The 113,346-nt window shown below is 71.7% G+C and carries 101 protein-coding genes and 1 pseudogene (1 of these 102 only partly in view); 60 read left to right on the top strand and 42 right to left on the bottom strand.

Annotated features, from left to right (window positions below; all coding sequences use genetic code 11):
- Positions 1-1,108, bottom strand: the 5' portion of a protein-coding gene (locus OP04_RS27290; RefSeq protein ID WP_198153996.1) for a glycoside hydrolase family 43 protein. Its footprint begins 365 nt before the window's first position; the window shows 1,108 of its 1,473 coding nt (coding positions 1-1,108); it begins with the start codon at positions 1,106-1,108; its stop codon lies beyond the left edge, outside the window.
- A 129-nt stretch (positions 1,109-1,237) separates the two neighbouring features.
- Here OP04_RS27290 and OP04_RS27285 point away from each other — a divergent pair, with 129 nt between their 5' ends.
- The 3 genes from OP04_RS27285 to OP04_RS27275 all read left to right on the top strand — a co-directional run bounded on the left by OP04_RS27285 (position 1,238) and on the right by OP04_RS27275 (position 4,222).
- A complete protein-coding gene (locus OP04_RS27285; protein WP_033342714.1) occupies positions 1,238-2,530 on the top strand; it encodes an ABC transporter substrate-binding protein in 1,293 nt (430 codons plus the stop codon).
- Positions 2,531-2,595: 65 nt separating this feature from the next.
- Entirely contained in the window at positions 2,596-3,411 is an 816-nt protein-coding gene (locus OP04_RS27280) for a carbohydrate ABC transporter permease (protein WP_232323751.1), read from the top strand.
- Positions 3,401-4,222 carry a carbohydrate ABC transporter permease gene (locus OP04_RS27275; RefSeq protein ID WP_033342713.1) on the top strand — a complete coding sequence of 274 codons (822 nt, stop codon included), beginning with the start codon at positions 3,401-3,403 and terminating at the stop codon, positions 4,220-4,222. Before OP04_RS27280 ends, OP04_RS27275 begins: the two co-directional genes overlap by 11 nt.
- Before the next feature lie 259 nt (positions 4,223-4,481).
- Here OP04_RS27275 and OP04_RS27270 read toward each other — a convergent pair whose 3' ends face one another.
- A complete protein-coding gene (locus OP04_RS27270) occupies positions 4,482-5,342 on the bottom strand; it encodes a helix-turn-helix transcriptional regulator (protein WP_033342712.1) in 861 nt (286 codons plus the stop codon).
- Between the two features lie 144 nt (positions 5,343-5,486).
- On the opposite strand from OP04_RS27270, the gene OP04_RS27265 reads away from it, so the two are divergent.
- A complete protein-coding gene (locus OP04_RS27265; RefSeq protein ID WP_033342711.1) occupies positions 5,487-6,323 on the top strand; it encodes an aldo/keto reductase in 837 nt (278 codons plus the stop codon).
- Positions 6,324-6,477: 154 nt separating this feature from the next.
- Positions 6,478-6,915, top strand: coding sequence for an SgcJ/EcaC family oxidoreductase (locus tag OP04_RS27260; RefSeq protein ID WP_033342710.1), 438 nt, complete (start codon positions 6,478-6,480; stop codon positions 6,913-6,915).
- An 87-nt stretch (positions 6,916-7,002) separates the two neighbouring features.
- On the opposite strand, the gene OP04_RS56525 is transcribed toward OP04_RS27260, so the two are convergent.
- Both OP04_RS56525 and OP04_RS27250 read right to left on the bottom strand, forming a co-directional pair.
- Positions 7,003-9,291, bottom strand: coding sequence for a putative bifunctional diguanylate cyclase/phosphodiesterase (locus OP04_RS56525; protein ID WP_051799121.1), 2,289 nt, complete (start codon positions 9,289-9,291; stop codon positions 7,003-7,005).
- 26 nt (positions 9,292-9,317) lie between these two features.
- Positions 9,318-10,322, bottom strand: coding sequence for a hypothetical protein (locus OP04_RS27250; protein WP_157240411.1), 1,005 nt, complete (start codon positions 10,320-10,322; stop codon positions 9,318-9,320).
- Positions 10,323-10,369: 47 nt separating this feature from the next.
- Between OP04_RS27250 and OP04_RS53625 the strand changes: the two genes are divergently transcribed.
- Complete coding sequence (locus tag OP04_RS53625; RefSeq protein ID WP_157240409.1) at positions 10,370-10,549, top strand: hypothetical protein; 180 nt, start codon at positions 10,370-10,372, stop codon at positions 10,547-10,549.
- Positions 10,550-10,865: 316 nt separating this feature from the next.
- Here the strand turns inward: OP04_RS53625 and OP04_RS27245 are convergent, their stop codons facing one another.
- The gene (locus tag OP04_RS27245; protein WP_033342708.1) at positions 10,866-11,321 is read right to left on the bottom strand and encodes a pyridoxamine 5'-phosphate oxidase family protein; all 456 of its coding nucleotides are present in this window, start codon (positions 11,319-11,321) and stop codon (positions 10,866-10,868) included.
- Positions 11,322-11,418: 97 nt separating this feature from the next.
- Between OP04_RS27245 and OP04_RS54840 the strand changes: the two genes are divergently transcribed.
- Positions 11,419-12,111 carry a hypothetical protein gene (locus tag OP04_RS54840; RefSeq protein ID WP_063746697.1) on the top strand — a complete coding sequence of 231 codons (693 nt, stop codon included), beginning with the start codon at positions 11,419-11,421 and terminating at the stop codon, positions 12,109-12,111.
- Positions 12,112-12,196: 85 nt separating this feature from the next.
- Here OP04_RS54840 and OP04_RS27230 read toward each other — a convergent pair whose 3' ends face one another.
- Positions 12,197-13,435 (bottom strand): MFS transporter, encoded by a 1,239-nt coding sequence (locus tag OP04_RS27230; protein WP_033342707.1) that lies wholly within the window; start codon positions 13,433-13,435, stop codon positions 12,197-12,199.
- A 121-nt stretch (positions 13,436-13,556) separates the two neighbouring features.
- On the opposite strand from OP04_RS27230, the gene OP04_RS27225 reads away from it, so the two are divergent.
- On the top strand, positions 13,557-14,420 hold the full coding sequence (locus OP04_RS27225) for an aldo/keto reductase (RefSeq protein ID WP_033342706.1): 864 nt from the start codon (positions 13,557-13,559) through the stop codon (positions 14,418-14,420).
- A 277-nt stretch (positions 14,421-14,697) separates the two neighbouring features.
- Here the strand turns inward: OP04_RS27225 and OP04_RS27220 are convergent, their stop codons facing one another.
- Positions 14,698-15,405 (bottom strand): type 1 glutamine amidotransferase domain-containing protein, encoded by a 708-nt coding sequence (locus tag OP04_RS27220; protein ID WP_033342705.1) that lies wholly within the window; start codon positions 15,403-15,405, stop codon positions 14,698-14,700.
- A gap of 79 nt (positions 15,406-15,484) precedes the next feature.
- On the opposite strand from OP04_RS27220, the gene OP04_RS27215 reads away from it, so the two are divergent.
- The 6 genes from OP04_RS27215 to OP04_RS27190 all read left to right on the top strand — a co-directional run bounded on the left by OP04_RS27215 (position 15,485) and on the right by OP04_RS27190 (position 24,051).
- Positions 15,485-16,387 (top strand): LysR family transcriptional regulator, encoded by a 903-nt coding sequence (locus OP04_RS27215; RefSeq protein WP_033342704.1) that lies wholly within the window; start codon positions 15,485-15,487, stop codon positions 16,385-16,387.
- A 235-nt stretch (positions 16,388-16,622) separates the two neighbouring features.
- A complete protein-coding gene (locus tag OP04_RS27210; protein ID WP_033342703.1) occupies positions 16,623-17,621 on the top strand; it encodes a LacI family DNA-binding transcriptional regulator in 999 nt (332 codons plus the stop codon).
- A 1,617-nt stretch (positions 17,622-19,238) separates the two neighbouring features.
- Positions 19,239-20,786, top strand: a complete 1,548-nt coding sequence (gene mmsA / locus OP04_RS27205) for a multiple monosaccharide ABC transporter ATP-binding protein (RefSeq protein ID WP_033342702.1) — start codon at positions 19,239-19,241, stop codon at positions 20,784-20,786.
- A complete protein-coding gene (gene mmsB / locus OP04_RS27200; RefSeq protein WP_033342701.1) occupies positions 20,783-22,072 on the top strand; it encodes a multiple monosaccharide ABC transporter permease in 1,290 nt (429 codons plus the stop codon). The genes mmsA and mmsB overlap by 4 nt, the downstream gene beginning before the upstream one ends.
- Positions 22,073-22,148: 76 nt before the next feature.
- Positions 22,149-23,267: a substrate-binding domain-containing protein gene (locus tag OP04_RS27195; protein WP_033342700.1), complete on the top strand. Its 1,119-nt coding sequence runs from the start codon at positions 22,149-22,151 to the stop codon at positions 23,265-23,267.
- A 289-nt stretch (positions 23,268-23,556) separates the two neighbouring features.
- Positions 23,557-24,051: a hypothetical protein gene (locus OP04_RS27190; RefSeq protein ID WP_157240407.1), complete on the top strand. Its 495-nt coding sequence runs from the start codon at positions 23,557-23,559 to the stop codon at positions 24,049-24,051.
- Between the two features lie 96 nt (positions 24,052-24,147).
- On the opposite strand, the gene OP04_RS27185 is transcribed toward OP04_RS27190, so the two are convergent.
- Positions 24,148-26,748: an FtsX-like permease family protein gene (locus tag OP04_RS27185; protein WP_033342698.1), complete on the bottom strand. Its 2,601-nt coding sequence runs from the start codon at positions 26,746-26,748 to the stop codon at positions 24,148-24,150.
- Positions 26,745-27,476, bottom strand: a complete 732-nt coding sequence (locus OP04_RS27180) for an ABC transporter ATP-binding protein (RefSeq protein WP_033342697.1) — start codon at positions 27,474-27,476, stop codon at positions 26,745-26,747. Before OP04_RS27180 ends, OP04_RS27185 begins: the two co-directional genes overlap by 4 nt.
- 176 nt (positions 27,477-27,652) lie before the next feature.
- On the opposite strand from OP04_RS27180, the gene OP04_RS27175 reads away from it, so the two are divergent.
- Together OP04_RS27175 and OP04_RS27170 are read left to right on the top strand one after the other, a co-directional pair.
- On the top strand, positions 27,653-28,837 hold the full coding sequence (locus tag OP04_RS27175) for a sensor histidine kinase (RefSeq protein WP_033342696.1): 1,185 nt from the start codon (positions 27,653-27,655) through the stop codon (positions 28,835-28,837).
- Positions 28,834-29,490 (top strand): response regulator, encoded by a 657-nt coding sequence (locus OP04_RS27170; RefSeq protein WP_085066803.1) that lies wholly within the window; start codon positions 28,834-28,836, stop codon positions 29,488-29,490. Before OP04_RS27175 ends, OP04_RS27170 begins: the two co-directional genes overlap by 4 nt.
- Positions 29,491-29,676: 186 nt before the next feature.
- Here the strand turns inward: OP04_RS27170 and OP04_RS27165 are convergent, their stop codons facing one another.
- The 4 genes from OP04_RS27165 to OP04_RS27150 all read right to left on the bottom strand — a co-directional run bounded on the left by OP04_RS27165 (position 29,677) and on the right by OP04_RS27150 (position 34,333).
- Positions 29,677-30,561, bottom strand: a complete 885-nt coding sequence (locus tag OP04_RS27165) for an ABC transporter substrate-binding protein (RefSeq protein WP_033342695.1) — start codon at positions 30,559-30,561, stop codon at positions 29,677-29,679.
- Between the two features lie 515 nt (positions 30,562-31,076).
- Positions 31,077-32,225 (bottom strand): NAD(P)/FAD-dependent oxidoreductase, encoded by a 1,149-nt coding sequence (locus OP04_RS27160; RefSeq protein ID WP_033342694.1) that lies wholly within the window; start codon positions 32,223-32,225, stop codon positions 31,077-31,079.
- 84 nt (positions 32,226-32,309) lie between these two features.
- On the bottom strand, positions 32,310-33,245 hold the full coding sequence (gene sigJ, locus OP04_RS27155) for an RNA polymerase sigma factor SigJ (protein WP_033342693.1): 936 nt from the start codon (positions 33,243-33,245) through the stop codon (positions 32,310-32,312).
- 11 nt (positions 33,246-33,256) lie between these two features.
- Positions 33,257-34,333, bottom strand: coding sequence for a beta propeller repeat protein (locus OP04_RS27150; RefSeq protein WP_033342692.1), 1,077 nt, complete (start codon positions 34,331-34,333; stop codon positions 33,257-33,259).
- Positions 34,334-34,476: 143 nt separating this feature from the next.
- On the opposite strand from OP04_RS27150, the gene OP04_RS27145 reads away from it, so the two are divergent.
- From OP04_RS27145 to OP04_RS53620, 3 genes and pseudogenes are all read left to right on the top strand, one after another.
- Positions 34,477-35,445, top strand: coding sequence for a quinone oxidoreductase family protein (locus tag OP04_RS27145; protein WP_033342791.1), 969 nt, complete (start codon positions 34,477-34,479; stop codon positions 35,443-35,445).
- 22 nt (positions 35,446-35,467) lie between these two features.
- On the top strand, positions 35,468-35,635 hold the full coding sequence (locus tag OP04_RS54835) for a hypothetical protein (RefSeq protein ID WP_198154003.1): 168 nt from the start codon (positions 35,468-35,470) through the stop codon (positions 35,633-35,635).
- Positions 35,587-35,775 (top strand): annotated as a pseudogene (locus OP04_RS53620) (ABC transporter permease subunit); the annotation flags it as partial. The gene OP04_RS54835 and the pseudogene OP04_RS53620, both read left to right, overlap by 49 nt.
- Before the next feature lie 299 nt (positions 35,776-36,074).
- On the opposite strand, the gene OP04_RS27135 reads toward OP04_RS53620, so the two are convergent.
- Positions 36,075-36,638, bottom strand: a complete 564-nt coding sequence (locus OP04_RS27135) for a TetR/AcrR family transcriptional regulator (RefSeq protein ID WP_232323750.1) — start codon at positions 36,636-36,638, stop codon at positions 36,075-36,077.
- A 95-nt stretch (positions 36,639-36,733) separates the two neighbouring features.
- On the opposite strand from OP04_RS27135, the gene OP04_RS27130 reads away from it, so the two are divergent.
- Positions 36,734-37,771 (top strand): aldo/keto reductase, encoded by a 1,038-nt coding sequence (locus OP04_RS27130; RefSeq protein WP_033342689.1) that lies wholly within the window; start codon positions 36,734-36,736, stop codon positions 37,769-37,771.
- Complete coding sequence (locus tag OP04_RS27125; protein WP_033342790.1) at positions 37,771-38,586, top strand: sugar nucleotide-binding protein; 816 nt, start codon at positions 37,771-37,773, stop codon at positions 38,584-38,586. The genes OP04_RS27130 and OP04_RS27125 overlap by 1 nt, the downstream gene beginning before the upstream one ends.
- On the opposite strand, the gene OP04_RS27120 is transcribed toward OP04_RS27125, so the two are convergent.
- From OP04_RS27120 to OP04_RS27100, 5 genes are all read right to left on the bottom strand, one after another.
- On the bottom strand, positions 38,507-39,265 hold the full coding sequence (locus tag OP04_RS27120) for a DinB family protein (protein ID WP_033342688.1): 759 nt from the start codon (positions 39,263-39,265) through the stop codon (positions 38,507-38,509). The genes OP04_RS27125 and OP04_RS27120 overlap by 80 nt on opposite strands.
- A complete protein-coding gene (locus OP04_RS27115; RefSeq protein WP_033342687.1) occupies positions 39,262-39,720 on the bottom strand; it encodes a GNAT family N-acetyltransferase in 459 nt (152 codons plus the stop codon). The genes OP04_RS27120 and OP04_RS27115 overlap by 4 nt, the downstream gene beginning before the upstream one ends.
- Positions 39,721-39,938: 218 nt before the next feature.
- Positions 39,939-40,862, bottom strand: a complete 924-nt coding sequence (locus tag OP04_RS27110) for an NADP-dependent oxidoreductase (protein WP_033342686.1) — start codon at positions 40,860-40,862, stop codon at positions 39,939-39,941.
- Positions 40,863-40,957: 95 nt separating this feature from the next.
- Positions 40,958-41,329, bottom strand: a complete 372-nt coding sequence (locus OP04_RS27105) for a MerR family transcriptional regulator (protein ID WP_033342685.1) — start codon at positions 41,327-41,329, stop codon at positions 40,958-40,960.
- 22 nt (positions 41,330-41,351) lie between these two features.
- The gene (locus OP04_RS27100; RefSeq protein ID WP_033342684.1) at positions 41,352-42,590 is read right to left on the bottom strand and encodes an FAD-dependent monooxygenase; all 1,239 of its coding nucleotides are present in this window, start codon (positions 42,588-42,590) and stop codon (positions 41,352-41,354) included.
- 47 nt (positions 42,591-42,637) lie between these two features.
- Here OP04_RS27100 and OP04_RS27095 point away from each other — a divergent pair, with 47 nt between their 5' ends.
- The 6 genes from OP04_RS27095 (at position 42,638) to OP04_RS27070 (ending at position 49,707) form a co-directional block, all read left to right on the top strand.
- On the top strand, positions 42,638-43,216 hold the full coding sequence (locus tag OP04_RS27095) for a TetR/AcrR family transcriptional regulator C-terminal domain-containing protein (RefSeq protein ID WP_033342683.1): 579 nt from the start codon (positions 42,638-42,640) through the stop codon (positions 43,214-43,216).
- Positions 43,217-43,249: 33 nt separating this feature from the next.
- Positions 43,250-44,479 carry an MFS transporter gene (locus tag OP04_RS27090; protein WP_033342682.1) on the top strand — a complete coding sequence of 410 codons (1,230 nt, stop codon included), beginning with the start codon at positions 43,250-43,252 and terminating at the stop codon, positions 44,477-44,479.
- A 372-nt stretch (positions 44,480-44,851) separates the two neighbouring features.
- Positions 44,852-45,592, top strand: a complete 741-nt coding sequence (locus tag OP04_RS27085; protein ID WP_033342789.1) for a MerR family transcriptional regulator — start codon at positions 44,852-44,854, stop codon at positions 45,590-45,592.
- Between the two features lie 165 nt (positions 45,593-45,757).
- The gene (locus tag OP04_RS27080; protein ID WP_033342681.1) at positions 45,758-46,318 is read left to right on the top strand and encodes a TetR/AcrR family transcriptional regulator; all 561 of its coding nucleotides are present in this window, start codon (positions 45,758-45,760) and stop codon (positions 46,316-46,318) included.
- A gap of 23 nt (positions 46,319-46,341) precedes the next feature.
- Positions 46,342-48,555 carry an MMPL family transporter gene (locus tag OP04_RS27075; protein ID WP_085066801.1) on the top strand — a complete coding sequence of 738 codons (2,214 nt, stop codon included), beginning with the start codon at positions 46,342-46,344 and terminating at the stop codon, positions 48,553-48,555.
- 198 nt (positions 48,556-48,753) lie between these two features.
- Complete coding sequence (locus tag OP04_RS27070) at positions 48,754-49,707, top strand: isopenicillin N synthase family dioxygenase (protein WP_157240405.1); 954 nt, start codon at positions 48,754-48,756, stop codon at positions 49,705-49,707.
- Between the two features lies 1 nt (position 49,708).
- On the opposite strand, the gene OP04_RS27065 is transcribed toward OP04_RS27070, so the two are convergent.
- The gene (locus OP04_RS27065; protein WP_085066800.1) at positions 49,709-50,545 is read right to left on the bottom strand and encodes a TIR domain-containing protein; all 837 of its coding nucleotides are present in this window, start codon (positions 50,543-50,545) and stop codon (positions 49,709-49,711) included.
- Positions 50,546-50,649: 104 nt separating this feature from the next.
- Here OP04_RS27065 and OP04_RS27060 point away from each other — a divergent pair, with 104 nt between their 5' ends.
- Positions 50,650-51,069 (top strand): DUF6924 domain-containing protein, encoded by a 420-nt coding sequence (locus OP04_RS27060; protein WP_033342678.1) that lies wholly within the window; start codon positions 50,650-50,652, stop codon positions 51,067-51,069.
- Between the two features lie 56 nt (positions 51,070-51,125).
- On the opposite strand, the gene OP04_RS27055 is transcribed toward OP04_RS27060, so the two are convergent.
- Both OP04_RS27055 and OP04_RS52030 read right to left on the bottom strand, forming a co-directional pair.
- The gene (locus OP04_RS27055; protein WP_033342677.1) at positions 51,126-51,536 is read right to left on the bottom strand and encodes a DoxX family protein; all 411 of its coding nucleotides are present in this window, start codon (positions 51,534-51,536) and stop codon (positions 51,126-51,128) included.
- Positions 51,533-52,276 carry a PP2C family protein-serine/threonine phosphatase gene (locus OP04_RS52030; RefSeq protein WP_198153995.1) on the bottom strand — a complete coding sequence of 248 codons (744 nt, stop codon included), beginning with the start codon at positions 52,274-52,276 and terminating at the stop codon, positions 51,533-51,535. Before OP04_RS52030 ends, OP04_RS27055 begins: the two co-directional genes overlap by 4 nt.
- Positions 52,277-52,329: 53 nt before the next feature.
- Between OP04_RS52030 and OP04_RS27045 the strand changes: the two genes are divergently transcribed.
- Positions 52,330-52,674, top strand: a complete 345-nt coding sequence (locus OP04_RS27045; protein WP_033342675.1) for a nitroreductase/quinone reductase family protein — start codon at positions 52,330-52,332, stop codon at positions 52,672-52,674.
- Positions 52,675-53,261: 587 nt separating this feature from the next.
- Here OP04_RS27045 and OP04_RS27040 read toward each other — a convergent pair.
- Both OP04_RS27040 and OP04_RS27035 read right to left on the bottom strand, forming a co-directional pair.
- On the bottom strand, positions 53,262-53,930 hold the full coding sequence (locus OP04_RS27040; protein WP_033342674.1) for a copper homeostasis protein CutC: 669 nt from the start codon (positions 53,928-53,930) through the stop codon (positions 53,262-53,264).
- Positions 53,931-54,176: 246 nt separating this feature from the next.
- Complete coding sequence (locus OP04_RS27035) at positions 54,177-54,590, bottom strand: hypothetical protein (protein WP_232323758.1); 414 nt, start codon at positions 54,588-54,590, stop codon at positions 54,177-54,179.
- 69 nt (positions 54,591-54,659) lie between these two features.
- Between OP04_RS27035 and OP04_RS27030 the strand changes: the two genes are divergently transcribed.
- Together OP04_RS27030 and OP04_RS50140 are read left to right on the top strand one after the other, a co-directional pair.
- Positions 54,660-55,766 (top strand): serine hydrolase domain-containing protein, encoded by a 1,107-nt coding sequence (locus tag OP04_RS27030; RefSeq protein ID WP_033342673.1) that lies wholly within the window; start codon positions 54,660-54,662, stop codon positions 55,764-55,766.
- 9 nt (positions 55,767-55,775) lie between these two features.
- Entirely contained in the window at positions 55,776-56,381 is a 606-nt protein-coding gene (locus OP04_RS50140) for a DUF4232 domain-containing protein (protein ID WP_051799119.1), read from the top strand.
- Here OP04_RS50140 and OP04_RS53615 read toward each other — a convergent pair whose 3' ends face one another.
- Positions 56,382-57,539 (bottom strand): anti-sigma factor, encoded by a 1,158-nt coding sequence (locus OP04_RS53615; protein WP_157240401.1) that lies wholly within the window; start codon positions 57,537-57,539, stop codon positions 56,382-56,384. It lies immediately after the preceding gene.
- Positions 57,540-57,724: 185 nt separating this feature from the next.
- On the opposite strand from OP04_RS53615, the gene OP04_RS27015 reads away from it, so the two are divergent.
- The 4 genes from OP04_RS27015 (at position 57,725) to OP04_RS27000 (ending at position 62,109) form a co-directional block, all read left to right on the top strand.
- Complete coding sequence (locus OP04_RS27015; protein WP_157240399.1) at positions 57,725-59,074, top strand: hypothetical protein; 1,350 nt, start codon at positions 57,725-57,727, stop codon at positions 59,072-59,074.
- An 87-nt stretch (positions 59,075-59,161) separates the two neighbouring features.
- Entirely contained in the window at positions 59,162-60,523 is a 1,362-nt protein-coding gene (gene murD, locus OP04_RS27010) for a UDP-N-acetylmuramoyl-L-alanine--D-glutamate ligase (protein WP_033342670.1), read from the top strand.
- Between the two features lie 79 nt (positions 60,524-60,602).
- Positions 60,603-60,959, top strand: coding sequence for a hypothetical protein (locus tag OP04_RS27005; protein WP_033342669.1), 357 nt, complete (start codon positions 60,603-60,605; stop codon positions 60,957-60,959).
- Between the two features lie 205 nt (positions 60,960-61,164).
- Positions 61,165-62,109 carry a hypothetical protein gene (locus OP04_RS27000; RefSeq protein ID WP_051799117.1) on the top strand — a complete coding sequence of 315 codons (945 nt, stop codon included), beginning with the start codon at positions 61,165-61,167 and terminating at the stop codon, positions 62,107-62,109.
- Positions 62,110-63,239: 1,130 nt separating this feature from the next.
- Here the strand turns inward: OP04_RS27000 and OP04_RS26995 are convergent.
- Positions 63,240-63,803, bottom strand: coding sequence for a TetR/AcrR family transcriptional regulator (locus OP04_RS26995; protein ID WP_033342668.1), 564 nt, complete (start codon positions 63,801-63,803; stop codon positions 63,240-63,242).
- 84 nt (positions 63,804-63,887) lie between these two features.
- Between OP04_RS26995 and OP04_RS26990 the strand changes: the two genes are divergently transcribed.
- Complete coding sequence (locus tag OP04_RS26990; RefSeq protein WP_033342667.1) at positions 63,888-64,949, top strand: saccharopine dehydrogenase NADP-binding domain-containing protein; 1,062 nt, start codon at positions 63,888-63,890, stop codon at positions 64,947-64,949.
- 37 nt (positions 64,950-64,986) lie between these two features.
- On the opposite strand, the gene fdxA is transcribed toward OP04_RS26990, so the two are convergent.
- Positions 64,987-65,331, bottom strand: a complete 345-nt coding sequence (fdxA, locus tag OP04_RS26985) for a ferredoxin (protein ID WP_033342666.1) — start codon at positions 65,329-65,331, stop codon at positions 64,987-64,989.
- Between the two features lie 63 nt (positions 65,332-65,394).
- Between fdxA and OP04_RS26980 the strand changes: the two genes are divergently transcribed.
- The 5 genes from OP04_RS26980 (at position 65,395) to OP04_RS26960 (ending at position 74,773) form a co-directional block, all read left to right on the top strand.
- Positions 65,395-66,033, top strand: coding sequence for a helix-turn-helix transcriptional regulator (locus OP04_RS26980; protein WP_033342665.1), 639 nt, complete (start codon positions 65,395-65,397; stop codon positions 66,031-66,033).
- 125 nt (positions 66,034-66,158) lie between these two features.
- Complete coding sequence (locus tag OP04_RS26975; RefSeq protein WP_157240397.1) at positions 66,159-67,658, top strand: hypothetical protein; 1,500 nt, start codon at positions 66,159-66,161, stop codon at positions 67,656-67,658.
- Positions 67,655-68,371 carry a hypothetical protein gene (locus OP04_RS26970; protein ID WP_033342663.1) on the top strand — a complete coding sequence of 239 codons (717 nt, stop codon included), beginning with the start codon at positions 67,655-67,657 and terminating at the stop codon, positions 68,369-68,371. The genes OP04_RS26975 and OP04_RS26970 overlap by 4 nt, the downstream gene beginning before the upstream one ends.
- Complete coding sequence (locus OP04_RS26965) at positions 68,371-73,134, top strand: cell division protein ZapA (protein ID WP_033342662.1); 4,764 nt, start codon at positions 68,371-68,373, stop codon at positions 73,132-73,134. The genes OP04_RS26970 and OP04_RS26965 overlap by 1 nt, the downstream gene beginning before the upstream one ends.
- A gap of 25 nt (positions 73,135-73,159) precedes the next feature.
- On the top strand, positions 73,160-74,773 hold the full coding sequence (locus tag OP04_RS26960) for a cation:proton antiporter (RefSeq protein WP_033342661.1): 1,614 nt from the start codon (positions 73,160-73,162) through the stop codon (positions 74,771-74,773).
- On the opposite strand, the gene OP04_RS26955 is transcribed toward OP04_RS26960, so the two are convergent.
- Positions 74,770-75,441, bottom strand: a complete 672-nt coding sequence (locus OP04_RS26955) for a class I SAM-dependent methyltransferase (RefSeq protein WP_232323757.1) — start codon at positions 75,439-75,441, stop codon at positions 74,770-74,772. The two genes, OP04_RS26960 and OP04_RS26955, sit on opposite strands and share 4 nt — an antisense overlap.
- Before the next feature lie 119 nt (positions 75,442-75,560).
- On the opposite strand from OP04_RS26955, the gene OP04_RS26950 reads away from it, so the two are divergent.
- From OP04_RS26950 to OP04_RS26935, 4 genes are all read left to right on the top strand, one after another.
- Positions 75,561-76,346 carry an alpha/beta fold hydrolase gene (locus OP04_RS26950; RefSeq protein ID WP_033342659.1) on the top strand — a complete coding sequence of 262 codons (786 nt, stop codon included), beginning with the start codon at positions 75,561-75,563 and terminating at the stop codon, positions 76,344-76,346.
- Between the two features lie 2 nt (positions 76,347-76,348).
- The gene (locus OP04_RS26945; protein ID WP_033342658.1) at positions 76,349-76,846 is read left to right on the top strand and encodes an NUDIX hydrolase; all 498 of its coding nucleotides are present in this window, start codon (positions 76,349-76,351) and stop codon (positions 76,844-76,846) included.
- A gap of 81 nt (positions 76,847-76,927) precedes the next feature.
- The gene (locus tag OP04_RS26940; protein WP_033342657.1) at positions 76,928-77,446 is read left to right on the top strand and encodes a PadR family transcriptional regulator; all 519 of its coding nucleotides are present in this window, start codon (positions 76,928-76,930) and stop codon (positions 77,444-77,446) included.
- Positions 77,443-78,138 carry an ABC transporter ATP-binding protein gene (locus OP04_RS26935; RefSeq protein ID WP_033342656.1) on the top strand — a complete coding sequence of 232 codons (696 nt, stop codon included), beginning with the start codon at positions 77,443-77,445 and terminating at the stop codon, positions 78,136-78,138. The genes OP04_RS26940 and OP04_RS26935 overlap by 4 nt, the downstream gene beginning before the upstream one ends.
- Here OP04_RS26935 and OP04_RS26930 read toward each other — a convergent pair.
- Positions 78,122-78,814 (bottom strand): alpha/beta hydrolase, encoded by a 693-nt coding sequence (locus OP04_RS26930; protein WP_033342655.1) that lies wholly within the window; start codon positions 78,812-78,814, stop codon positions 78,122-78,124. The two genes, OP04_RS26935 and OP04_RS26930, sit on opposite strands and share 17 nt — an antisense overlap.
- 145 nt (positions 78,815-78,959) lie before the next feature.
- On the opposite strand from OP04_RS26930, the gene OP04_RS26925 reads away from it, so the two are divergent.
- Positions 78,960-79,658: a phosphatase PAP2 family protein gene (locus OP04_RS26925; protein WP_033342654.1), complete on the top strand. Its 699-nt coding sequence runs from the start codon at positions 78,960-78,962 to the stop codon at positions 79,656-79,658.
- A 972-nt stretch (positions 79,659-80,630) separates the two neighbouring features.
- Here OP04_RS26925 and OP04_RS26920 read toward each other — a convergent pair.
- A complete protein-coding gene (locus OP04_RS26920; protein WP_033342653.1) occupies positions 80,631-81,191 on the bottom strand; it encodes a TetR/AcrR family transcriptional regulator in 561 nt (186 codons plus the stop codon).
- A 90-nt stretch (positions 81,192-81,281) separates the two neighbouring features.
- Here OP04_RS26920 and OP04_RS26915 point away from each other — a divergent pair, with 90 nt between their 5' ends.
- Together OP04_RS26915 and OP04_RS26910 are read left to right on the top strand one after the other, a co-directional pair.
- Positions 81,282-82,190, top strand: coding sequence for an NmrA family NAD(P)-binding protein (locus OP04_RS26915; RefSeq protein WP_033342652.1), 909 nt, complete (start codon positions 81,282-81,284; stop codon positions 82,188-82,190).
- Between the two features lie 10 nt (positions 82,191-82,200).
- The gene (locus tag OP04_RS26910) at positions 82,201-82,662 is read left to right on the top strand and encodes a DinB family protein (protein WP_033342784.1); all 462 of its coding nucleotides are present in this window, start codon (positions 82,201-82,203) and stop codon (positions 82,660-82,662) included.
- 30 nt (positions 82,663-82,692) lie between these two features.
- On the opposite strand, the gene OP04_RS26905 is transcribed toward OP04_RS26910, so the two are convergent.
- The gene (locus OP04_RS26905; RefSeq protein WP_198153994.1) at positions 82,693-83,928 is read right to left on the bottom strand and encodes an NlpC/P60 family protein; all 1,236 of its coding nucleotides are present in this window, start codon (positions 83,926-83,928) and stop codon (positions 82,693-82,695) included.
- Positions 83,929-84,029: 101 nt separating this feature from the next.
- On the opposite strand from OP04_RS26905, the gene OP04_RS26900 reads away from it, so the two are divergent.
- Positions 84,030-84,551, top strand: coding sequence for a hypothetical protein (locus OP04_RS26900; protein WP_033342651.1), 522 nt, complete (start codon positions 84,030-84,032; stop codon positions 84,549-84,551).
- Here OP04_RS26900 and OP04_RS26895 read toward each other — a convergent pair.
- The 3 genes from OP04_RS26895 to OP04_RS26885 all read right to left on the bottom strand — a co-directional run bounded on the left by OP04_RS26895 (position 84,544) and on the right by OP04_RS26885 (position 87,920).
- Positions 84,544-85,524: an ArsR/SmtB family transcription factor gene (locus OP04_RS26895; RefSeq protein ID WP_198153993.1), complete on the bottom strand. Its 981-nt coding sequence runs from the start codon at positions 85,522-85,524 to the stop codon at positions 84,544-84,546. The genes OP04_RS26900 and OP04_RS26895 overlap by 8 nt on opposite strands.
- A gap of 67 nt (positions 85,525-85,591) precedes the next feature.
- Positions 85,592-87,091, bottom strand: a complete 1,500-nt coding sequence (glpK, locus tag OP04_RS26890) for a glycerol kinase GlpK (RefSeq protein WP_033342649.1) — start codon at positions 87,089-87,091, stop codon at positions 85,592-85,594.
- Positions 87,092-87,161: 70 nt separating this feature from the next.
- Positions 87,162-87,920, bottom strand: coding sequence for an IclR family transcriptional regulator (locus OP04_RS26885; RefSeq protein ID WP_033342648.1), 759 nt, complete (start codon positions 87,918-87,920; stop codon positions 87,162-87,164).
- Positions 87,921-88,045: 125 nt separating this feature from the next.
- Between OP04_RS26885 and OP04_RS26880 the strand changes: the two genes are divergently transcribed.
- The 3 genes from OP04_RS26880 to OP04_RS26870 all read left to right on the top strand — a co-directional run bounded on the left by OP04_RS26880 (position 88,046) and on the right by OP04_RS26870 (position 92,296).
- Entirely contained in the window at positions 88,046-88,873 is an 828-nt protein-coding gene (locus OP04_RS26880) for an MIP/aquaporin family protein (protein ID WP_033342647.1), read from the top strand.
- A 78-nt stretch (positions 88,874-88,951) separates the two neighbouring features.
- On the top strand, positions 88,952-90,469 hold the full coding sequence (gene glpK / locus OP04_RS26875; protein WP_033342646.1) for a glycerol kinase GlpK: 1,518 nt from the start codon (positions 88,952-88,954) through the stop codon (positions 90,467-90,469).
- A 132-nt stretch (positions 90,470-90,601) separates the two neighbouring features.
- Positions 90,602-92,296, top strand: a complete 1,695-nt coding sequence (locus tag OP04_RS26870) for a glycerol-3-phosphate dehydrogenase/oxidase (RefSeq protein ID WP_033342645.1) — start codon at positions 90,602-90,604, stop codon at positions 92,294-92,296.
- On the opposite strand, the gene OP04_RS26865 is transcribed toward OP04_RS26870, so the two are convergent.
- A complete protein-coding gene (locus OP04_RS26865) occupies positions 92,293-93,420 on the bottom strand; it encodes a hypothetical protein (RefSeq protein ID WP_033342644.1) in 1,128 nt (375 codons plus the stop codon). The genes OP04_RS26870 and OP04_RS26865 overlap by 4 nt on opposite strands.
- 190 nt (positions 93,421-93,610) lie before the next feature.
- On the opposite strand from OP04_RS26865, the gene OP04_RS26860 reads away from it, so the two are divergent.
- The 4 genes from OP04_RS26860 to OP04_RS26845 all read left to right on the top strand — a co-directional run bounded on the left by OP04_RS26860 (position 93,611) and on the right by OP04_RS26845 (position 101,247).
- Positions 93,611-96,226 carry an ATP-binding protein gene (locus tag OP04_RS26860; protein WP_033342643.1) on the top strand — a complete coding sequence of 872 codons (2,616 nt, stop codon included), beginning with the start codon at positions 93,611-93,613 and terminating at the stop codon, positions 96,224-96,226.
- 147 nt (positions 96,227-96,373) lie between these two features.
- On the top strand, positions 96,374-99,187 hold the full coding sequence (locus OP04_RS26855) for an AbfB domain-containing protein (RefSeq protein WP_033342642.1): 2,814 nt from the start codon (positions 96,374-96,376) through the stop codon (positions 99,185-99,187).
- 77 nt (positions 99,188-99,264) lie between these two features.
- On the top strand, positions 99,265-99,702 hold the full coding sequence (locus tag OP04_RS26850) for a MarR family winged helix-turn-helix transcriptional regulator (RefSeq protein ID WP_033342641.1): 438 nt from the start codon (positions 99,265-99,267) through the stop codon (positions 99,700-99,702).
- Positions 99,703-99,828: 126 nt separating this feature from the next.
- On the top strand, positions 99,829-101,247 hold the full coding sequence (locus tag OP04_RS26845) for an MATE family efflux transporter (RefSeq protein WP_033342640.1): 1,419 nt from the start codon (positions 99,829-99,831) through the stop codon (positions 101,245-101,247).
- A 448-nt stretch (positions 101,248-101,695) separates the two neighbouring features.
- On the opposite strand, the gene OP04_RS26840 is transcribed toward OP04_RS26845, so the two are convergent.
- Positions 101,696-102,817 (bottom strand): acyltransferase family protein, encoded by a 1,122-nt coding sequence (locus OP04_RS26840; RefSeq protein WP_157240393.1) that lies wholly within the window; start codon positions 102,815-102,817, stop codon positions 101,696-101,698.
- A gap of 176 nt (positions 102,818-102,993) precedes the next feature.
- Between OP04_RS26840 and OP04_RS26835 the strand changes: the two genes are divergently transcribed.
- The 3 genes from OP04_RS26835 to OP04_RS26825 are packed head-to-tail and all read left to right on the top strand — an operon-like array spanning position 102,994 to position 105,361.
- Positions 102,994-103,617: an L-threonylcarbamoyladenylate synthase gene (locus tag OP04_RS26835; protein ID WP_033342781.1), complete on the top strand. Its 624-nt coding sequence runs from the start codon at positions 102,994-102,996 to the stop codon at positions 103,615-103,617.
- Entirely contained in the window at positions 103,614-104,333 is a 720-nt protein-coding gene (locus tag OP04_RS26830) for an enoyl-CoA hydratase/isomerase family protein (protein WP_033342639.1), read from the top strand. Before OP04_RS26835 ends, OP04_RS26830 begins: the two co-directional genes overlap by 4 nt.
- Before the next feature lie 29 nt (positions 104,334-104,362).
- On the top strand, positions 104,363-105,361 hold the full coding sequence (locus tag OP04_RS26825; protein WP_033342638.1) for a hypothetical protein: 999 nt from the start codon (positions 104,363-104,365) through the stop codon (positions 105,359-105,361).
- Here the strand turns inward: OP04_RS26825 and OP04_RS26820 are convergent.
- Positions 105,345-106,037 (bottom strand): class I SAM-dependent DNA methyltransferase, encoded by a 693-nt coding sequence (locus tag OP04_RS26820; protein ID WP_033342637.1) that lies wholly within the window; start codon positions 106,035-106,037, stop codon positions 105,345-105,347. The genes OP04_RS26825 and OP04_RS26820 overlap by 17 nt on opposite strands.
- A 134-nt stretch (positions 106,038-106,171) precedes the next feature.
- Between OP04_RS26820 and OP04_RS50135 the strand changes: the two genes are divergently transcribed.
- Entirely contained in the window at positions 106,172-109,429 is a 3,258-nt protein-coding gene (locus OP04_RS50135; protein ID WP_051799109.1) for a DUF4132 domain-containing protein, read from the top strand.
- A gap of 180 nt (positions 109,430-109,609) precedes the next feature.
- Here the strand turns inward: OP04_RS50135 and OP04_RS26810 are convergent, their stop codons facing one another.
- The 5 genes from OP04_RS26810 to OP04_RS26790 all read right to left on the bottom strand — a co-directional run bounded on the left by OP04_RS26810 (position 109,610) and on the right by OP04_RS26790 (position 113,207).
- Positions 109,610-110,434 (bottom strand): S1 family peptidase, encoded by an 825-nt coding sequence (locus OP04_RS26810; RefSeq protein WP_033342636.1) that lies wholly within the window; start codon positions 110,432-110,434, stop codon positions 109,610-109,612.
- A 181-nt stretch (positions 110,435-110,615) separates the two neighbouring features.
- Positions 110,616-111,137, bottom strand: a complete 522-nt coding sequence (locus tag OP04_RS26805; protein WP_033342635.1) for an SMI1/KNR4 family protein — start codon at positions 111,135-111,137, stop codon at positions 110,616-110,618.
- 31 nt (positions 111,138-111,168) lie between these two features.
- The gene (locus tag OP04_RS26800) at positions 111,169-111,573 is read right to left on the bottom strand and encodes a DUF4259 domain-containing protein (protein ID WP_033342634.1); all 405 of its coding nucleotides are present in this window, start codon (positions 111,571-111,573) and stop codon (positions 111,169-111,171) included.
- An 18-nt stretch (positions 111,574-111,591) separates the two neighbouring features.
- Entirely contained in the window at positions 111,592-112,677 is a 1,086-nt protein-coding gene (locus OP04_RS26795; RefSeq protein WP_033342633.1) for an AAA family ATPase, read from the bottom strand.
- A complete protein-coding gene (locus OP04_RS26790; protein ID WP_033342632.1) occupies positions 112,677-113,207 on the bottom strand; it encodes a hypothetical protein in 531 nt (176 codons plus the stop codon). Before OP04_RS26790 ends, OP04_RS26795 begins: the two co-directional genes overlap by 1 nt.
- Positions 113,208-113,346 lie beyond the last annotated feature (139 nt).

Here is a 113,346-nt window from a genome sequence, read left to right as displayed (position 1 = left end):
CGCTGAGTCGCAGCTCCACGCTCACCACGGACGGCGCGAGCAGCCGCTGGCCGAGCACGGTGGGCAGCCGCCGCAGGTCGCCCGGGTCCTCGTGCAGGAACAGCCGCAGGCCCGGGTGCAGCATCTCGTACCAGCTGGGCTCGGGGTTGGCCTGCCAGGTCCACTGTGGCCCGAAGGCCGGGCCGTCGAAGGCGTCACTCGTGGCGGGCGCGGTCAGCGCGTGGCCCGGCACCGGGATCGCGTGCGTGCGCACCGGCTCGCCGTCCGCGCCGATGACCGGCCAGCCGTCGTCGTCCCACCGCATGGGCTGCACGTGCACCACCCGGCCGCGCGCGGCCCGGTCCTGGAAGTGCACGAACCAGTCGCTGTCGTCCGGCGCCGTGACCCAGGCGCCCTGGTGCGGACCGTTCACGTCCGTCGTGCCGGTGGCCAGCACGATCCGATGCTCGTAGGGGCCGAAGAAGTCCTTGCTCCGGAACGCCATCTGCCACCCGGTCGCCACGCCGCCGGCCGGGGCGAGGATCCAGAACTCACCGTCGCGCTGGTACGCCTTCGGCCCCTCCAGCCCGGTGCAGATCCCCTCCCCGTCGATGATCACGACGCCGTCGTCCAGCAGCTCCCGCGCGTCAGGCCGCATGCGGTGCCCGGTCAGCACGTTGTTGATCCCGGCGCGGCTCTTCGCCCACGCATGCACCAGGTACGCACTGCCGTCCGTCGCCCACAGCGGACACGGGTCGATCAGCCCGCGCCCGGGTTTGATGCACCACGGATCGCTCCACGGTCCCGCCGGCGACGGTGCGGTGACCACGAAGATGCCCCGGTCCGGGTCCGGGTAGAAGATCCAGAACAGGCCGTCGTGGTGGCGCAGCGCGGGCGCCCAGACCCCGCCGCCCAGCTGCGGCGTGACGAAGTCGCCCTCCGGGACGAGGCGGGGCAGCGCGTGCCCCACGAACGACCAGCCGACCAGATCCCGCGAGTGCAGGACCGGCAGGCCCGGTACGCGGTGAAAGCTTGATGCGGTCAGGTAGAAGTCGTCACCCACGCGGATCACGTCGGGGTCGGACCAGTCGGCGTCGAGGACCGGATTGCGATACACGGGAGCGCTCACGCCCGCCACGCTAAATCGACATTTCTCATTAAGTCAACCCATGCAACTAACCACTTAGTCTGGAGTATTGACAAAGTTTGTCCAAGAAAACATAGTGGCCATCGATCGACGTAGACGGAGGAGGCATCGATGATGGACCGTCGCGCGGCGCTGCGTGCCGCGGGTCTCGCCGCGGCCGGGCTGGGCGTGCTCTCCGCCTGCGGCCGTGGATTCGGCGGTGGCGGGGACGACGCGCCGGACGGCGAGGTCGTGCTCAACATGGTCTGGTGGGGCGACAACACGCGCGCCCAGAGGACCGCGGCCGCGCTCGAGATCTTCCAGAACCGGAACCCTGGCATCACGGTCCGGACCGAATATCAGGACAGCGCGCCCTACAAGGACAAACTCGCCACCCGGTTCGCCGCCGGTGACCCGCCGGACCTGATGGCGATGCGCATGGACAGCCTCCGGGAGTACGCGGACCGCGGCGCGCTGCTGGAGCTCAACGGCCTCAACCTTGACGGCCTGGGCGAGAGCGCGCGCACGCTCGCGACCGTGGGGGACAAGACCTACGGCGTACCCTCCGGATTGAATGCCATCGGTTTTGTCGTCAACCGCACGCTGACGGACAGGTTCGGGGTCAAGATCCCCGATGGTGACGCCTGGAGCTGGGACGATCTCGGCACGTTCGCACGCGAGGTCACCGAGGCCGCGGGGCGGAAGGTCTACGGCACCGGCTTCGACCTGTTCACGCTGGCCAATCTGTTCGTCTGGACGCGGCAGCGCGGCGAGGACTTCTTCACCGCGCAGGGCACGCTCGGCATCACGGCCGGCACCGTGCAGGCCTGGTTCGCGCTCGCGCAGACCATGCGTGACCAGGGCGGCATGCCGCCGGCCGGCTTCATGGACGAGGCCGGGGCGTCCGCCGCGCAGTCCTACATCGCGTCCGGCAAGCTCGCCTCGCAGATCATCCCGACCAACAACTTCCTGTCCTACAACGCCGCGTCCGGCGGAAACCTGGCGTTGCTGCGGATGCCCGGCGAGACCCAGGGGGTGCGTCGCGGGCAGTCGATCGACACGCCCGCGCTGTGGTCGATCGCGGCGCAGTCGAAGCACCCGCAGGAGGCACTGCGCCTGCTGGACTTCCTGGTGAACGATCCCGAGGCGTCCAAGGCGACCGGCACTACCCGCGGCGTGCCGCCGAATCAACAGGTCGCGGCCTCGATCAAGGCCGGCCTGGAGAAAGATGATCAGGTCGCGACGGACTATCTGATCGGCCTGCAGGGAGAGACGCTGCCGCGATCGTTCGTCTACCCACCGGGCGGGAGCGCGATCGCGTCCGCGCTGGAGACGATCGCGACCGAGGTGGAGTTCACGCGGCAGACCGCGGCGGAGGGGGCGGCCGCGTTCATCACCGAGGCGCAGAAGGCGCTGCAGAAATGAGCGTGGCGCGTTATCGCCGCCAGGATAAATCCGGATATATCTTCTTATTGCCGTGGTTCATCGGCATGCTCTTCACGATCATCCCGTTCTTCGCCTCGCTCTACCTGGCGTTCACCGACTACAACCTGCTCAACCCGCCGGAGTGGGTCGGCCTGGACAACGTCCGCGAGATGCTCGCGGACGACCGGCTCATGCAGTCGCTCAAGGTCACCGTGATCTACACCGTGGTATCGGTCCCGCTGTCGCTGGCCGCCGCGCTCGGCGTCGCCATGCTGCTGCAACACGGCATCCGCGGCCTGCCCGTCTACCGCGCCGTGTTCTACCTGCCGTCGCTGCTCGGCTCCAGCGTCGCCGTGGTCATCCTGTGGCGCTACCTGTTCGGCGTGGACGGCGTGATCAACAAGGGCCTGGCGCTGGTCGGCATCACCGGCCCCGCCTGGACCACCGACCCGTCACACGCGCTCACCACGCTGATCATCCTGCACATCTGGACGTTCGGCTCACCCATGGTGATCTTTCTGGCCGGCCTGCGCCAGATCCCCGCCGCCTACTACGAGGCCGCGTCCGTGGACGGCGCCGGGCCGTGGCGCCGATTCATCTCCGTCACGCTGCCGCTGCTCAGCCCGATCATCTTCTTCAACCTGGTCCAGGCGCTGATCGCGTCACTGCAGACGTTCACCCAGGGCTTCGTGATGAGCGGCGGCACCGGCGGTCCCGCGGACTCCACCCTCTTCTACAACCTCTATCTCTACCTGCGCGGGTTCACCCAATTCGACATGGGATACGCCTCCGCAATGGCCTGGGTCCTCTTCGTCCTGATCGCGATGCTGACGGCCGTCAACTTCCTCGCCGCACGCTACTGGGTGTTCTATGACGACTAACCGCATCCGCCACATCGGACTGTGCCTGGCCGGCGCGCTCATGATGTACCCACTGCTCTGGATGCTCTCCAGCTCGCTCAAACCCGGCGCCACCGTCTTCACCCAGCCCGGCCTGTGGCCCGCCTCGTGGGATCTCACCAATTACCCCGACGGCTGGACCGCGCTGGAGCACCCGTTCTCGCTCTATCTGGCAAACTCCTTCGTCATCGTCATCCTGAGCATCATCGGCAACCTGGTCTCCTGCTCCCTGGCCGCCTACGGCTTCGCCCGCCTGCGATTCACCGGCCGCCGCCTCTTCTTCGCGCTGATGCTCGGCACCATGATGCTCCCCGGCCACGTGCTGCTCGTCCCGCAATACGTGGTCTTCGCCAAGCTGGGCTGGCTCAACACGTACTACCCCCTGCTCGTCCCGAACTTCCTGGCCACCAACGCGTTCTACATCTTCCTGATGGTCCAGTTCATGCGCGCCCTCCCGACAGAATTGGACGACGCCGCCCGCATCGACGGCTGTGGCCCGTTCCGCACCTTCTGGAAAATCATCATGCCGCTCTCCCTCCCCGCCTTCGCCACCACCGCCATCTTCACCTTCATCTCCGTCTGGAACGAATTCTTCGGCCCATTGCTGTACCTGACCGACTCCGAGCTCTACACCGTCCCGCTCGCGCTCCGCCAATTCATGGACTCCGAGGGCCAGAGCCAGTGGGGCCAGATGTTCGCCATGTCCTTCGTCTCGCTGGCCCCCGTCATCGGCTTCTTCATCGCCGGCCAGAAATACCTCGTCAAAGGCATCGCCACCACCGGCCTGAAATAGCATCAAGAGCAGATTTTCCCGCTTCCGGCGTGGTGGCGATCCGCATGCTCCCGCGGGCCGACCTCCGGCGTTCGGAAGACTCCGCCGCTCCGCTTCCGAACGCCGATCGGGGCCGGTTCCGCCGTGCTCCGGGAAGAGCCGCGGGTTCCGCTGCTGCTCAGATCTGCCGCGGCGGCCTGCGCCGGCCGGCGGCGGGTGGTGGCCGCCCGAGATATCCGGCATGCGGCGTCGGAGGTGCCGCGTGCCGCCTTTCGGCAGGTCAGCCGATCAGCTGGGCCAGGAGGGAGAGGGCCTCGGCGGAGGGGGAGCCGGCGGGGGCGGTGTAGGTCATCAAGCGTTGGTCGACGGAGTCGGTGTGGTTCAGGGACTGCTCGGTGACGGTGAGATGGCCGACGAGCGGGTGCCGCATCTCGTGGACCTTGTACGTGCAGGTCTGGACGCGGTGGTCGGCCCACAGGGTGGCGAACTCGGGGCTGGCGACGGACAGCGTGCCGACCAGCTCGATGAGGGCGGGGTCGTCGGGGTACATGCCGGCGACGAGACGCAGGCAGCCGACGTCGGCGCGGGCCTTGGCGTCCCAGTCGGCGAAGAGCGCGCGGAACTCGGGGTCGAGGAAGGCCAGGCGGGCCACGTTGGGCCGGGTCGCAGGGGAGGCGGGTGCGTCGACGGGCAGGTGGCCGGCGTAGAGCGCGTGGCCGAGTGGGTTCCAGGCGAGGATGTCCTTGCGACGGCCGATGATCATCGCGGGCACGGTCGGCATCGCGTCGAGCAACTGGAGCAGGCCGGGGCTGGCGTGGTCCGGCTCGGGCCGCGCGGTGAGCCGGGTGCGAGGCTCCGTGCCGGCCAGCCGGTGCAGGTGGCGGCGTTCGGTCTCGTCGAGCTGGAGCGCGCGGGCGATCGCGTCCAGCACCTGCGGCGACGCGTTGCGGGACTGTCCCTGCTCCAGACGCGTGTAGTAGGACGAGCTGACCCCGGCGAGCATGGCCAGTTCCTCGCGGCGCAGCCCGTCGACGCGCCGGCGGTCGCCGTACAGATGCAGTCCGGCCTGCTCGGGCGTGATGCGGGCGCGGAGCGTGTGGAGGAATTCGCCCAGGGTGCTGGCGATGTGCCGGGTGGTCATCGGGCAAGTATGCGTCGGGCCGCGGCCTGTTTCCTGACCCTGCCGGGGGTACCCATCAGCGGGTCTGGGCACCCCCGGCCGCCGGGGCGCACGGTGGAGATCCGGTCATCACCGGATACCTCCATTTTTCGGGAAAAGGTAGAAATGTCTACGTTCGCCATCGGTGGGGACCTCAACGTCGGACGGCTCGGCTACGGCGCCATGCAGCTCACCGGGCCCGGCTTCTTCGGCTACCCCGAGGACCAGGACAACGCGATCACGGTGCTGCGCCGCGCGGTCGAGCTCGGCGTCACGCTGATCGACACCGCGGACGCCTACGGCCCGTTCGTCACGGACGAGCTGGTGCGCCGCGCGCTCCACCCGTACCGGCGTGATCTGGTCATCGCCACAAAGGTGGGCGTCACCCGCCCCCGCGCCGGCGAGTGGGTCCCGGTCGGCCGCCCGGAGTACCTGCGCCAGCAGACCGAGCTCAGCCTCCGCGTCCTCGGCCTCGACCGCATCGACCTGCTGCAGCTGCACCGGGTCGATCCTCACGTGCCGATCGAGGACCAGGTGGGTACGCTCGCGGCGCTCCGCGACGAGGGCAAGATCCGGCACATCGGCCTCTCCGAGGTGACGGTCGCGCAGATCCGGGCCGCCCAGGCCGTCACACCGATCGCGTCCGTCCAGAACCTGTTCAACCTGACCGACCGCTCGGCGTCGGACGTGGTGGACTACGCGGAGCGGCAGAACATCGCGTTCATCCCGTGGTACCCGCTGGCCGGCACCGGCATGGCCGACCCGGACGGCGAGATCGCGGCGATCGCGGCCCGGCACGGCGCCTCGATCAACCAGCTCGCGCTGGCCTGGCTGCTGCGCCGCTCCCCGGTCATGCTCCCGATCCCGGGCACGTCCTCCGTCGCCCACCTCGAGCAGAACCTCGCGGCGAACGACATCACGCTCACCGACGACGAGTTCGCCGTTCTCGAGAAAGCCGCCTGAGAACAGCTTCCCGGGCAGCGACCGCCCCGCTGCCCGGGAGACGGGAACGGGAACGGCACGCAGATCCAGCACCCGTGCACGCATGGTCAACGCCTTTCCGCACCGGCGCCGACAGGATGGGGGACGCACAAGAGGCAGAGAGAGGTTTTGACGCATGGAGCAGTCAGTCGAGGCGATGCGGGCGATCCCGGCGCGGTTGGTCGCGGCCTGGAACGACGGGGACGCCACCGCCTTCTTCGCGGACTTCGCGGACGACGCCGACTTCGTCGAGTTCGAGGGCACCGTCCTCAAGGGACGCACGACGCTGATCGAGACGCAGCAGCCCATCTTCGACACCGTCATGAAGGGTTCGCGGCTGGAGCGCAGCGAGGTCCCGTTCGCCCGGATCGTGGCATCGGGCTGGGGCGTCGTCCACCACCGCGTCGGCATCCAGATGCCGGGCGAGGAGACACCGCCCCCTCACCGGTACGTCATGCAGCTGCTCGCCCTGGTCTGGCAGAACGACCGCTGGGAGGTCGCCGCGCTGCAGAACTGCCGCGTGATCTCCTTCGAGACCGCCATGGCGCTGGAGTCTCTCCCGGCAGCGGGCTGACCGGGCGGGCCTTGCGCCCACGGACCTGGCAGGGGGCCGCCTGCGGCCGACCGGTGCCGCCGGGCGGCCTCGGCAGGTGATGTGAGATCAACTCGGCATGTACTGATCTTGATCTTTTGAGAGCGGCGCCAGTCGCTCCTCCAGCTCCGCACGGGCGAGCGGCGGGCACAGCGCATAACCCTGCGCGCGGTCGCACCCCATGTCACGCAGCGCGGACACCTGTTCCTCATGCTCGGTGGCCTCCGCGACGGCCTCGAGGCCGAGCGCATGCCCGGCTGCCACCAGCGCCGCGACCAGCGCCCGATCCGCGGGCGAGGTGTGCACGCCCGCCGTGAGCGAGCCGTGGATCTTGAAGGCGGAGACCGGGAGGCGGCGCAGCACGTTGAGCGCGGCGTGGCCGATGCCGAAGTCGTCGACCGTGAGCGTGACGCCGAGCGCGCGCAGGTCCTCGAGGCGCGCGCGGAGCTGATCGTCCGCGGGCAGCAGCGCGGCCTCGGCGAGTTCCAGCGTGAGGCGGGTGCCGGGCAAGCCGGTGTCGCGCAGGACGCGGCGGACGGTCGCGACCAGGTCCGGCTGGGCGAGCTGGCGCTTGGAGACGTTGACCGCGACGCCGCACGGGAAGTGGCGGGCGTCGCGGCAGGCCTTCTGCAGCACCCAGTCGCCGAGCTGCTTGATGGCGCCGGTCTCGTCCGCGAGGTCGATGAAGTCCTCCGGCATCAGCAGGCCGTGCGTGGGATGGTCCCAGCGGACCAGCGCCTCGATGCCGGTGACGCGGCCGCCCGCGAGCGCGAACTCGGGCTGGTAGTGCAGGACCATCCGGCCGGTCTCGATCGCGCGGCGCAGGCCGGCGTCGCGAGAGCTGCCGTCGAGCTCCGGCGCGTAGACCGCGTACCGGCCGCGGCCCGCGCGTTTCGCGGTATACATGGCCACGTCCGCCTGGTGCAGCAGCGTGTCGCCGTCCGTGCCCGGGTTGTTCCGGAACGCGATGCCGACGCTGGCCTCCACGCTGAGCAGGTGCTCGCCGAAGAGCACCGGCATCCGCAGCGCCTCCAGGATGCGCTGCGCGGTCGCCTCGGCCGCGGCCTGGTCGCGCAGATCCTCCAGGATCACGGCGAACTCGTCGCCGCCCAGCCGGCCCACCGTGTCCTTACGGCGTACGCAGGCCAGCAGCGCGCTGCCGACCGCGACCAGCACCGCGTCGCCGGCCTCGTGCCCGTAACCGTCGTTGATCGGCTTGAACCGGTCGAGGTCGATGAGCAGCACGGCGGTACGTTTGTGCGCGCGGATCGGCTGCGCCGTGACCACGGCCAGGCGGTCGTTGAGCAGGGAACGGTTCGCCAGGCCGGTGAGCGGGTCGGTGACGGCCAGCTCCTCGTTCTCCTTGAGCGCGTAGACCTGCCGCAGCAGCACCAGACCGGTCAGCGCGATCGAACCGACCACCATGCCACCGAACGGGTACGCCCCCTCCGCCCCCGCCACCACGCCGAGCAGCCCGTACGCGATGACGATCGCGCCGTAGGGCACCAGGTGCGCGCCGACCACCCGCCGTTCCTTGCGGATCTGCAGGTTCTCCGCCCAGCGGTACTGCCGGTCCGCGGCCAGCACCAGCAGCAGGCACCCGGCCAGCCAGAACATGTCCGGCCAGTCGCCGCCGGTGAACCCGCTGTGCAGCTGGATGTAGACGTAGCTGATGTCCGCGATCACGAACAGGCCGATCGCGGACGCCAGCACCGTGGCCGGGCCCTGCACGGACCGGGTCGCGCGGCGCAGCACCACCGTGCTCACGCCCAGCACCAGCACCAGATCGCCGACCGGCACCGCCACGGTCAGCAGCTTGCTGCCGAGGCTGATGTCGTTCGCGGCGACGACCGGGCCGAGGACCAGGTACCAGAAGACCATGAACGTGCCGGCGCCGACCGTGAGCACGTCCAGCAGCAGGCGGATGCGGTCGCGCTGCCGCCGGTTCGCGCCGGGCAGCATGAGCAGGCCGGCGAACATCACCGGGATGAACGCGAGGAACCAGTAGTCGGCCACGGCCGGGTAGACGTCCCGGTGCAGGACCGTCTCCTCGATCAGCCAGGACGTGTGCGCGATGAGCTGGCAGACGAACCCGCCGGTGATCAACCACCAGGCGCGCCGGACCACGATGTCCAGCCGCCGGTAGCACGCGGCCCGCACGGCCAGCGCGGTGAAGGCCAGCGACAGCGGCACGTAGACCGCGTCCGTCACCACGGTGCGGGTCCAGCTCGAGCCCCAGCCGGCCGCGTACCAGATCAGGTAGACGCCCAGCAGCACGATCGAGGTGTTCGTGACCGCGGACCCCCAGTCGCGCGTGCCACGTCCCTCGGTCCGGGGCTCACCCGCGACAGACCCCACAATCGGCCAATCGGCGTGCTTTGACCTCAGCTGAGACTTATGGGGAAGTCCGCGGGTGCGGGCGCCTGCTGCCACTCCAAGGGATCAAGGCCGCGCTTCAGGCCGGACGGGGCGAACCGCAGCACACCCCACCGGAACGTGGCCGGCACCTCGATGTAGACGCCGTGCGGCACGATGCCGCTGCTCAGGTCCACCGGCAGCCGGTCGGAGTCGGCCAGGTGGACCTCGCCGTCCGGCGTCAGCACGGAGAACACCCGCGACGGGTCCAGCGTCAGCTCGTCCTGCGGTCGGCCGCCGGAGACGCGTAGCCGCTTGATCGCCAGCCAGGCACGGCCGTCCCGCGCCCAGCCGAGCCCGGGGGCCCACGGCTCCAGCGAGTAGCCGTCCGCGAGCGCCTGGAACCGGACCGGGCCGTTCAGGTCACCGTTGCCGGCGTACCGGAAGCCGGGCTCCTGCAGTGGCCGCGGGTAGGTGCCGCGCGCGTCGTCCACCCGGGTGCCCCGGCGGACGTCGATGCTCTGCGTGACGCCGTCGTCGGTCAGCTGCAGCAGCACGCGCTCGCCCTCGGGCACGCTCACCAGCACCGCGTCCGCGTAGGCCTGCGGGTCGGTCGAGCCGGTCAGCGGCACGGTCAGCGTGGTGCGTACGCCGCCGGTCACCACCGCGATCCTGGCCCACTCCACGTCCCGGTCGCTGTTGCGCCACTGCCGGCCGCCGAGCGACAGCGACGCCCAGACCAGCTCGTGGCCGTCGTCCGCGCGCACCTCCTCGGGCAGCCCCCAGCGTTGCGCGGTGAGCCGGTCGACGCGCGCGACCACGCCGGTCTCGCGCACGTGCAGCAGCGCGTGGCCGCCGACCAGACCCGCGCTCTGCGCCTGTCTGCCGCCGGGAAGCTGGGCGAGCGAGGACGAGTGGAGCACGCGGACGGTGCCGGCGGGCAGCGTGGCAGCCGGGTCACGGCTGACCACCCCGCAGGCGGAGGTGGCGAGGAGGAGCAGGGGCACCAGGGCAGTGAGCGAAGATCGACCCATGTCATCACTGTCCTATATGGAAGGCCGAAGGCGATACGCCTTCCCGGATGGCGCTGATCAAGACCGGCCCGATCACGGTAAGCGCTGCGGACGTGCGCTTACGGACATTCGCCGCAGACCCGGTGAAGATCACCCGAGTGTGCGCGGGCGTCGCCGCGGCGGCCTGCGGGAAGAGCGGCGGCGGTTGCCGTGTCGGCGGATCGATGGACCTGTGGGCGGTTGCATAGATCATGACAATCACCAAAACCCATCAAAAGCGGATATTCCCACTTCCGTCGTTGTTGCGGCCCGCGGGCATCGCTCGGCGCCGGTGCTCCTCCCTGCCGGTCCCGCGGTCGTCAGACCCTTTAAAACCGGTCCGTCCATCGATTATCATCTGTCGTTCGCGTTTCCCGGAACGGTGGAGTCCTTTCACCTTCCGTGAATCACGTTCATTCGCGCACGTCGTTTTCCAGGCGTGGAAATTGCACACGAAAAAGCGTCGCTGGCCTGCGGCGATGTGATGCTCCGTAACGTGATCGTCGGCGAACCTGCGTAATGCGGCTATTCGCGCTCGCGGCGGCGCAGACCCTGAGCCGGTGTCCACCACTCGACGACCAGCAGCGTCGCCTCCGGGTTGAGGTGCGTGTGCGTGACCGAGACGATGTCGGCGCGGAACAGATCTCCGGGCGGTCCGCCGACGATGGGGCCGGCATGGTGGGCGAGGCCGGAGAGCTTGGCCTCGCCGGGCCACGCCGCCTCCGCGCCCTCGACCGGGTCGACCGTCGCGCTGTGCAGCGAGAAGCGCGGATCGCGGCGGAGGTCGGCGCCCTTGAGCGCGTGCGTCATCGAGCCGAACGTCAGGTCACCGTCCGCGAACGACGCCTCGATGCCGGAGATGCGCGGCCCGCCGTCCGCGCGCAGCGTGGCGATCGTCTTGTGCTTGTGCGCGTCGAAGAGTGCCCGCACCCGCGCGGCGAACTCGGGCTCCGCCTGCTCCACATCCCGCCACGTCGTCATGGCCTTCAGGTTGTCACAGGGGTCCGACAGAACGCTGACAGTATCGGCCCGCCGATCGGTGGCTCCTCCTTATATACAAGACAGAAGGAGGAGCTGGATGACCAGCGAAAGCCACCTGGGCCCGGACGAGACCCAGCTGCGGAGCTTCAAGGAGGCGCCGCCCGCCGGCACCAGCCGGCTGATCGACTTCGAATCGGCCGACGTGGTCATGCTGAAGACGTTCCCGCCGCAGTACGTCCTGCGCGTCAAGGGCACCAAGCCGTGGTCGAGCATGAAGGTCGACCTGGTGCCGCTCGTCTACGTGCGCCAGCCGGAGTACTGGGAGATCGAGGTCGTCGGCACGCTGTCCGCGGTCGGCCTGCCGGTCGAGACGCCGTACGAGGTGTCGCTGCCGGTCACGAGTACGCTCGGCACGATCGGCGTCGAGGTCGTCGGCGCCACCACGCGGGAGCGGATCGACGTGTTCGACAACCCCGGCAGCGCGCTGCCGCTCGAGGCGGAGTGGACGGCGTTCTTCAACCGTCAGCCGCCCGGCCCGTTCACACTGCAGGTCACGGGCCGCCTGCAGATGCCCACGCCCGGATACACGGTGAAGCTCTCGCGCACCTCGCCGCAGGGCTTCAACCCGCGCGACCTGCTGCTCGACCTGACGATCACCCCGCCGAAGGGCATCGTCACCCAGGTCGTCACGGAGGTCGAGGTCACCTACCGGGAGCAGACCGACGGGGGCTACGACACGGTCACCATCCTGCCGGGTGGCCCGAGCATCAAGGTGGAGGAGATCAGCTGAGGTCCCCAGCGCCCGCGACCCGCCGATCGCGTGCGCTGCGAGCCCCCATGGCCCGCGGGCGTTGCCGCGCCGTGCGGCCGCGATCTCAGGCACCGTCCCGCGCGAGGTTCTCGCGCGGGACGGGTTGCCACCAGCGCTGTGCCACCAGCGCCAGCAGTGCGGTGGTGAGCAGCGCGACCGCGCCGCCGCCGAACGCCGCGGCCGGCCCGGCGTTGTCGATGAGCGGGCCGGCGATCGCCATGCCGCCCGCGTTCCCGGCCGTGATGCCGGTGGAGAGCCAGCCCTGCGCCTCGCTGCGCCGGTCCGCCGCGGTGAACGTGTCGACCAGCGACTGCTGGATGATCAGGCTCGGCGCGATGGTGAGGCCGGTCAGCGTGAGCAGCGGCAGCAGCACCAGCAGCGGCGGGTGCCCGGTGGCCGCGATGAGCAGCGCGATCAGTCCGGTGCCGGCGCCGTAGGCCGCGATGGTCAGCGGCAGCCGGTGGCGTGCCTGACCGGGCCAGCGCCGCGCGCCGTAGACCAGGCCGCCGGCCGCGCTGCCCCCGGCGACGAACGCGAACAGCACGCCGAGAATGCCGGTCGACTCGAAGATACGTTCCGCGGTCGCGGTGAGCCCCACGTCGAAGTGCCCGAAACCGACCGAGACACCGGCGCCGGTGATCACGGTCAGCAGCACGCCGGGCGCGCGCAGCGGAAAGCGGCCGCGCGCGCTGCCCACCGCCGCTGGCGCCGACCGCCAGGATTTAGCCGCAAAAGTCCGGACATATCCGCAAGCGCCGGCGGTCATCAGCCCGGCCGTCACCAGCAGCGGCAGCGCGGCGGGGCCGGTCAGCAACAGCGTCAGCAGCAACGGGCCGGCCACGAAGATGGTCTCCACGGCCGCGGCGTCCATCGCCCAGGCCGACTCGCGCCGGGCCGGCTCCGGGATGACGGCGGACCAGGCCACCCGCATCGCCGGATTCATCGGCGGGAACGTGACGCCGACCAGCGCGGCCATCAGCACCAGCACCGGGTCGGGCGCGCCGCCCACGGACAGCAGCGTCAGCGCGATCAGGAACGCGGACGACGCGAGCGCGGTCCCGGCCACCACGCGCGGCTGGCCGAACCGGTCCAGCATCGACGCCCACACCGGCGTGCCCGCGGCCGTGGCCAGCGCGAACGCGCCGGTGACCAGGCCCGCGGTGGAGTACTCGCCCCGGATCTCCTCGATCAGCACCACCAGGCCGAGCGGCACCATCGCGAACGGCAGGCGGGCGATCACGGCCAGCACGAACGGCGTCCGGACACGCGGGTCACGCAGGAGTTCGCGGTAGGGGGTGAGCACGTGGACACGCTACCCATACACGCCAGAAACATGGGATGACTTTTGTTACACCGGTAACGGGAAATGATGGGTACCCGATGATGGTTCCGGGCGGTGAACCGCCCCTGAGGAAAGGCATCGCATGTCCGAGACCCTGCTGTCCGCCACGCCGTCCGGCACCTACGCGATCGGCGGCGACCTGCCCGTCACCCGGCTCGGCTACGGGACGATGCAGCTCACCGGCCCCGGCGTCTGGGGTGACCCGGCCGACCCGGACGAGGCGCTGCGCGTGCTCCGCCGCACCGTCGACCTGGGCATCACGCTGATCGACACCGCGGACGCGTACGGCCCGTTCACCGCGGACCTGCTGCTGCGCAAGGCGCTCCACCCGTACCGCGACAATCTGGTCATCGCCACCAAGGTCGGCCACACGCGCCAGGGCCCGCACGTCTGGACGCCGGTCGGCCGCCCCGAGTACCTGCGCCAGCAGACCGAGCTGAACCTCCGCAACCTCGGCCTCGAGCGCATCCCGCTGCTCCAGCTGCACCGCATCGACGCCAAGGTCCCGCTGGAGGACCAGATCGGCGAGCTCGACGCGCTCCGCCAGGAAGGCAAGATCCAGCACATCGGCCTGTCCGAGGTGTCCGTCGCGCAGATCGAGGCCGCCCGCGCGATCGCGCCGATCGTCTCCGTGCAGAACCGCTACAACGTGGCCGATCGCGCGTCCGAGGACGTGCTGGAGTACGCGGAGGCGAACGACATCGCGTTCATCCCGTGGCACCCGCTGGCGACCGGTCGTCTGGCCCGTCCGGGCGGCCCGCTGGAGGACCAGGCCAAGCGTCTGGGCGCGACGCCGTCCCAGGTCGCGCTGGCCTGGCTGCTCCGCCGCTCCCCGGTGATCCTCCCCATCCCCGGCACGTCCTCCGTGCGCCACCTCGAGCAGAACGTCTCCGCCGCCCAGATCACCCTCTCCGACGACGATGTCGAAACCCTGTCAAAGGCCTGAAACCCCTTCACGGGTACGCCGTGCGCGCCCGCGACCGCGGCCACCGCTGGTGATCGGGGCGTCATGCCGACGTGCATGACGCCCCGATCACGGTGTGGCCGGCGGATGGTCGTCAGGTCCGGTGCCGCGTGATGTGACAGGGAACGTGCTGTTCCCCTGGGCTGGCGGGCGGGTCTTTGCTCTGCACCGGTGCGGCGCGGGACCGGTGCCCGCGGGAGCAACGCTGCCGGACCACGCTGGAAGCGGGAATATTTGCTTTTAAAGGCTTTTGATCTGCTTATTCGCTCTTGGACAGGGCGGCGAGCACGGTCCGCGCGGTGTCCACACTCGACTGCGGGTTCTGGCCGGTGATCAGGTTGCCGTCGACGACGACCGTGCTGGACCACGCGGGGCCGGACGCGACGGTCGCGCCGAGCTCGCGCAGGCGCGTCTCGACCCACCACGGCGTGGCGTCGCCGAGGCCGCCCTGGCGCTCCTCCTCGTCCGTGAAGACGGTGAGGCGGCGGCCGGTGAACAGGAACGAGCCGTCCTCGCGGACGCCGGCGAGCAGGCCGGCCGGGCCGTGGCAGAGCGCGGCGACCGTGAGGCCGCGCGCATCGGCCTCGGTGAGGATGCGGGCCAGGTCCGCGTCGGTGGCGAGGTCGGTCATCGGGCCGTGGCCGCCGGGCAGGTAGACCGCGTCGTAGTCGCCGGTGACCACGTCGGCCAGCGCCAGGGGAGCGCGCAGCTCGTCCGCGATCGTGTCGAGGTAGGTGCGGAACGCCGTGGCCTCGGCCTCGCCGACACCGCCGCGCTGGTCCAGGCTGATCGGGTCGACCGGTGCCGGACTGCCGCCGGGCGTGGCGAGGCGCACGTCCACGCCGCCCTCGCGCAGGATGCGGTGCGACGCCGCGACCTCCTCCGCCCAGAAGCCGGTGGGGTGGGCGCTGCCGTCGGCCAGCGTGATCGAGTCGGCGGCCGTGACGACCATGAGCACCGAAGGCATGATCCTTCTCCAAACGATGGAAGCGTGTGTGTTCAAACCGAACCTATCGCCTGCCGCCTGATCGGCCATAAGATTCCTTATGGATCTGGACCTGCTGGGCACGTTCCTGGACGTCTATCGCAGCGGCTCGCTCTCCGCGGCCGCGGTCACCGGCGGCGTCAGCCAGCCCGCGGTCTCCGGACGCCTGGCCCGGCTGGAGGCCCAGGTCGGCGCCCCGCTGTTCACCCGCACACCGCGCGGCGTGGTGCCCACCGCGCGCGCGGACGAGCTGGCCCGCCGCGTCGCCCCGCACCTGGACGGCCTGCGCGCGGTGGCCGGGGCGAACGGGCCGGAGGCGCCCGCGCCGCTGGACGAGGTACGCCTGGCCGGCCCGGCCGAGCTGATGAGCGCGCGCGTGCTGCCCGCGCTGGCGCCGCTGATCGAGCGCGGGCTGGTCGTGCACGCCACGTTCGGGCTCGCGGCCGACCTGCTGGCCGCGCTGCAGCGGTGCGAGCACGATCTGGTGGTGTCCGCGGTGCGCCCGACCGGTCGCTCGCTGCGCGTCACGCCGTTCTTCGACGAGCAGTTCGTGCTGGTCGGGACGCCGTCGATGGCCCGCACCGTGGACGCGGCGCTGCTGGTCGCGGACCCGGTGCGGGCGCTGTCCCACCTGCCGCTGGTCGGCTACGCCGCGGACCTGCCGATCGTGCGCCGGTACTGGCGCACCGAGTTCTCCCGCCGGCCGCCGAACCCGGTCTCGATGACCGCGCCGGACCTGCGCGCGGTGCTGGCCGCGGTGGTGGCCGGGTGCGGCGTGTCCGTGCTGCCGCGCTATCTGGCGGATCCGGCGATCGCGTCCGGGTCCGTGGTGCAGCTGCACCGGCCGGTGATCGAGCCGCTGAACACCGGATATCTGGTGATGAAGCAGGGGCACGGCGACCGGTCGGCCGAGGCGGTGCACGCGCATCTGCTGGTCGCGGCCGGGCGGTGGGGCTCGCTCTAGGGCTCATTTCCTGGTGGTGAACGGCCACCGTTTCCGTTCCTTCCGTACGGGCGCGTCCGGCAGTGCCGAGCGTGATGCCCTTTTTGTCGCTTCGACGCTGAGTATGAGCGCAGCGAGATCCATGGCGTCGTCTCTCCTCCGTTAACGTTCCCGTGAGCGTTCACGTTAACGTTAACGGCGTCGGGTCGCAGGTGTCCAGAGGGTTTTCCGGCGGGCCGGATACGATGCGACGATCGTGAGCGAACAGCAGCAGCCGCCCCGGCGCGTGACCCTGAAGGACGTGGCCAAGCTGGCCGGCGTCTCCCACCAGACCGTGTCCCGGGCGATCAACGACAAGGGCGAGATCGACCCGGAGACCCGCCGCCGCGTGCTCGACGCCGCCCGCGAGCTGAACTACCGGCCGTCCCGCTTCGGCCGCGGCCTGGTCCGCCCCGGCGCCATCACGCTCGGCCTGATCGTCTCCGACGTGGTGAACCCGTTCTTCCCCGAGCTGATCGCCGGCGTCATCGCCGCCGCGGAGGAACGCGGGTGGCAGGTCCTGATCAGCAGCACCCAGGACGACGAAACTCGCGAGCCGGACCTGATCCGTACGCTCGCCGCCCAGGTCGACGTGCTGGTCGGCTACCTCAGCTCACCGGACGCCACGCTCCTCGCCGCCGTGGAGGGGCTGCCGCTGGTGGTGCTGGGCCGGCCGGTGCACGAGCCCGCGTTCGGCGCGGTCGAGGCGGACGTCGCGTCCGGCGTGCACGCGGCCGTCGCCCACCTGGCCGCCCGCGGTCATCGGATCATCGGCATGATCGATTGCAGCGGCGAGTCGGGCCAGGCGGACCGCCGCCCGCCGTTCGTCGACGCGGCCGCGGCACACGGCCTGACCGTCCCGTCCGGTGCGATCGTGGACGCGGCGCAGACCGTCGACGCCGGGGATGCCGCGTTCGCCCGGCTGCGGGACGAGCATCCCGAGGTCACCGCGATCTTCACGTTCAACGACATGCTGGCGCTCGGCGCGTACCGGGCCGCCCGCCGCCTCGGCGTCGCCATCCCCGGCGACTGCGCGATCGTCGGCTTCGACGGACTGCCGGTCGGCGAGCTGGTCGATCCGCCGCTGACCAGCGTCCACCTGGACAAGCGCCGGATGGGCGCGATCGCGGTCGAGGAGGCCGCCCGCCTGCTGGCCGGCGAGACTCCCGGCCGCGCCATGCTGCCGGTGGAACTGGCCGTCCGGGGCAGCGCGTAGTCGCTTTCGGGGGTTTTGGCTTGCCCGGGGAGCGCAGCCGACCTGGTGCGACCGGCGCTGATTGCGGCCGGCGCTGACCGCGTTCCGGTGCCGGAAGGGTCCGCGCTGTACCGGGCTTTGACATCGAGGTTCAGACTCGCCTCGATCGACAGGCGCGTAATGCCCGAAATTTCATGAAATAGCGGTCCGGTCGCCCGCGACTGCCTCACCCCGGCGCCGAAGGCTCGGTGGTTGTCGGGTGGCCGGGTCCGTTCGTTCGTGCCGGACCGGCGCATCATCGTCTGTGGATCATTGACGTCGACGAAATGGCTGTCAAAGCCCGCTCGCCGACCGCCATTTCGTCGACGTCAATGATCCACACGCGTGTGCGGGTTGCCTGCGTGGAACGCTCGTGAGCCCCGTCGGCCGTCTTGTCGTGATATTTCGGGCCGGGCGCGCCTGGCCGCTGGGCACTCGGCGTCAGCGTGAGGATGTGGCCAACCCAGGGGCTGCTATTGGTCCGGCCCGCATGCTCCCGCGGGCAAACCTCGGGGCGGGCAAAGACTTCGCTGGCGCTTCGCTTTGCCCGCCCCGTCGGAGCCGGTTCGCGCGGGTTGGCCCAAGGCCGCGATTCCCGTCGTTCTCCCGGGTGGCGGCGCGGCTCACGATCGGATCGCACGTCACGGCGTGCTGCTGAGTAGCCGGTGCTCGGGTGAGGCTGCGGCGGTCGCCAGGGGCGTTATTTCCCGATATTTCGGGCGCACAGCGCCCGCTGATCACATACGGAGCCGGACTCGGACGCCGGGCCGCCTGCCGAGGGTGCTGCTCTGCCTGCCGGAGTCGCCGGTTGGCCCGCCTGCCGGGGCGCCGGTCGGCCCGCCTGCCGGGGACGCTGCCGGCCGGCCTGCCGGGGGCGTCGGCTGGGCAGTCTGTCGGAGTCGCCGCCGGCCCGCCTGTCGGAGTTGCCGCCGGCCCGCCTGCCGGAGTTGCCGGCTGGGCCGCCTGCCGGAGTCGTCGGCCGGCCCGCCGGAATCGTTCGCCGGGTCCGCCAGCCGGAGTTGGGCGTCGGGTCCCTGTGTCGGAGAGCGGATGGCTTCAGTGGTGGTTCGTGGTGAGGCGAGTGGTTGGCGGCGGCTTGCGGGATGGAGCTGCGGGGCAGGGCCGACGGGTGGGGGCGAGACGCCGCCGACGGGGCGGGCGCGCGCAGAGTGACGGATTTGGGTGGGCCGGGCAACAAACGGACCCGGGTTTGTGCGTGATCAAGACGGGGAAAGGGGGCGTGATTCCGGGCTCAGGCGTCCGGGCGGGGGAGCGACCACAGGATGTGGATCACGGGACGGCCTCAGGTTGATCACTTTGCGTGAGTTCGCGTGCGCTGATTCGTACCGTTATATCTTGATTTTTAGGGCTTTAACGGGTGACGACGAGGGCTATAGCACACGCCGACTACCGAATTGTTACAACCGTCCGTCGTGCAGGATCTTGCGAAACGTGTTCGCCTTAAAATAAGTTCTTCCCCGCAACAAATGCACGTCAGCTGATGTAGATCTTCCTCCCGGAGGCAACCATGACGGTCGTGAGACGGCGCGGGGAATCCCGCCCGTGCACGGTACGGTCCAGGGCCGGGGAGCCCCGGCCATGAGCAGTGCCCCGGTTCTGCTGGAGATGCGCAACATCACCAAGGAGTTCCCTGGTGTGAAAGCGCTCTCTGATGTCTCGCTGCGCGTCAGGGCCGGCGAGATCCACGCCATCTGCGGTGAGAACGGCGCCGGCAAGTCGACGCTGATGAAGGTGCTGAGCGGCGTCTACCCGTACGGCAGCTACGACGGCCAGATCGTCTACCAGGGCTCCGAGGTCAGGTTCGGTGACATCCGGGCCAGCGAGCGCGCCGGCATCGTGATCATCCACCAGGAGCTCGCGCTGCTCCCGCTGATGTCGATCACCGAGAACATCTTCCTGGGCAACGAGCCGAAGAAGAACGGCGCGATCGACTGGACCGGCGCGCAGCTCAAGGCGCTGGACCTGATGGCCCGGGTCGGCCTCGAGGAGGACCCGGACACGCTAGTCAAGGATCTCGGCGTCGGCAAGCAGCAGCTCATCGAGATCGCCAAGGCGTTCGCCAAGGACGTCAAGCTGCTCATCCTCGACGAGCCGACCGCGGCACTCAACGAGAACGACTCCCAGCACCTGCTGGACCTGCTGCGCGGGTTCCGCGAGCGCGGCATCACCTCGATCATCATCTCGCACAAGCTGAACGAGATCGAGGCGATCGCGGACTCCATCACGATCATCCGAGACGGCAAGACGGTCGAGACGCTGGACGTGAAGGCGGACGGCGTCGACGAGGACCGGATCGTGCGGGGCATGGTCGGCCGCGAGCTGACCAACCGCTACCCGGACCACACGCCGAAGATCGGCGACGTCTTCTTCGAGGTCCGCGACTGGACCGTGCGTCACCCGATCTCCGCGGACCGCCTGGTCGCCAAGCACTCGAACTTCACGGTCCGGCGCGGCGAGATCGTCGGCTTCGCAGGCCTGATGGGCGCGGGCCGCACCGAACTGGCGATGAGCATCTTCGGCCGCTCCTACGGCGTCTTCGAGGGCGGCGAGATCTTCAAGGACGGCAAGCGGATCGAGATCAGGAACGTCTCGGAGGCGATCGAGCAGGGTCTCGCCTACGTCAGCGAGGACCGCAAGGCGGTCGGCCTCAACCTGCTGGACGACATCAAGACGTCCACGGTCGCGGCCAAGCTGTCGAAGATCACCAAGTTCTTCAAGCTGGACGAGGTCGCCGAGTACGAGGCGGCCGAGGGCTACCGCAAGAGCCTGCGGATCAAGACGCCCACCGTCGACGAGGGCGTCAACAAGCTCTCCGGCGGCAACCAGCAGAAGGTCGTCCTGGCGAAGTGGATGTTCACCGACCCGGACCTGCTCATCCTCGACGAGCCCACGCGCGGCATCGACGTGGGTGCGAAGTACGAGATCTACGGCATCATCCAGCAACTGGCCGACCAGGGTAAGGGCGTCATCGTCATCTCCTCGGAGCTGCCCGAGCTGCTCGGCCTGTGCGACCGCATCTACACCGTCTTCGAGGGCGCGATCACCGGCGTCATCGACAAGGCCGACGCGACCCAGGAAAACCTCATGAAGCAGATGACCTCCAACAAGAAGATGCAGACGCGATGAGCCGTTTCAAGGACCTTCAAAAGAACCTCTTCGGGGGTACGACAAGCAACGCGCGCCAGTTCGGCATGATCTTCGCCCTGGTGGCGATCGTGCTGTTCTTCCAGGTGTGGACCGAGGGCCTGACACTCAGCTCCGGCAACCTGATCGCGGTCGTCAGCCAGTACTCGTACATCCTGATCCTGGCCATCGGCATGCTGATGGTGATCGTCGCCGGGCACATCGACCTGTCGGTCGGCTCGGTCGCGGCGTTCACCGGCATCGTGGTCGCGAAGCTCATGCAGGACCACAGCATCCACTGGTTCCTGGCGCTGCTGATCGGCCTCGGCGTCGGCGCGCTGGTCGGTGCATGGCAGGGCTTCTGGGTCGCCTACGTCGGTGTGCCCGCGTTCATCGTCACGCTGGCCGGCATGCTGCTCTTCCGCGGCGCCAACCAGTGGGTCGGCAAGTCGCAGTCGATCGCGGTGCCGGAGGGCTTCCAGACCATCGGCGGCGGCTTCCTCGACGACATCGGGCCGAACACGAACTTCAACAACCCGACGCTGCTGCTCGGCTTCGCGGTCTGTGTCGCGGTGATCGTCCGCGAGTGGCAGTTGCGCCGTACCCGCACCCGGATGCACGCGGACCCGACCCCGCTCTGGGTGGCCGCCATCCGCGTCGGCGTGCTGATCGCGGTCATCCTGTTCGCCACGTTCCGGTTCGCCGGCGGCCGGGTCGGCACCAGCTTCCCGATCTCCGGCATCATCCTCGGCGTCCTGGTCGTGGCGTACTCGTTCTACACCCGTAACACCGCGGCCGGCCGGCACATCTACGCGGTCGGCGGCAACTCCCGCGCCGCGGAGCTGTCCGGTGTGAAGCTCCAGCGGGTCAACTTCATGGTCATGATGAACATGGGCGTCCTGGCCGCGCTGGCCGGCATGATCTTCGTTGCCCGGTCCCGCGCTTCCGGCCCGCAGGACGGCATCGGCTGGGAGCTGGACGCGATCGCCGCCGTCTTCATCGGTGGCGCCGCGGTCTCCGGCGGCCTCGGCACGGTCTCCGGCTCCATCGTCGGCGGCCTGGTGATGGCGATTCTCAACAACGGCCTGATCCTCAAGGGCATCGGTGCGGACAGCATTCAGATGATCAAGGGCATCGTTCTGCTGCTCGCGGTCGCGCTGGACGTCTACAACAAGCGCCAGGGCCGGTTCTCGGTCATCGGCTCGATCACCAAGGGATTCCGTGGCAGCGGTCCCTCCACGCCTTCGGAGCCCCCGGCCCAGAAGGTCCAGACCCCGGTGGTCGGCTGACCGCCGTCCGCCTCGACGCGGGGCGGGCAGGTCCGCCCGCCCCGTACCAACTCCATGAAGAAGGGCACCTCCCACCATGCGTAAGTACTTCGCCAAGAGCGTCGCGGTCAGCGCCGCGGCTCTGCTGGCACTGACCGTGTCCGCCTGCGGCTCCGAGCGTGAAGGCACCACGCCGTCGGGCGGCAGCAGCGGTGGCGCGACCGGTGGCTTCGCCGCCGACTCGCTGATCGGCGTGGCGCTGCCGGCCAAGACCTCGGAGAACTGGGTCCTCGCCGGTGACCTGTTCACCAAGGGCCTCGCGGACGCCGGCTTCAAGGCCGACGTGCAGTACGCCGGTGCCTCCACCACGGTGGCGGACCAGCAGAACCAGATCACCGCCATGACGACCAAGCAGGCCAAGGTCATCATCATCGGTGCCACCGACGCCGCGCAGCTCTCCGCGCAGGTGGACGCCGCGCACGCCGCCGGCGCCGTGGTCATCGCCTACGACCGCCTGATCAAGGGCACCGCGAACGTCGACTACTACGTGGCGTTCGACAACTTCAAGGTCGGCGAGCTGCAGGCGCAGGCGCTGCTTGAGGGCATGAAGGCCAAGAAGCCGGCCGGCCCGTACACCATCGAGCTGTTCTCCGGCTCCTCGGACGACAACAACTCCGGCGTCTTCTTCGACGGCGCGATGAGCGTGCTCCAGCCGCTGATCGACTCCAAGGAGATCGTCGTCGGCTCCGGCCAGACCGCGGTGAACCAGACCGCGACCGACGGCTGGAAGGCCGAGAACGCGCAGCGTCGCATGGACGCGCTGCTCACCTCGACCTACACCGGTGACAAGACGCTGGACGGCGTGCTCTCCCCGAACGACACGCTGGCCCGCGCGATCATCACCTCGATCAAGGGTGCCGGCAAGCCGATCCCGGTCGTGACCGGCCAGGACTCCGAGGTCGAGTCCGTCAAGTCCATCATGGCGGGCGAGCAGTACTCGACCATCAACAAGGACACCCGCAACCTGGTCAAGGCGTCGATCGACATGGCCAAGGCGCTCCAGCAGGGCCAGACGCCGCAGGTCAACGACACCAAGTCGTACAACAACGGTGTCAAGGTCGTCCCGTCCTACCTGCTCCCGCCGGTGATCGTCACCAAGGCGAACGCGGCCGAGGCGTACGCCAACGACCCGACGCTCTCCGCGCTCACCAAGTAAGCAGCTCGTTGAAAGGCCCCCGGGATCTCCCGGGGGCCTTTTCGCGCGCGCGGTCAACCCCAGAATGCCGGAGACGGCCTGCCTGACGTCGTCGAACGCCAGCTCCGGAATCCGCTCCGCCGGGAACCAGCCGAAAGTGTCGTTCTCCGCCGAGAGGACGATCTCACTGCCCGGTTCCGGAGAACAGAAGAAGGCGATGCCGAGGGTACGGATCGGTAATCGTGTATGGGCGGGGCGAGGCGGCCGGGACGGGCTGTACGAGGGCGGGGGGATCGCTGATAATGCCGCAGTGATCGTGCCTGAGCCGCCGCCTCATCATCCTGTCCCGCCGTACCAGCCGGTGGCGCCCTATCCGCCCGCACCGCACCATCAGCACTATCAGCCCGTCGTGCCACCGGCGGCCGGGCCGCGGCGCAGTCCGTGGCGGAAGCCGTGGGTGCTGACCGCGATCGTGGCCGGGGTCGTGGTGAACATGGTGGGGCTGCTGTTCGCCGTGCTGCAGGACGAGGACGGGAAGCAGGCCTGCTGGCGGATCGCGAGGGTTGTCCAGGAGGCGGACTACGCGTCGGTGACGTTCTTCGAGGCAGACAAGATCACGAGCCTGATGGAGGACTCGCTCGACGACGACCTGTCCGCGCTGGGGCGGCGGTACCGGGGCCGGGTCTGGAGGCCGGTCGGGACCGGGCGTCCGCTGGCCGGCGCCGACCTGGTGACGGACCTGGTCGAGGACACCCGCGAGCCCTGCCGCCGGATCTCGGAGAAGGGCGGCCCCTGGCCGTTCTAGCCGCTCCCGACGACCTGAACGACGCCTGGATCACCGACGGAAGCACGGAAAACGGGGCCCGACGGAATCGCCGGGCCCCGTTTCCGTCCCCCCGGCTCAGTCCATCGCGAGTGCCGCGGTCGGGCTGACGCGGGAGGCGCGCCGGGCGGGGAGGACGCCGGACGCGGCGGTCAGCAGACCGAGGACCACGATGACCAGCGCGAGCTGGCCCCAGGGGAGCGCGAGCGGGCCGTCCAGGCCCACCGCGGAGAGCATCAGCGACGCGAACGGGATGGCCAGTGCCAGCCCGAGCAGCGAGCCGACCACGCCGTAGAGCGAGGCCTCCAGCAGCAGCGTCGCCCGGAGCCGGCCGCGGGACATGCCCACTGCGCGGAGCAGACCGGCCTCGCGGAGACGCTCCACCACGGACAGCGCGGTGGTGGTGCCCACGCCGACCACGGCGACGGACACGGTCATGCCGACCAGGCCGAACGCCACGATGGTCAGCAGCAGCAGCTCGGACGCGAAGTCGTCGCGCTGGTCGGCGAGCATCTGCACGCCGCTGCCGGGCACCAGCGCGCGGGCCGCGGTGAGCGCGGTGTTGCGGTCACCGGCGGCGTCGGCGAGCAGGCCGGTCGGCTCGGGCGCGGCGCCGAGCGTGGTCAGGTCGGCCGGGTCGACCAGCACCCACGCGTCGCCGGGCAGGCCGGAGACGGTCGCGGCCACGGTGACGGTGATCTTCTTGCCCTCGCGGGTGAGCGTGGTCTGCTCGCCGTACCCGAGGCCGTAGTTGCCGCCGTTGTCACTGCCGAGCCAGTCGACCGCGACGACCTTGCCCGGCCCGATCGCGTCCAGGCTGCCCTGGGTGATCCGGATGTCCTTGATGGTGCTCAGCGAGCCCAGCGCCAGGTCGGAGACCTTCGCCGTGATCTTGTCAGGCGCCTCCTCGCCCGGCGCGACCATCATGCCGGGGCCGGCCGTGACCGGCAGGTCCACGTCGGCCGTCCGGAACGACAGCACGTTCTTCAGCTCGGGGCTGGACTTGGCCGCGTCCAGGACGCCGGCCGGCAGCGTGGTGCCGGCCTCGGCCGAGATCTGCAGGTCGGCCGGGGCCATCAGCGCGAGCTGCTGGTTCATCTCCACGCGGACGGTGGAGAGCGCGACCACGGCGGCGGCGATCAGCGTGACCGCGAGCGCGACCACGACGCTGACCGACGCGGCACGCTTGGGGGCGCCGCCGACGCCGCCGACCGCGAGCCGCCCGGTCGGGCCGAGCGCGCGCAGCGGCAGGCCGACCAGCCAGAGGACCGGGCGCAGCACGGCCGGGCCGAGCACGACCAGCGCGAAGAACGCGAGCGTGCCGCCGCCCACGGTGGCCAGCATGACCATTTCGCCGGTGGTGTTCGGCGTGTTCGGCTCGGGCAGGTTGAGGACCGCGACCGCGATCAGCGCCACCGAGGCGGCCGTGAGCAGCAAACCGAAGACCCAGCGGACCGGGCCGAGCGCGGAGGTGGCGCCGGTGACGGCCGCGGAGCGCAGCGCCTCCAGCGGCGAGACCCGGGACGCGGTGACCGCGGGGGAGAGCACCGCGATCATGGCGATCAGCGTGGTGCCGAGCACGACGATGATCGCGGGCAGGATCGGCAGGCCGGGCGGGGCCAGCTCGGCGTCCAGGAAGACGCGGGCGGCCGGGCCGGCGGCGAGGCCGAGCAGGTACGCGATGAGCACGCCGGTGACGCCCGCGATCGCGCCGGTGAGCGCGCCCTCGACGATCAGCGCGCGGGTCAGCGGCCCGCGTCCGGCGCCGACGGCCCGCAGCAGTGCGAGCTGCCGCATGCGCTGTGCGAAGACGATCCGGAACGTGGACGTGGCGACCAGCGCGGCCGCGGCGGCCGCGATCGCGACGAAGATGCCGATCAGGAAGAAGACCTCGTTGAGCGAGCTGGCGGCGTCGAGCGCCTCCTGCCGGCGCAGGTCCGCGCCGATCGCGACGTCGATCGGGACCAGGGTGGCCTCGTCGCTCTGCTCCGCGACCTTCGGGAGTGTCTGGCCGAGCCGCTGCGCGACCTCGGCCGGGTCCGCGCCGGGCTCCAGGTGCACCTCGATCCGCGGCGTGTAGGCGTAGATCTGGTCGGCCGTGGAGTCGGCCGCGAGCAGCGCGGTCACCTGCTCGCCGGTCGTGTATCCGGTGCCGGACCAGCCCTCGCCCTTGGCCGGCTCGGCGATGCCGGTGATGGTGAACGTGTGGTTCGGCGACTCGGTGCCGGCGCGGGCCGAGACCGTGGTGCCGACCGTGAGCCCCATCCGCTCGGCGGTGCGCGGCGTGACCGCGATCTGGTTCGCCGCGGTGGGGAACGTCCCGGAGGTCAGCTTCACGTCGGAGAGCGGCCCGGTGCCCGGGTCGGCGACGACCTCCAGCCATCCGCCTTGCGTCGGCACCTCGTAGAACGCGGTGGTGCGGGCGATCGCGGAGTCCACGCCGGGCGTCTTCAGCACGGTGGCGAGCGCCTCCGGCGAGCCACCGGTCCTGCTGCCGACCACGAGGTCGGCGGCTGCGGACGTACCGCTGAAGGTGTTGAGAATGGTCTGGGTCGTGATCCGCTGGGCGAGGACGGTGCCGAAGACGACGGTGGCGGCCACGATCAGTGCCAGACCGGTGAGCAGGAGGCGTGCGGGCCGGCGGGCGATGCCGGAGAGTTGGGTGCGCAGGACGGTCATCGTGCGCCCGCCAGCTGGTTGAGCGCGTCGGCGACGGACTCGCGCGTCGGGTTGGTCAGCTGCCCCGAGATCCGGCCGTCCGCGAGCATGATCACGCGGTCGGCGTAGGACGCGGCGATGGGGTCGTGGGTGACCATGACGACGGTCTGGCCGTACTCCCGGACCGCGTTGCGCAGGAAGGACAGGACTTCTGCGCCGGTACGGGAGTCGAGGTTGCCGGTCGGCTCGTCCGCGAACACCGCCTCCGGCCGGGACACCAGCGCGCGGGCCAGTGCCACCCGTTGCTGCTGGCCGCCGGACAGTTCGCTGGGCCGGTGCGTGAGCCGGTCGCGGAGGCCGAGGACGTCGACGAGGCGGCCGAACAGTGCCGGGTCGGGCTTCTTCCCGGACAGGTCCAGCGGGAGCGTGATGTTCTGTGCCGCGGTCAGTTGCGGGAGGAGGTTGAACGCCTGGAACACGAACCCGATCCGCTCGCGGCGCACCTTCGTCAGGACGCGGTCGTTCTGCTTGCTGAGGTCGACGTCGCCGAGGAGGACGGCGCCGCTGGTGGCGCGGTCGAGGCCGGCGAGGCAGTGCATGAGCGTGGACTTGCCGGAGCCCGAGGGGCCCATGATGGCGGTGAACTCGGCGCGGCCGAAGCCGACCGACACGCCGTCCAGCGCGCGCACGGCGGTGTCGCCACGCCCATAGACCTTGACCAGGTCACGAGCCTCGCAGGCGAGCATCATCGGTGAAGTCCCTTCGGTGGTGGAAAATGCTGTGCACAGCCTGCCGAAACCGGGCATCCCTCACATCCGACCCGCGACCGGAGATCGGCCACCCGGACTCGGCCGAAAGTCAGAGGCGACGGCCCGTCGAACGGCAGACCCGGCCCGGCCGGCACCCGCACTACGCTGGGTAGGCGATGACGACCTCCTCCCCACGCAAACGCCGGATGGGCCTCCGGAAGACCGCGGTCCTGCTGCTCACCGTGATCCTGGCGCTCTTCGACCTCCTCCTGTCCGCCGCGACCGCCGGGTCCCCCGTCGGCGAGTTCCTGGTGCTCCCCTCGCTGCCGCTGGCCGCGGGCGCCACCGCGATCTGGCTGCCCCGGGCCCGGCGCGGGTCCGTCCGGCTGACCATCTACGCGATCCTGTTCGGGTTCCTGTCCGTCACGGTCACCGTGCTGGTGGCCGGCAGCGGCGGCACCACCGGCGGCGGCATCGGCTTCGCCGAGCTGCTCGGCCTGATCGTCGTGCTGTTCATGGTGGCCCGGTTCGGTCATCCCCGGCTCGGCTGGGTCTCCGCCGGTTTCCTGCTGTTCGCGATCGTGGTGCTGCCGCAGCGGGCCGAGAACGGCTTCGAACTGCTGTCGATCGGTCTGCTGCTGGTGATCCTGGCCGCGAGCATCGCCGCGGTCGGCGTCTGGAACAGGTTCACCGAGAGTCAGCGGGAAAGGCAGATCGCCCTGGTACGGGTGGAGCAGCGCGCCGAGTTCGCCCGGGACCTGCACGATTTCATCGCCCACCACGTGACTGGCATCGTCGTGCAGGCGCAGGGCGCGCGGTTCATCGCGGAGCAGGACCCGCAGCGCGTGATCACCGCGCTGGACCAGATCGAGCACGCGGGCGCGGAGACGATGGCCGCGATGCGCCGGATGGTCGGCGTGCTGCGCAGCGGCGACGCGGCCGCCCCGCTGACGCCGCTCGCCGGGGTCGCGGACCTGGAGCCGCTGCTGGAGCAGTTCACCGCGGCCGGCGGTGCGAAGGCGCGGCTGTTCGTGGAGGGGCCGCTGGACGGTCTGCCGGTGGATGTGAGCACGTCCGCGTACCGCGTGGTGATGGAGGCGCTGACCAACGTCCGGCGGCACGCGGTCGAGCCGACCCGTGCGCATGTGCAGCTGCGGCGTACCCCCGAGTGGTTGTTCGTGCGGGTGACCAACGACGGCGCCGCGCCGCTGCGCGCCACCGACCGCAAGGGTTACGGACTGGACGGTCTGGGGGAGCGCGTAGCGTCGGTCGGCGGGTGGCTGCGCGCCGGTCCGGGCATCAACGGAGGATGGGTGGTCGACGCGGCGCTCCCGATCGCGGCGGGTGAGGAGAGACAGTGACGATCCGGGTGCTGGTCGCGGACGATCAGGCGATGGTCCGCACCGGTTTCGGCATGATCATCGGTGCGCAGCCGGACATGGAGCTGGTCGGCGAGGCCGCGGACGGCGTCCAGGCCGTGGAGCTGGCCACCCGGCTGCGGCCGGACGTGGCGCTGATGGACATCCGCATGCCGCGGATGGACGGCCTCGAGGCGCTGCGCCGCCTGGCCGGCCAGGGCGTCGCCGACCCGGTCAACGTGGTCGTGGTGACCACGTTCGACCTCGACGAATACGTGCACGCCGCGCTGCGCAACGGCGCCTGCGGGTTCCTGCTCAAGGACTCCGGCCCGGCGTTGCTGATCGAGGCCGTGCGCGCCGCCGCGTCCGGAGACGCCCTGATCAGCCCCTCCATCACGGTACGACTGCTGGAGCACATGACCCCGCCCGCGCCGGTACGCCAGGATCTCGGCGACCTGTCCCCCCGCGAGCTGGACGTGGTCCGGCTGGCCGCCCAGGGCCGGACGAACGCGGAGATCGCCGCCCAGCTGTTCATCTCGGTCGGCACCGTGAAGACACATCTGAGCAGCGTGCAGGCGAAGCTCGGCGCGCGGAACCGGGTCGAGATCGCGGCCTGGGCCTGGGAGCGGCGGCTCGTTTCTCCGGGCGGCCGATAGTGCGGTTGACGGTATATGCCGGTGCGGCCGGATCTACCTGGACCTGGCGTCGGGCCTGACCCCGGACCCGCTTCGTCCATCCACTGCGGGGCTCGGTCTCCGGCCTCGACCAGTTCTACGCGGTGGCGGGCGTACTCCTGTTGCTCTCGATCCTGGTCGCGGCCGTCGCCCGGCCCGCGGCGCCGGTCACGCCACTCGCCTGATCACTCCCGGACCCGGGCGCGGCACCGCGTCCGGGTGCAGGATCGCCGCGATCGCCTCCACGCCGTCGATCAGGCGCGGGCCGGGGCGGACCACCAGGCCGTCGCCGTCGATCGCCCACACCTGCGCGCCCGGGAAGTGCGGCACGACCCGGGCGGCCTGCTCCGCCGCGCCGTCCAGGTGGAACCCGCACGGCGTGACCAGCACGAATTCCGGGTCAGGCGCGCGCAGTGCCTCCCACGTCGTCTCGGCGGAACGGGCGCCCGGCCTCGCGGCCACCGGGTCGCCGCCCGCGGCGCGGATCATGTCCGGCACCCAGTGGCCCGCGCCGAACGGCGGGTCCACCCACGCCACCACGGTCACCCTCGGTGCCGGTCGGTCCGCGACCAGGTCGGCGACGGCCGCGAGCCGCTGCCGGGACGTCTCCACCAGCGCGGTCGCCCGCTCCGGCACGCCCGCCCGCTCGCCGACGGCCAGGAACGTGCCGAGCACGTCGTCCAGCGTGTACGGATCCAGCGACAGCACGTCCGACCGGCAGCCGAGATGGTCGAGCGCGTCCTCGACATGCCCGGACGGCAGCGCGCACACCCGGCACAGATCCTGGGTGAGAATGAGGTCCGGCGCGAGCCCGGCCAGCGCGTCCGCGTGCAGCGTATAGAGGTCGTCCCCGGCCGCCATCCGCTCCTTGACGTACCGGTCGATCTCCACCGGCGTCATCCCGCGCGTGTCCCGCCCGCCGACCACCACGGCCTTCTCCACGCGTGCCGACGCCGGCTCGTCACACTCGAACGTGACGCCGGCCAGCGCATCCCCCAGCCCGAGCGCATAGACGATCTCGGTGGCCGACGGCAGCAGGGACACGATCCGCATCGCCCCATCATGCCCGGGAAAGGGGGAATGCCCCGGCGCGTGGATCATCGCAATGCCGGGGCACCCCCTCACGCTCGCCTCTCCCGTGGCTCACGCTCAGACCAGCATGGCCTAATTGCAAAAGCATGGCAATAAGCTTTCCCGCTTCCGGCGTGGTGCAGCCCGTTTGCTCCCGCGGGCGCTTGAGCTTGCTCTGGGGGCGACCCCAGACCCCGGTTCCGCTGGCGCGGTGGTCCGGTTCGCGGGTTGCCGCCGGTTTTCGGCTGATCGGCGAGGAGCGGATTCTCACGTCTGTGAGGCGTCAGCGGAAGGGTGTCGGGAGGACCCGGTAGCGACATGGGGACGCACCGATCATGGAAAGGGTGCCTGGAGTTGTGGGTGCGGGCGGGTTTTGGTGTGAAGCCGGTGTGGCGCGGGAGCGGAAGGGAGGAGCGCCAGCGACGACCGGTGCCCGCGGGAGCGTGCGGACCGCAACCACCGCGAAGTGGGAAAAGGAACCAGATCTTGGTTCAGGGTCAGGCGACCGGTGACGGAGCGGGGGTGAGGGGGTGGCGGCGGGTGGGGAGGAGGAGCGTGGGGTGGGAGATGCTCCAGGCGGCGCCGGCGGCGATCATCTCCTTGATGCGGGCGGCGGGGGTGCCGAGGATGGCGGTGGGGCGGGGGCGGTCGTCGGCGGTGACGAGCTGGATGATGCCGTCGTGGCGGCCGAGGCTGATGCACTGGGCGTAGTAGCGGACCGGTGTCGTCGGGACGGGACGGCCGGTGAGGCGGGCGGAGATCGCGTCGGCGGCCTGCCAGGCGGACGGGAGGCCGGACGCGCAGGACATGCGGAGCGTGGTGCCGTCGGGGCCGGGGGCGTGTGCGGCGTCGCCGACCGCGTAGACGTCGGGGTGGGAGACCGCGCGCATGGTGGCGTCGACGATGATCCGGCCGTCCGGGGCGGTCGACAGGCCGCTGGCGGCGGCGAGCGGATGGGTGGCGAAGCCGGTGGTCCAGACCGTCACGTCGGCGGGGAGGTGGCGGCCGTCCGCGAGCGTGGCGCCGGATCCGTCGGCGGCGACGACCGATGTTCCAGAGTGGACGGTGATGCCGAGCTTCGCCAGCACGGCACGGAGATGGGCCTGCGCGCGCGGGCTGAGCGCGGTGCCGACGCCGTCGCGGGCGGCGATCGCGACGGACAGTGCCGGGTGGGATTCGGCGATCTCGGTGGCGGCCTCGATCGCGGTCAGGCCGCCGCCCGCGACCAGCACGGTGGCGCCGGGGGTGAGGGCCTCCAGCCGGGATCGCAGGCGCAGCGCGGCCGGGCGGCTTCCGACGTGGTCGACGTCCGGGCCGGGCGCGGCGACCGTGCTGCCCAGCGCGTAGACGAGCGTGTCGTAGCGCAGGTCGCCGGTGTCCGTGGTGACCGTGCGGTGCGTGACGTCCAGCGCGGTGACCCTGGCGGGCCGCAGCGTGACGTGGGTGCCGGCGAGGACGTCGCGCAGCGGGCGGTGCGGCAGGTCCTGGCCGGCGGCGAGCTGGTGGAGGCGCACCCGCTCGATGAAGTCCGGGTCCTGGTTGACCAGCGTGATGGACGTGTCGGCGGCGTGCAGCCGGCGGGCGAGGCGGCCGGCCGCGTGGACGCCGGTGTAGCCGGCGCCGAGGACGACGATGCGGTGCGTCATGAGTGAGCTCCCGTCTCGGGTGTGTGGTCGCTACCTGAACCGGACAGCGCCGCGATCCCTGACAGGGCGGGGTTGTGGCCTGCGTCACCAGGTGAGCGGCTCGCCGTGCTCGGCGGTCGCCCACGCGCGGGTGAGGCGTACGAGTTTGGCCGGGCTGGCCTGGACGCGGAGCGCGGCGATGCCGTCCGGCGTGACGTCGAGCGTGATGACGCCGGCGACGCGGCCCTCACCGGCCACGGCCAGCACGGCGGGGCCGCCGTTGACCACGGCGGTGTAGAGCGCGAAGTCCTCGTCGAAGAGCCGGCGGGAGGCGGGCTTGAACAGGCCGCGCAGGAAGCGGGCGATCGCGGTCGCGCCCACGATCGGCATGGTGCGGGCCGGGACCTGGCCGCCGCCGTCGGCCACGCTGATCGCGTCGCCGGTCAGCAGCGCGACCAGCGGCGCGATCTCCCCGCTGAGCGAGGCCCGGACGAACGTGGCCGCGATCTCCGCCGCCTCGGCCGTGGTCGTCTGCACACGCACCCGGCCCGCGGTCAGGTGCTGCCGGGCGCGGTGGTGGATCTGCTGACAGTTCGACTCGGTGAGACGCAGCATGCGGGCGATCTCACCGTGCGGGTAGCCGAACGCCTCGCGCAGCACGTAGACCACGCGCTCGGTGGGGGAGAGGCGTTCCATCAGCGTGAGCATCGCGAACGAGACGGACTCGCGCTGTTCCGCGGTCTCGGCCGGGCCGAGCATGCGGTCGCCGGCCAGGAGCGGTTCGGGCAGCCACTGGCCGACGTAGGTCTCGCGGCGCACCCGGGCGGAGGTGAGCTGGTTGAGGCAGACGTTGGTGAGCGCGGTGGTCAGCCACGCCTCCGGTGTCTCGATGTGCGCCCGGTCCGCGGCCTGCCAGCGCAGGAACGTGTCCTGGACCGCGTCCTCGGCGTCGCCCGCGCCGCCCAGCATCCGGTACGCGATCGCCTCCAGGCGTCCCCGGGAGCGCTCGAACAGGTCGATCTCGTGCGCGCTGAGCGTCATCGCCGCAGAGCTTAGCGTGTGGTCGGCGCCGTCACCTCGTGCCAGGTGAGCCCGTCGTCGGAGAGCAGCAGGCGGTCCTGATGTGACTCCCAGGTGCGGGGCATCCGGTCGATGAATCCGCCGGCCGGGATGGTGTCGAGGTCGTGATCGAGGTCCGGTAGCTCCTGGAACGTCCGTCCGCCGTCGACACTGCGGTAGCCGGTGCGGCTGCGGTCGGCCCGTCTGGCGGAGAGCAGCAGCCCGCCCTGTGGCAGCACGATCGCGCCGTCGATCAGCACGCCCTTCGCGAATCCGGCCGGCCTGATCGTCTCCCAGCGCCGGCCGCCGTCCGTGCTGCGGTTGACCGCGATCGTGTTGCCGGCCAGGACGTACACGGTGCCGTCCGGGCCTGCGGTCATCGTGGCGCCGTTCGGGCCGACCGGCAGTGTCGCGGTCTGCCAGGAGACGCCCCGGTCGTGGCTGGCGAAGACGTCCATGGTCCCGCTGTGGAGGCTGCTCAGCCACATGTCGTCGGCGGGTCTGCCGGGCAGGCTGTGCTGAGTGTCGGCCCGGTCGGGCACCTTCACCGGGACGGCCTCGCCGGTGACCGGGTCGGCCGCCCAGAGGAACGTGCCCACGCCGCCGACCGAGCGCAATGCGATGTCGAGTGGTACGAATCCGGCCGGGACGGACGGCACCGGGTCGGCTGCGTCGCGCGGTGCGCGGGTCCAGGTCGCGCCGGCGTCGGTGCTGAACCACGACCGGTCCTCGTGCCACGACCGCACCCGCAGCGTGGTGGGCGTGACGACGATCAGGTCGAAGATGAGGCCGTTGACGTGCGGCCTCCGTGCCGGATAGGTGTCCAGCGGCAGTGGATGGTGGGTCCAGGTCTCGCCGCCGTCGGCCGACGCGGCGATCATGGTCCGGCAGGGGCGGCCGGTGCAGTCGCCGTAGGTGGCGCACAGGTGGTCCCGGTCCCCGACCATGAGCCGTTCCACCTGGCCGGCGATGGCCTCGGTGATGTCGGGGGCCGCCGGGCCGGCCGTGGTGGCGGTGCCGCACCCGGCCAGCGCGAGCAGGGCGGCAGCCGTTATGAGCAGGCGTTTCATGGGCGACTCCCCGAAGTTTGAGCGGTTGCTCAAAACGTAGCTCAATTTGAGCGATCGCTCAAGGGGGCCCCGCCGACGTGTGGTCCGGCAGCACAGGGGTAGAACGGATGATTGAAACCTTGATCAACAACGGAGGCGTGGGCATGAAGGCAGCGGTGTACTACGAGAACGGCGGACCCGAGGTCTTCCGGTACGAGGAGGTCCCGGACCCGGTGGCACAGGCCGGCGAGGTGCTGCTGCGCATCGAGGCGATCGGCGTGCAGGGCGGCGACCTGCTGCACCGGCAGCTCGCCCCGGTCCAGAACGCGCCGCACATCGTCGGCTACCAGGCCGCGGGCACGATCGTGGCGCTCGGCGACGGCGTGACCGGCGTGCGCGAGGGGCAGCGGGTGGTCGCGTTCATGGCGTCCGGCTCGCACGCGGAGCTGGCCGCGGTGAAGGCGCGCAACGCCTACGCCGTGCCGGACGACATGGACCCGCGGGTCGCGGCCGGCATCCTCATCGAGTTCGCCACCGCGGACGACTGCCTGTTCGAGTTCGGCCGGCTGCGCGCGGGCGAGACCGTGCTGGTCCAGGCCGCGGCCGGCGGTGTCGGGCTCGCGGCGGTGCAGCTCGCCAAGGCCGCGGGTGCGACCGTGATCGGCACGGCCTCCAGCGACGAGAAGCTGGGGCGGCTGGCGCGGTACGGACTCGACCACGCCATCAACTACCGAGACGAGGACGTCGTCGCGCGGGTCCGGGAACTCACCGGCGGCCGGGGCGCGGACCTGGTGCTCGACCCGGTCGGCGGGCGCACGCTGGAGGGCAGCATCGAGGCGCTGGCGTACCGCGGGCGGATCAGCTGGATCGGCGAGGCCGGCCGCGAGGGGTATTCGCCGCAGGTCAGGCCGCTGATGGGCAAGAGCGCGTCGCTGAACGGCGTCTACCTGGCGGCGGAGATGCAGCACGACCCGGCCAGGGTCCGCACGATGGTGGACACGCTCATCGCCCGGATCGCCGCGGGCGAGCTGACCGTGGTGGTGGATCGGGAGTTCCCGCTGGCCGAGGCCGCGGACGCGCACCGCTTCATCGAGAACCGCGAGGCTTTCGGGCGGGTGCTGCTCATTCCGTGATCAAGACCGCACCGGGCCGTACGTGATGTCCATCGTCAACGGCGCCGACTCCGCCGTGCTGACCCGCAACGCGTCCTACCGGGGCACGGCCGCGGGCGCGTCCAAGGTGACCGTGCGTTACGTCACGGACCCGCCGGGCCGGTGCGGATCGCGTACCGGCACATCGCGCCCAACATCGCCTCGCCGCTGATCGCGCACGCGTGCCTGCGGTTCGCCGGCACGCTGCTGAGCGTGTCCGGGCTGTCGTTCCTCGGCCTGGGCGTGCAGCCGCCGACGCCGGAGTGGGGCGCGATGGTCTCCGACGGGCGGGCGTGTCCGTTCGGGCCGCCGCATCTGGTGCTGGCACCGGCCGTCGCCGTCGTCCTCACCGCGTCCCTGGCCACCGCGCTGGGGCGGCGCAGCCCGCGGCAGCGCGAGCGGTCCCAGTCGTGCACACGCTGTCGGCAGGGCTTGAGGTGCCGGACGGGCCGCCGGTCGACGTCCTTCTGCTGTCCCGCGTCGACCTGGGCGACCTCGTTGTGGCTGGCGACGGCGCCGCCGGACCGGTACGCGGTGGTGTGCCACGTCGATCGGCATCGGCCCGCCTGCCGGGTGGCTCCACCGTTCCGGCGGAGCCCTGAGAGGCCGGCTCAGGCGCCGAAGCGCAGGCCGTCGATGAGGAGCGTGACCAGGCGGAGGTTCTCGGGCATGTCGCCGGAGGAGCAGAGGCGGGAGACGGCGGTCAGCAGTTGGGCGGGAGGGATGTCGGCGCGGATCTCGCCGGCGGTGGCGGCGGCGTCGAGGAGCGCGCCGAGCGCGGGCTCGAAGCGCTGGGAGAAGTAGCCGGGGAGCGGCGTGAAGGTGGGGTTGCCGGAGTGGAGGGCGGCGGCCAGGCCGCGCTTCACGGTGACGAACTCGGTGAAGCGCTGGAGCCAGAGGGTCAGCGCCTCCAGCGGCTCGTGGGTGGCGGCCAGCGTGGCGGCGGTGGCGGCGGTGGCGTCGACCTCGGAGCGGAAGACGGCGCTGATCAGGTCGGAGCGCTCGGGGAAGTGGCGGTAGAACGTGGCCAGGCCGACGCCGGCCCTGGTGGTGATCTCGCGGACGGGCGCGTCCAGGCCGGAGGTGAGGAAGACCTCGCGGGCGGCGGTGATCAGGGCTTCGGCGTTGCGTTGGGCGTCCGCGCGTACCCGCCGAGGTGGTTTGTCGGACGTCACGCCTGCCTCCAGGGTTGCGTAAGTGAGAAGGTGTTCCGTATCGTCAGGAAGTGAGAAAGCGTTCCGGTTAATGGTACGGGCTTTGGAGGACGATCATGCACTACCGCACGCTGGGTCGCACCGGCATCCAGGTCAGCCCCTATGCGCTGGGCGCGATGATGTTCGGCGCGATCGGGAATCCGGACCATGACGAGTCGATCCGGATCATCCACCGGGCGCTGGACGCGGGCATCAACTTTGTGGACACGGCGGATGCGTACTCGCGCGGGGAGTCCGAGGAGATCGTCGGGAAGGCGTTGCAGGGGCGGCGGGACCGGATCGTGCTCGCGACCAAGGTGAACGGCGTGATGGGCGGCGATCCGAACCAGCGGGGGCTCTCCCGGCGCTGGATCATGAAGGAGGTCGAGGACTCGCTGCGGCGGCTGCGCACCGACTACCTCGACCTGTACCAGATCCACCGGCCGGATCCGTCGACGGACATCGAGGAGACGCTGTCCGCGCTGACCGACCTGGTGCGCAGCGGGAAGGTGCGGGCGATCGGCTCGTCCACAATGCCGGCCTCGGACATGGTGGAGGCGCAGTGGGTGGCGGAGCGGCGCGGGCTGGAGCGGTTCCGCACCGAGCAGCCGACGTACTCGATCCTGAGCCGGGGGATCGAGCGGGAGATCCTGCCGGTGGCGCAGCGGTACGGCATGGGCGTGCTGGTCTGGAGCCCGCTGGCGCAGGGCATGTTGACCGGCCGGGTACGGAAGGGCGTGCAGACCGACCTGCGCCGGGCCCGGATCTTCACGCACATCCACGACGAGAGCCGGATCGACGCGGTCGAGCAGCTGATCCCGCTGGCGGAGAAGGCCGGGATCCCGCTCACCCATCTGGCGATGGCGTTCTCGATCGCGCACCCGGGTGTGACCTCGGCGATCATCGGCCCGCGCACGATGGAGCAGCTGGACGACCTGCTGGCGAGCGCGGAGGTCACGCTCGACGACGAGATCCTGGACGAGATCGACACGATCGTCCCGCCGGGCACGGACCTCGGCCGGCTCGACATGGCCTACGCGCCGCCCTCGATCACGGAGGTGCCGCTGCGCCGCCGCCCGGCATCCGCACGAGCGGCGCGTACCGTGATGGCGTGATCGATCTTCTGGTGGTGGGCGGCAGCGGGCTGCTGGGCGGCGAGATCGTCCGGCAGTCCGGAGCGCACGCGACGTTCCATCGGGCCGCTCCGGAGACGGAGAACCGGCACCGCCTGGACCTCCGGGACCGCGCCGCCGTGCTGGATCTGGTCCGGCACCTTCGCCCAAGAGTGATCATCAACGCGGCCTACCGGCAGCACGACTGGGCGATCACCGCGGACGGCGCGATGCACGTCGCGGCCGCGGCGGCGCACATCGGAGCACGCCTGGTGCACGTCTCCAGCGACGCGATCTTCTCCGGAAACGCGGTCACCTACGACGAGCGCAGCGTGCCGGATCCGACCACGCCCTACGGTGCCGCCAAGGCCGCGGCCGAGCTGGCGGTCCGCGGCCTTGTCCCGGACGCGGTCATCGCCCGCACCTCGCTGATCATCGGCGAGGGCGAAGTCTCCCATATCCGAAATGTCCAACAAAAAGTGCTGTTCACGGATGATGTCCGTTGCCCCATCCATGTCACCGACCTCGCGGCGGCGCTGCTGGAACTGCGCAACGCACAGGGCGTCCACCACATCGCCGGGCCCGACGCCATCAACCGCCTCGAACTGGCCACGCTCATCGCTCGCCGCGACGGCCTGGACGAGACCGCACTCACGCCCGGCCGACGCGCGGAGACCGGCCCGCCCGGCCCGCTCGCGCTCAGACTCGACTGCGCCTGGACTCAGGAACGCCTCACCGTCAGGCTGCGGGGCGCCCGCGAGTTTCTAGCGCGTCCAGATCCCGCTCCGCGTACAGACGGTGACACCACTCCTCGTTGAGCACGGTCAGCAGGCAGTCCGAGACCGGATAGCTGTCACCCTCGGACGGCCAGCCCGGACCGACGCCCGGCGGCGTCGACGCGGCCAGCGACTCCGGCGTCAGCGTCCCGATCACCGCGCGGACCGTGGCCATCCGGTCCCGGCGCAGCTCCAGCACCTCGGGAAGCGACGGCCGCGCCTCCCGGTCCCACGGCACGCCCGGCGTCGGCTCCATGCCGTCCCACGGCAGGTCGAGCGGGTGCCACGGCGCGGCGCTGCCCTGGACCCCGCGCAGGATCCACGCGTCGGTGGCGAAGAGCAGGTGCCGCAGCGTCTCGATGAACGACCACTCGTCGTCGACGCGCTCGTGCAGCAGTTCCGGGTCGAGCGTGCGGGCCCGCGCCACGGTCGGCTCCCACATCTCGGTCACGGTTTCCCACGCGGTGACGAAGCCCTCGGGCGTGGTGGGGCGCATCAGCGCGCGCCGCGGGTCACGACGGTCCAGCTCGGCCTCGATCAGCGGTGCCACGTCGACGCCGTTGATCGTGAGGTTGCTGATCTCGCCGTTGATGTCCGTGTCGACCAGGTAGACGCCGCGCATGACCGACCCGAAGAAGTCCACGTCCCGGAACGTCGAACGCGCGAGCCGGACCATCCGGAAACGGGTCCCGGACATGTCCCGGTTGCTGAAGTCCGTCATGGACGCAGCGTACGCACGGCGACCGTCTGGCCGTCGCTCACTTCGCCGGTCTTGACGAACCCGAGTCCGAGGTAGAACGGCTCCGGGCCGCCGTCGCGCGGCTCGAACGTCACGTAGGCCTGCGACCAGCCCCGGTCCCGCAGCTCCGCGCAGACCGCCTCGACCGCGAACCGGCCGTAGCCGCGCCCCTGCTTGTCCGCCGCGATGAGCAGCCGCCACAGCCCGGAACGCCTGCCGGGATCGTCGCCGCCCGTCCACTCGTAGTCCACGAACGCCATGACGAACCCGACCGGCTCGTCACCGTCGTAGACCAGCCGCGGCCAGGCCATCTCACCGAACACGTACGCCTCGGCCAGCGACTTCACCACCGGCGCCACCAGGTCGGTCTGATCGTCGCGGACGGCGAGTGCGAGCGCCGCTTCGTAATTGGCCGCGGTCACCGGTTCCAAGCGCATGCGCACAGACTATCTGTAAGACATGAGCGGTTTTTGACTCCTTACCGCGTCGCCGCGTGCGGCGCCGCGGCCGTGGCCGTCATCGCCCGCCGCCCCGGCACCACCATCTTTTGAAGATCAAATGCCCCATGCGGTACGACTCGGAAGCGCAACGGGAGCAGGAAACCTTCGCCCCGGGCGTGGGCCTGGGCGCGTTCCACACCCAGGCCCGGCACTTCTCATGACACCGTGATGACGACCTTGCCCGTCGGGTGGCCGTTCTCGACGGCGGCGAGCGCGGCCGGCGCGTCGGCGAGCGGGTGGACCGCTGTGATCGCGGGAGCCAGCACGCCGTCGACGGCCAGCCGGGCGGCCCGCTCCAGGTTCTCCCGGTCGAGGCGGCGCGCGACGAACCGCCCGCCGAGTTCGGCCACCGACATGTCGTTCACGGCGATGACGGTGCGGGCCTCCCGGGCCAGCGGCGCGACCGTCCGCAGCGAGTCGCCGCCGACCAGGTCGATGATCCCGTCGAAGCCGTCCGGCACCAGCGCGCGGGCCGCGGCGACGACGTCCCCGGCCGTGTAGTCGACGAACCGCACCCCGGCGGCCTCCGCGGCCTCGCGCTTGGCCGTGCTCCCGGTGCCGACCACCCGCAGCCCGCGCGCGGCCGCCAGCCGGGCGACCGCGAGCCCGACCCCGCCCCCGACGCCGTTGACCAGGATCGTCGCACCGGCCGGGGCGTCGAGCGTGTCGAGCGCGTCCACCGCGCTCGTCCCGGCCACCGGCAGCGTCGCCGCCACGAGCGCGGACAGGCCGGCCGGGATGCGCGCGGTGTGCGGCGCGGACAGCACGGTCGTCTCGGCGTAGGTGCCACCGCCGGTCAGCGCGAACCCGAAGACCGCGTCACCCACCTCGAGCCCCTCGACGTCCGCACCGAGCGCGAGCACCACGCCGGCCGCGTCCATGCCCAGCACCCGCGGGAACGGACGCCCGCCGTCGAGCCCGGTGACCAGGCCCGCGCGCACCTGGTAGTCCATCGGGTTCACGCCGGCCACCTGCACCCGGATCAGCACCTCGCCGGGGCCGGGGACGGGGTCCGGGCGATCGAAGAGCTCCTGTACCTCAGGCCCGCCATGCTTGCCGAAACCCCACGCCTGTCCCATGTTCTGCCGCCTCCTGACCGGCCCGGGTGCTCCCGGGCGCTGAGGTCATCCTCGGCGTTGACACCGATGTAAGGGGCAAGCGGCTGAGGTGCAGGTCACCGCCCGGACAGCGCCTCCCGGTGCCGCGTGTTGCCGCTCATCAGCACCTCGAGCGCGTCCCGGGACTCGACCAGGTGCGCGATCTCGGCGTTGAGCCGGTCCCGCTCGCGCGCCATCGCGGTGAACGTCTCCTCGGCGACGTCGAGGGAATCGGGGAGGTCCACGCACGGCAGCACGTTCGCGATCACCCTGCTGGACAGGCCCGCGTCGAACAGCTTCCGGATGAGCAGCACGCGCTCGACCTCGGCCTCGGAGTAGTGCCGCTGTCCCGCGTCCGAGCGTGAGCTGTGCATCAGGCCCTGGTCTTCGTAGTACCGCAGGGAGCGCGGACTCACGCCCGTACGCTGGGACAACTCGCCGATCCGCATCCCGGAAGCCTACGCCGGGCGCCTACGCCGGATGGCCGTCCGGGCGGACCAGGCCGGCCGCGGTCCTTACCGGGCCGCCGTCGCGGAGCCGGGCGAAGAGCGTGCCGCCGTCCGGCAGCGGCTGGTCGGGCACGCGCGGCCCGGTCGGATACGTCACCGCGAGCCCGGACAGCCGTTCGGCCAACCGGCGCGAGAAGTCCGGCACGGTGGCGATCATCTCGCTGAGCACGCCGCGCAGCGCCTGGCCGTCCGGCGAGTACGCGGTCATCAGCGCGGTCTGCGCCCGGGTGTGCGCCAGCAGGTCCGCGCCGACCGGGTGCCGCTCCTCGTGGTAACTGTCCAACAGGGACTCCGGCGCGCGCCCGGTCGCCACCGCCGCCAGCTTCCAGCCGAGGTTGTGCGCGTCCGCGATGCCCGCGTTCATGCCGACGCCGCCGGCCGGGAAGTGCATGTGCGCGGCGTCCCCGGCCACGAACACGGTCCCCTTCCGATACTGCGCCGCCTGCCGGGTCGCGTTGCCGAAGCGGGACAGCCAGTCCGGGTCGCGCAGGCCGAAGTCGGTGCCGGCGATCCGGGTGACGGTCGCACGCACCTCGTCCAGCGTGGGCTCGCCGGTGCCGGCCGGTTCCGCGTCCGCGCCGACCAGGCGGTGCAGGCCGCCGGGCATCGGCACGATCATCAGGCCGCCGCGCGCGCCGGTGAGCGTGAGCACGCCGCGGGCCGGTGGCGCGTCCAGCACCACGTCCGCCAGCCAGCCCCAGGTGGTCGCGTCCGTGCCGGGGAAGTCGATGCCGGCCGCCTCGCGGACGGTGCTGCGGGTGCCGTCGCAGCCGACCACGTACCGGCCCTCGACCACGCTGCCGTCCGCCAGCCGCACGCCGCCGGGTGCGAGCCCGTCGACCCGCACGCCGCGCCGGATGACGGCGCCGAGCGCGCGGGCCCGCTCCTCCAGCAGCTCCTCCGTGCGGGCCTGGACCAGGATCAGCGTGTACGGGAACGGCGTGTCCAGCACCGAGAAGTCCATCCGGTCCGGCAGCGAGGCGAAGTGCCCGTTCGGCACGCGCAGGCCCTCGGCCAGAAACTGTTCCGCGAGCCCGCGCGTGTCCAGGATCTCCAGCGTGCGCGGGTGCACGGTGAGCGCCTTCGAGTGCCGGTCCCGTTCCTCGCGGCGTTCCAGCACGGTGACGGTGGCCCCGCCGAGCCGCAGTTCCCCGGCCAGCCACAGCCCGGTCGGTCCGGCTCCCACGATGACGACGTCCATGTCTCCTCCGATGTCTTGGTCAGTGACCAAGAGACTAGACTAGGTCAGTGACCAAGAGTCAAGAGGATGTCGTGCGCGCCGCACTCGAGGTGCTCCGCGACGAGGGTGCGGCCGGGGTGTCGATGCGCGCGATCGCGGCCCGGCTCGGCGTCCGGATGAACACCGTCGTCTGGCACGCCAAGTCCAAGGCCCGCCTGGAGGAGCTGATGGCGGACGCGATCGTGGCCGGCGCGCGCCTGGACGGACTGCCGGACGACGGCCGGGAACGCGCGGTGGAGATCGCCCACCGCTACCGCCGTGCGCTGCTCGCCCACCGGGACGGCGCGATCGTGGTCGCCGGCACCTACGCGGCCGAGCCCGCCACGCTCGACCTGGCCGAGGCGCTGGCCGCCGCGCTGCTCGACGCCGGGATGGCCGAGCGGGAGGCCGGCTGGACGCTGTGGGCGATCGTCTACTTCGTGCTCGGCCTGGTCCAGGAGGAACAGGCGCTGCCCGCGCGCGCGACCGGCACGCTCGACCCAGGCGACCGCCCCGCGCTGCGCCGCCTGTTCCCCGCGCTGACCGAGGAGTCGTTCGACGCCCGTTTCGCGCACGGCCTCGCGCGACTGCTCGGCACCGGCGCTTGACCCCGACGCTACGTCATGGTTTGCCATGGTGGGGTGAACCGCACCTCCACGGCGTACCTCGCCTCGTATGTCCTGTCCCTGCTCGGCAACTCCGTGGCCGGCGTCGCGCTGCCGCTGATCGTGCTGCAGACCACCGGCAGCGCGCTGGCCGCGGGCACGGTGGCGATCGCGTCCGCGCTCCCGGCCGCGGTCGCCGGCCTGTTCATGGGCGTGGTGATCGACCGGATCAACCGGCGTACCGCGTCCGTGCTCACCGAGCTGATCTCCGCCGCCTCGATCGCCGCGCTGCCGCTGCTGGACTCCGCGGTCGGCCTGTCGCTGAGCTGGTTCGTGCTGTCCGCGGTGGTCGGCTCGTTCGGCGACGTGCCCGGCCTGACCGCGCGCGAGGCCATGCTCCCCGGCATCGCCAGGATCGGCGGCACCCCGGTCGAACGCCTGCTCGGCCTGCGTGAGGCGCTCGGCGCGGTCGTGCTGCTGGTCGGACCCGGCGCGGCCGGCACCATGATCGCGTTCTTCGACGGCAGCGAGATCCTGTGGATCACCGCGGCGCTGTCGGCCACGTCCGCGCTGATCACGCTGCTGATCCCGCGCACGGCCGGTGCGGTGGGGAAACAGCCCACGGGGGTACGACTCCGCGACGGATTCCGCACGCTCGCCCGATCCCCGTTCCTGCTCACCACGACCGCGCTCAGCGGCGCGCTGGTGCTCGTGCTCGGCGGCTTCCAGGGCCTGGTGCTGCCGGTCCACTTCACCCTGATCGACCGCCCGGAGCTGCTCGGACTCGTGCTCAGTGCGCTCGCGGTCGGCCTGCTGGCCGGCGGTGGCCTCTACGCCGTGGCCGGCACCCGCGGCCCGCGCCGGGCCTGGTTCGTCGCCGGGCTGCTGACCACGGTGGCCGGCTTCGCCGCGATGTCGTCACTGGCCGCGCCGTGGCTGGTGCTCGCGTCCGCGGCAGTGGTCGGTCTCGGGAACGGGTTGTTCGGCAGCCTGCTCGGCGTGCTCATGGTGGAGCGGATCCCGGACGCGATGCGCGGCCGCATCATGAGCACGCAGAACACGATCGTCACGCTCGCGCCCGCGCTCGGCTTCGGCGTGACCGCGCTGGTCATCGATTCTGCGGGCGCCCGCGAGGCCGCGATCGGGCTGGCCGCGGTCTGGGTCGTGGCGGGTGTATTCGCACTGTGGGCCCCACCGCTGCGGAACCTGACCGCGACGGAGGCGCGTAACCAGGCCGCACCCGTTGAGTTGCCGGTGTCAGCGTGAGGGCGTTGTCGGCCCACAGGCTGTTGTCGGCCTACAAGCCGCTATGTCGCGAAATGTCGGGCAGACAGTGCCCGGTTGTCCTCGTCCCGGCTGATCACGTCGGGTCCGGACCTCGACGCCGAAAGCTCAGGCAAGGCCGCCACCGCCGGCCGCCGTGTCGTCCGTGGGGCGCCCGCATGCGGCGGGCTGTCCGCCAACGTGCGACGGGCGCCGCGCTTCTCCAGGATCGGGGCGCCCCCCACGTTGGTCCGACGACGTGGGGGACGCCCCGCTCACCGGCTGGGGCGCGCTGCTGCTCGCCGCCGGGCTGCCCGCGAGGCGCCTGCGCAACGGGCGACCCCACCAGCTCCGGGCTGGGTAGCGTGGCGGCACATGAACAGCGGTGAGATCGCGCGGCTGGCCGGGGTGAGTGTGCGGACGCTGCGGCACTACCACCAGGTCGGGGTGCTGCCGGAGCCGGCTCGGCGCGGGAACGGCTATCGCGAGTACACGGTGCGCGACCTCATCCTGCTGCTGCGCGTGCGGCGTCTGGCCGAGCTGGGGCTGTCGCTGGACGAGATTCCGGCGCTGCTGGACGCGGACGACCGGGCCGGCGACGTCCTGGACCGGCTGGATGCGGAGCTGGCGGCGCAGATCGAGCGGCTCACGGCCCGGCGGGCGGTGATCGCGCGGTTGCGGGCGGCCGGTGCGCGCCCGGATCTGCCGCCGGAGCTGGCCGGTATCCCGGCGGCGGACGGTGTGACGCCGGAGGCGGCGCGGGTGGACCGGGAGCTGTCGATCCTGTTCCATCACCTGCTGGACGAGCCCGGCCGGCATGAGCTGGCCGGGCTCCTGGCGGTGCTGTCCGGTCCCGGGCTGCTGGAGGCGCTGACCTCGCTGGCGAACCGGTTCGCCGCGCTCGACGAATCCACGCCGGCCGCGGAGGTGGACCGGATGGCGGCGGACGGGCGAGCTGTCCTGGAGGGGTTGCCGGACGACTATCCGGCGCTGGAGGCGCCCCGGGTGGAGGAGCTGTTCGCGGCGTATGGAGATCTGACGTTCAACGGCGCGCAGCAGGAATTCCTCGCACGGATGGTTCGGGAGTTCCGAGTCGTACCGCTGGGGGATCTTTAGGCATTTGATCTTGATGGGTCGGCGCCGGTGCGCTTTCTTCGGGCAAAGAAAGCGCGACGAGATTTCCGAAATGCGAGGATAAATCGGGTAAATGCACGGGGGAATGTGAGGACCATTACGGTCGGTGGTGGACCAGAGTGGTCCGAGACGGACTAGGTTGGTCCCATGCCGCGACAGACCAAGGAAGAGATCGACGAGGAGATCCTCGATCATGCGGCCGCGCTCTTCGCCCAGCACGGCTTCGCCGAGACGTCCGTGCAACGGATCGCGGACGCGGCCGGCTACTCCAAGACCGGCCTGCTGCATCGCTTCCCCACCAAGGAATCGCTCTGGGAGGCCGCGATCGGCAACTGCACCGGCGCGATCCACGAGATCGCGGGGCTGGACGGTGTGCCGGTCGGCCCGGAGCGGGACCGGCTGATGGTCGCCGGGCTCGTCGACCTCGGACTGAAACGGCCGGGCCTGATGTCGCTCGCGCTCTCCGTGTTCAGCCGCGCCGGCGACCCGCGCACCGCCAACGCGGAGTGCGACGCGATCGCGGACCCGATCCTCGCCTCGTTCGGCATCGACCGGGAGGGCGGCGACCTGGCGCGCGCGGCCCGGGTCGTCACCGCGCTGGGCGGGATCGCGGTCGCGGTCGTCGCGCTCAGCGACGTCGAACCCCGTGACCAGCTCCGGGAACACCTGATCGCGGCCAGTTACGACGCGCTCGGCCACTCACGCTGACGCAATCGAGAGGAACCATCGGCATGGCAACCTTCCTGCATCGCCTCGGGCTGGGCTCGTTCCGGCACCGGTGGGCGGTCACCATCGTCTGGCTGCTGGTCTTTATCGGCACCGGCGTCGGCGCGGCCACGCTCGCCGGCACCATGGCCACGTCGTTCAGCATCCCCGGCCAGGAGTCGACCACCGCGCTCGACCTGATCGACGAGCGCTTCGGCGGCGGCTCCGGCGGCACCGCACAGGTCGTCATCGCGGCGCCGGAGGGCGGCAAGGTCAGCGACCCGGCCGTGGCCGCGCAGATCACCGCGTACGTGCAGAAGCTCGGCGCGCTGCCCGGCGTGGAGAGCGCGAGCAACCCGCTCGACCCGCAGAAGCCCACGGTCTCGCCGGACCTGAGCGCGGCCTACAGCACGGTCACCTACGAGGTGCCCGCGCCGGAGATCACGGTCGAGGAGCGCGAGGCGCTGCTCGACGCCGTCTCCGAGGCCCGGGACGGCGGGCTGAACACCGAGGTCAGCGGCGAGGCCAGCCAGGAGAGCGGTGCGGACATCGGCGGCCCGGCCGAGGCGATCGGCGTGGTCGTGGCGCTGGTCGTGCTGGCCATCACGTACGGCTCGCTCGTCGCCGCCGGCATGAACCTGCTCACCGCGGTCGTCGGCGTCGGCATCGGCGCGCTCGGCATCACCACGCTCAGCGGCTTCGTCGACCTGCAGTCCACCACGCCGATCCTCGCGGTCATGCTCGGCCTCGCGGTCGGCATCGACTACACGCTGTTCATCGTCACCCGCTACCGCCACGAGCTGCTGCACGGCCGCTCCCCGGAGGCCGCGACCGCGATGGCGGTCGGCACGGCCGGATCCGCGGTCGTCACGGCCGGCATCACCGTGGTCATCGCGCTGGCGGGTCTCGCGATCGCGGGCATCCCGTTCCTGACCGAGATGGGCATCGCCGCGGCCGCCACCATCGTCGTGGCCGTGCTGATCGCGATCACGCTGGTGCCGGCGGTGCTGGGTTTCGTGGGCCGGCGGGCGCTGCCCCGTAAGCTGCGGGCCGTTGGTGTCGTTGCTGACGATCAGAGCCGGCCTCTTTACCGCACATGGGCTTCGGTCGTCACCCGGTTCCGCACGCTGAGCCTGCTGGCCGCGGTCGTGGCGCTCGGCGTGGTCTCCATCCCGTTCTTCTCCATGCAGACCACGCTCATCCAGCCCGCGCCGCCCGGCAGCACGCAGGAGAAGGCGCAGGAGCTGATCTCCACGAAGTTCGGCCCCGGCTTCACCGGCCCGCTGGTGGTGCTGGTGGACGGTCCGGGCGCCACCGCGCGGGCGAACACCGCGATCGGTACGTTCCAGGGGCTCGACGACGTGGCGCTGGCCGCGCTCGGCGGGGCCCGGCCCGACGACACCGCCGCGCTGGTCACCGTGATCGCCAAGTCCGCACCGGACAGCCAGGAGACCAAGGATCTGGTGCACAAGCTGCGCGACGCCGTGGACGACAGCGGCGACGACGCCATCTACGTGACCGGCCAGACCGCGGTCAGCGTCGACGTCTCCGAGAAGCTCGACCAGGCACTGCCGCGCTACCTGATCCTGGTCGTCGGCCTCGCGCTCATCCTGCTGATCCTGGTCTTCCGGTCGCTGCTGGTCCCGATCATCGGCGTACTCGGCTTCCTCCTCACCATCGGCTCCGCGCTCGGCGCCACCACCGCGGTCTTCCAGTGGGGCTGGCTCAACCAGATCGTCAACACCGACGTCGAGGCGCCGCTGCTCAGCCTGTCGCCGATCATCGTCATCGGCATCCTGTTCGGCCTCGCCATGGACTACCAGGTCTTCCTGGTCTCCCGCATGCACGAGGCCCACGCGCATGGTGCCTCCCCGCGCGACGCGGTGATCACCGGCTTCAAGCAGGCCGCGCCGGTCGTGGTGGCGGCCGCGACGATCATGTTCGCGGTCTTCGCCGGCTTCGTCCCGGAGGGCAACGACACGATCAAGCCGATCGCGTTCGCGCTGGCCATCGGCATCCTGTTCGACGCCATCATCGTGCGCATGATCGCGGTGCCGGCCGCGCTCGGTCTGATGGGGCGCGCGGCGTGGTGGCTGCCGTCCTGGCTGAGCCGGCTGCCGGTGCTGGACGTGGAGGGGGCGGCGCTGGAGCGCACGGTCCCGTCCACGGTCCCCTCGACCGTCACCGAGACCCCGGAGACGGCGCCGGCGGACTCGTCGTCGGAGTCGGTGCGTCACTGACGACCCGGCCTCCACCCCCGGGAGCGGGAAGACCCAGACCACCTCTGGATCTTCCCGCTCCCCAGGCAGGGCATGATCCGGATACCCGGACCGCGCTGCCCACACCGCGCACCGGCCCAGCGCGCCACCCCACCGGCATAACAGCTCCTCGCGTACCGTCAGGACGGGTTCTTCTCCTCACCTGGGATGTGGTGTGCCATGGACATTCCCCTCTTCGACCTGAGCACATGGCGGGCCGCTGAGCAGCAGGAACGCGTCACACTCGCGGCCAGGCTCGACCAGGCCATGCGCGACTCCGGGTTCTTCCTGGTCAGCGGGCACGGCATCGACGCTTCGCTCACGGACCGGATCCGGGCCGAGGCCCGCACGTTCTTCACGCTGCCCGGCACGGTCAAGGACACCTATGCGACCGGTGTCGGCGGGCGCGGCTGGATCCCCTGCGGGCGGGAGGTGAACGCGTTCTACGGCGAGGTCGCGGACGCGGACAAGCCGGACCTCAAGGAGACCTTCACGCTCGGCCGGGAGCTTCCCGGCGGGGACCCGGCCTGGTTCACGCCGAACGTCTGGCCGGCCGAGGTGCCCGGCCTGCGCGCACCGGTGACCGCGTACGCCGACCTGACGCAGGCGCTCTACCGGGAGCTGCTGGAGGTGCTGGCCGTCGCGCTCGGCCTGGAGGCCGGCTACTTCGTGGCGCGGACCAGGCAGGCGCCGTACACGTTCAACATCAACCGCTATCCGCCGCGGTCGGTCACCGGCACGCCGCTGGAGGGACAGTTCCGGGTCGGCCCGCACACCGACTGGGGCATCCTCACCGTTCTCGACCGGCAGCCCGGCTACGGCGGCCTTCAGGTGCAGGCGCTCGACGGAACGTGGGCGGACGCGCCGTACGTGCCGGGCGCGCTCACGGTCAACATCGCCGACCTGCTCGCCCGCTGGACCGGCGACCGCTGGCGCTCCACCCGCCACCGCGTGCTGCCACCGCCGGACGCCGACGTGAACGAGGAGCTGATCAGCCTCATCGTCTTCTGCGAGTCCGACATGGACCGGACCGTCGTGCCGCTGGCTCCTCCGGTCGGCGGCGGCACGGACTACCCGCCGGTGGTCGCGGGCGACTACTACCGCGAGCGCGACGCCGCGGCCTCGTTCGACTGAGTCAGCCCGTGTGCGCGGGGAGGAGGCGGGCGGCGAGCGTGCGGCCGTCGTGCAGGCCCACGGCCTCCGGCGCCCGATCGTCCACGTTGCGGCCGTTCGGGACGGCCCACGCGGAGCCCAGGCGCGTGAGTGGCGTGCCGGTGCGCAGATCGTAGAGCTCCCACCGGGTCCCGTACGAGAACGGCGGGACGTGGGCGTCGATGGTGCCGTAAACGCTGCTCAACAGCAGCGCCACCGTCTCCGCCCGCTCAAATCTCACCACGCCGAGCACCGCGTCGACGTCGGCGAAGTCGACGACGATCCCGGACGGCTCGATGAGGCGGCTGTGCCCGTGGGATCGCTCCGACGACGCCGTGATCGAGCCGTTGTGCGTGCGCGCGACCGCGTCCTCGAATTCGGGCCAGGCGCTCTGGAACGCACCGATCAGGTGCGCGTGCGCGACCGGTTCCCCGGCGGCCCGGTTGAGCTCCTTCACCAGCTTCCAGGTGCTGCCGTAGTCCGCGAGGAGCACGGTGCCGAGGTGCGCGAGCGGCTCGGGCAGGGCGTCCGGCTCCACGCCCACCAGCACCAGCCGGAGCCGGGGTCCGCAGGCGCCGGCCAACGCGCCTGCCTCGAATCCGAGCCAGGGATCGTCCAGGTTCTCCGCGGTGACGCAGACGATGCCGAGGTCGGCTTTCTCCGCCGCCTCGCACGGCCGCGCTCCCCACGGACGTCCCGGCCCGATCTCGTCGCCGAACATCCAGGCCCGCGTGCCGGGAACCAGGATCGGCAGCCATTCCCGGAGAACGAGTGCCACCCGACGGCCAGCCGGTTTCGACCAGCTGAGGAAGAGCTTCATGGGCGCAGATGGTACGAATGCCCGCCGGGCCCCGTCGACTGCCGGGCCGGACGGAGTCGTCCGTTTCCCACCGGCGGGGGACAGGCGGTTGTTAGATTTCGTTCATGCTGCCGGTAACCGAGAGCACGCTGGTCGTGCGTACCGATTTCGCAGATGCGAGGGCGTGGGAGCGGGTGCGCAGCGCCGTGGCCGACCCGCCCGGCGGAGACCTGGTGTCCGCCGCGTTCACGTTCGTGGACGATCCGCGATACACCGGATTGAGCCCGGTCAGCGCGATCGAGCTGGTGCCGCGCCGGCCCGCCCATCAGATGGTGGCGCTGGCCGACACCGTGACGATGGCGTCGCCGGACCTGCCGCTGCTGGTCGTGGACCTGGTCGACGAGCCGGGGCAGCGCTTCCGCTCCGCGCCGGAGGTGCTGTGGCACGTGGCGAACAACCTGTTCGTCGCGAAGGGATATTTCCACGAGTACGTGCGCAGCGTCGACGCCGACGGCGTCTACCGGTGCGGCGGGCTGGACGGGTAGATCAAGGTGCTGTCCGCGATCGCGTCGCTGAAGGGCGTGCCGTTCGACGCGGACGACTACGCCGGGCTCTCCCGCCGGCGGTAGGTTCTCACGGCGTGCGTCGCCGCGAGCGCCCACACCACCAGCAGCGGCTGGAACAGCAGCCGCACGCCGCGGTCGAGGTCCGAGTCCAGGCCGAACGCGTCCCGGTGCTCGGTGAACTGCGCGATGTTGCCCGGGAAGATCGCCACGAAGAACGCCGCCACGACCGCACCCACGATCGCGCGGTAGGGCTGCCGCCACACGGTCAGCAACGCCAGCCCGAGCAGCACCTCCACCACGCCGGAGGCGATCACGACAAAGCCGGCGTCCAGCGGGATCCAGGTCGGCACCTGCGCGTGGAACTCCTCACGCAGCACCGTCAGATGCCCGGTCCCGGTCGCGAGCAGAATCAGTCCGAGCAGCGCCTGCGCCGCGACCGCGATCATCGTGGTGGTTCCCTTCGAGAATCGGCACCAGCAGCGCCGTGATGTTGTCGTGCCCGCCCTGCTCCAGCGCAAACACGACCAGCCCGTGAGCCCGGTCGCGGGGGAGCGGCGGGATGCCGTACCGCCAGAGGCCGTCCGTGCAGAGCAGCAGGTGTCCGTGCGCGCGGCCGCAGGCTGCGGATCTGCGGTGTGGTGTCATTCATGCCGCCGCCCAGCCAGGCGGTCATCACGCCGAGCGCGTCCGCGTCGTCCACGGTGAGCGGGATCGGCGTGCCCGTGCCGGGGATCCAGTAGGCGCGGCTGTCGCCGACCCACGCGACGAAGATGCCGTCCGGGCCCGCGACCGCGGCCACCAGCGTGCAGGCCGGCGACTCGGCCAGCGCCGCGACCGCGCGTCCCGCCCGCACCGTGGCCGTGGTCAGCGCGTCCTCGGGCAGATCGCCGGCATCCAGCCGGGCGATGATGACGGCGGTGGCGGTGTCCGCGGCGACCTGGGCGGCACGCTCGGACCGCGCCGTCATGCTGACACCGTCACAGACGACCGCGACCGTCCACGGACCCGCGCCGGTGAGCGTGACCGCGTCCGCGTTGATGCCGCGCCGCAGGCCACGGTCGCTGACCGCGGTCGCGCCACGCGGGCCGGACAGCTCGATCCGGGCCCGGTAGGCGGGCTGCGCGCGCCCGCAGTCCCAGCAGTTCCCGTCCGGCGCGACGGTTCCTCCGCAAGCGAAACAAGCCATGATGCCGCACAGCGTATTGACTTCATGCCCGCTTCAGACAGGACGGTGGGCGGATGACCGACGAGATCACCGTGGAAATCACCACGATCGGCCGGCGCAGCGGCGCCCCACGCCGGATCGAGACGTGGCGCTACCGGGCCGCGGGCCGCTGGTGGCTGACCGGCAGCCCCGGCCTCCGCGACTGGTATGCGAACCTGCTCGCCCACCCGGAGTTCACACTGCACACCACAACCGCAGATCTGGCGGTACGCGCCCGTCCCGTGACCGACCCGGCCGAGCGGGCCCGCGTGCTCGGCGAGATCGTGCCGTGCCTCGACTGGGCCGAAAGCCTGGAGAGCTGGATCGAGGGGAGCCCGCTGGTGGAGATCGAGGCGGCGCCTCAGTCCTCGTCCGGGTAACCGTGCAGGCGACGCCGGGTGGCGGTCCGAACGCCGGGTGCGCGGTCCGCCCCGCGTAGGCCGCCCGCTCCACCTCGCGCGGGTCCACGCCGTAGGCCTTCGCGACCGCGGCCCACGCCTCAGGGCCGTCGACCAGATGGCCCCACCACCGGCTGCCCCGCGAGCGGACACCCGCGGGCAGGTCGATCTGCACCGGCTCCGCGCCCCGGTAGGGCAGGCCGTACCAGAAACGGGGGTAGACGAGCACGTGCTGGAGCAGCCGGCCGCCGGACAGGACCGCCCATTCGCCGCCGTACTCGTCGTGGTCCAGTGCGACGAGCGCGCGCCGCACCGTGCCGGTCTCCCGCATCGCCGCGACCGCCAGCGCGGCGACGACCGGATACTCGCCGTCGCCGCCCGTGGACACCTCGATGCGGTCGCCGTCGACGGTTGCGTAGAGGTCGCCCGGGTCGCCGTCCGGCATACGGGCGCGAATCAGCTCCAGAATCCGGTCCGGGCGGGCGCCCGGAACCAGGTCGATCCAGGCCGAACCCCCGAAAGAGGCCACACTCGGATGCTAGATCCAGCCGGCACGGACTGTCCGGTGATCAGTCCAGCGTCGCGCGCCACTCCGCGACCAGCGCAGGATCCACCGGCAGGTCCCAGCGGCCTTCCGGACGCACGGCGCCGCCGGTGTGGAATGCGGTCACGCCCGCCGCTCGCAACGGCGCCACATGGGCCGGACGCAGCCCACCGCCGGCCAGCACCGGCACGCCGGCCGCCGCCTCGGCCGCGAGCACGTCCAGCCCGTCCGCCACGCCGGACGGCGCGCCTGCGGTGAGCACGCAGTCCAGACCCGGCAGACCGCGCAGCGCCGACCACACCTCCGCACGATCGGCCGCGTGGTCGATCGCGCGATGGAACGTCCAGGATGCGCCGTCCAGCACGTCCAGCAGCTCGCAGACCGCGGGCAGGTCGACGCCGCCGCCGGGGGAGAGGAAGCCGAGCACGAACTCTGTCGCCCCCGCCCCGCGCAGCGTCTTCGTGGTCAGACGCAACGCGGTCAGATCACGAGGGCTGAAGCCGTCGCGGTCGCGGAGCATCACGCGGACCGGGATGTCGACGGCCGCGCGGACCGCCTCGACCGTGGCCGGGTCGGGCGTGAGCCCGGACGCGTCCATGTCGCTGACCAGCTCGATCCGGTCGGCACCGCCTTCGGCGGCACGGCGGGCGTCGGCGGGGCCGAGCGCGATGACTTCCAGGAGCGGGCGCGACATAGGCCGCATGGTCCCATATGCGCCGCATCCGCCACGCCCGGCGGCCCCTGTGATCCGACTTACCGCAGCCGCAGCCGCAGCCGCAGCGTTGCCGCTGCCGCTGCCGCGGGCCCGGCCGCAGCCGCAGGCCGGGCCGGGCCACCCGTGTCGACCCGCGTCAGTCCGGCCGGATCCCTTGCCGCTCGCCGTGCCCGCGCCGCTCGCCGTGCCCTTGCCGCCCTGCCTGGCGTCCCGCGTCGGCGCATTTCACCGCAAGCGCTTGCTGAACCGCTCGTGTGCGGACTGCTTGGTGATCCCGAGCGCCTGCCCGATCTCCACCCAGGATGCGCCGCCCGCCCGTGCCGCCGCCACCGCCTCCTCCAGCAGTACCCGCTGCCAGCGTTCCACGTCCGCCAGCACGCCCAGTGACTGCAGGGGCGAGCGCGTGGTCAGCTCCGCGATCGCGGCGCGCAGCGAGTCGGACCGGGCCAGCATCCAGTCCGGTGGCGCGGCCGCGAAGTGTGGCTGCATGTGCGCCAGCCACTCCGAACTCGCCCGCATCCGCCCGGTCTCGTCCGCGGGCAGGTCGTCCGCGCCGGCCCAGCCGCACGTGCAGACCGCCTGACACGAGGCGCCCCGCGATTCGATCGTGCCCTCATGCCCCGGCAGGGCGATCTCGATCCGCACGATCACGAATTCTATGCCCGTCAGGGTTCCCTGACGGATGGCGTCAGGATAACCTGACGACCCATGACGATCATCGAGGGTACGGTCGCGCCCGGCTACGACCGCGTCGCGGCGGCATTCGCGGCGAATCTCACGGACGAGACCGGCGCCGCCGTCGCGGTCTACCGGCACGGCGAGCCGGTGGTGGACCTCTGGGCCGGCATCGCGCGACCTGAGACGAACAGCCCGTGGCGGCGGGACACGCTGCAGTGCGTCTTCTCCACCACCAAGGCCGTCCCGGCCGCCTGCGCGAACCTGCTGGCGGAGCGCGGCGTCATCGACCTGGACCTGCCGGTCGCGCACTACTGGCCGGAGTTCGCCGCGCACGGCAAGGCCGGCATCCCGGTCCGCTGGCTGCTGACCCACCAGTCAGGCGTGGTCACGCTGCCCCGCATGCCGGTGGCGGACATCTTCGCCTGGGATCCGGTGATCACGGCGCTGGAGCAGGCCCGGCCGGAGTGGGAGCCCGGCACCGCGCACGGCTACCACGGCCTCACGTTCGGCTGGCTGGTCGGTGAGGTGATCCGGCGCGCTGACGGCCGTACCCCCGGACGGTTCTTCGCGGACGAGATCGCCGCGCCGCTCGGGCTCGATTTCCACCTCGGCCTGCCCGCGTCCGAACTGGACCGGTGCGCGGCCGTGATCCCGATGCCCGGCCAGGCCGCCACGCTGGCCGCGCTGGACCCGGACTCGCTGTTCGCCCGCGCCATGATCATGAGCACCGAGCCGATCGACTTCAACGCGCCGCTCGCGCTCACCGGCGAGTGGCCGTCCGGCAACGGCGTCTGCACCGCCCGCGCGCTCGCCGGCTTCTACGCCGCGCTGATCGGCGGGGACATCCTGTCCCCGGCCACGCTGCGCGACGCGACCGCGGAGCACGCGGCCGGCCTCGACCGGGTGCTCGGCATCCCGGACCGGGTCGGGCTCGGCTTCGGGCTGCCGATGCCGACCGACGCGTGGTACTCGCCGACCGCGTTCGGCTTCCCCGGGCTCGGCGGCTCGATCGGCTGGGCCGACCCGTCGACCGGCATAGCGTTCGGCTATGTCGTGAACCGGCACCACGCCGACTATTCCAAACCGGACACCCGAGCGACGAATCTTATCCGTGGAGTTCTGGCGTCGATCGGGTAGAGATAGGGCATGACGAAGCTCCGGATCATCGCGGCCGCGGCGCTGCTGCTGTGCACGGCCACCGCCTGCTCGGACCCCCGTGGGCCGGCGCCGGACGAGGCCGCCCCCACGCAGTCGGCTGCCCCGGCCGAGCCCAGCACCGGATCCAGCACGGCGGCCACCGGCGCGGCCGTGCCGGGTGACCCCTGCACGGGCGAGGACATCAAGGTCGACGCCACGCTGATGAAGGCCGGCATCGCGCTGCTGGCGATCACCAACACGTCCACGACCGCGTGCCGGATCAGCGGCTGGCCCAAGCTCACGCTGCTCGCGGCCGACAACAGCGCGCTCACCGTGCCCGTCCGGGAGGTGCCGCAGCCCGGCCCGGCCACACCGTCCGATCTGGACCCGGGCGAGAGCGCGTTCGCCGGCGTCAAGTGGACGAACTGCGACAAGGCCGCCGCCGGATGCGCGGTCGTGACCACGCTCACGGTCGCGCCGGAGGGCGGCGGTTCCCCGGTCGTCGCGAAGATCACCGGTGTCGAGGGCGGTAGTCAGACCGTGCCCGAGCTGCCGCTCTCCGCGCTCGAGGTCGGCACGATCCAGCCGTCCAGTCAGGGCGTCATCGCCTGGTGATCAGCCCAGGCGCGCGGTGAGCACCACCGTGCCGGTCGGGGCCGGCTGATCGTTTTCGGACTGCACGGTCACCAGCAGTTCGGGAAAATCGGCCGGCTCGACCGCGCTCCACAGAAAGATCGGGATGCCGGTCCGCCGCTCGTGGAACGACCCGAGCGGCGCGACCCGCCCGTCCGGCGCCTGCAGCCACGCCGCGTAGTAGCTGCCCTCCTCGGCCGCAGGCAGGTTCTCCGGCTCCAGCACCACGCCGGTCCCGGTCCCGGTCGCCACCAGCCGCACCGTCCCGGAGACCCCGCCGTCCCCGGTCGCCGCATACTCCGTGCCGCCCTCCAGGAACGGATCCGGCGGCGTCAGCGCCCTGTCGACCACGAGCACCCCCGCGGTGAGCGCGGCGGCCGCAGCCAGCGCGGCCAGCGGCAACGCCCACGGCCGCCGAGAACCTCTAGGGCCATCAGAGGGTACGGGCAGGTGGCGCGACTCCGCATGCCGTGCACCCGGCGTGGACACCGGGCCCACGGGCGGCACCGGATCCGGCGACGGCGGCGGACCCGGCGGTGGTGGCGAGGGCAGTCGTCCGGTCGACGGCATGGCTGCTGTCGACGGCATGGCTGCCGTCGGCGGGATCGGCCCGGCAGGCGGCGGGCCTGCATACAGTTCCGGCCCGGTAGGCGGGGGACCGGCATACGGGTCCGGCCCGGCAGATTGCTCCGGCCCGGTCTGAGGCAGATAGCCGATCGGTGGCGGTGTGCCGGTCGGCGGCAACGTGCCGGGCGGCAACGTGCCGGACGGCGGCATCCCGGGTGGTGGCGTGACGGGTTGCGGCATCCCGGGTGGCGGCGGGAGCGGAGGCAGCAGGCCCTGTGCCGGGTTCTTGGCGCGCTTCCGGCCCCGGCGTCCCCTGCCCTGTTCCAGCTCGGACTCGACCCGCTCGCGCGGCGGCGCCACCCAGTACTCCGGCGCCTCCGGCTCCCCGTACGTCTCAGCATCCGGGACGGAGGGCGGCTCGGATTCCGGGATCGGCGGCCGGGCCTGAGACGGCAGACGATACGGCGGCGGCGCGTCCGGGAAGTCCGGAAGTTCCTCGTCCTCGATGTCGAAGACGGGTCCGGGCAGGTCAGGACGTGCCCCCGGCTCGGGTGGTCGCTCCGCATCGGTCACACCAGCCACCATACGACGCTGTCGGAATCAGCGAACCCGTGCGGGGGATGGCACGGCTTTGCCCGTACCCGCAGATTATTGAGAACCGCCTTTGAATTTTCACCGTATTGAGTGCGGCGGGGTATGCGAGTCCCGGACCGCACGGGGGGTCCGGGGTTCGTGGAAGCCGATGTGGAGGCGGTCTCATGGCGCGACGGGCGACGGTACGGATCCTCGGGGTGGGGGTGGCGGTGCTGGTCGGTGCGGGGGTGGTGCTGGCCGGCACCCGCCTGTTGCTCGCCGACGACCGTGAGCCCGCCGGCACGCCACCGGCGGCCCAGCGCGACAACGACCGCGACCCGGACCTGCCGCTGACCAACGCGGCCCGCGCGATCGCGTCCAACCGGCTCACGCCCGCCGGCCCGCAGTCGCTCTTCGACAATCGCTCCGGCGACCCGCTCGCACCCGGCGCCGAGATCAACGTGTCGCTGCTGGACGTGGCCGAGGCCGCCACCGCCGTGGTCCTGGCCTTCTCCGCGCTGGACGCGACGCAGGCCGGCGCCGTGACCGTGACGTCGTCCGCGGGCGCGATCCCCGCGTTCCGACTGGCCGCGGCCGGTGGCCAGACCAGCAGCACGCTCATCGTCCCGGTCGCGGGCGACGGCGCGCTGCGCATCCGCGACGAGGCCGGCGGACGCCTGGTGGTCCAGCTGGTCGGCACGCTCGCGCCGTCCAACTCCTCGTCCGCCGGGCGCGTGCTCCCGGTCCCGTCCCGCGAGGTGTTCCGCCTGGTCAAGGCCACGGAAGGGCACGAGAAGGAGCTCGCGCTATCCGCCGTCCCCGAGCTCGCCGGTCAGTCCGTCTCGGCCGTGCTGCTCCAGGTCGCGGCGGACGTGGGCACGGACGGCGGTTTCGTCCGCGCCGGCGACGAGGACCGGCAGGAGCTCTTCTGGTCCGCTACCAAGGGCGCGGACCGTACCCGCGGCGGCCTGATGCTCGTCCCGATCGACGGCGACAAGATCACGATCCACTACGAGGCGGGTACGGAACTGCGCGCCGACCTGGTCGGCTACGTCACCGGCGACGCGGCTCCCGCATCGGCCGAGGGCCTGATCGTCCTGGTCCCGCGCGCCACCGCCTCCGGTGGCTCTTCCGGCGCGCCCGGTGGAGACCCGTTGAGCACCGCCGGAAGCGACCCGTCGGGCGCTCCCGGACTCGACCCGGGCGCGGCCGGTGAGGCCGAGGTCGACGCGGAGGGGGAGACGCTCACCGTGGTCCCGCCGGGCGGCCTGGCCGGCGTCCCGCTGGAGCGCATCGGCGGCGCGTTCCTGCGCGTCACCGCGCAGGGCGACGGTACCGGCGAGGTGGCCGTCCGCGGCGGCGACACCACCGCCTCGCCCGGCGACCCCGGCAACCCCACGATGCTCGCCGCCGAGGGCATCTCCCGCAGCACCCTTACCCTGGTCACCGTCTCCGACGGCACCGTCTCCGCCTCCGCCGCGGCCGGCGCCGCCCTGAAGCTCACCCCGGAGGCGCTGCTCCTCACCGCCGGCTGAGGGCCTGGTGCGGCAGGGCCGGTGGGGCATGTCCTATGTTCAGCGGGGATGCCCGGGAGAGCCGGGGCACGAGCGCTGGGGAGAGACGTGGAGCTGCGGGAGCTGCGGGGACGCCGGGTGGCGGTCTGGGGGACCGGGCGTGAGGGCATCGCGGCGGTGGAGGCGATCGCGCCGGCCGGGCCGGAGCGGTTGATCACGGTGCAGGACACGGCGAACTACCTGGCCACGAACTGGACGGGCACGCTCGCCGAGGCCGCGCCGCTCTTCTCCGGCGAGGACGCGCTCCGGGAGCTGGCGGACATCGACGTGATCGTGCGTTCTCCGGGCATTCCGGACGTACACCCGTGGATCAGTGCTCATAGGGCCAAAGGCGGCGTGGTGACGAGCGGGACCGCGCTGTGGATGTCCGCGCACCGGCACCTGACCGTGGGCGTGACCGGCAGCAAGGGCAAGAGCACCACGTCCAGCTTGATCCACGCGCTGCTGACCGGCGCGGGCCGGCCGAACGCGCTGGGCGGCAACATCGGCATCGCGGCGCTGGCCATGCCGGAGGCGCCGGCCTACGTGATGGAGCTCAGCGCGTACCAATGCGCAGATCTTGATGATTCTCCGCGCGTCGCGGTGGTGACCTCGCTGTTCCCGGAACACCTCGACTGGTTCGGCGGCGAGGCGGCCTACTTCCGGGGCAAGCTCAACATTGCGATGCACGGGGCCGAGGCGGTCGTCTACAACGGGCACGACACGCGGCTGACGGACGAGTTCGGGCGCCGGGACGGGCTGCCGCTGATCGCGGCCGGGCTGCCCGACGGCTTCCACGTCGCGCCCGGCCCGGACGGGGAACGCTGGTTCTTCCGCGCGGGCGAGGCGCTGTTCCCGCGCGCCGATCTGACGCTGCTCGGCCGGCACAACGAGGGCAACCTGTGCGTGGCGCTGGCCGCGCTGGAGGCGCTCGGCGTCGACTGCGTCGCGGCGCGGGACGACCTGGCCGCCGCGCTGCGCGGCTTCGCCGGCCTGGAGCACCGCCTCCAGCCGATCGCGGACCCGTCCGGCCTGACGTTCGTCGACGACTCGCTCTCCACGATCCCGCAGTCCACGATCCACGCGATCGAGAACTTCGCGGACCGCCCGCTGAGCGTGATCGTGGGTGGCGACGATCGCGGCGTCGACTACACTCCGCTGCGCGACTACCTGCTGGAAAACAAGATCAACGCGACGCTGATCGGCATCCCGGACAGCGGCCCGATGATCCTCGCCCTCGTCGCCGACGTCCCCACCGTCACGACCGTCCAGGCCCAGGACATGCACGACGCGGTACGGATCGGGCGCGCGCACACCGCGCCCGGCGGCGTGGTGCTGATGTCCCCGGCGGCCGCGAGCTACGGCCGATACGACAACTTCGCGCACCGCTCGCGCGTGTTCCGCGAGGCGATCGAGGCCACACGTTCGTGATTGAGGGTTGCCTCACGGTTCGATCGTGCGAGATCGGGAAAGGGTTCTTGCAGAGCACATCTCACCGTGGAGGTAAGTGATGACCAGCAACGGCAGCCTTGTCCACGACACTCCCGTCCTGAACGGGAAGGCCGGCACGGGTCGCGTCAGTGAGGCCGTCGCCGCCACGCCCGAGGCGGCTCGCAAGACCGGCGAGGCCGTGCGCCGCAACCCCGCGCCGGTCGCGGCCGCGGCGGTGGTCCTCGCCGGGGCGACGGCGGTGGTGATGCGGATGCGCGCCATGCGCAAGCCGAAGACGCGGACGCAGAAGATGCGCGCGATGATGACCGACATGTCGTCGCGCCTGCCGTCCCGCAAGCCGCCGTCGATGATGGCCCGCCTGACCGGCCGCCGCCCGTCGATGGCCACGCAGATGCGCAACCGCCTCGGCATGTGACCAGGCGTTCGGTTCCGGCCCGGGGTCATTCCCGGGCCGGTTCTGACTGTGGTCGGGTTCCGGGGGCGCTTCGTGCCCGAAATTTCAGGAAATAGCGGCATAACATGGGAGCCGCCGGTCGTCACGCTGGGCGCAATCCGGCTGCTGTCGGGGCGTCGCGTTAGGGTCGTCTGACCCGCCCGCCGTCCTGCCGTGAAGGAGAAGCGTGCCCCGCTTCGCGCCCGTGCCGTTGCCGTCCGGCGACCCCGACCTGATCACCGGCCAGGTGCACGCATGGATCACCGCGGACCCGATGCGCGCGCTGGTGGCCGCGTTCGACGGAGACCTGCCGGACCTCGCGCCGGAAAAGCTTCTCCACTGGCTCGACGACTTCTCCGCCACCCACTGGGACTTCCGCCGCGCCGCCGGCGTCGAGCGCGACCAGGTCACACCCCAGACCTTCACCCCCGAAACCATCGCCACGGTACGTGACGCAGCCACCGCCCTCGGCCTCGCCGCCGCGCGCCCACCGTCCCGCTCCCACTACGACCACGTGCTCATCCTCGGCGGCCTGGGCCGCGCCTGCCTCCAGCGCGTCGCCCACACCGCCGCCCTGATCCACGCCGGCCTCACCGCGTCCTCCGTGGCCGCGCTCGGCAGCTTCCGCCCGCTCTCTCCCACCGAGCGCACCGAGCCCGGCCTCACCGACGCCACCCACGAGGTCGACGCGATGGAGATCGCCGTCCGCGCCTCCTTCGGCTTCAGCGCCGCCCCCGAGGTCACCTGCGAGGACGGCCCGATCGGCCACGATTCCTGGTCGATCCGTACCTTCGGCACCGTCCACGTCCTGGCTGCCCCGTCGAGCGAGCCCGAGAAACGCCGCGCCCACACCCCCGACACCTACGATTTCTGGGCCCGCCGCTTTCCCCTGCGCCCCCACCAGCGCTTCCTGATCGTGACGTCCCCCATCTACGTCCCCTTCCAGCACTGCGACGCGATCCGCATGCTCGGCCTGCCGCACCACTGCGAGATCGAGACCATCGGCTTCGACCCAGCGCTGGCCGTACCCCCGCAACTCCCCTCCGCATCCGCTGCCGACCGCTACCTCCAGGAAACCCGCTCCACAATCCTCTCCATGCAGCGCCTGCTGGCCGCCCTGCCCCAGAGCTGACTCTCCCGCTCTCCCGCGGCCACTATTTCCCGAAATTTCGGGCGCCGAGCGCCCGTGCGGCCCGCCGCAGGTTCTGCCCCTCAGTGCCCCACCTCGGCACGGCCCCTCAATAAGGTGCGCGCCATGCGTCCGCCGCTGCAGTCCCGGCTCCGCTTCCACATCCCGAGAGATCTCGTCCATTATTCGGGAGCCAAGATCCTTGCATACGCCACCGCTGTTATTCCGGCCAAATAACAGCGGTGGCGTATGCAAGGATCTTGAGCCACCTTTTAGCCCCCGCCGATAGGCGGGTGTTTTGTCTTTAATGCGCAAGCATCCACAGAAGTGACCGCCTGGCTGCCCTGTTTGTCGTCTTTGTCGTGGACCTGCCCGCAGGGGTGCAGGATCATCGGCAGGGTCGCCACCAACGCTCCGGCGGCAAACAGCGTCACGCAAGCCTGAACCTGGCCACGACGAACCCGGCGGCGGGCCGCGATACGTCACCCTCGAAACCGGACCACCCGAGAACCGCAGCCGATCAGCGAGAAGCGGCCACCCAAACGCGAGAACCCCGAAGCCGTCACCCGCCGGACCAAAGCTGGTGGCCCTGCCGATGAGCTGCTCGGCTTGTCCCGGGTCGATGGGAAACGGGGCAGACGGCCGCACGCACCCAGCCACCCGCGGACCTGGGTGCGGCGCGGCTGAAAGGTGTTGAATCCTGCCCCGGAGCCGGAGCGCGCGGCGTGCTTCCGGGCCAGCGCGACCATTCCGCCGAAGGCAAGAACAGCGACCTGCCCACCCAACGTAACCAATAACATGAAATTTCGGGCACGGAGTGCCCGTGACCTGGATCTTCGGAGCCCGGGTCAGATTTCGTCGGCGTGGGGATGGGTGCTGCCGGCTCGGGTTGTGAGCGCGGGGCGGGCGGCGCTGGGTGCGGGACGCGCCTCGGTCGACGGGAGCACGCCGGAATCGCGTGCTCTTTCCCGGCCACGGCGGGACCGGCTCCGATGCGAAGCGGCAAGCGGAGCGCCAGCGGAGTCTTGGCGCGCAGCGAGGTTTGCCCGCGGGAGCAACGCTGCCGGACCACGCCGGAAGCGGGAAATCAAGAATTTGATCTTGATCTTCGAGAAGCGGACCGTCGAGCCGCGTCAGCCCAGCTCGTCTCGCAGCGTCTCGAACATGTCGTGGATGATCGCGTCGAGGGTGCGGTTGTCGCTGCTGTCCAGCCATTCCTCGATGGAGAGGGACAGGACGCCGGCGGACACCTCGCCCAGCAGTGCCGCGCGCGCCGGTGCGAGCCCCCGGGCCGCCAGCCCCGCGCGGACCGACTCCGCGATCGTCGCGCGTTTGCGCAGGTCGCGTTCGCGGAGGCTTTCGTCGGAGTTGACCAGGGTGCGGCGTTCGCGCAGTTCGGATCTGCGGCCCTCGAAGCGGGTCTCGGCGAGCGTCCGCAGCCCCTCCCGGATCAGGGTCATGGGCTCGACCTCGGCCGGCGTCTCGGCCATGAGGACGGCGACCATCGACGTCACCTCGTCGTCGTCGACGAAGAGGACCGCGCGTTTGTCGGCGAAGTGCCGGAAGAACGTGCGTGTGGTCAGGCCGGCCCGCGCGGTGATCTCGGGGACCGTGGTCGCGGCGAATCCCTGTTCGGCGAAGAGCGCGAGGGCCGCCTGTCGCAGGCGTTCGCGCGCGTCCGTTGGCCATCTGCTCACACCCCGAGTCTAGTGATGACATCGCGTGTCATTGGGAGTACGGTGACGACACTGCATGTCGTCACTCGAAGTGAAGGAACAGTCATGGCCGAAGTGTGGATTCTGGGCGGTACCGGGCGAAGCGGGCGCGCGATCGCGGACGGCCTGCGCCAGCACGGCATCCGGCCGGTGCTGGTCGGCCGCGACGCGGACCGGTTGCGCGCGGCGGCGGACGGGGACCGCACGGTCGTCGCCGCCTCGGTCGGCGAGATGGCGGCGGAGATCCGGCGGCAGCGGCCGGCCGTGGTGGTCAACACGGTCGGGCCGTTCACGGGCGCGACCGCGGCGCTGATCCGCGCGTGCCTGCCGGGCGGGCACTACGTCGACATCGCGAACGACCTCGGCGCGCTCGAGTCGACGCTGGCCCTCGATCCGGAGGCCGCCGCGGCCGGCCGCACCGTGGTGACCGGCTCCGGGTTCGGCGTGACCGCGACCGAGAGCGTGATCGTCAAGCTGTGCGAGGACCGGCCGCCGGCCGCGCGCGTCCGGGTGGACATGGTGCCGTCGCTCTCGATCGAGGCGGGCCGGTTCGGTGAGGCGCTGGCCGCCACGATCATGGACGGGTTCGCGGCTCCGGGCCTCCGCAAGGGGCGTGAGTTCCGGGGCGGGCGGGTGGTGCCGGCGCCGCTGGCCGGCCACGCGCGCCGGCTGACGTTGCCGGACGGCGTGACCGTCACCACCGCGAGCATGCCGCTCGGCGAGCTGCTCGCGGCGCAGCGGGCCAGCGGCGCGTCCGACGTGATCGCCGCGTCCAGCGAGGCGCCGTCGTCGGCGGCCGTGCGGGCGGTGCTGCCGCTGGCGTCGGCGCTGCTCGGGATCGGGGCGGTACGGGCGTTCGTGACGCGCCGGCTGGCCGCGGTGACGTTCGGGGCCCGGCCGCGACCGCGCGAGCACTCCTGGGGGCACGCGGTCGTGACCTGGGCGGACGGCACCACGCGCGAGGGCTGGCTGCGCCTCGGCGACGCGCAGCCGTGGGTCGGGACGGTCACGGCCGAGGTGGCGCGCCGGCTGCTGGCGGGGGAGGGGCGGCCGGGCGCGTACACGCCGGCGACGCTGTTCGGGTCATCGCTGGCCGAGGACTGCGGGGCCGAATACGTGCTGCCCTGAGGACGGTGACGAGCGCTGGACGACCTGCCGGCCGCTGTCAGGACTCCCGCGGCGGGAGCGCGGTGATGAACGCGGTGTCGGCCGGGACCGCGCCGATCTTGGCGGCGCCGCCGGGCGAGCCGATCGGGGCGTCGCGGCCGGGGAGCGGGTCGGAGAAGAACGCGGCGTTCTCGGTGGCGTACGCGGTCATCGAGTCCGGCAGGTCGTCCTCGTAGAAGATCGCCTCGGTGGGGCAGACCGGTTCGCAGGCGCCGCAGTCCACGCACTCGTCGGGCTGGATGTAGAGCGTCCGGCCGCCCTCGTAGATGCAGTCCACCGGGCACTCCTCGACGCACGCCTTGTCCATGACGTCGACGCACGGTTCCGCGATCACGTAAGCCATGCGAACGAGTTTATACAAGAGTCACTTGTAAAAACCTGCGTGGGTACGTGTGAGAATGGCGGCATGAGTGAGCCCGCGGCGCGGCGGCGAGAGGTGCTGGAGTTGCTGCGCGCCGAGTCCGGGCCGGTCAGCATCGGTGTGGTCGCGGAGCGCCTCGGCATCCATCCGAACACGGCCCGCTTCCACCTCGAGACGCTGGCCCGCGGCGGCCACGCCGACCGCGTCCACGGCACGCCGGACGGTCCCGGTCGTCCACCGCTGCTGTTCGCGGCCCGCCACGAGATGGACCGCGGCGGGCCGCGCAACTACCGGGTGCTGGCCGAGCTGCTGGCGGACGACCTGGCCGGCGCGGACGACCCGATCGAGGCCGCCCAGAACGCCGGCCGTCGCTGGGGCGCCCGGATCGCCGGGGACGTCCACGTCGCGGACGGCACCGAGCCCGCGATCGTCTGGCTGCACGACATGCTCGACGACCTCGGCTTCGCGCCGGAGGAGCCGTCCGTGGCCGGCCGCGACGGCGAGATCGGGCTGCGGCACTGCCCTTTCCTCGAGCTGGTGGACACGCACGGCGGCATGATCTGCGCGCTGCACGAGGGGCTGATGGAGAGCGCGATGGACGGGCTTCCTGCCACGATCAGCGGCCTCACCCCGTTCGCCCAGCCGGACCGCTGCCTGGTCACGCTCCGCATCCGGCCATGCTGAGGACGTGCCCGCGGTCGCACGGAAGCGCCTGGCGAGCCTCGCTCGACCGTGTCGGCTGATCGGGTGGCGGAGGCCCTCGGCTAACCTTGTCCACCGGCGCGGAAGGTGACCGGGGGCGAGGGCGGGTGTCTGTGCAGGTCGAGGCAGGGGAGCATGACCCGGGTGCACGTCAGTCCCCGTCGGCCGAGGCGTCCATGCGCGCGCGGTGGCGGGCGTTGGTGCTCACCGACCCGGTGGCCCGGCTCGTCCGGAACGCGGCTTTCGCGAACGTGGACGACCGCCGCTTCGACCTCCGCCAGCTCGCGCTCGCGGCCGTCGACATCGCGGTCGCGTCGATGGGTTTCGCCAGGCAGGTGACGCTGGGTGAGCTGCTGGAGTCGATCGCGGACCTGGCCGCCCGGATGGCGCCGACGGCCCCCCGGGAAGCGTGCGCGGAGGCGGCCCGGTGGGTGATCAAGGGCCTGCTCAACGACGCCGAGGGCCAGCGCGCGTTCGTCTACCCGTTCACCGACGACGACGGGCGGCGCGAGGAGTTCTCGTTCAAGCTGCTCCAGCTGCAGGACAGCGCGGACGGCGCGATCGTGCAGGCGTCGCCGCAGGCCGTGATGCTCTACCTGAGCGGGCTCGACCTGGACGTGGACGACGCCGAGGCCGCGTTCTCCGTGGTGTTGCAGCGGCAGTTGCGGGATCGGCGGTTCGAGGCGGCCGGGCGGACGGCCGCGCAGGCCGAGCGCGTGTCGGTGGCGATGGCCGCGTCGTTGACGGACCTGATGGAGGCGACCCGGCGGGACGTGCGCGCCGTCGACTGGAACGTCGACGTGCCGCGCCGGCTGGAGCGCGCCCGCGAGCATGTGGAGTCGCGCGTGGCCGAGGACGCGGAGGTGCTCAACCACGTCGCGGCCGGCATCGACACCGAGACCGACGCGGGCGTCCGGCAGGCGTCCGGCGAACTGGTCGAGACGCTGCGCCGCATCCGTCAGGTGCACCTGGACCTGGCCGCCCGCGTCGGCACCGCGCACACCGTCTTCATTCAGGCGCAGCTGAGCCAGGTGTTCGCGCGCCCGGTCCACCTGCGGCTGCTCGACCCGGAGAAGGAGCTGTTCCACCCGGTGCTGCGCCTGCCGGACGTGGACGCGGCGCCGGTGACCGAGGCGTTCGGGGACCGCGTGCTCGGCCTGCGCGTGCCACGGCTGCTGCACCTGGACAGCCTGGTCGACGCGCTGCTGGCGCCGCCGCGCGCGCCGGAGCCGGAGGAGTTCGATCCGGAGCGGCCGGGCGAGACCGAGGGGGTGGACCTGCAGTCGTACCCTCCGGTGGTCATCGCGGCCGCGGAGCGGATCCTGCGCACCGCCGGTGATGAGCCCGCGTCGCTGTCGTCGCTGGTGTCCGCGGTGGACCACCTCTCCGGGACCGATGTGCAGGATGCGATAGAGTTGATCTTGTTGTCCGCTTTGTGGGCGTACGCACCGGACGGTGCCGCGGAGAAGCCGGGCGACGAGGACGACGGCGGCCTGAGCGCGCTGGTCGCGTCGCTGGCCGTGGAACACAGCGGCGCCACCATCGACACACCGGTCGCCTGGGGTGACGACCTGCTGGTGCGTTTCGAGGAAAGGGAGACCCGGTGACGCCGGAGGACGTGCGCGCGGCCGCGGAACTGGTCGCGTTCGGGCTGCGCGCCGGCGCCCGGCCCACGGACGCGAACCCGTACGGCGTGCTGCTGGAGCGTTTCCGCAGCAACACCGAGTTCCGGGACGCGGTCGAGGCGGTCGCGGGCGGGCTCGGGCTCTCCGTGCTCGGCGCGCCCAGCCGCGGCGGCATCGTGCTCACCACACAGCCGCACAGCGTGTTCGCGGTCCGGATGAGCGATCTGCGCAGCACCGCGATGACCGCGGACGACAAGCTGGTGGCCGGCCTGATCGTGCTCGGGCTCGCGGCGTACGCGTTCCCCCGCCAGCTCGACCTGGACAGCACGGACGTGAAGCTGGTCGAGGTCGCGGCGCTGGACGCGTTCGTGCGGGACGCGATCGAGCAGGTCGCGGCGCTGCCCGGCGACGAGGACACGGTCGACGGGCAGGCGCGCATCGCGGCCACGGTCTACGAGCGGATGCCGTCGTTCAAGCCCAAGGACCGGCAGCCCGGACCGGCGCGCGGGTGCACGCAGTTCGCGATCGCGGAGGTGCTCGGCTGGCTGGTCGAGCGCGGGGCGGCGCGCGTGATGCCGCAGATGGGGCCCACGTCGTACCAATTGACCGATCGTTTTCGTCTTCTGGTCGCGGACGTGGCCGGTGGTGAGGCGCTGGCCGCGCTGCGCAACCGGCGCCGGCAGGAGGCGGCCTGATGGCGGCCCCCGCGCGCCTCTGGCAGATGCGCCGCATCCACCTCGACCGGATCGGCTCGCCCGCCGCCCGCTTCCGCGACGTCACCATCGAGATGACCGGGCGGGACGGCGCACCGCTGGACACCATCCTCTGGATGCGCAACGGCGGCGGCAAGTCCACGCTGATCGCGCTGGTCTGCGCGCTGATCCGGCCGGATCGGCGGGACTTCCTGGCCACCGCCACCACCGGCCGTCACCTGGAGGACTGCATCCTCGGCGCGGACACCGCGCACGTGGTGGTCGAATGGGTGGACCCGACCGGCCGCCGCCTTGTCACCGGCGCGGTCTACGAGTGGGCCGACCGGGTGCAGCCCGCCGACCCGAACGCGGCGCACGACCGGCTGCGTCAGTGCTGGTACGCGTTCAGCCCCACGGACACGGCCACCCAGATCGAGACGCTGCCGTTCATGAAGAGCGACGGCCGTCCGGCGGACTTCAAGGAGTTCGTCAAGGAGCTGGAGGCGCTGCCGCTCGACCTGGACCCGGTCGTGGTCACCAAGCAGGAGCGGTGGGCCGGCGCGCTCACCGACCGGGGCCTGGACCCCGGCCTGTTCACCGCCATCCTCAAGATCAACGCTACCGAGGGCGGCATCGAGCACCACTTCAAGTTCAAGACCGCGGACGAGTTCGTGCAGTACCTGCTCTCGCTGGTCACCGACCCCGGCTCGGCCGGCAAGATCTCCGAGATCCTGCGCACCACCCGCGACCGCCTCGCTCGCCAGCCCCGGCTGCGCGCCGAGGTCGACTTCTGCGACGAGGCCACCGGCCTGCTGGAACGCCTCGCCACCGCGCGCGACGAGGTCACCGGCGCCGAACGCACGGTCACGCTGCGCCGGGACGCCGCGGCCGCGCTCGCCGGCTCGCTGCGCGCGGCCGCGACCGAGGCCCGCACGCGGGTGGCCGCCGAGTCCGCCGCCGCCTCCGCGCGCCGCGCCTCCGAGCAGGACGCGCTCGCGCAGGTGGCGACCAGCGACGCCCAGATCCGGGAGTACGCGTGGTGGGCCGCCCACCTGCGCCACGCGGAGGCGACCGGCGCGCACGCGGAGGCGATCGACGACGTGCGCCGCTCCGCGCTCGAACACGCGGCCTGGCAGATAGTCCCGCTGCTCGCGGAGCACCTGACCGCGAGCCGCCGCCTCGCCAGCGCGGTCCAGCGCCAGGAGGAGGCGGAGGCCGGTGCGGAGCCGGCCCGCGTCGCGCGCGCCGAGGCGGCGGCGCTGCTGGTCGCGGTGCTGCGGACGGTCGCGGAGTCGCTGGACACCGAGGCCGCGGCGCATCGCGAGGTCGCGGCCGAGTCGTCGGCGAAGCACGCGGTCGCGCGGGCGGCGGCGGGCGAGCTGCAGGGCCGGCTCGGCGGGCTGGACGCCCGGCTGCGCACCATCGACGAGCAGATCGCGGCGTTCGTGACCGCGATCGAGACCGCGGTCGCGGACGGTCACTTCGACGCGATCCTGGACGAGATCGCGGTCGGTGCGGGCGGCAGTGACGCGATCGGCCACGGCGCGAGCGGCGACAGCCCACAACCACAAAGCACAATCGGCCACGGTACGGATGAGAGCGCCGCGATCGGCCACGATGCCAGCGGTAGCGGCTCGGGCGGGGATGTCACGACCGGCCACGGCGTTGTCGCCCGCGGCGCGAACGCGCCCGGCACGGACTCACGGGATGCGAACGGGCACGGCACGGCCGCCGACGGCGCGTCCGGGCGGGCCGGAGCCGTGCACGCCACCGGCCGTGACGACGCGCGATCCGTGCCCGGCCAGCGAGCCGGGGGCAGCGCCACCTGGCGGGACGTCACCCCCGCCGCGCGCGCCGAGCGGATCACCGACCGCGAGATCGAGGACGCCTACCGGGCCGCGCGCGACGCCGACGCGGCCGTCGTGCACGAGCTGGAGCTGACGCTCCCCGCGGCCGTCGAGGAGCTGGCCGCGCGCCGGCGGGACCTCGACGCCGAGGCCGCCACGCTGGCCGAGGACCGCGCCGTCGCGCTCGACCGCCGGGCCGGGCTGGTCGCGGAGCGGGAGCCGCTGGTGGCGGAGATCGACGCGCTGGCCACCGAGCATCGGCTGCTGGCGCTGGCCGAGGCGGACCGGATCGACCCGGTCGGCGAGCACCGCAGGCTGGCGGACCTGCTGACCGAGGAGATCCTGACCGCGGACCGGCGGCGGATCGACCTCGCGGTGGCGGACGTGGAGGACCACCGGGCGTCGCAGGCGCTGGAGTCGGCGCGCGGGCTGCTGCCGGCCGCGCTGGACCTGGCGATGGCGGCGGACGTGCTGGCGGCGGCGCGCATCCCGGCGATCACCGGGTGGCATCACCTGGCCGATGCGGTGGCGCCGAGCCGATGGGCGCCGGCGATCGCGGCCGCGCCGGACCTGGTCGGCGGCCTCCTCGTACCCACGGCGCGGGATCTTGAATTGGCGAGGGCCGCGCTGGCGAAGGCGGCGTTGCGGCCGACCAGCGCGGTGCGCGTGTCGACCGTGGACGCGTTGCGGCGGGTCGTGGACGAGCTGCCGGAGCCGGGTGACGGGTTCGTGATCGCGCCGGCACAGGCCATGTTCGACCGGACCGCGGGCGCGGCCGAGGCGGAGCGGCGGCGGGCCGGGCAGCGGTCGCGCAGCGAGCAGATCCAGGAGTTGACGGACGGCCGCGACCGGGACAAGACGCTCAAGGACCGGCTGCTGATCCTGGTCGACCGCTGTCCGCCGGGGCACCGTGAGCACCTGGACGAGAGCATCGCGCGCCTCGACGAGCGTGTGCGGGAGGCGGACGCCCGCGCGGCCGTGCTGGCGCAGGAGCGGACCGCGCTCGACACCGCGCACGCGGAGCTGCAGGAACGCCGTCAGGCGCTGGCGGCGGAACGACGCACGCTGGCGATCCGGATGGGCGTGCTGGCGGACATCGTCCAGCGGGTGCCGCTCCACGGAAGCCTGCGCGCGGAACGGGACGAGCTGCCGGCCGCGCGGGCCGAGGCGGAGGCGGCGCTGGCCACGGCGCACGACGAGGAGCAGGCGCACGCGGCCGCGGCCGGGCGGGCGACCCGGGCGGCGGAGGAGCGGGAGTCGCGGGCGGCCGAGTACCGTTCGCGCGCGGACGAGCTACGCCGCATCGCAGGAAACCTCACGATAAATCCGGGCAAAACGACGCTGGCGGATGCGCAGGCGGGGTATCAGGCGGCGGACGAGGCCTATCTGCGGCAGGCGTCGGAGTCCGCCCTCGAGGCCACGATCGCGGAGATCAACAACCGGCTGGCGGCGCTCGACGACCAGATCGACTCGTTCGGCCGGGCCGAGCGCGCCGCGGCCGACCTGCTCGCGGACACGCCCGAGGCGGCGGACCCGGTCAGGGTCCGGCGGTCCACCGGCATCGCCAAGGACGCGCACGACGAGGCACTGATCATGTCCGGCACCGCGCGGGCGGACCTGCAGTCGGCCGAGCGCGTGCTGGCGGCCGCCACCGCGCGCCGCCCGGAACCGGGTGAGGTGCCGCTGGACCCGCCGGACACGGCCGTGGAGGCGGACCTGCGCGCCCGCGAGGTCCGCGCCGCGCTGGACCGGCAGCAGCGCGAGGCGGACGCGCACGCGACCGAGGCCGCGAAGTCGGAGAACCGTGCGCAGGCCGCGATCCGCCGCGCCGAGAACCTGGACCGGGCCTCGGCCGACCTGGTCGACGACGACACGGCGTACCCACCGGGGATCGTGCCCTTCACCGGCGAGGATCCGGACCGCGAGGTGCGGGCCGCCCGGCGCGCGCTGCACGAGGCCGAGCAGGCGCTGACCGCGGCGGGCAACGCGCTCACGGCCGGCGGCCATCGGCTGGGACGGTGGGCCGCGCAGGAACGGTTCGCCGTGGTCAGCCCGGAGGTGCGGGACCGGTTCCGCACCGAGAACACGGTGGACGAGCTGGCCCCGCACGCGGAGGCGCTGGCGGCGCGGCTCACCGACTACCGCGAGGGGCTGCGCGGCGAGCTGTCCGCGATCGACAAGGACAAGCACCTGGTCGTGACCGCGCTGTGCGCCGAGGTCCGGGAGGCACTGAAGACGCTGCAGCGTGCGCAGAACCACGCGCAGCTGCCCGGTGGCCTCGGCGAGCAGCTGTCCAACCGCCGGTTCCTCGACGTCGGCCCGCGCGCCAGCGTGGACACCGGCGACGCGGTGCTGCGCTCGCGGGTGGAACGCCTGGTGGACAAGCTGGTCGAGCGCAAGGACCCGATCCCGGACGGCATGACGCTGGCCTGGGAGGCGACGTCCGCCGCGGTCGGCAAGGGGAACTTCGTGGCGCGCGTGCTCAAGCCGTCGACCACGCTCGGCGAGGAGCGGCAGCCGGTCGAGCTGATGAGCAAGTGGTCCGGCGGTGAGAAGGTCACGATCAGCCTGCTGCTGTTCTGCATGCTGGCCCGGCTGCGCGCCGCGAACCGCGGCTCCGACGTGCCGGGCCTGGGCGTGCTGCCGATGGACAACCCGCTCGGCACCGCGAACTACGTGGCGTTCCTCGACCTGCAGCGCCGGGTCGCGGCCGCCAACGGCATCCAGCTGATCTTCCTGTCCGGCCTGGGTGACATGCGCGCGGTCGGCCGGTTCCCGAACGTGGTCCGCATGCGCAACACCCAGAACCAGGGCCGGTCGTACGCGCAGGTGGTCGACCGCGACCTGAACGACGACGCGCTGGCGGCCACGATCACGACCGCGCGCCTGACGCTCCCGCGCCAGGAACGGCTTTTGTAACGAAAAAACCTGACATTCTGGACAGGTGACCGAACTGCTCGTCGTGATCGTGAGCGCGCTCATGGTCATCGCCGCCGCGACCGTGCTCGGCCCGCGCCTCGGGATCGCCGCGCCGCTCGTGCTGGTCGCGATCGGCGTGGCGGCCGGGTTCCTGCCGGTCTTCGCGACCGTGCACATCGACCCGGAGTGGATCCTCGAAGGCATTCTGCCGCCGCTGCTCTACTCGTCCGCGGTGTCGATGCCGGCCATGAACTTCCGCCGCGAGTTCGGCGCGATCAGCGGCCTGTCCGTGCTGCTGGTCGTGGCCAGCGCGCTGCTGCTCGGCCTGTTCTTCTCGCTGGCGATCCCGGACCTCGGGTTCGCGTGGGGCGTGGCGCTCGGCGCGATCGTCAGCCCGACCGACGCGGTCGCCACCTCGATCGTCAAGCAGACCTCCGTCTCCACCCGCGTGGTGGCGCTGCTCGACGGCGAGAGCCTGCTCAACGACGCGACCGCGCTGGTCATGCTCCGGACCGCGACCGTCGCCACGGCCGCGGCGTTCTCCGCGTGGAGCGCGGCCGGCACGTTCGTCTACTCGGTCGTGGTCGCGATCGTCATCGGCTGGCTCGTCGGCCGGCTCAACCTGCTCGTCCGGATGCGGGTGACCGACCCGACCGTCAACACGGTGCTGTCGTTCACGGTCCCGTTCGTGGCGTCCGTGCCGGCCGGGCTGCTCGGCGCGTCCGGGCTGGTAGCGGCCGTGGTCGCCGGGCTGATCGCCGGCATCCGGGCGCCACGCGACCTGTCACCGCAGAACCGCCTGTCCGACGCGCAGAACTGGCACACGGTCGAGCTGGTCCTGGAGGGCGCGGTGTTCCTGACCATGGGCCTGCAGATCAAGTCGATCGTGGCGCGGGTGGAACAGGACCACGCCGGCGTGGGCACGGCGGTGCTGATCGCGGCCGGCGCGCTGGTGCTGACGATTCTGGTACGGGCCGCGTACGTGGCGCCGCTGCTCGCCGTCCTGGTCAGCCGCGCGCGGCACGGGGCACGGGTGCAGAGCCACGTGCTGACCATGAAGGAACGGATGGACACGCCGGAGATCTACGCGCAGGTGAATCCGCGCGGCCGGGTGCGGTCGGCGCGCGACCTCGAGCGCTTCTCGGTCCGGCTGACGCGCATGCTCGCCGACATCGACTACTTCCTGCGCGAACCGCTCGGCTGGCGGGAAGGCGTGACCGTGGTCTGGGCCGGGATGCGCGGCGCCGTGACCGTGGCCGCCGCGCAGACGCTCCCCGAGGACACGCCGCAGCGGTCCGTGCTGGTGCTGATCGCGTTCACGGTCGCGGCGATGTCGCTGCTGGTCCAGGGCGGCACGATCGGGCCGCTGCTCCGGCTGGTGGCCCCGCCCGTCGCGGCGGCGGCCTCGACCGACGCGCAGGAGAAGATCAACGAGCTGCTCAGGTCGTCCGCGGAGGCGGTCGCGCCGGCCGCGGACAACGGATTCACGGCCGCGAAGAAGCACCGGCTCGAGGTGATCGCCGCGCAGCGGTCCGCCCTGCTCGACGCGCGCGACCACGGCACGTTCGACGCGGAGATCCTGACGAGGTCGCTGGCCAACCTGGACGCCTCCCAGATCGCCATCGAGATGCGCGGCTAGCTTTTGCGTGCCAGGAAGAGCAGGCAGCGCGGGCTGCCGTCCGGATGCGTGCCCAGCTCGGCCAGCGGCACGGTCTCCACGCCGAACCCGGCCGCGGTCAGATCGTCCCGCAGTGCCCCCGGAGCCGTGGTCCGGTAATACATGACGAACGTCGGCCGCCGCACCGCATTGCGCACCCGCATGACCGCGTCGAACCCGAGCGTCACCCAGTGCGCCGGCGAGATCATCGGCGGCGGCGTCCCGGTCGCGAACGCGAACAGCCCACCCGCCCGCAGCGCCCGATGCACGCCCGCGAACAGCGCCGGCCGCTCCGACGGCAGGAAGTGCCCGAGCGCGCCGAAACTCACCGCCAGATCGAACCCGCCGTCGAACGGCAGCGCCCGCACATCCGCCCGCACCAGCGTCGCCGCCGGATGCGCGCGCCGCGCCTGCGCCAGCATCCCCTCGCTGAAGTCCACCCCCGTGACCGCCCCTTGACACACGCCTTCCAGCACCGACAGCCCCGCCCCGGTCCCGGTGCACACATCCAGCCCGTTCTCGAACGGGCCACGCGCGGCCAGCACGTCCGTCGTCGCGGTCAAAATCCTCTCGGGGGTACGGAACGGGGTGCGATCGAACTTCGGCGCGAGCAGGTCATAACCCCGCTCCACCGACGACAGCGCCTGCACGGCCAACTCACGCAGCGTCGGACCGCCAGCCGAGAACATCCCCCGAGGCTACCGAGCGCTGCTTCAATACGACAGAGTTGATGCGGCGTGCCGGGGGCGGATCGTGGTTGGCTGCGTCCATGCAGAGTGGACTGATCGACGGGGACCTCTACTTCGAGTGTGACGGGGCCGGGCGGGACCTGGTGCTGCTGCACGGCGGCGGGCTCGACTCGACCATGTGGGATGCGGAATTCGAGGCGCTGTCCGCGGACTGTCGGGTGACCCGGTTCGACGCGCGGATGCACGGGCGGTCGACGGCGCCGCACGGGGACTATCGGGCCTACGAGGATCTGGCCGCGGTGCTCAAGGAGGTCGGGGCGGAGCGGCCGATCCTGGTGGGGCTGTCGCTGGGCGGGCGGACCTCGATCGACTTCGCGCTGGCGTACCCCGATGTGCCCTCCGCCCTGGTCCTGGTCTCGACCGGGGTGAGCGGGATGGAGTTCGTGGACCCGTTCACGCTGGAGTGCCAGCGGGCGCAGGGGGAGGCGGCGGCGCGCGGCGACGCGGAGGCGTTCGTCGAGGGCATGCTGCGGGCGTGGGTGGACGGGCCGCACCGCGCGCCCGGCGACATCCCGTCCGAGCTGCGGGCGCGGTGTGCGCAGATGCTGCGCGGGCTGGTGCGCATGTACGGCGAGTCGTCCGGCCAGATGCTGGAGCTCGGCGCGGTGGACCGGCTGGCGGAGCTGCGGACGCCGATGCTGACCGTGGTCGGCGCGCTGGACACGACGGACATCCGGCGCGTGTCGGACCAGCTGGCGTCGCACGGCGCGGAGCAGGTCGTGGTGGACGGCGCGGCGCACATGGTCAACCTGGACCGGCCGGCCGAGTTCATGTCGGCGCTGCGGGGGTTCCTCGCTAAGGTTTGATCATGGGAATGTCCGATTATCTGGCCGGTCTCCGCAAGCAGGTCGGTCACGACATGCTGATGCTGCCCAGCGTCTCCGGCGTCGTGTGCAACGACGCCGGAGAGCTGCTGCTGGAGCGCCGTAGCGACGACGGGCGCTGGTCCGTGCCGTCCGGCGTGATCGACCCGGGGGAGCAGCCGGCGGACGCGATCGTGCGCGAGATCCTGGAGGAGACCGGCCTGCACGTGACCGTGGAGCGGCTGGCCGGCGTGGCGCTGCACCCGATCGAGTATCCGAACGGGGACCGCTGCCAGTACCTGAACCTGTGGTTCCGCTGCCGGCCGGTGTCCGGGACCGTGCGGGTCGCGGACGACGAGTCGCTGGCCGTGGGCTGGTACGCGCCGGACGCGCTGCCGCCGCTGAACGACTACGAGCGGCTGCGCATCGAGTCCACGCTGCACGGTGGCGAGGCCGCGTGGTTCGCGCCGGCCGGTGAATCGTTGGCCGCGCTCGGGTTCTGACCTTCGTACCCCCGGGGCGGCATTTGACTTTTATTTGGCTAACGGTTATCCATAGGCGGTCTACAGGAAGGGGGACCGCGCGTGCAGGACGTGGTGCTGGCCATGCTGGCCAAGGAGCCCGCACACGGGTACGAGCTGCGCGCCCGCGTGCGCGACGCGCTCGGCCCGCTCGGTGAGTCGATGAACGCCGGGCAGATCTACGTGACGCTGACGCGCCTCACCAGGGCCGGGCTGGTCGTCGCGTCGCACGACGACGGGCTGCCGGACCGCCCGGACCGGCGCGTCTACGACCTGACGCCGGCCGGCCGCGAGCGCGTGGCCGCCTGGATCACGGAGGTGAGCTGGCCGAAGCCGGACATCACCGAGTTCCACCTGAAGCTGGTCGCGGCCGCGGCGGCCCGGCTCGCCGACCCGGTGGACCTGGTCGACGCGCAGCGGCGCGAGGTGATGCGCCGCATCCGCGAGGCGCAGCGCGCCGCGCTGGACCGTGCGGTCGACCCGATCGCCGGACTGCTGTTGGAAGGGGTCGTGCTGCGCCTGCGCGCCGACCTGGAATGGCTGGAGGCGTGCGAGCGCCTGTGGACGGGACGGAAATCATGAGCGCGTTGCTGGCCCGTGGGCTGACGAAACGGTACGGCTGGGCCGACTCCCTGGTGCGCGCCGTGGACGCGGTCGACCTCGAGGTCCCGGCCGGCCAGACGCTGGCGATCATGGGCCCGAGCGGCTGCGGCAAGTCCACGCTGCTGCACCTGCTCGGAGGCCTGCAACGCCCCACCGAGGGCGAGCTGTGGGTGGCCGGCCGGCGCATCGACACGATGAGCGAGCGCGGCCTGGCCAAGCTGCGCCGTCACCACATCGGCCTGATCTTCCAGTCGTTCCACCTGATGGACGAGCTGACCGCCGTGGAGAACGTGGAGATGGCCGCGCTGCTGGCCGGCGCCGCACCCCGGCACGCCCGCCGCCGTGCGCTGGACCTGCTGGACGAGGTCGGCCTCGCGGACCGGGCCACGCACCTGCCGTCGGAACTGTCCGGCGGGCAACGCCAGCGGGTGGCGATCGCACGGGCGCTCACGAACGAGCCGCAGGTCGTACTGGCCGACGAGCCGACCGGGAACCTGGACAGCGCGGCCACGCTGGAGGTGCTGCGACTGTTCGAGACGCTGCGGGCGGCCGGTCAGACGCTGGTCGTGGTCACGCACGACGCGCGCATCGCCGCGATCGCGGACCGGGTGATCTCCATGCGGGACGGGGCGTTCGCGGACGACAGCGTGTTCCTCAGCGCAGCGCGCTGATCAGGGCATCTCGGGCGGCGGTGTCGTCGATCGTGGGCGTGCCGTCGCCGCTCTGCTCACCATAGGCACCGAACTGGGCATGACACATACCTTTTATCTCGATAAAGCGGGCATTGGTCGGAAGTTTGCCAGCATTGTCTGCGATGTCCTGCGGCGTGCTGAGGCCGTCCATCTCGCCGCCGATGCTGAGCACGTGCAGGTTCTCTGCGGAGAGATCGTCGGCGCAGTAGGAGCCGAACAGGACGAGCCGTTCCACAGGCTCCTCGGCCGCATATTGGCAGGCCCGCACGCCGCCCAGCGAATGGCCGCCGACCTGCCAGGCCGTCACCTCCGGCGCCAGCGCGGTGAACGTGCCCATCCCGCGCCGATCCAGAATCGCGAACCCCAGCGTCGGCCGGGCGATGACCACGGTGGTGCCGTCCGCGAGCAACGGCGCGAACGTCCAGGCATAGGCCTCGGCCTGCACACGCGCGCCCGGGACGAACAGCAGCCCTCTTCCGGTCGCGCCGGTCGCGGGCCGAAGCACCAGGCCCTCGCCCGCGTCCTCGACCAGCGACGCGACCTCGGCGTACCGCTCCGGCTCCGCCCGCAACGGCGACGCGAACCAGAACCCGGCCCCCACCACCGCGGCGACCAGCACCCCGGCGACCCCGCCGAAGACCCACTTCTTCTTCATCGCGCGTACGCCCCTCCGCTGACGCCCGCAGAGTATCCGCCGCCGCGGCACAGTGACGGACAGGGGTTTCCGTGACCAGCGGCGGAACGCCGTCATAGATCAGGGGGCAGCCTGGTCGCCGACGGATCCGCTACGGTGTCGCGATATGAGCCGGAGGCGACCCGCGCCGCTGTTCGAGGTGGCGTTGCTGGCGGGCGTGCTGCTGGTGTTCTCGTGGGCGCACGGGGCCGTCGCGCACAGCCGCGCCGTCGCCACCGCCAACGCGCGGCGCCTTCAGTCCATCGAGGGGTTCCTGCATCTCGACATCGAGCCGGCCGCGAACCGTTGGCTCGTCGCGCATCCGGCGTTCATACAGCCGGCGGTCTACGTCTATCGGCTCTACTACCTGGTGCCGCTCGGTGTGCTGCTGTGGGCCTACCTGCGGCACACGTCGACCTATCGCCGAGTGCGCAACACGCTGCTGGCCATGCTGATTCTGGTGCTGCCGGTGTACTGGGCGGTGCCGATGTCGCCACCCCGGTTCGCGATTCCCGGCGTCGTCGACATCATCGCGGAGCACGATCTGTTCGGCAGTACCGCCTTTCGCGACCAGGGGGCCGGGCAGAACTTCACGGCCATGCCCAGCATGCACGTCGGCTGGGCGGCGTGGTGCGCCTACGCGGTCTGGACCACACTGCGCCCCACTCATCCGCGCCTGTCCCTGCTCGCCTGGCTCTTCCCCCTGCTCATGACCGCCGTGGTCTTCACCACCGGCAACCACTACGTCCTCGACGTCGTCGGCACGGGGCTGCTGCTTACCGCCGCCGTCATAGTCGGTCACCTCGTCAGCCGCCTGACTGACTGACCCCGCAGTTCGTCTTCCCGTTCTGTGAGCGGTGCGGCGTGCTTGACTCCGTGGCCGGGACGGGCACGGTGCACCCGAAATTTCATAATTTAATAGCCTTCTGGTGTCAGGGTGAGGCGGCGGCCGGTTCCGAGGGCCGGAGTGATGAGGCTGACCGCGTCCCTGCGGCGGAAGGGTCCGCGCTGCCGCTGCGGGACGGCAGGGCCGTTCCCTCCTGATGGCTGTCCCATCACCGCAAGTGGATCATTGACATCTGCGAAATGGCGGTCAAATCCGCTCGCCGACCGCCATTTCGTCGACGTCATTGATCCACACGTGTGTGCGGGCGGTCCGTCCAGAACGCCTGCGAACACCGCCGGCCGCCTTGTCGCGATATTTCGGGCGCGGAGTGCCCGGTCTGCCGAGGCGGGTGCGGACTCTTGATCAAGTGCGGGCTCGGACTTCAAGATCGAAATTCCGGAAGATCATTTTCCCGCTTCCGGCGTGGTCCGGCCCGCATGCTCCCGCGGGCAAACCTCGGGGCGGGCAAAGACTCCGCTTGCGCTCCGCTTTGCCCGCCCCGTCGGAGCCGGTTCGCGCGGGTCGGCCCAAGGCCGCGATTCCCGTCGTGGTGGGACCGGAGCGCGGCCCGGCTCCGGGGTGGCGTGGCTCCTGGGTGACCCGGCTCCGGGGTGGCGCGGCTCCGGGGTGGCGCGGCTCCGGGGTGGCGCGGCTCCGGGGTGGCGTGGCTCCGGGGTGGCCCGGTTCGCGGTCAGACCGGAGTGGCTGCCCGGCGCATGCGCAAGGTTCCGGACCTGAGCCGGAGACGACGCCGCGGAGATCGTCCGCAAAGACCGTTGAGCTGCGGGCCTGCGGCGAAGCGTGCTTTCCGAACAGCTTCGGCGTCGGGGCGCGGCTGCGGGCGGCCCGGCGAGCCTATGTGCCGACATCTCGGGTGCACGTCGGGAACATCGCCCCGGTGCTGCTCCGAGGTCACGTGTGCGCCGGACTGATTCCCGCGACCGTCAGTGCGAGCAGCCGGTCGGCCTCCGCGGCCGGGTCCGGGTGGCCTTCGGTGGCGAGGGCGATGCCGGTGACCAGGGCCAGCAGGTCGGTGATGGTGATGCCGGGGGTCAGCGCACCGGACGCGCGGCGGACCAGGGGAGTGCCGGCGGCGATGAGTTGATCGGTGGCGCAGTAGACGTCGCCGGGCGGGCCGGTGGTGCGGTCGCGGTTGAGCGCGGTGGCGAGGCCGCCGATCGTAGCGGCGTCGGCGGCGAAGAGGGACAGCCACTCCAGCAGCGCCTCCCGGGCGGGGTCTCGGGTGGCGAGCGCGTGGGCCCGGTCGCACAGGGACTCGATGCGGTCGTGGAAGACGGCCGCGAGCAGCGCGTGCCGGGTGGGGAAGTGGCGGCGGACCGTGCCGGAGCCGACGCCGGCGGTACGCGCGATCTGCTCCAGTGACGCATCGGCGCCGTCCCGGGCCACCGCCTCGGACGCGACCGCGAGCAGCAGCGCGTAGTTGCGGCGCGCATCGGCGCGCTGACCGGTCACGGGTGCCTCCTTGCACAAACGGCGGGGTCCGCCATATCTTAACCTCAACGAAAACGGCGGACCCCGCCGTTTGGTCTCAAGGAGCATCACATGACGGTTCTGGTAGTCGGTGCCACCGGGCAGCAGGGCGGCGCCACCGCCCGTGAGCTGCTCGCCTCCGGCGTCCCGGTGCGGGCGCTGGTCCGCGACCCCGATTCCGACCGCGCCCGCGCGCTCGCCCGCAGCGGCGCCGAACTGCGCACCGGGGACCTGCACGACCGGGACTCGCTGGCCGAGGCCGCGGACGGCGCCCGCGCGGTCTTCTCCGTGCAGATGCCCGCGTTCACGGACGGCTTCCCCGACTTCGACGGCGAGCTCACCCAGGCGCTCAACCTGATCGAGACCGCGAAGGCCGCGGGCGTGGCGCAGTTCGTGCACACGTCCGTCTCCGGCGCCGGCCGGCACACCCAGGCCCCGGGCTGGGACGAGGGCCGCTGGGCGAGCATGGCGGCGGTCTACAAGCCCAAGACCGGAGCGGAGACGGCGGTACGCGAGGCCGGCTTCCCACAGTGGACACTGCTCAAGCCCGGCTTCTTCATGGAGAATCTACTGCCCGCCACCGCCTACCTCTTCCCGCGCGGCGTCGAGGGCGGCCTCGCCACCGTCCTCAAACCCGCCACCCACCTGTCCCTAGTCGCGGTCCAGGACATCGGGCGCGCCGCGGCCGCGGCCTTCCGGGCGCCGGACCGTTTCCACCGGGTGGAGCTGGAACTGGCCAGCGACTACCTGACGATGGCCGAGATCGCGGCCGTGCTCACCGACGCGCTCGGCACCGAGGTGACCGCGCCGGACATGGCGGAGGAGCAGGCGCTCGCGGCCGGCATGCCGCCGTACGCGGCCGTGTCGCACGCGTTTCTCCAGGCGGCCGGTCAGCCGGCGCGGCCGGATTTCGCACGGGCGCTCGGCATTCCGCTGACCTCGTTCCGGGAGTGGGCGCACGCGCGTCTCGGTATCCAATAGAGTGGCGTGGGTGGATGCGGAGAAGGCGGCGTTGCACGAGTTCCTGCGGCACCAGCGGGGCGTGATCCGGGATGTGCTGGCCGGCCTCGACGCCGCGCAGATGGGCCGGGCGGTGGCGCTGCCGTCCGGATGGAGTCCACTGTGGCTGGTCGCGCATCTCGGCGACGCGGAACGGCACTGGTTCCAGACCGTGTTCTCGGGCGCTGCGCCGAAGGATCGCGCTCCGGTCCGTACCCCCGCTGAGGCTTGGGAATTTTATGACGCCCAATGCCGGATCTCGGACGGGATCATCGAGGCGTCCGCGCTCACCGACGCGCCGGCCGGGCGGCACGCGGTGGACTGGCTGGCCGCCCAGACCACGGACCTGCGCCGCATCATCCTGCACGTGATCGAGGAGACCGCACGCCACGCCGGCCACCTCGACGCGGTGCGCGAGCTGATCGACGGCCGGACCGGGCTCGGCCCCCGATGACGTGCTGCCGAGCCCGGTCCCTGGCCGAGGTCAGAACCAGGACGTGCAGACCTCGTCGGTACGGCCGGCAGGGCGGCCGCAGGCGCGCATGACGACGCCGGAGTCGTTCCACTGGGTCGTGAACGCGTCCGTGCCGGACGTGATCGCGGTCAGCCCCAGCTTCGCGGTCCAGGTCGCGCCGTTGTCCGTGCTGCGGTCGGTCCAGACCTGGTCGCCGATCGTGCCGTTGGTGATCCGGCCCCACGCGCACTCGGTGGCGTCGCTGTAGCGCAGCTCGATCGTGCGGCCCAGGACCGTGGCCGTGCGCGGGCTGCGCGCACCGGCGCCGTCCGGGACGCTGCCGTCGACGCAGCCGTTCCCGCCCCCGCCCGGCGGCGTGTAACCGCCGCCGATCTCCGGATATTGCGTGCACGCCGGAACGCCCGGCAGCACCGCCGGCCCCTGGATGAAGACGTTGTTCACCCACAGCCGGTAGTCCGGCAGGTAGGACCAGATGTGGTTCGTGTAGCCGCCGGCCGTGACCGACTGCCCGTCCGCCTGGCAGAGCACGCGCACCAGCACGGAGTGCCCGGTCCCGGTGAACGTGGCCGTGCCGCCGGTCCGCGTCGTCCGGTAGGCCGGCGACCCCCAGGTCTTGAACGACGAACCCAGACCCGGATGACGGTACGGCGGATCAGGCTGCGTCCCGCCGATGCGAATCGCGCCGTAGTAGCGGTCCGCGCGCCAGTCCGAGACCTTCACGAAGTCGCCGGACTCACGCGCCTCGACCATCTTGCCGCCGCCGAGATAGATCGTGGTGTGGCCGAGATCGGCGTAGTAGAGGATGTCGCCGGGCTGTAGCGGCGTAGTGCCCTGGGCGGCGCTGAACACCTGGTTCGTCGTCTTCCGGGACTGGGTGAGGTAGTGGTCCTCCACGGTTCCCGGGCCGAGCAGGTCGACGCCGGTGGCCGCGTACCAGGCGTAGCGGACCAGGCCGGAGCAGTCGAAACTCCAGTACTCGGGGTCGTGGGCGCTGTCGATCGGGTCGGATTCGTCGACCTCGCCCTGGGAGGGTCCGGGTAGACCGTCGTGGCCCCCGGCCCAGGCGTAGTGCTGGCCGACGAAGCCGCAGGCGGCCTCGATCGCGCGCCGGGCAGCGGCGGAACCACCGGAGCCGATCGGCGCGCAGGTGCCGGCGTGGGCTGCTGATGGGGGCAGGGCGGTGAGGCCCAGGGTGAGACCCAGGAGCGCGGCCCCCGCCACGCTCCACAGTCTTCGCAGAGTCATACCGGGCATCCTCCCCGGCCGGGCGCCGCCGCCCCATCGTTTCGAGTGTGGCCGAAAGGTCCATGACAACCTCGATCGACGGTCATCGCGTCCTATCGGGCATGAATCGTGTCATCGGCGCCGTGACTGCCGGCGCACTTCTGGCCCTCGTCCTTACCACCCCCGCTCAGGCCGCCTCCGGGACCACGCCGCCCGGTGACGGCTGGACGCGGGTGCCGACCCCGCCGTTCGACACCGCGCCCGGCGCCCGATGCGAGTTCGGGGTGCACGGCGAGGCGATCGTCGACGAGGTCTACTGGAAGACGATAAGCACCAAGCCGGACGGTACGCCGCGGACGGTGGCCGCCTGGGGTCCGCTGATCGAGCATGTGACCAACGTGGAGACCGGCGCGTCCATCGACCTCGACTCGGGCGGGCACGGCTCGCACACCATGTATGACGACGGCTCGCACCTCTACCGGTCGCACGGACCGATCCTGGTCGGGATCGGGGAGGGGAGCCTGGATCGCGGGCTCTACATCATCGACGGGCCGTCCTGGCGCATCGAGCAGCGCCCCGACGGATACCGGAGGATAGCCGGGCACTTCCGGGTCACCGTGGACATCTGCGACGCGCTCAGCTGAGTCGAGAGGAGAAAGAGCGGCCGTTCAGCAGGTGGAGACCCAGCGCGGTGATCTCGTGGCGGACGGCCGCACCGTCCCGGCGGGTGGTGATGAGGCCTGCCTCGCGCAGGATCGTCGCCTGCTGACTGGCCGAGGCGAGCGACACCCCGCACCGCCGCGCCAGCTCGCTGGTGCTGCATCCGCCGGCCACCGCCTCCAGCGCCACCGCCCGCGTCCTTCCCAGCAGCGCTGTGAGCCCGGCGGGACCGGAGGAGGCCTCCAGGGCCCCTGGTGGTGGCGCCGTCGAGTACACCAGCGTCTGCGGCAGCGACGGGTCGCGCAGTTTCGTCGGCGCTTCCCAGCAGAAGAACGACGGCTGCAGCACCAGCCCGCGGCCCTCCAGGTAGAGGTCCGCGTTCGCGAAGTCGAGGATCTCCAGCACCGGTGCCCGCCAGCGGATGTGTGGGTGCAGGCCGGAGAGCACGCCCTCCACACCGGTCCTGCTCATCTCGTCCACCCGCCGTGCCCGGTCGTTGGCGATGTGCCGGCGGATCGACGGCCAGTACGGTCGCAGCGCCGTGTCGTAGTACGACTGCACGGCCCCGGTCAGCTGCCGTATCGCCTCGGCCCGGCCGGTGCCCAGGTCGCGCGTCCACGGCGAGGCGGCGGTGCGGGTGGCGAGGTAGGCCAGCTCCGTTTGCAGCCGCGCCGGCGGTGTGGACGCGAGCGCGTCGAGCGAGGCGCCGAGCCCGTCCCCGCCCGGCGTCAGGAAGTCCGGCGAGTACCCGGTCGGCGGCGCCAGCTCACGCAGCAGCGCCAGGTCCCCTCGTGGTGTCCGTGAGGCCCGCCGCCGCCAGTTCCCGAGCGTGGCCTGGCCGTCGCGGGTCTGGGTCTGGTGGAGGCTGAGCAGCACCTCCCAGAGCGGATCCGGCCCGGCGGCGATCGTTGTTCTTGCCAGATCCTGAGCGGTGAAATGCACGCGTAGCACAGGCACGTCCCCCGACGATCGTCCACTGTGGCTCTTGTGTGCGAACCCTATGCCGATCGATGGACCGCGTCTGTCAGCCGCCCGACGGCTGGATCCAGTCGAAGGTGTGGGCCACGGCACGTTGCCAGTTGGAATATTCGGCCGTGCGCAGCGAGGGGCTCATGTCGGGCAGCCACTGCCCGGCCCGGTGCCAGAGTTCGCGCAGCGCGGCCAGGTCCGGCCAGTAGCCGACCGCGAGCCCGGCCGCGTAGGCGGCGCCGAGCGACACGGTCTCCGCGACCATCGGGCGGACGACCGGCACGTCCAGCACGTCCGCGACGAACTGCATGAGCAGGTTGTCGGAGGTCATGCCGCCGTCGACCTTGAGCGTGCGCAGCGCCAGGCCGGAGTCCGCGTTCATGGCGTCGACGACCTCGCGGGTCTGCCAGCCGGTCGCCTCCAGCACGGCGCGGGCCAGGTGCCCCTTGGTGATGTAGCTGGTCAGGCCCACGATCACGCCGCGGGCCTCGCTGCGCCAGTGCGGCGCGTAGAGGCCGGAGAACGCGGGGACGATGTAGCAGCCGCCGTTGTCCGTGACGGTCCTGGCCAGCGTCTCGATCTCGGGCGCGGTGGTGATCAGGCCGAGCTGGTCGCGGAACCACTGCACCAGCGAGCCGGTGATCGCGATCGAGCCCTCGAGCGCGTAGACGGGCGCCTGGCCGGACAGCTGGTAGGCGACGGTGCTGAGCAGCCCGTGCGTGGACGCGACCGGGGACAGCCCGGTGTTGAGCAGCAGGAAGCTGCCGGTGCCGTAGGTGCATTTCGCCTCGCCCGGCGTGAAGCACGTCTGGCCGAACAGCGCGGCCTGCTGGTCGCCGAGCGCGGCCGCGATCGGCACGCCCTCGAAGACCTCCGTGCACGTCCCCAGTACGCCGACCGACGGCCGGATTTCCGGCAGCATTTCCGCAGGGATCCCGAAAAATGCGGAGAGATCGGGGTCCCAGGACAACGATCGAAGATCCATCAGGAGGGTACGGGACGCGTTCGTCACGTCGGTGACGTGCAGACCCCCGGTAAGGTTCCAGATCAGCCAGGTTTCCATGGTGCCGAAGAGGATGTCCCCGGCGAGTGCCCGCGCCCGCAGTCCCGGCGTGTGGTCCAGCAGCCACCGGATCCGCGGCGCCGAGAAGTAGGTGGCCAGCGGCAGCCCGCTCCGCCCCGGGATCCGGTCCGCCCCCGGCGCCGAGGCCAGCGCGGTGACCAGCGAGTCCGTGCGCGTGTCCTGCCAGACGATGGCGCGTGCGACCGGCCGCCCGGTGTGCCGGTCCCACAGCACCGTGGTCTCGCGCTGGTTCGTGATGCCGAGCGCGGCGACCTGGTCCAGCGTGATCCCGGCCGACTGCAGCGCGGCCGCGGCCGTCTTCCGCACGTGGTGCCAGATCTCCATGGCGTCGTGCTCGACCCAGCCGGGCCGCGGATAGTGCTGGTGGTGCTCCTGCTGCGCCACCGCGTGCAGCCGCCCGCGCCGGTCGAACACGATGCACCGCGTCGACGTCGTCCCCTGATCGATCGCGATCACGTACCGCTCGGTCATGATCGGCCTCCGAGTCGCCCGAGTACCGCGAGACGTGAGCCGGCCGCGAGAGACACGATCGACGAGAGACTCATGACCGGCCACCCAGGTCCCGGGAGATCGCGTTCGCCGCGTCCCGCACGTAGCCGACGAGCCGCGGATCCGGCCGCAACGATGCCGAGCACAGCCGCTCGATCGCCCCCGACACGCCCATCGCGCCTACGACCAGCCCGCCGTAGTCCCTGATCGGCGCCGCGATCGACGCTTCCCCCGGCGTCAGCTCGCCGATCTCGCTCGCCCACCCGGCCGCCCGCACCGCCCGCAGCGAGAGCGCCAGGTCGCGGGTGGAGACGACCGTCCGCCGGGTGAAGGCATCCAGGGCGCGCAAAGAAGCAAAAGCCGACGAGTCGTACGCCAGCAGCACTTTTCCCAGCGCGGTCGCGTGCAGCGGCAGCAGCGCCCCGGTGTCCAGCCGCTGCGGGGTGTCGTCCGGCCGGAACACGTGGTGCACGACCAGCACGCGCCCGTCCGCCACCGTGCCGATCCGGACCGCCTCGCCGCTGCGTGCGGCCAGCGGATCCGCCCAGTTGATCGCGCGGGACCGCAGCTCGTTCACGTCCAGGTGGGACGTCCCGAGATGCAGGAGCGCGTCCCCGAGCAGATATTTCCCGTCCGCGTCCTGCGCGACGAACCCGACCCGCTGCAACGTGCGCATGATCCCGTGCGCCGTGCCCTTCGCCAGATCCAGCGACCGGGCGATCTCCACGATGCCGAGCCGCCGCCCAGGGCTGGTCGCGAGCAGTCGCAGCATCGCGGCCGCCCGCTCGATCGACTGCACCGGGCCCGGCATGCATACAGACTTACCCATGGACGACGGTTCGACAATGCCGAACCGCCTTCGTTGACGATCAATGTTGACCGTCCATAGCGTCATCACCGGTAACGACAGTGCAACCTCTCCGTAAAGGAGTCCGGATGGCACAGCGATTCAGAATCCCCGGTGGCCTGACAGGTGAGCTGGCCGCGGAGTTCGCCGGGACCTTGATCCTCATTCTCTTCGGGTGCGGCGTCGTCGCACAGGTCGCCGCCGGCGGGATCGGCGACCACGACAGCATCGCGTGGGCGTGGGGCCTCGGCGTCACGCTCGGCGTCTACGTGGCGGGCCGGATCTCCGGCGCCCACCTCAACCCCGCGGTCACGGTCGCGCTGGCGGTCTTCAAGGGCTTCCCGTGGCGTAAGGTCGGGCCGTACTCGCTGGCCCAGCTGCTCGGCGCGTTCGTCGCCGCGCTGATCGTCCGCTGGAATTATTCAGAGGTGCTCAACGCGTTCGACCCCGGCCTGACCATCAAGTCCCAGGGCGTGTTCTCCACGCTGCCGGGCAACGGCGGGTTGCCGGTCGGCGAGTGGGGCGCGTTCCGTGACCAGGTGATCGGCACCGCGATCCTGCTGTTCCTGATCCTGGCCGTGACGGACGTGGCGAACACGCCACCGGCCGCGAACCTGGCACCGTTCGTGGTCGGCCTCATCGTGGTCGCGATCGGCATGGCCTGGGGCACGGACGCGGGCTATGCGATCAACCCGGCCCGTGACCTCGGCCCGCGGCTGGCGTCGTTCTTCACCGGCTACGAGGGCGCGTTCCGGGACCAGACCGGCTATCTGTACTTCTGGATACCCATCGTCGGGCCGCTGATCGGCGGCGTGCTCGGCGCAGGGCTCTACCAGACACTGATCGGCCGGTTCCTGCCCGCCCAGCCCGCGCCGGTCGCGGAGCCGGACATTCCGGCCCAGCGCACGGCGGTCTAACGGCCACAATCAAGATCATGCGGGGGTACGACGTGGAGCGCACCCCCGCGTGACGGCTTCGACAAGAAGGGGCACCTCATGGCTGACTTCGTCGGCGCGATAGACCAGGGGACGACCAGCACCCGCTTCATGATCTTCGACCACGGCGGTAACGAGGTCGGCCGCCACCAGCTCGAGCACGAGCAGATCCTGCCGCAGGCCGGCTGGGTCGAGCACAACCCGATCGAGATCTGGGAGCGCACGGTCGCGGTCGCCCGGACCGCGATGGGCAAGCTCAACCTCGGCGCGACCGACCTGGCCGCGCTCGGCATCACGAACCAGCGCGAGACGACCGTGGTCTGGGACCGGCGCACCGGCCGTCCCTACTACAACGCGATCGTCTGGCAGGACACCCGCACCGACCGGATCGCGTCCGCGCTGGACCGGGACGGCCGCGGCGACGTGATCCGGCAGAAGGCGGGCCTGCCACCGGCCACCTACTTCTCCGGCGGCAAGATCCAGTGGATCCTGGAGAACGTCGACGGCGTGCGCGAGGCGGCCGAGCGCGGCGACGCGATCTTCGGCAACACGGACAGCTGGCTTCTGTGGAACCTCACCGGCGGCGTGGACGGCGGCAGGCACGTCACGGACGTGACGAACGCGTCGCGGACCATGCTGATGAACCTCGAAACCTTGCAGTGGGACGACGAGCTGCTGTCCTTCTTCGACATCCCGCGCGCGATGCTGCCGGAGATCCGGCCGTCGTCGGACCCGGGCGGGTTCGGCGTGTGCCGCGTGTCCGGGCCGCTCGGCGGCGAGGTGCCGATCACCGGTGACCTCGGCGACCAGCAGGCGGCCACGGTCGGGCAGGTGTGCTTCAACGTCGGCGAGGCGAAGAACACCTACGGCACCGGCAACTTCATGCTGCTCAACACCGGCACGGAGCTGGTCCGGTCCAGCAACGGTCTGCTCACCACCGTGGCGTACCAGCTCGGCGACGCCGCGCCGGTCTACGCGCTGGAGGGCTCGATCGCGGTCACCGGGTCGGCCGTGCAGTGGCTGCGCGACCAGCTGCGGATCATCGGCAGCGCGCAGGAGAGCGAGTCGCTGGCCGCGCAGGTCGAGGACAGCGGCGGCGTCTACTTCGTGCCCGCGTTCTCCGGGCTGTTCGCACCGTACTGGCGGTCGGACGCGCGCGGTGCGATCGTCGGCCTGTCCCGCTACAACACCAACGCGCACATCGCGCGCGCCACGCTCGAATCGATCTGCTATCAGAGCCGGGACGTGGTCGAGGCGATGCGTGAGGACTCCGGCGTCACGCTGGACGTGCTCAAGGTGGACGGCGGCGTCACCGCGAACAACCTCTGCATGCAGCTCCAGGCGGACGTGCTCGGCGTGCCGGTCAGCCGCCCGGTGGTCGCGGAGACCACCGCACTCGGCGCGGCCTATGCGGCCGGGCTCGCGGTCGGCTTCTGGAAGGACACCCAGGAGCTGCGCGCGAACTGGAACGAGTCGCAGCGCTGGCAGCCCGCGTGGGACCAGGAGCGGCGCGAGCAGGGGTACGGCCGGTGGAAGAAGGCGGTCGAGCGCACGCTCGGCTGGGTCGACGTCGACTGACCCGCGGTTCTCCGGGGCGGATCATCGTGGATCCGCCCCGGCCCGAGGGGGACGGCGGTCGGTCACGGAGCCGATCGGGAGCGGACAGCGGCGTACCGTGGCAAGATTTTGATCTTGATTGGTGGTTGCAGCATGTCGGATCTGTCACCCACCGGACGCGTGGCCGCGCTGGACGCGCTGGCCGGCGACCGTGAACTCGACGTCGTCGTGATCGGCGGCGGCGTGGTCGGCGCCGGTTGCGCGCTGGACGCGGTGACGCGCGGGCTGAGCGTGGGCCTGGTGGAGGCGCGCGACTGGGCCAGCGGCACGTCCAGCCGGTCGAGCAAACTCATCCACGGTGGTCTGCGGTACCTGGAGATGCTGGACTTCGGGCTGGTGCGGGAGGCGCTGCGCGAGCGCGGGCTGATCCTCTCCGTGCTGGCGCCGCACCTGGCCCGGCCGGTCCGGTTCCTGTACCCGCTGCGGCACCACGCCTGGGAGCGGGCCTACGCGGGCGCGGGCGTGCTGCTCTACGACCTGATGGCGCGGCGGGGCGGGCTGCCGCCGCACCGGCACCTGACCCGGCGGCAGGCGCTGCGCACGTGCGCGGCGCTGAAGAAGGACAGCCTGGTCGGCGCGCTGCAGTACTCGGACGCGCAGATCGACGACGCGCGGCACACCATGTTCCTGGTCCGGACCGCGGCCGCCTACGGCGCTCACGTCGCGTCGCGGACCCGGGTGGTCGGCTTCCTGCGCGAGGGGGCCAGGGTGACCGGCGTGCGCGTGCGGGACCTGGAGTACGACCGGACGTTCGACATCCGCGCCCGGCAGGTGATCAACGCGACCGGCGTGTGGACCGACGAGACGCAGGGCCTGGTGGGGGAGCGCGGGCAGTTCCACGTGCGCGCGTCCAAGGGCATCCACCTGGTGGTGCCGCGGGACCGGATCCAGTCGACGACCGGGCTGATCCTGCGCACGGCGACGTCGGTGCTGTTCGTGATCCCGTGGGGACGACACTGGATCATCGGCACGACGGACAGCGACTGGGCGCTCGGCAAGGCGCACCCGGCAGCGTCCCGCAAGGACATAGACTACCTGTTGTCGCAGGTCAACGCCGTGCTGGCGCGGCCGTTGACGCGCGCGGACGTGGAGGGCGTCTACGCCGGGCTGCGGCCGCTGCTGTCCGGGGAGTCGGAGTCGACGTCGCAGCTGTCGCGCGAGCACACGGTGGCGTCGCCGCAGCCGGGGCTGGTCGTGGTCGCCGGCGGGAAATATACGACATACAGGGTCATGGCGGCGGATGCGGTGAACGCGGCCGCGCACAATCTCGGCGGGGCGATACCGCGGTCGGTGACGGCCCGGGTGCCACTCGCGGGGGCGGAGGGCTACGCCGCGCTCTGGAACCAGCGCCGCGGCCTGTCCGCCTCGTCCGGCCTGCACGTCGCCCGGATCGAACACCTGCTCGGCCGCTACGGATCGCTGATCCACGAGGTGCTGGCGCTGATCGCGGCCGACCCGTCGCTGAAGAACCCGCTCGCCGGCGCGGACGACTACCTGCGCGCGGAGGTCGTCTACGCGGTCGCGGCCGAGGGCGCCCGGCACATCGAGGACGTGCTGACCCGCCGCACCCGCATCTCGATCGAGACGTTCGACCGCGGGCTGGAGGCGCTGCCGGAGGTGGCGTCGCTGATGGCCGGGCCGCTGGGGTGGACCGAGGAGCAGACCCGCCGCGAGATCGAGCACTACCGGCTGCGGGTCGAGGCCGAGCGCGCGTCCCAGGAGGAGCCGGACGACGAGACCGCGGACGCGACCCGCCTGGGAGCACCCGAAGTGGTGCCGCTGGCCTAAGGTGTCACCACCGCGCCGCCCGCGATCAGGATGATCAGGATGGTCAGCACCGCGGCCAGCGCGACCGAGAACCGGCGGATCCGGCCGCTGCGGTTGCGGCCCGGCAGCAGCGCCGCGAGCAGCGCGGCCAGCAGCCCGGCCGCGGCCAGCGGCGCCAGCACTATCGCGTTGCCGAACCGCAGCGGCAGGATCGCGGACGCGTCGTAGAGCGCCAGGATCAGCGCGGGCACGCCGAACATGACGCCGCCCACGGCCGCGATCATGTTGAACGTCTCCTGCGCCTGCGCCTCCCGGGTCACCGCGATCGTGGAGGTCGCGTTGAGCAGGCTGTGCAGCAGCGGCGCCTCCGCGGCGGCCTCCTCCTCCATCGCCTTGCACTGACGCACGCCCGCGTCCAGCATCGGGAACCACGCCTCGCGGGAGGCCCGGCGCGCACCGGGACGCACCGGCAGCGTCGGGTCCAGCGTGCGGCGGTGCGCGTGGTAGACGGCCGGGTAGGTGATCCAGGCGCCCAGGCCGCCCCGGCACGCGGTCCGCGCCTCGTCCGCGACGCGGCCGATCAGCGTGGACAGCTCGATCACGTCGGCCAGCACGTTCTCCAGCCGGTGCGTGCCGCCGCTGCGCAGCGTGGTGCCGAGCTGGTGCTCCATCCCGTAGCGGAACGCGCGCAACGTCGTCACCGTGTTGCGTGACGCCTCGGCCTGCGCCTTCGCGATCTCGGTGGCCAGCCCCTCCGGGTCCGGGCGGTGGCCGTGCGGGACGGCGCGCAGCATGGCGCCCAGCAGGTCCGGCATCCGCTCGTCGGCGGTCCGCGCCTCCCAGCCGGACGCGGTCGGCCCGGTCGGCCCGTCGCCGGCCGTGGTGAGCCACTGCCCGCGGACCACGGCCTCCAGCGTCGTGCGCAGGTCGGAGTGGACCACCACGCGCAGATGGCCGATCACGATCAGCCGCTCGTCGCCGGAGTTGAGCACGGCCAGCAGCGGGACGTGGCGCACGGCCGCGCCGGTGGGCACCGGGACGTCGTACGGCGCCGGCGCGGTGGACGACCGCTCCGGCCCGACGATGTCGACGGTGACGCTGAACGGGGCGGAGGGTCGACGGGTCCGCGCATTCAGGAGTGCCATGACACGCACTGTAGGTGTTCCGTGCACTCAGCGGATGGACATTCCGCCGAGCGTCCCTTGTGTCCGGGGCGCGAAACGTGGTCGGGTGGATCACAATGTTGTAGGCGGATGAGCGTGGATCGGCGGGAGGACTGATGGTGGCCCCGGCAATAGTCCACGATGGAATGTTGCGTGCCGGGGTGGGCGTCTAGTGGCGGAGCCCAGCCGCCTCGTCCGCGTCGTCGGTGAAGCCGAGCGGACGCTCAGTGGCGAGGCCGACCGGCCGCTCGGCTACGTGATCGCGGACGGTCTCGTGCTGACCGCGGAACACCATCCCGGCCGGCTGGACGACGCGGTCGAGGTCGAGGGCTACCCCGGTCATCCCGCCAGCACGCCGGGCCGCCTGATCTGGTCCGACCCGGTGATGGAGGTCGCGCTGGTCGAGGTGCCGGCCGGCACCGGCGAGACCGCCTGCCCGGCCACCCGGTTCGGCCGCGTGCTGTCCTCCGGGATCGAGCTGGTCGTGTCCGTGCTCGCGCTGGCCTCGCCGGTGCCCGACATCCCGGCGCAGCGCCCGCCCACGCCCGCGGACGAGAACGTGCGGCCGATCGGGACCGCGCGGCCGCCCGGCCACCAGCCGCGTCCGGCGTGGGCCAGCGGGCCCACACGGCAGACGCGCATCGTCACCGGGCCGCCGGACCCGATCTCCGCGCTCCGGAAACTGGAGTCGCTGCAGCCGCCGTCGGATTCCGCCGCTCCGCCTCCGGACGAGCCGGAGGACGACGACGAGGACCTGGCGGTCGCGATCCCCGGCCGCGTGCGCGTCTCCGACGGCCTCTACCAGCTCGAACTCGATGCGGACCCGCTCCCGCCCGGCCTCGCCGGCGCGCCGGTCTTCGCGAACGGGCTGCTGCTCGGCGTGGTCACGGACGACGCGTACCGGCCGGGCCGGCGCTCGCTCACGCTGGCACCGGTCTGGCGGCTGCTCCGGGACCGCACGTTCGCCCGCCCGGTCGGCAGGTTCGCGAAACGGCCCGCGGTCGCGGAACCGGTCGAGCTGGCCTACGCGCTCGTCGACCCCTACGCCGGCCCGGACCGGATCGTCACGCGCGCGGCCGAGGGGCCGTACCCGCCGCTGCTCACCGCCGAGGCCGCGGTCGTGCCGTTCCGCGGCCGCGTCCGGGAGATCCGCGAGCTCACCGCCTGGTGCAACGCGGAGGACCGCACGGTCCACATGCTCATGCACGCGCCGTCCGGCGAGGGCAAGACCCGGCTCGCGGCCGAGCTGCTCACCCGGCTGCGCGCGCAGGGCTGGCTCGGCGGCGTCGCCGGGGACCTGCGCCGCCTGATCGCCGGGCTGGACGCGGTGGACGGGCCGGTCGCGCCCACGCTGATCATCGTGGACGACGCGGAGTCCCGGCCGCCCGCGCTGCTGGCCGAGGTGCTGGACCGGCTCGCGATGGGCCGCCGGGCCCGGGTCCGCGCGCTGATGCTGTCGCGGTCCGCGGGCGCGTGGATGACCGGGCTCAGCGACCGGACGCGGCTGGCGGGCATCCGTACGCTCCCGCTCGGCCCGCTCTACCCCGACCCGGCCATGCGCGCGGCCGAGCAGCGCCGGGCCGCCCGCGCGTTCGCCGAGATCTTCGACCGGACCATGCCGGGCCGTCCGTACACCGCCGTGGTCGAGCAGTCGCCGCGGCCGATGACCGAGGGCCTGCCCGCGTTCGCGCACGCGCTGACGCTGCAGGCCGCCGCGCTGCTCTGGGCGATCGGCCGGCCGCTGCCGGACGCGGGCCGCTACTACCACGACCCGCTGGCCGCGCTGCTCCGCCACGAGGACCGCTACCTCAACCGGGTCGCGGACCGCCACCGCATCGCACCGAACCGCGCGGCCCGCTCCCGCCTCGTCGCGATCGCCACGCTCTTCGGCGCCGCCACCGAGGACGAGGCCCGCACGCTGCTCGGACCCCATCACGGCGCCGGCGACGTGGACGCCTGGCTGGCCGAGCTCTACCCGGCCGAGCGTGGCGGCCACTGGCGCCCGATCCGTCCCGACCTGGTCGCGGAGGAGCTGGTCGTCCGCGCGCTGCTGCCCGCGGGCGCGCCGCTGCGGGCCACCGACCTCGCGCTCTTCGTGCCACGGGCCACCCACCATCAGCGGGTACGACTGCTGACCCAGCTGACCTCCGCCGCCGCCCGTCATCCCGCGGTGGCCGGCGTGCTGCGCGACCTGGTCAGGCGTCATCCGGACGCGCTGGCGCCCGCGGTCTCGGACGTGCGCGTCCGGGTGCCGGACCCGGCGCCGCTGCTGCGCGCGTTCGCCGACGTCGGCCCGACCGTGCCCGCGCCGACGCCGGGCAACGGTGCCATGCCGGCCGCGCCGCCGGACCGCCTCTACGCGTATGTCGCGTCCGCGACCAGCCGCGGTCTGGCCTGGTGGCGCGTGCTGTGCGAGGTCGACGCACCCTACCTACGCCTGAAGGCCACCACGTCCGCGCCGGAGGGCCCGCTGATCGTCTCCTCCATCGCGTGGCTGGGAAGATCAAAGGCCCATCACGGGGTACGTCCCGCGCCGCACCCGGACGAGTGGCACCAGTTCGAGATGGACGCGCCGACCGAGGCGGTCCTCGGCTCCGTCTCCGTCGTCGGCGACCGCAACTTCCCCACGCCGGCCATGCTGCTGGTCTCGCCGGAGCCGCTGACCGTCCCGCCGGTCCCGGTCGGCCGTGTCACGGACAACGCGGCCGCGCAGCTCGGCCGCGCTCTGAGCACGCTCCCGCTGGCCAGGCCGCCGTCTTCTGACGCGCCGGATCCTTTCTACCGCTGAGGGCAGCCGGTCCGCCGGTCGATTGTGGCTGGTAATCGTTAACTTTCCTCAATGTATTGACAGAAAAAGTTCGATGGTGCGTGAATGTGTTGCATCGTGAGCTGTGACGGCACCCACAGTTCGTCCTCCTCGTTTCGAAGGAGTCCGATGCGTCTCCCCATCGTTCGCCTGCTGGCCGCGTGCGCTCTGGCCGCCGGCGGCATCGTCGCCGTCGCCGGTCCGGCGTCGGCCGTCGTCCCCAAGACCCCGCCGCTGACCACACCGTGGACCGGTCAGGTCTCCACCACCAACCCGCTCCCGGAGTACCCGCGGCCGCAGATGACCCGGCCGGACTGGCAGACGCTGAACGGCGAGTGGGAGTTCCTCAATCCCGCGACCGACAGCGCCGGCAACGTCAACCGCACCGCGGCCCCGCCGCTCGGCCAGACCCTGCCCGAGCGCATCCTCGTGCCGTACCCGGTGGAGTCCGCGCTCTCCGGCATCATGCGCAACGACAACCGCGACCTGATGTTCTACCGCCGCACGTTCACCGTCCCGTCCGGCTGGGCCGGGCGGCGGGTGCAGCTCCACTTCGGCGCCGTCGACTACGAGGCCACGGTCTGGGTCAACGGGCAGCAGGTGGCCACGCACCGGGGCGGCTACGACCGGTTCGAGGCAGACATCACCGGCGCGCTGAACGGTGGCAGCAACGAGATCGTCGTGCGGGTGTACGACCCGACCGACGGGCGCGGCGAGAAGCAGCCGGTCGGCAAGCAGACCAACAACCCGTCCGGCATCTTCTACACGCCGACCTCGGGCATCTGGCAGACCGTGTGGCTGGAACCGACCGCGGCCTCGTCGATCTACTCGGTCGACATCTACCCGAACATCACGGCGAACACCGCCCGGGTGCGGGTCTTCACGCGCGGCGCCGTCACCGGGCACACCGTGCTGGCCGAGGCGATGTCCGGGTCCACGGTGGTGGGCTCCGCGACCGGCGGCTTCACCGAGTTCACCGTCCCGGTGCCGAACGCGCGCCGCTGGTCGCCGGACGACCCCTTCCTCTACAACCTGCGAGTCACGCTGCGCAATGCCTCGGGCTCCGGCGTGGACCAGGTGACCAGCTACTTCGGCATGCGCGAGGTCGGCACGAAGATGGTCAACGGCGTGCTCCGGCCGACGCTCAACGGTGAGTTCGTGTTCCAGGTCGGCACGCTCGACCAGGGCTTCTGGCCGGACGGCGTCTACACCGCGCCGACCGACGCCGCGCTGGCCTCGGACATCCAGAAGCACAAGGACCTCGGCTTCAACATGGTCCGCAAGCACATCAAGGTGGAGCCCGCCCGGTGGTACTACCATGCGGACCGGCTGGGGCTGCTGGTCTGGCAGGACATCCCGTCCACGCCGCCGTTCGACGCGAACCGGACCGCCGCGCAGATCGCCCAGTTCGAGACCGAGGCGCGGGAGATCATCGACGAACACCGCGCGTTCCCGTCCGTCGTCGCCTACGTGCCGTTCAACGAGGGCTGGGGCGAGTGGGCGCTCGGTGACACCCAGCGGGTCACCCGGGACCTGGAGTCCTACGACCCGACTCGGCTGATGAACCCGCACAGCGGCTTCAACTGCTGCGCCTCCAAGGGGGACCCCGGCACCGGCGACATCATCGACTGGCACATGTATACCGGGCCGGACGCGCCGTTGCCGTCCAGCACCCGGATCTCGGTGCTCGGCGAGTTCGGCGGCATCGGGCTGCGCTCACCGGGGCACGAGTACAGCCCGAACGGGCAGTTCTTCGCGTACGAGCAGGTCAACAGCAATGCGCAGCTCAACGACCGGTTCACCGGCATGATCCGGGACGTGCAGCAGCTCATGGTCACCAAGGGGCTGTCCGCGTCGATCTACACCGAGATCACCGATGTGGAGGGCGAGTACAACGGCCTCTACACGTACGACCGGCAGGTGCAGAAGGTGGACACCGCACAGGTGAAGGCCGCGCACACCAACCTGATCAACGCGTCCCGCAACCTGAACGCCACGGTGCCGCTCACGCTCGGGCACACCCGGTCGTTCCAGGTCACCACGGCCGGACTCACCGACCGTCACCTGCGGCACGCGGACTCGCTGGCCAGGACGGACGTCATCTCCGGGGACCTCGCCCGGCAGGACGCCTCGTTCCGTACCGTGGCGGGCCTGTCCGACCCGCGCTGCTACTCGTTCGAGGCGGTCAACCAGCCGGGACGCTACCTGCGGCACGCGAACAGCCGGGTGCGGATCGACGCGAACACCGGCGGCTCGTTCGCCGCGGACGCCACCTGGTGTTCCCGCGCCGGCCTGGCCGCGGGCGGCACCTCGTTCGAGTCGGTCAACTTCCCGGGGGCTTACCTCCGTCACTACAACAGCGAGGTCTACCTGGCCCGCAGCGGCGGCCCGAACGCCTGGGACACCGCGTCCGGATTCGCCGCGGACGCGACCTGGAACGTGTCCGCCCCGGCACTGTGGCGCAGCTCGGTGCAGCTGCCCGTGGACGCCCGGCGCTCGCTGGGCGTGCTCACCTGGAACTACACCGACCGATACCTGCGGCACGCCGGCGGGCTCGGATACACCGAGGTGGTGAACTCGGGCAGCAGCGCGATGCTCAAGAGCGATGCCACGTTCACGGTACGGCGCGGGCTGGCCGACTCCTCCTGCTACACCCTGGAGTCGGTGAACTACCCCGGCCAGTACCTGCGGCACGCCGACAGCCGGATCCGGCTCGCGGCGAACGACGGCTCGGCGCTGTTCGCGGCGGACGCCACGTTCTGCGCGCGGCCGGGCCTCTCCGGAGCCGGCGTGACCCTGGAATCGATCAACATTCCGGGCAACTTCCTGCGGCACTTCAACGGGCAGGCGCACATCGCCAGCGGCGGCGGCGCCGACTTCAACCGCCCGCTGACACTGACCGCGGACAGCAGCTGGAACATCGCGGCCCCCTGGGCGCCGTGACCTGAGACGCCGGGGGCGGACCGATCGGTCCGCCCCCGGCGTTGACAGTTAGAACTCTAACGGTTAGCTTTCTAAGTATGAGAGAGCCGGAGTTCACCAGCGCGCTGGACCTGCTGCGCTGGGTCGGGTGGGCGCAGCGGAAGGCGGGGGAGGACTGGATCCGCGACCGCGAGCTCACCCACGAGCAGAGCTTCGCGCTCGGATATCTGGTGCAGAACCCGGGCGCGATCCAGCGGGACATCGCGGAGATCACCCGGACCAGCGCGGCCAGCGTGTCCAGCCTGCTGCAGGGCCTGGAGCGGCGCGGCCTGGTCGAACGGCGGACCGAGCCGGGCAACGAGCGCAGCAAACGCGTCTACGCGACGCCGGACGGGGCCGCGCTGATCGCCGGCTTCGAGGACGCGATGGCCGGCATCGAGGAGACGCTGCTGGCACCCCTGGACCGTGCCGAGCGCGAGACGCTGCACGCGCTGCTCTCCAAGGTGACCGCACAGCTTCCTCGCCCGTCCCGCTAGCAGGGTTTTCCGTGCCCTGAGGCACCCTGCCCCGAAAACAGAACCACGATCCAAATCGCGCCGGGGTACGCCGTCGCGCGCTTCACCCTGCCCGAAATACCACGAAATAACATGAAAGAAGCAGTCATGAGCATCGACGCACCCGGCACCAACCGCTGGTACCTCTCCGCCGCCCCGATGACCCGCGCACTCATCCACCTCTGCGTGCCCATGGCCGCCGCGATGATCGTGACCGCGATCTACAACGTGATCAACGCGGGCTTCATCGGCGCGCTCCACGACACCACGCTGCTCGCCGCCGTCACGCTCGGCTCACCGATCCTCGGCCTGGTCATGGCCGTCGGCAACGTGTTCGGCGTCGGCGGCGGCGCGCTCGTCTCCCGCCTGCTCGGCGCCGCCGAACACGATCCCGGGAAGGCCGCCGAGATCCGGCACGTCACGTCGTTCTCGTTCTGGGGCGCGATCATCGTCGGCGCGCTCTGCGGCGGCGCCGGTCTGCTCTTCCTGCACCCGCTCGTCACCGCGCTCGGCGCGGACGCCACCTCCATGCACGCCACCACGCAGTTCATAGCCGTCATGCTGGCCTTCGTCCCGGTGCTCGCGGCCGCGGTCTGCCTGGAACAGCTGGTCCGCGCCGAGGGTGCCGCCCGTCAGGTGATGACCGGCCTGATCGCCTCCACGATCGCGAACGTGGCCTTCGACGTCCTGTTCATCCTGGTCCTGCGCTGGGGCGTGGCCGGGGCCGCGCTCGCGGTCGGCCTGGCGAACCTGGTCACCGTCGGCTACTTCGCGATCTGGCTGACCCGCAACAGCGCGCACCTGAGCCTTGCCCCGCGCTGGTTCACGCTCGCCCCGCACGTGCTGAAGCCGGTCCTCGGCGTCGGCGTCAGCACGCTGCTGCAGTCCGCGTTCCTGATCGTGACCGCGCTGGTGCTCAACAACCTCGCCGCCGCGTACGGCGACGGCCCCCTCGCCGCCATGGGCGTCGCGGTCCGCATCGCCCAGGTCCCGGAGTTCCTGGTGATGGGCGTGACGCTCGGCGTGCTCCCCCTGTTCGCCTACGCCTACGGCAAGGGCGACCGCCACCGTCTCACCGCCGCCCTCCGCGGCTCCGCGATAGCCGTCGGCGGCATCGCGCTCACCTTCTCCGCCGCCGTCTTCCTCTTCCGCGACCAGGTCTTCTCCGCTTTCGTCGCCGACCGCTCAGTGCTCGCACTCGGCGTCACCATCCTCACCGCCCAACTGGTCGCCATGATCGCCAACGGCTTCACCGGCCTGCTCACCTCCCTCTTCCAGGCCACCGGCCGCGCCATGGCCGCGACCGTCCTGTCCGTGACCCAGGGCGTCCTTTTCATCCCGATCGTCCTGCTCGGCAACCTCTGGTTCGGCCTCCCCGGCATCATCTGGTCCCTGACCCTCACCGAGACCCTGGTCTTCGCCACCGCCACCATCCTGTGGCTCACCTCCCGCCACGCCATCACCCGCGACCTGGCCCACGGCACCCCCGCCCGCGCCGAAGAACTGCTCGCCCAGGCCGCAATCTAACCGCGCCGCTCAATCCCTTCACGTTCACCAGCGCCATCCAGCCGACCAATCCAGAACACATCAAATGGCGCCCGCCGATGCACATTCGACGGGCGCCCCGGTCCGGCGGGATCGGTCCGGCGGGATCGGCCGGCGGCCGGATCGGCCGGATCGACTGGTGGCGGGATCGGCCGGATCGGCGGGATCGGCCGGCAGCGGGATCAGCCAGCAGCAGGAACGACCCAGTACACCCCATCGCCGACTGCGCGGATCGCAACCGAACCTCGTGCGATAACAAGCGACGGGGTATTGCCTTGAGCGCAACCACCCACGGCCCTGGCAGGGAGGAGCCCCTGGGCGACGACCGGTGCCCGCGGGAGCATGCGGACCGCAACCACCCGCAAAGCGGGAAATGCCCCAGATCTTGATCTTCGCCCTTCCGGGAGCCGGATTCGCGGCGATGCGCCCTCTACGACGCGTTCTCCGCTGCCCGCGACTGCGCGAAGCTCGCCTTCAACCCTTGCCGGATCCACCGCGACAACGGCCGCTCGACGAACCGCTGCGTGACCCACGCCAGCCCGATCACCGCCACCGTCACCAGCCCCAGCAGCACCCAGCGCGGCATCGCCTCGTGCAGCCGGTCGACCACGACCCAGCTGAGCTGCCGGTGCAGCAGGTAGAGCGGATAGGTCAGCGCGCCGACCGTCATCAGGCCCGGCCACCGCAGCCAGTCGAGTTTTCCGAGCGCGAGCAGAATCAGCAGCCCGAACAGCACCACCATGATGGCGAGAACCACGCCATAGGACAGCGGGAACACCTCGACCATGCCCTCGAAGCGTTTCTTCAGTGACGGCACCGCCATCACCATCGAAACGCCGAGCATGCCCCAGAGCAGCAGGTTCGGCCCGAAGCGGTAGATGAGGTAGAGCGTGGTCCCGGCGATGAAATACGGCGCCCAGCGCGGCTCGACGATCGAGATCAGCGGCTGGAACTTGGTGGTGAACGCGAAGAGGTAGAGCACGGTCCAGATGACGTTGAAGAGGACCACGCGGCGGTACGTCACGCCGAACCACACCACGGACGCGAACAGGATGTAGAACTTCAGCTCCAGGAACAGCGTCCAGTAGACGTCGTCGATCCCGGGAATGTCGAAGAACTGGTTCAGCATCGTGAAGTTGACCAGGATCGTGGTGAGATCGGGCGACTTCGTGACCGGGAAAAGCGTCAGCACCGTGCCGGTGATCAGTACCGCGAACAGGTAGGCGGGAAAGAGCCGGCTGACGCGCGAGGTGAAGAAGTCGGAGAGGGATCGGCCCCAGCAGCTCATGCAGATCGCGAAGCCGCTGATGACGAAGAAGAATTCGACGCCGATCCAGCCGTAACTGGTCACCTGGTCGACGGCGGCGCCGAAGTTCTTCCGGCCGTCGCCCCAGGCGCCGCGCCGGTCCAGGTCGGCGATCAGGTGGTAGAAGACCACCATGAGCGCGGCGCTGAATCGCAGCAGGTCGAGGGCGTAGATCCGGCCGGTGCGTTCGGGTCTGGTGACCGGTTCCTTCGTCACGGTGGGCAGTTCCGTCGTCACTGCGGACACAGCGCTGTCCGTACTCAATTTTTCCCCCGTGGAACAAGCCCGAATGTGCGGTGTTTCCAAGGGCTGTGGCCACCCTGGACGATGCGCAGCGGACGGAATCTAGGCGAGAAACGCTCATGATGTCAACGCGCTGGAACCGCCTGCCCGGGAAAAGTGCCTGACGGTAGGCTGCCGTGGTGGCGAGGTACTTCGACGTGCATCCGGACAATCCGCAGCCCAGGACCATCCAGCAGGTGGTGGCGATCCTGAGGCAGGGCGGCGTGATCGCCTATCCGACGGACTCGTGCTTCGCGCTCGGGTGCCTGGTCGGGAACCGTGAGGGGCTGGAGCGGATCCGGGCGATCCGCGGGCTGGACGAGAAGCACCATTTCACGCTGGTCTGCCGCGACTTCGCGCAGGTCGGGCAGTTCGTGCACATCAGTAACGCGGTGTTCCGATCCGTGAAGGCCGCGATCCCGGGCAGCTTCACGTTCATCCTGCCGGCCACGCGCGAGGTGCCGAAGCGGCTGCTGCACCCGAAGAAGAAGACCGTGGGCGTGCGCGTCCCGGCCCACACGGTCACCCAGGCGCTGCTGGCCGAGCTGGGGGAGCCGCTGCTGTCCACCACGCTGCTGCTGCCGGGCGAGGACGAGGCGCCGGTGCAGGGCTGGGAGATCAAGGAGCGCCTGGACCATCAGCTGGACGCGGTGCTGGACGCCGGCGAGTGCGGCGTGGTGCCGACGACCGTGGTGGACCTGTCCGAGGACGTGCCGGAGGTGCTGCGGGTCGGCGCCGGGGACCCGTCCCGGTTCGAAGCATGACCGGCTCGCTGGAGGTCGCGCAGGACGGCCCGGTCGTCACCGTCACGATCACCAACGTGCGTAAGCGGAACGCGATGACCGCGGACATGTGGCGCGCGCTCCCGCCGCTGCTGGACGGGCTCCGGGACCGGACGCGGGTGCTGGTGCTGCGCGGTGCCGAGGGCACGTTCTGCGCCGGGGCGGACCTGGCGAACATCGCGGAGGCGTACCCCGGCGGTGAGGATTCGATCGTCACGCGCGCGGAGGCGGCGCTGGCCGCGTTCCCGCACCCTACGATCGCCTACGTCGAAGGCTATGCGATCGGCGGCGGCTGCCAGCTGGCGGTCGCCTGCGACCTGCGGTTCTCCGCGCCGGACGCGACGTTCGGCGTGCCGCCGGGCAAGCTCGGCATCGTCTACCCGTCAGCGAGCACGCGCCGGCTGACCGCGCTGGTCGGCCCGGCCGTGGCGAAGTACCTGATCTTCTCCGGCGACCCGGTCGATGCGGTCAAGGCCGCGAGCCTGGGCCTGGTCAACGAGATAGCCACGCCGGAGCGGCTGGCCGAGTTCACCGCCACGGTCGCGTCCCGGTCGCCGTTGTCGCTGGCTGCGGCGAAGGCGTTCGTCGAGTCGGACGACCCGGCCGTGGTCGCGCACTGGCACGCGGCCGGCGTGGCGAGCCCGGACCGTGCCGAGGGCGTGACCGCTTTTCTGGAACGTCGGCCCGCGGTCTTCTGAGGAGCGCTCCCAGCGGGCACAATGCATTGATGCTGATCAGAATAGCGGCGGCGGCCGCGCTGCTCGCTTTCGGTGTTCCCGCGTCCGTCGACGATCTGAAGGACCCGGTCGAGGGGCTGACCGACCGCAACGGGCCCGCGCCCACCACCTATCAGCCGGTCGTCGATGCATATGTGATCCGTGTGCCCTGGTCGCAGCTGCAGTCCGCGCCCGGCACGCTGAACACGTCCGTGATCGACGCCGCGCTGGCCGGTGGCACGTCGGTCCGGCTGCGCGTGACCGCCGGCGTCGACGCGCCGGGGTGGCTCAAGGGCGCCAACCCGCTTCCGTGGTACGCGGACGGCGCACAGATCGGCACGATCGGCCGGTTCTGGGAGCCCGCGTTCGACACCGCCTACCGTGACCTGCAGCAACGGCTGGCGGACGTCTACGACGACGATCCGCGGGTGCGGGAGGTCGTGGTGTCGCGGTGCACGACCGAGTTCGCCGAGCCGTATATCCGGCATACCGGGCAGCTTGCGCTGAACCGGCCGGGGCTGCAGGCTGCCGGCTACACGGCGGCGGCGGACGACGAGTGCCACCGGGACGAGATCGAGGCGCATCAGGTGTGGGCGCACACGCGGTCCTACCTGGCGTTCAACCCGTTCCAGCGGATCGACGAGACCACGTGGACCGGGAGTGTGGACCTGCCGTTCACCAAGAAGATGATCGACTATTGCCGGACCGTGCTCGGGGCGCGGTGCGTGCTCGGGAACAACTCGCTGGATCCGGATCGGCCTGCCGCCTACGTCGAGATGTACTCCTATATCGCGGCAAAGGGGGCGCCGATCTCGTACCAGACCGCCACCGCCGCGAAGATCTGCGAGAACCAGTCACCGTGCCCGGCCGCGCTCTGGAAGGCGACGCTGCAGCTCGCGCTCGACTACGGCGCCGGCGCGGTCGAGCTGCCCGACGGCCCGACCGGCTACACGTCCTGGCCGCTCGCCGACCTGGAGACCTACGACGACCAGCTCACCGCTGTGCCATGACCACCCACTCGAGTCCCGGCCGGTCCGGCGCGTCGCGCACGTCCCGTACCGTGAATCCCGCGGCCCTCAAAGATCTTTCAAGCTCATCGAGGGTACGGAACCGGAGCGTCGAATCCGAGGTCACCACCGCGCCGTCCGCAAATCGGTAGGTGAACCGGAACGACACCAACGGCAGCGCGACCTCGGTCAGCTCCATCCGCTGCACGATCCCGTCCCGGGTGTCCGGCTCCGTCGACCAGTTCTCCCAGTCCCTGACCTCCGGCCGCCGCGTCTCGAACACCAGCCACCCGCCCGGCCGCAACGCCCGATGAATGCTCGCCAGCGTTGCGGCCCACTCCTCGTCCCTGACGAACACCTGCGCCACGTTCCCGGTCATGGTCACCAGGTCCGCCTCCCAGCGGGGCAGGTGGGCCGCGTCCGCGCACACCCACCGGACCCGCTCGTCCCGGGCTCGCGCGATGCCGAGCGAGGCCGGGGCGGGATCCGCGCCCATCACGGTGAGACCGGCGTCCGCCAGCCGCACACCCAGGTTCCCGGTGCCGCACCCGGCGTCCAGCACCCGCCGCGCGCCCAGCTCCGCCGCGATGCCCAGGTAGGGGTCGAGGTCGCGCCGGTCGCCGTCGAACAGGTCGTAGATCGCGGCCAGCCGGGGATCATCGAAGATCGCATCGGGCATGTCGCCCTCCTCCCGTGGTGCGCGTGCCTCAGGCCGATCCTATTTTCGCGCGGGTGACGCCGTCCGCTGCGCGTGTGCCTGCGGCCGAAGACAGTGGCCGGGAAACTGTCGGTGGGTGCGGCTAGCGTGCCGGTGTGCGTGGTGAAGAGAAGTTCCGGCTGCCGGGGCGGTTCGCGACCGTGCGGCTGGCCCGGCGCGACCGCGGTCCGGTGACAGCGCCGGTGCGGGCCCCCTCGAATGATCTGCTGGTGTCCACTGAGGCGCGGATCCGGGCGCTGCTCGCGCACGCCGAGACGCCGGAGGCGGCCCGCCGGGCCGCGACCGCGCAGCTGGACGGACGGGACCACACGGCGTTCGGCGCAGGCGTACTGCTGGCGGCGCTGGACTGGGTCATCGGGTGGGACGAGACGACCGCCGGCGTGGTGGACGCGTGGATCGAGGCGCACGGTCTGGCCTTCGCGGCCGCGGCCGCCGCCGAGTCCGGGGCGTGGGAGGTCAGAGGCGTGTGGCTGGCGGAGGCGACTACGGCCTACCCGGTCGGGCGGCTGAGCCGGGCCCAGATCCGGGTGCGGGAGGCGATCGCGGCCGCGCCGGACTGTGCCGAGGCCGAGGCGGCGCTGGCGGAGCTCCGGGCGGCCGGTCCGTGGCAGCGGCTGGCCGCGTCGTTCATGGCGCCACACCGGCGCGACTGGGTCGACGAGGACTGCGCGGAGCCGCGCGACGGCACGGTGGAGGCGCTGGCCGCGTCGATCGGCACCGCGGAGCAGCTGCGCGTGCTGAGACCCCGGCTGGACCAGGCCGCGATCTGGCGCGATCCGAGGCTGCTCGCCACGTTCGTCGACGGGCTGCGGGAGGCCGCCGCCGCCCCGCTCGCCGACTGGTACGACCGGGAGCGCGAGGACCGCGGCCGGACAGTGCACCGCAACCTGCTGACCGCGCTGGCCGCCATCCCGGGCGACGACGCGTTCCGGCTGCTCGCCGCGCGCGCGGAACGGCCCGATGTGGCATCCGTGCTGGCGAAGCTGGCGGCCCGCGTCCCCCGGCGGGCACTGCGGCTGCTCGCGGTCGAGGGCATGGGCCTGCAGGCCATGGCGCTGCTGCGGGACCGGGTCGAGGCCGATCCTGCGCTGGCGGCCGAGGTCGCGGCCACGCTGCCGGAGGAGTTCGCCGACCTGCTGCGGCCGGCGCCGGTCGGGGAGGACGTGCTGCCGCCGCTGGTGCTGTCCACTGCCGCTTCCGCTTCCACTTCCACGGAGGAGGTTTCCTGGGGGCCGGTGTCCGGCGTGGCGGAGACCGGCGAGTCGTGGCTGCCGGGGGAGCGGGAGGTCTGGCTGTCGCTGGCGCCGGTGGAGATCGACCGGTCCTATCTGGACGGCTGGGAGCCGCCGCGCGGCGCGCGCAGCGATCTGGAGCAGGCGGTGGTGGCGCGGTTCGGGCTGCAGGCGCTGCCGATGGCGCTGCGCCTGGCCGCCCAGCAGCCGGATGTGATGGGCGTGCTGCTGCTCCCGTTCGAGGGTCCCAGGGTCGCGACCGTGATCGCGGGCTGGCTGGAGCACACCGGTTCGGCACGGTTCTGGGCGCGGCTGTGGCTGGGGCGTCATGCCGAGTCGGCGGCGCGGGCGCTGGTCCCGATCGCGGCCGGGAAGCCGGGGGCGGAACGGGACCGGGCGCGACGGGCGTTGCGGCACCTGGACCGGCAGGCCGCCCTCCCCACCGAAGCGGGCCGCGATGGCGTGCCGTCGGTCCGGCCGGGCGGAGAGCAGCCCGCTTCTGGCGGCCTCTCGGCCGAAGCGGGCCAACACGGCGTGCCGTCGGTTCGCCCGCGCGGAGACGGGGATCCCCCGTCTGCTTCGGCCGGTGCGGGTCCCTTGGCCGTGCCGTCAAGGCCGGTGCGGGAGACGCTCCCCACGATGCCGCTCTGGGCCACGCACGAGACGCTCCCGCCGATCTATATGCGCGACGGACGCGGACAGCTCCCACCCGCCTCCGTGACCACGCTGCTCGCCGCGCTGAGCCTGACCCGCTACGCGGACCTCCCCGCGCACGCGCCCGGCGGCTACGACCCGTCGACCGGCCGCGCCGACGTGGTGGAGTCCGCGTTCGCGCCGCAGCCGCTGATCGCGCTCGACACGGGCGGCGCACCGGTGATCGCGGCCGCGCGCGAGCTGTGCGAGGCGAACTCGCTGGCCGCGTTCGGCGGGATCCTGCTGGCCAAGTGGGTGGACGCGAAGATGCCCGCCTCCGACGCCTGGATCCTGCTGGCGCAGGTGCACCTGGCCGACGACGAGGCGATCCGCAACCTGGCCGCGCTGATCCGCCCGTGGCCCGGCCGCGGCCGGCACGTGCGCGCCGGCGACGCCGTGGCCGTGCTCGGCACGCTCGCCGTGCGGGCGCCCGGCGCCGCGCTGTGGGAGCTGGACCGTCTCACCGCCGAACCGGCCCAGTCGCTGCGCGAACGCGCCACCGCCTACCTGCGGACGGCCGCGGCCGCGCACGGCTGGACGCCGGAACAGATCCCGCACCGCGCCGCGCCCTCGTTCGCGCGGATCGAGCTGGACTACGGCCCGCGCCGGATCACGGCCGGCGTCGGCGAGCGCCTCGAGGCGTACGTGCTGGATCCCGACGGCCGCCCCGTGCGTACGCTGCCCCGCCCCACGAAGCGCGACGACGAGGTCGCGGTCGCGATCGCCCGGGAGCAGTTCGCCCAGCTCCGGCGCGAGCTGCGGCCCGAGGCCGCCCGGCAGTCGAAACGCCTGGAACAAGCCATGATCTCGGGGGTACGGTGGCCGGCCGCGGAACTCACCGGCTTCCTGACCGGGCACGCGCTGTTCGGGCCGTTCGCGCGACGGCTGCTGTGGGGGTCCTACACGCCGGACGGCCACGCGCTGAACATCGTGCGGGTCTGCGAGGACGGCACGCTCGCGGACGTGGACGATCACCCGGTCGCGCTCGACCCCGGCGCGCCGATCGGCGTGGCACACCCGGCCGACCTCGGTGCGGACCTGCCGCGGTGGGCCGCGCTGCTCGCCGACTACGGCATCGGCCAGCCGTTCGCGCAGCTCACCCGCCTGCGTTTCCCGCTCACGCCGGAGGAGCGGGGTGCGGCCGTGCTGTCCCGCCCTGCCGAGGCAGCGATCAATCCGTCGCGGCTGGGCCCGTTCATGCGGCGGGGCTGGCGTTCGTCACCGGCCGGGTTCGGCCGTTTCCTGCGGGACATTCCGGGCGGGCTGGCGCTGACCGTGGGTGTCCAGGACGGTCGCCTGACGATGTGGGCGGACGAGCGCGACACGCTCCACTGGGGACGGGCGCCGCGCATCCCGCTCGGCGCGCTCCCGGCCGCCACCGTGGAGGAGGCGATCCGCGACCTGACCACGATCACGGCCGCGCCGTGAGCGACGGGCGGTGGGCGGCAATGCGCCGCCGACCGGGCGGGAACGGTCGAGCTCGGTACCGACCTTCCGGGATCAGGGTCTGGGCGTCGCGCTGGCCGACGGCGCGGCCCGCCACCCCGCCTGTGCGCGCGGCCTGCCTGCCCCGTGGGCGCGCGGGCTGTGCCGCGTTGTGGCCGGGTGCTAGAACGGGCCGACGGACCAGGCGGCGGCCAGTGGGGTGACCGGGGTGAAGTAGGTGACGCCGCCGCTGGTGCAGTTGCCGCTGCCGCCGCTGGCCAGGCCGAGCCCGATCGTGGTGGAGAAGAGCGGGCCGCCGCTGTCGCCCGGCTCGGAGCAGAGGTTGGTGCGGATCAGGCCGGAGATCCGGGTGCCGTCCGCGTAGTTCACGGTCACGTTGACGGCGGTGACCGTGCCGTTCCAGAGGCCGGTGGTGCTGCCGGCGCGCTGCACCTGCTGGCCGACGGTCGCGGTGCCGAACGTGGTGATCGGCTGCAGCGTGCCGTCGTAGCGGTTGACCGCGCTCGGGTGCGGGACGGTCACCGTGGATACGTACCGGACCAGCGCGAAGTCCCGCGGTTCCAGCCGCTGCACCACGGTGCCGATGATCGTGCCGTTGGCGATGATCCGCACCGTGCTCCCGACCGGGCCGACGCAGTGGCCGGAGGTGATGAAGTAGTACTCCTTCGGCGCGGAGGTGCTGCGCGCGTTGAAGCCGATCGTGCACCGGTAGCCGCCGGTCGGGTAGATGGAGTCGCCGCCGGCCAGCCGCTTCGTGCGCGTCCCGGGCTCGCGGACCACGGTGGCGCCCGTCCGGGACAGCCGCGCGAGATCCCGGGGCGCCACGGTGTCGTCGGCCGAGACCGTGCGCGTGCCGGTCGCGGGATCGGTCCACCACGCGGTGCCGGGCAGCGTCTCCGGGTCAGGCCCGGCGGCCGGGCCGGCGAACGCCGGGGCGGGGGCGGTGACCAGCGTGAGCAACAGGGCAGCGATGGCGACCAGTCTCATCCACGCAGCGTCGCACCGACGTTACTCCGCGCCCAATCCCGTGGTGGTCATCCCGCACGCGTGATGCCGCCGCCAGCCCCATGATCAGGGCGTCCCTCACGTCGTTCTACCGAGTTCTCCTGCCCCTTCGGGTGGCGCCTCGCGGGCGTGAGAATCCTTCGGCTTTTGATTCTTGAGAAGGTCAGCCGTAGAGCAGGTCGCCGATGTTCGTGGTGCCGCGGCAGGCCTCGGCGAGCGTGGGGGCGACGAGCGCGTATTCGTCCGGTTCCCAGCCGAGGGCGCCGGCCGAGGCCGCTATCACCGGATATTCGTCCGCGCGGCCGCGCATGTCGAACAGGTAGAAGATGCCGGAGCCGTTGAACGCGAACGGCAGCGCGCCCGGCATGTAGACCGGCACGTGGTAGGAGAGCGTCATCTCGCGGACGCCGACCGGGCCGCTGGTCCGGAACAGCTGGAACCAGCGCTCGCCGCCGCCGCACTCGCCGCCGTCCGAGTAGCGCAGCAGCGACAGGTACGACTCCGGCAGCGGCCGGTCCGGCAATCGCCAGCCGGACGGGTCCGGGACCGGCACGTTCATCGCCCGGATCGCCGCGACCTCGTCGTTGTCCGGTGGCACGCGTAGCCGCCGCTCGAAGATCGCCAGCGTCTCCGGCGACGCCCCGGCCTGCCGCCGTCCATCCGCGAACACGTCTCCCCAGCTCACGGCGTGATCATCGCATTCGGCCGCGAAATCCCTATTCGTCTGTCAGAATCCCGCGCACCTGCTGGAGCGTGGCCACGGCCTCCGCGTAGAGCGACGGGGACTCGGACCACAGCCGTCGCCACTCCGACTCGTCCGTCACCACGGTGTCGAGCGCCCGCAGCGCGAGCGCGGGCGTGTCCGCGGTGGTGGGGATGCGGTGCGCCTCCTCCTCCGGCAGCCCGGACGCGTCGAACAGGGCCTGGCCGCCGGGCAGGATCGCGGCGACCACGGTGGCGGCCGCGATCGCCTCGGCGGCGGCGCCGTAGGTCAGCAGGTCGGGGGAGACGAGCGCGTTGCGGATCAGTCCGGCGCGGTCGCCGGTGACGGAGCGTTGCAGGGCGTCACGCCAGTCGAGCGCGATGTCGTTCTCGAACGGCCCGGAGCCCCATGCGCCCATCGTGTCCCATCCTCGCGTTCAGCGTTTCGGCCACTGCCAGGCGGGTGCCTCGAACCTGCCCAGTCCCGCCACCCGCGTCTCGCCATTGTCCTTGATCAGCTCGATGACCTGGCCGTCTTTCGCCAGCTGGGGCGCGTGCGTGACCACGACGACCTGTGAGCGCGTCGCGGCGGTGGCGATCAGTGCGGCGAGCGGCGGCAGTAGGTCCGGGTGGAGGCTGGTCTCCGGCTCGTTGAGGACGAGCAGCTCCGGCGGTCGGGGCGTGAGCAGCGCGGCGACCCAGAGTAGGTAACGCAGCGTGCCGTCGGACAGCTCGGCCGTGCCCAGCGGGCGGCGCAGGCCGGGCTGGTGCAGCTGGAGCGTGAGACGGCCGCTCGGGTCGTCGGTGATCATGATGTCGCTGCCGGGGAACGCGGCGTCGATCGCGGCGTGCAGCTCGTCCGGCACGCCGATCTCGAGGATCGTCTGCAGCGCCGCGGCCAGGTCGGCGCCGTCGTGGGCGAGCACGGGCGTACGGGTGCCGATCATGTCGCGGCGGGCCGGCGCGTCCGCGTCCGTGCGCAAATGGTCGTAGAAGCGCCAGCGCCTGATCCGTTCCCGCAGCGTGATCAGCCACGCTTCCGGGTACTCGCTGAGCATGCTGTCGAACGGCGACACCGCCTCGAGCGCGGGTTTCGGACGGCCGCGTCCGTCGCGCACCGAGATCAGCGGTCCGTCGCGGTCGACGAGCAGCGCGGACGGGCGCAGGATCGGCCCGGACCAGAGCGCCTCCCGTTTGATCTCCGGGTCCGCGCCGAACATGGACGAGCTGGGCGGCGGCATGCCGAGGTCGATCGCGTAGCCGAAGTCGTCGCCGGCGAAGCCGAGCCGCAGCGACACCGGGCCGGTCCTGCCCTTTCCGGCCCAGAGCGTGGACCGCAGGCCGCCCTCGCGGGCCAGCGCCGCGACCGCGCCGTTGCGGGCGGCGTCGGTGAGCAGGCGCAGCGCGCGGTAGAGGCTGGACTTGCCGCTGCCGTTGGCGCCGGTCACCACCGTATGCGGAGCCAGCTCGATGGTGAGGTCCCGCAGCGAGCGATAACCCTCGATCGCAAGGGTACGGATCATCAGTCTTCCGCGTCCGCGATGAGCGCGTAGAACGCGTCCTCGGCGGGCTTGAGCGCGGTCAGGATCGGCCCGAGCAGGGCGTCCTCGACGAAACGGGCGCCGTGCGCGTCCACCCGCAGCAGCGCCAGCAGTGAGTCCTCGGACGGCAGCGAACCGTCCGTCTCCTCCCAGAACAACACGTCACCGTCGCCGCCGGCCCCCGCCAGCATCAACAGCAACCGCTGCTGACCGGTCGCCCAGGAACCGGACTGCGCGGGCGTCCACAGGTACGCCTCCAGCGCGCCGTCCCGATGACGGACCAGCGTGATCGTGTCCTCCGGGTCGCGCAGGGCCAGGAGTTCCCGGGGCGTGATGCCGGTGCCGGCATCGCTCCAGTCCTCGGGCCGCTCGCGATCGTCCCAATACCACCCGGCGAACATGTCGCCGGGATTCTCGATGACCACCGTGGCCGGCAGCGGTGTGTCGAGCCAGGTCTCGAAGGCCTCCCCGGAGATGGTGATCCGGGCCGCGACCACGAAGCTGTACGACATCCACGCATTCAACCACGGGTCGATCTAGGGCGGAGCCGCCCTAGGCCGTGTTTGATGGATCATCACCTTTGGTGATGATCCATCGTTGTCACTGCATGGCTGGTGATCTGACTGATCAGGAGTGGGAACGGCTTGCGCC

Source organism: Catenuloplanes japonicus (genome assembly GCF_000717135.1).
Taxonomy (GTDB): domain Bacteria; phylum Actinomycetota; class Actinomycetes; order Mycobacteriales; family Micromonosporaceae; genus Catenuloplanes; species Catenuloplanes japonicus.
The sequence above is the reverse complement of the archived record's forward strand: the minus strand, read 5'-3'. Positions and strand labels throughout refer to the sequence as shown.

Bases quoted from the DNA above. Each gene is read 5' to 3' on its own strand.
- OP04_RS27185 (WP_033342698.1), bottom strand. From the start codon at position 26,748: ATGACCGTCCTGCGCACCCAACTCTCCGGCATCGCCCGCCGGCCCGCA.
- OP04_RS27120 (WP_033342688.1), bottom strand. From the start codon at position 39,265: ATGACGGACTTCAGCAACCGGGACATGTCCGGGACCCGTTTCCGGATG.
- OP04_RS27080 (WP_033342681.1), top strand. From the start codon at position 45,758: ATGCCGCGACAGACCAAGGAAGAGATCGACGAGGAGATCCTCGATCAT.
- OP04_RS27285 (WP_033342714.1), top strand. From the start codon at position 1,238: ATGATGGACCGTCGCGCGGCGCTGCGTGCCGCGGGTCTCGCCGCGGCC.
- OP04_RS26950 (WP_033342659.1), top strand. From the start codon at position 75,561: ATGCAGAGTGGACTGATCGACGGGGACCTCTACTTCGAGTGTGACGGG.
- OP04_RS26810 (WP_033342636.1), bottom strand. From the start codon at position 110,434: ATGAGACTGGTCGCCATCGCTGCCCTGTTGCTCACGCTGGTCACCGCC.
- OP04_RS27145 (WP_033342791.1), top strand. From the start codon at position 34,477: ATGAAGGCAGCGGTGTACTACGAGAACGGCGGACCCGAGGTCTTCCGG.
- OP04_RS27215 (WP_033342704.1), top strand. From the start codon at position 15,485: ATGGATCTGGACCTGCTGGGCACGTTCCTGGACGTCTATCGCAGCGGC.
- OP04_RS26880 (WP_033342647.1), top strand. From the start codon at position 88,046: ATGGCACAGCGATTCAGAATCCCCGGTGGCCTGACAGGTGAGCTGGCC.
- glpK (WP_033342646.1), top strand. From the start codon at position 88,952: ATGGCTGACTTCGTCGGCGCGATAGACCAGGGGACGACCAGCACCCGC.
- OP04_RS26870 (WP_033342645.1), top strand. From the start codon at position 90,602: ATGTCGGATCTGTCACCCACCGGACGCGTGGCCGCGCTGGACGCGCTG.
- OP04_RS27225 (WP_033342706.1), top strand. From the start codon at position 13,557: ATGTCCGAGACCCTGCTGTCCGCCACGCCGTCCGGCACCTACGCGATC.
- OP04_RS26885 (WP_033342648.1), bottom strand. From the start codon at position 87,920: ATGCCGGGCCCGGTGCAGTCGATCGAGCGGGCGGCCGCGATGCTGCGA.
- OP04_RS27110 (WP_033342686.1), bottom strand. From the start codon at position 40,862: ATGGGACAGGCGTGGGGTTTCGGCAAGCATGGCGGGCCTGAGGTACAG.
- OP04_RS27130 (WP_033342689.1), top strand. From the start codon at position 36,734: ATGCACTACCGCACGCTGGGTCGCACCGGCATCCAGGTCAGCCCCTAT.
- OP04_RS27265 (WP_033342711.1), top strand. From the start codon at position 5,487: ATGTCTACGTTCGCCATCGGTGGGGACCTCAACGTCGGACGGCTCGGC.
- OP04_RS26850 (WP_033342641.1), top strand. From the start codon at position 99,265: ATGAGAGAGCCGGAGTTCACCAGCGCGCTGGACCTGCTGCGCTGGGTC.
- OP04_RS27175 (WP_033342696.1), top strand. From the start codon at position 27,653: ATGACGACCTCCTCCCCACGCAAACGCCGGATGGGCCTCCGGAAGACC.
- OP04_RS27055 (WP_033342677.1), bottom strand. From the start codon at position 51,536: ATGATCGCGGTCGCGGCGCAGGCGCTGCTCGGACTGATTCTGCTCGCG.
- OP04_RS26965 (WP_033342662.1), top strand. From the start codon at position 68,371: ATGGCGGCCCCCGCGCGCCTCTGGCAGATGCGCCGCATCCACCTCGAC.
- OP04_RS27100 (WP_033342684.1), bottom strand. From the start codon at position 42,590: ATGGACGTCGTCATCGTGGGAGCCGGACCGACCGGGCTGTGGCTGGCC.
- OP04_RS27220 (WP_033342705.1), bottom strand. From the start codon at position 15,405: ATGCCTTCGGTGCTCATGGTCGTCACGGCCGCCGACTCGATCACGCTG.
- OP04_RS27280 (WP_232323751.1), top strand. From the start codon at position 2,596: ATGCTCTTCACGATCATCCCGTTCTTCGCCTCGCTCTACCTGGCGTTC.
- OP04_RS26795 (WP_033342633.1), bottom strand. From the start codon at position 112,677: ATGATCCGTACCCTTGCGATCGAGGGTTATCGCTCGCTGCGGGACCTC.
- OP04_RS26935 (WP_033342656.1), top strand. From the start codon at position 77,443: ATGAGCGCGTTGCTGGCCCGTGGGCTGACGAAACGGTACGGCTGGGCC.
- OP04_RS26930 (WP_033342655.1), bottom strand. From the start codon at position 78,814: ATGAAGAAGAAGTGGGTCTTCGGCGGGGTCGCCGGGGTGCTGGTCGCC.
- OP04_RS27040 (WP_033342674.1), bottom strand. From the start codon at position 53,930: ATGTCGCGCCCGCTCCTGGAAGTCATCGCGCTCGGCCCCGCCGACGCC.
- OP04_RS27165 (WP_033342695.1), bottom strand. From the start codon at position 30,561: ATGCGGATCGTGTCCCTGCTGCCGTCGGCCACCGAGATCGTCTATGCG.
- mmsA (WP_033342702.1), top strand. From the start codon at position 19,239: ATGAGCAGTGCCCCGGTTCTGCTGGAGATGCGCAACATCACCAAGGAG.
- OP04_RS27085 (WP_033342789.1), top strand. From the start codon at position 44,852: ATGAACAGCGGTGAGATCGCGCGGCTGGCCGGGGTGAGTGTGCGGACG.
- fdxA (WP_033342666.1), bottom strand. From the start codon at position 65,331: ATGGCTTACGTGATCGCGGAACCGTGCGTCGACGTCATGGACAAGGCG.
- OP04_RS27260 (WP_033342710.1), top strand. From the start codon at position 6,478: ATGGAGCAGTCAGTCGAGGCGATGCGGGCGATCCCGGCGCGGTTGGTC.
- OP04_RS27070 (WP_157240405.1), top strand. From the start codon at position 48,754: ATGGACATTCCCCTCTTCGACCTGAGCACATGGCGGGCCGCTGAGCAG.
- OP04_RS26820 (WP_033342637.1), bottom strand. From the start codon at position 106,037: ATGCCCGATGCGATCTTCGATGATCCCCGGCTGGCCGCGATCTACGAC.
- OP04_RS26845 (WP_033342640.1), top strand. From the start codon at position 99,829: ATGAGCATCGACGCACCCGGCACCAACCGCTGGTACCTCTCCGCCGCC.
- OP04_RS27045 (WP_033342675.1), top strand. From the start codon at position 52,330: ATGACCGACGAGATCACCGTGGAAATCACCACGATCGGCCGGCGCAGC.
- OP04_RS26790 (WP_033342632.1), bottom strand. From the start codon at position 113,207: ATGTCGTACAGCTTCGTGGTCGCGGCCCGGATCACCATCTCCGGGGAG.
- OP04_RS27030 (WP_033342673.1), top strand. From the start codon at position 54,660: ATGACGATCATCGAGGGTACGGTCGCGCCCGGCTACGACCGCGTCGCG.
- OP04_RS26915 (WP_033342652.1), top strand. From the start codon at position 81,282: ATGACGGTTCTGGTAGTCGGTGCCACCGGGCAGCAGGGCGGCGCCACC.
- glpK (WP_033342649.1), bottom strand. From the start codon at position 87,091: ATGACCGAGCGGTACGTGATCGCGATCGATCAGGGGACGACGTCGACG.
- OP04_RS26945 (WP_033342658.1), top strand. From the start codon at position 76,349: ATGGGAATGTCCGATTATCTGGCCGGTCTCCGCAAGCAGGTCGGTCAC.
- OP04_RS50140 (WP_051799119.1), top strand. From the start codon at position 55,776: ATGACGAAGCTCCGGATCATCGCGGCCGCGGCGCTGCTGCTGTGCACG.
- OP04_RS27195 (WP_033342700.1), top strand. From the start codon at position 22,149: ATGCGTAAGTACTTCGCCAAGAGCGTCGCGGTCAGCGCCGCGGCTCTG.
- OP04_RS27060 (WP_033342678.1), top strand. From the start codon at position 50,650: ATGCTGCCGGTAACCGAGAGCACGCTGGTCGTGCGTACCGATTTCGCA.
- OP04_RS52030 (WP_198153995.1), bottom strand. From the start codon at position 52,276: ATGGCTTGTTTCGCTTGCGGAGGAACCGTCGCGCCGGACGGGAACTGC.
- OP04_RS27275 (WP_033342713.1), top strand. From the start codon at position 3,401: ATGACGACTAACCGCATCCGCCACATCGGACTGTGCCTGGCCGGCGCG.
- OP04_RS26800 (WP_033342634.1), bottom strand. From the start codon at position 111,573: ATGGGCGCATGGGGCTCCGGGCCGTTCGAGAACGACATCGCGCTCGAC.
- OP04_RS26865 (WP_033342644.1), bottom strand. From the start codon at position 93,420: ATGGCACTCCTGAATGCGCGGACCCGTCGACCCTCCGCCCCGTTCAGC.
- OP04_RS26830 (WP_033342639.1), top strand. From the start codon at position 103,614: ATGACCGGCTCGCTGGAGGTCGCGCAGGACGGCCCGGTCGTCACCGTC.
- OP04_RS27115 (WP_033342687.1), bottom strand. From the start codon at position 39,720: ATGCGCTTGGAACCGGTGACCGCGGCCAATTACGAAGCGGCGCTCGCA.
- OP04_RS26900 (WP_033342651.1), top strand. From the start codon at position 84,030: ATGAATCGTGTCATCGGCGCCGTGACTGCCGGCGCACTTCTGGCCCTC.
- OP04_RS26980 (WP_033342665.1), top strand. From the start codon at position 65,395: ATGAGTGAGCCCGCGGCGCGGCGGCGAGAGGTGCTGGAGTTGCTGCGC.
- OP04_RS27065 (WP_085066800.1), bottom strand. From the start codon at position 50,545: ATGAAGCTCTTCCTCAGCTGGTCGAAACCGGCTGGCCGTCGGGTGGCA.
- OP04_RS27250 (WP_157240411.1), bottom strand. From the start codon at position 10,322: ATGGGTCGATCTTCGCTCACTGCCCTGGTGCCCCTGCTCCTCCTCGCC.
- mmsB (WP_033342701.1), top strand. From the start codon at position 20,783: ATGAGCCGTTTCAAGGACCTTCAAAAGAACCTCTTCGGGGGTACGACA.
- OP04_RS27160 (WP_033342694.1), bottom strand. From the start codon at position 32,225: ATGACGCACCGCATCGTCGTCCTCGGCGCCGGCTACACCGGCGTCCAC.
- OP04_RS26990 (WP_033342667.1), top strand. From the start codon at position 63,888: ATGGCCGAAGTGTGGATTCTGGGCGGTACCGGGCGAAGCGGGCGCGCG.
- sigJ (WP_033342693.1), bottom strand. From the start codon at position 33,245: ATGACGCTCAGCGCGCACGAGATCGACCTGTTCGAGCGCTCCCGGGGA.
- OP04_RS26905 (WP_198153994.1), bottom strand. From the start codon at position 83,928: ATGACTCTGCGAAGACTGTGGAGCGTGGCGGGGGCCGCGCTCCTGGGT.
- OP04_RS27015 (WP_157240399.1), top strand. From the start codon at position 57,725: ATGGCGCGACGGGCGACGGTACGGATCCTCGGGGTGGGGGTGGCGGTG.
- OP04_RS26855 (WP_033342642.1), top strand. From the start codon at position 96,374: ATGCGTCTCCCCATCGTTCGCCTGCTGGCCGCGTGCGCTCTGGCCGCC.
- OP04_RS27105 (WP_033342685.1), bottom strand. From the start codon at position 41,329: ATGCGGATCGGCGAGTTGTCCCAGCGTACGGGCGTGAGTCCGCGCTCC.
- OP04_RS27180 (WP_033342697.1), bottom strand. From the start codon at position 27,476: ATGATGCTCGCCTGCGAGGCTCGTGACCTGGTCAAGGTCTATGGGCGT.
- OP04_RS26825 (WP_033342638.1), top strand. From the start codon at position 104,363: ATGCTGATCAGAATAGCGGCGGCGGCCGCGCTGCTCGCTTTCGGTGTT.
- OP04_RS27150 (WP_033342692.1), bottom strand. From the start codon at position 34,333: ATGAAACGCCTGCTCATAACGGCTGCCGCCCTGCTCGCGCTGGCCGGG.
- OP04_RS27005 (WP_033342669.1), top strand. From the start codon at position 60,603: ATGACCAGCAACGGCAGCCTTGTCCACGACACTCCCGTCCTGAACGGG.
- OP04_RS27075 (WP_085066801.1), top strand. From the start codon at position 46,342: ATGGCAACCTTCCTGCATCGCCTCGGGCTGGGCTCGTTCCGGCACCGG.
- OP04_RS53625 (WP_157240409.1), top strand. From the start codon at position 10,370: ATGGCGCTGATCAAGACCGGCCCGATCACGGTAAGCGCTGCGGACGTG.
- OP04_RS27245 (WP_033342708.1), bottom strand. From the start codon at position 11,321: ATGACGACGTGGCGGGATGTGGAGCAGGCGGAGCCCGAGTTCGCCGCG.
- OP04_RS26925 (WP_033342654.1), top strand. From the start codon at position 78,960: ATGAGCCGGAGGCGACCCGCGCCGCTGTTCGAGGTGGCGTTGCTGGCG.
- OP04_RS27270 (WP_033342712.1), bottom strand. From the start codon at position 5,342: ATGACCACCCGGCACATCGCCAGCACCCTGGGCGAATTCCTCCACACG.
- OP04_RS54840 (WP_063746697.1), top strand. From the start codon at position 11,419: ATGACCAGCGAAAGCCACCTGGGCCCGGACGAGACCCAGCTGCGGAGC.